A 115,343-nucleotide genomic window follows, 5' to 3' on the forward strand; every position below is an offset into this window, starting at 1 on the left:
CGTCTCCGTTTTTTAAGCGTTCTTTTTTGGCCAAATGATACACGGGATGTCTTTCTGGGCCAATAAGACCACCAAAACGGACCACTGCTGTAGAAAAATCCGTTTGGTCAAAAAACAATTGTTCGGAAGCCAAAAGTTGCTTTCCCGATTCTGTTTCGGGCTCGGGTTTTGTTTCTTCGGTAATTTCTCCTTCTTGATTGCCGTATACTGAAGTGCTACTGACGAAAAGAACGTGTTGAATCTTATGATTCTTCATTTCGCTGTTAAGCAATTCCATCTTTTTGACATAATCTGAGTTGGGATTGCTTCGTAGCGCAGGCGGAACGTTAATCACCAGCACATCGATTTCGGACAAGAATCCGTTTACATCACCCTCAATGCCATCTTCTGATAGTTTGACCAAAAAGGGAGAGATGCCATGAGACCGTAACCGCTCCAATTTTTCGGCGGATGTTGTCGTACCGCTTACATGATGACCCAGTTCTAAAAGTTTTTGGGCAAGGGGAAGGCCCAACCACCCACAGCCTAGAATACCAATGGACTTATTCAAAGGTCAAGGTTTTGACGGTCATTATCGCATCGTTGAGCACGAAGGGCATCGGAATGCTGTTCACCGGCCGATTGGGAACCCTAAATTTTGTGTTATGGAGCAAATCATGTGATGATTCGTGAAAGCTGAGCTTCAATTGCTGTTCTTTTGGAATTTTTATCGCTATTTGGGTTCCGCTATTGTCAGAAATATAGTGGGTCACCAATCTATTGCTACGCCTATTCTTCAGGTAGTGTTCAGAAAGTGGCACTTCGTTCACGCTACAGCCCAAAACAGTGATGTCGTTGGTGAAAACCTCAAGCCGGTTGACATCCCTTTGGGGAGTGACGTTGATATCAATATGTCTTTCTTGACCGATAACGGTATCGTTGGTCGCTTCTACTAAAGGGGTGGCAACTTTTCTGATGGGTACTTCAGCGGTATACGAAAATCCAGTACTGTACTTGCTGCTCAATACAGGAAATTTCTTTGAATTTGAAGGCGCAATGTTTTCTGTCTGCAAAAACTCTGAATTCCATCCGATCAACCGTTTATCATACGTCGCCCAAATGGCTTGTTCATTGTCTTCGTCATATACATAAAGTAAGCTGCTGGGCTTAGGTCTTTTTTCGTTGAAGCCTGAACTGAGATGCGATGCAATACCAAATATCGCCATGAGCAACAAAAAGAGAATGCCAAAACGTGCTTTGTGTTTTAATTCTGCCATCAATGGCAATGCCAAAGCAAACAACAAAGTCGTCATGATTGATGTTGCCACGAGCATTTTGAGTCCGAGACCCACAGGAAACATCTTTAAGAACGGAGCGATCATAAATACCGCTGGTACCGCCAAAAAAGCCAACAAATAAGGATTTGGTTCCTTTTGGTTGACATGCACCAAGAGACCTGCAATCAAACCAAACACGGGCACGATAAAGAAGCTGGCACCTTTTAGATATACATTGGCCAATGCACAGATCAACAGCCAAATGATAATAGGGGCAATCAATAAATTTTCAGTCGCTGTTTTCTTGACTTTATGGTACGTCAAAAAACAGATGCCGAGCGACATGAAAACGATGACATAAATGTAAAAATGGCCATTGTAGGTGAAACCGTGCAGCATATCATTGAAGCCTGGGTACCACCATTTCAATATGGGCCAGCTTACATAACCTAGAAATCCATTGACCAGTAGCGCAACGATAAACGGTACAAATCCCAAAAGCACCGATTTGACGTTCAACGTTCCTTTTTTGAAGCCAATGACCATAAAGACAATGAACAGTACGACTGCCAATAAAAAAAGCGGCCATATCCATTCGAAGGGATAGGATATCATCCTGAAAAATGGCATGTTGAAATACACATGGTCGTTAGGACTTTTTAGGTCAGAAATGTCTTCTTGGCTGAAATGGTTCAACAAGGGCATCAAATAGCTTCCTTGGTGCAACAGTGAATTTCTATCCAAGCGTTGATAAGTATCCAAAGCGGTATGGTAATCGTAATGGTCATCGATGAAAGCAAAATTGAATCCGTCGATATCACCATCCTCCCTAAATACAGTGAGATCGGTATCATTGGGGAGCATTTTGTAAATGCTATAGGCCAGAGAATTTGCGACTGGGTACTTGGGATTTGCCGCTACGAATTCTTTCAACAACTTGGCATTGCCCCGATTGGTTTCGATGAGCATATAGCTCGGGCCACCACTGCCCCTCGCCTCAAAATTCAAAACCAGGCCCACATCTTTCGCCCAAGGATGGTTGTTCACAAACAAGTCTGCACCGTTCAGGCCCAATTCTTCGGCATCGGAAATCAGGATGATAATATCATTTTTCGGTATTTTTTTACTGGATAAAAAAGCCCGGACGCCTTCTAAGATTGTCGCAACACCACTGCCGGCGTCGCTGGCACCAAACGATGAATGCGGACTACTGTCGTAGTGCGACAATAAAAGAAGTGCCTTTCCTTGACCCGTACCGTTGATTCGGGCCAGAATATTGGTGGCCTTACTGAGGTTGGCCCAATCACCTGCGGTGTAGCCCGATTGAATACTGGTTTCAAGCCCCAACTTTTTCAGTTCTGACAGAATGTATTGTCGTACCGTTTCGTGGGCCTCGAAACCAACGGCGTGTGGTTCTCTTGAGATATTCTTGACATGAACAAGGGCCCTATCTGCCGAGAATTCGGTTGATGTGGTATCTTCTGTGGGATATTGTGGCATCAATGCCCTGTAGCTCAGATATGCGGCCAAAAAGAGAAGAAAAAATGCCAATGTGCGAGAAAACGTCATTCGGTAGTTGTTGTTGGTTGATTATAAAATTAAGAATGCTGCCCTTTAAAATCGGTAAAAACTTAAATATTTCACAAAAAATCACTAACTTTATTAATCAACCTTAAACCAAAATACCATGGCAATTAAGAGTTTTCAAGGACGGAGAGCGAAGGATGAAACCAAAAAAGGCCATAACGCGCCTATTCTGGTCGAGGATTATATGACGAAGAAGCTGGTGACCTTTTCACCCGACCAATCCATTTTAGAAGTGATGGAAGCCTTTGCGAAACACCATATCTCTGGTGGCCCGGTAATGGATGACAATGGCTTTTTGGTGGGCATCATCTCAGAGGCGGATTGCATGAAGACCATCTCAGAAAGCCGCTATTTCAACCAACCAATTTTGGATAAAAGCGTGGAGCGTTTCATGACCAAAAATGTAGAGACCATACCCCATGATATGAGCATCTTTGATGCGGCAGGTGTCTTTGACCGTCACAACCGCAGAAGATTGCCCGTGATGAAAGACGGCATTTTGGTGGGCCAGATCAGCAGAAAAGACGTAGTCATCGCTGCATTGAAAATGAGCGGTGCCAATTGGAAATAGAAAAGCCCCTCCCAACCCTCCCCTCAAGGGAGGGCTTATAAATTTTCTCATGACATTTCCGTACAAAACACATTTATTATAGTTCCCCTCTTAAGTTTAAGAGGGGTGGTTTCCTGCTTTTTGCAGGGAAGCGGGGAGTTTTGCCAATATTTTCAAAACCCTCTGTCCTGACTGAAAATGTCAGGACACCTCTCCCTTTGTCTAAAGGAAGGAGCAAAAAATTCCCCAGTGGGGGAGCTAGAAGGGGCCTTTTACTCCCGCTTCACAATCATATAATAATCATTGTCCAACGGCAGGTAGCCCAAATCATAGACAAAATAATAGGTCGTGCCCTTTTTCGTGGTGTAGAGGTTGGTGATGTACTCAAAATCAAAACCTTTGTCCATCAATCGGGTCTTGGTCGTACGGGTCTTTCCGTCTTTGAGATTGAAGCTGTCTAAAATCCGGTAATTCTTTCGCAAGCGATTATTGATATTGCGCACCAGATTTTTACTGTCTTTGTTCAGCTTGTTGTTGTAGGCGTTGCGGCAGTAATCGGAACAGAATTTTTTGTCTACCCGACCCTTGATTTCAGTTTCACATTCCAAACACGTTCGTTCTGCCATCACTTCTAGCTACTCTTTTAGAATCAATGCGGGTAACTCTAGGGCTGCGTAGAGTTTGTTGAACGCCTCCATCTCGGTATTGACTAGGGCCTCTTTTTCATTTTCATAGATTTGCCAGGCCGCCAAGAGGTCTTGTAAACGTTCTTTTGCCCCTTCGGTGACTTTGGGTTCAGCAACATCGACAAAGCTCTTAAGATGCATAAAATCTGCATTCAGTTGATTGTGAAAGTTGATGACATCTTGAAAGGTCTTTTGCTTGGGTTGGATGAGGTGCTCTTCCCAGGTAGTAATTCGTTTGGTCAAACTATCCCCTTTGGCCACAAGCTCCTTGGCGGCCTCGTTATCCTTTAGCAACTTTTTATAGGATTTCAATTGGTTTTTTGCGGAACGCATCTGGTTCACCGCATTGTGCATTGCTTTCAGCGTATTTCCAATTTGGTTCAAAACAGATTGCTGTTCAGCGTATTCCTCTGGTGAGGCCTTAATTTTCGGATTTGCCAAAACGTTGGCCGTAGTTTCCACGGTCTCACCTTCTGAACTGAGCCGCAAGGTATAGGTGCCCGGAGCTACCCTTGCTCCTTGATAATTCCCAAAGACAAACACTCTATCTATAGCCGGAATGGCCTCTTTCCTGAAATCCCACGTAAAGCGGTTGTAGCCTTTTTTGCTTGGCAGTACCTGAGGCTTTGGTGGGCCACCCGGCCATGTCTTAAAATCTTTTGGCTTTTGGTTGGTATAGGTGCGAATGACGTTTCCGCCTTGAAGCACTTCCAATTTGAGTTCGGTGGAATCCAGTTTTTGGGGTAGGTAGTAATCAATGGTAACCCCAGATTTCGGATTTTCCCCCAAACCGGGTACAGGTTTCTCAGGGCTTCCCCCAAAGATGCGATAGCTGTCTTTTGGGGTTGCCATTTTAAGCTGCTCTTGGGTATCATAGCTGTTTTGAATGGCTCCCACATCATCCAAAATCCAAAACGAACGTCCGGCCGTGGCAATGACCAAATCATTGTCTTGAATGGTGATGTCATTGATTGGAACAACGGGCAGGTTCAATTGGAACTTCTGCCAGTGCTGACCATCATCCAAAGAAACATACAGCCCGGTTTCGGTTCCGGCATACAGCAGCCCTTTCTTCTTTTTGTCTTCCCGAACAACGCGCACAAAAGTGTGCTTGTCGGTGATGCCATTGGTCATCTTCGTCCATGTTTCACCGTAGTTCGATGTTTTGAACACATACGGTTTTAAGTCCATGGATTTATAGCGCATCACGGCGATATAGGCGGTTGCTGGGTCATGGGGTGATACTTCGATGCTGTTGATGATGCCGTTGCCGATATTAGGTGGGGTAATATTGGTCCAATTGGCTCCGCCGTCTTTGGTAATATGCACCAAACCATCATCACTGCCTGCATAGAGCACTCCCTTTTCGTGGGGCGACTCTACCAAATACATCAACGTATTGTAGTTTTCGCCACCTGCAGCTTCATTGGTGTACGGCCCACCGCCAGGACCTTGCTTGTCTTCTTCGTTTCTTGTCAAATCAGGACTCACCACTTCCCAACTATGGCCACCATCCGTAGTCTTAAAAACCACGTTGCCCGCGTGGTAAATGGTGTTTCGGTCATGGGGGGAGCTGATTATCGGAGCATTCCAGTTGTAACGGTATTTAAAATCCTTCGGAACCTTGCCAAGACCCAACTCTGGATATGCTTTTATTGGTTTTCCCTCTCGGGAAGCTTTCAGCCATTTTTCGATAATGCCTTGGTAGCACCCTCCATAGACCACTTCAGGGTTGTCAGGGTCAAAGGCAAGATAGGCACTTTCGCAACCTGCGACCGAATACCAATCTTTCCAATCGATACCCGCATCATTGGTACGACTGGCAATGGCAATGGCCGAATTATCCTGTTGACCGCCATACACATTGTAAGGAACCAAGTTGTCGGTAATGACACGGTAAAACTGTGAAGTGGCCTGGTTTTGTTGGGTGCTCCAACTCTTTCCACCATTATTTGAAACATTGGCACCGCCATCATTGGAGTTGATCATAATCTGATTGTTATGAGGATGAATCCATAAATGGTGATTGTCGCCATGGGGAGTGGGCAGGGGCTTAAACGATTTACCACCGTCGATGGATTTTGTGACCGGCGCATTGAGCACGTAAACCACGTTTTCATCCTGCGGGTCGGCAAAAATCTCCATGTAGTACCACGAGCGGGCTATGTTGATGCGGTCTTTATTGATTTGTTTCCATTTTTTTCCGGCGTCATCGCTTCGATAGACCCCTCCTTTTTCATCTTCCGCTTCAATCACGGCAAACACGAGTTCAGGATTCGCTCTTGAAACTGAGATGCCCGCCTTGCCAAATGCCGCCGGAAGTCCTTCCTTGAGTTGCTTCCATGTAGTACCACCATCGGTTGATTTGTAGATGCCCGAGGAAGGTCCACCGGATTCCATTTTCCACGGATAGCGTTGGTGTTGCCACATTGCCGCGTACAGAATTAGCGGATTGTTCATATCCATCGATAAAGAGGAAGTACCAGTGGTTGAATCAACGAAAAGCACACGCTCCCAGTTTGAACCCCCGTCCATTGAACGATAAACACCCCGCTGTTCAGAAGGGCCATACTGCGCCCCCTGTGCCGAAACAAAGATAATATCAGGATTTGTCGGATGGATGATGACATCTGAAATATGTCGGGTCTCATCCAGACCGATAGGCTTCCAGGTCTTGCCCGCATCCGTGGATTTATAGACCCCATCACCCATGGAAGTCATCACGCCGCGTGCAGCATGCTCGCCCATGCCAGCAATAACGATATTCGGATTGCTTTCCGATACGGCGATAGCGCCCACAGTACCTGTTTTTAATTGGCCGTCTGAAATATTCTTCCAAGTCATGCCGTCATCAACCGTTTTCCAGATGCCACCTCCTGTAGTGCCCATATAATAGGTCATGGGTTGCCCGACAACGCCTGTAGAAGCCACACTTCGACCTCCACGAAAGGGACCGATATTTCGCCATTTCAATCCAGAATACAGCGAATCGTCCAAAACAATGGAAGGACCCGTATCCTTTTTCTTCTTGCGCTGGGCAGCAGCTAGTAACGGAACTAGGGCAAAAACAAGCAGCAGTACTTTAAGCGTTCTCATTCGGTCGGTTTTGATGGAGAAAGATACGAAACAGCGATAATACTTTTAAAATGGTGTTAAAACTAAAATTTTATTTGGAACGTTCGTTCTATTATTGATATGTTTGTATCGGAATGATTGTTCCAAAAAAAATGTAAATATCAAAAATTAAAATCATGAAAAAATTAGAAGGAAAAGTAGCTATAATAACAGGAGCTACCAGTGGCATGGGCCTTGAAACTGCCAAACTTTTTTTAAACGAAGGGGCCAAGGTAGTATTGACCGGTAGAAGCCAAGAAAAATTGGATGCATTAACATCTGAACTTTCAGGAGACTATCTTTTGGTGAAGGCCGAAGCCTCAAATATATCAGACAGCGAAAAACTTATCGGCGAAGTCGTGGCCACTTTTGGTAAAATCGATGTGCTGTTTCTCAACGCAGGTATCTTTAGGTTAGAGACCATCGATTCGCTGTCTGAAGAAATTTATGACGAGGTACACGACATCAATGTACGCGGACCACTTTTTACGGTAAAGGCGGCGTACGAGCAACTTAATGAGGGAGCCAGCATCATCTTCAACACTTCAGTGGTGAACATCAAGGGTTTCGGTGGTATGGCGGCCTATGCCTCTAGCAAAGCCGCGTTGCGATCGTTGACCAGAACGTTGGCCGCAGAGTTTGGTCCCAAGCAAATTCGTGTCAATGCCATTGCCCCTGGCCCTATCGACACCCCAATTTATAGCAAGCACAATGTGCCACAAGAGAATATTGACGAAATGGCTTCCAATTTTCCATCATTGGTAAGTTTGGGTCGCTTCGGAAAAGCTGATGAAGTCGCGACAACGGCATTGTTTCTTGCCTCATCGGATAGCAGCTATATTACGGGTGCCGAGATTCCCGTTGATGGCGGATTCGCACAGGTATAATTTTTTTAAATAAATTTGGAACAATTATTCCAGTATGCCGCGAACCAAACAGTTTGATGAAAAAGAAGTATTGAACAAGGCCATGGAACTCTTTTGGGAAAGGGGGTTCCATGCCACTTCAATGCAAGACCTGGTTACCCATTTGGGTATCAACAGGGCAAGTCTCTATGATACGTTTGGGAGCAAGGATGCGCTTTTCGAACAGGCTTTTGCGTTGTATCGTTCAACGGGTCGACAAATGCTTCATCGCTTTTTCGTGGAAAAGCATCCCGTTAAAGATAATTTCAAAAAACTTCTTGATGTTGCTATAGACGAGGCCATAAATGACCCCGCCAAAAAAGGATGTTTTGTGGTCAATGTGACTACTGAAATGGTACCGGGCAATGATAGGTTGCATCAAGTGCTCCTTGAAAACAAACACTATGTGGAAACATTTTTTAGAGAACAGATTCAGAAAGGCATTGCCAAAGGTGAAATAGGGAATCATGTGAATCCAAATAGTACTGCAGAAGCAATTTTTACTTTTTACAGTGGCCTTCGGGTGGTTGCGAAGGTAGAACCTGATGTTGAAAAACTTCAAAAAATGGTTCGGGTCGTGCTCTCGATTTTAGATTAATTCCGTACCCTCTCATATTTAAACAACACCTCTTCTTCTTTTCCTTTATCACCGACTAGTACATAGACGTTGATAGCGTCTTTACTGAGCTTCTCCATGGTAAAGCCTTCAAAGAAAACTTTGTTCTCTTGCAGCTTCACCAATTTGAAATCTACGGTTTCATCCTTGGTTTCCCATCCTTTTAAGTCTCCGCTGAAATGTTTTAGCTGTAAGATGAGTGAATTGTCCACTTCACGTATATGGCCAACTTCATAGAAAGAGACTTTGCCATCGTGGAGCAACCGAAATACGAACATCATCGACTCGCCCAATGGCGGACTCCAAATCTCCTCGGCAATGCCTCCAAAGGCTTCACCTTTCCAATGGCCGGCAATCCATGCGACATCTTCCAATGAAGCTATCGGTGATGCTTGCCCTTTGTTTAATTGCTGGGTTTTCTGGGCACTTGACAGGGAAATGCCAAAAATCAATAGGAGGAATGGTAATTTCATAATTGTATTGTTTCTAGAATGACGATTAAAAACGATATATTGAGACAACATCAGCATAATTATTTTAAGATATGAAATTCGTCGTCGCACCCGACAAGTTCAAGGGCTCGTTGAGCGGGCATGAATTCTGCACAACGGTTGCCAAAGAATTGCATGAGGCTTTTCCCGAGGCGGAAATACTTCAAATTCCCCTGGCCGATGGGGGTGATGGCACCATCGAAGTGGTTCAACAACATTTGAACGCCAAAGCGGTTACGATAACCGTGAATGATCCTCTCTTCAGAAAGGTCTCTGCCACCTGCCTTTTTTCCGAATCCAAGAAAATGGCATTTATCGAGATGTCCGAGGCCTCTGGTCACCGTCTATTAGAACCTAATGAGTTGAACTGTATGCAAACGACAACTCTGGGCACGGGTGAACTTATTGCTGATGCAATTCAAAGAGGCGCTGTCGAAATTTTTCTGGGAATAGGGGGAAGCGCCACCAACGACGGTGGTATGGGTGCGGCACAGGCGCTGGGCTATTCTTTTTTGGATGCGGATGGAAAAGTACTCCGACCCATCGGGAAGCATCTCGGTGATGTCGCTAAAATTGTTCCTCCCAAAGAAAATATATTGGACTCCATCAATTTTAAGGTTGCCTGTGATGTCGACAATCCCTTTTACGGCGAACATGGGGCAGCCAAGGTGTACGCAGCACAAAAAGGGGCCTCAAAAGAGGAAATCGAACTCTTGGATGGCGGTCTAATGCACTTTGCAGAAATCATCAATTCGCAACTGGAGATAGATATACAGCAAATTCCAGGTGCGGGTGCAGCTGGCGGACTCGGCGGTGGGGCAGTGGCCTTTCTCAATGCCGAACTGGTCTCGGGCATTGATCTCATCAAAGAGATTGCCGATTTTGATGCCAAAATCAAAGGAGCCGATTGGGTCATTACAGGCGAAGGTAAACTGGATTCCCAAACCCTATCGGGCAAGACGATTGGGGGCATACTGGCCTCAGCAAAAAAAGAAAACATTCCCGTGGCTGCATTATGTGGATTAGTAGAATTGTCCCAATCCGAAGCTAAAGAAATAGGCCTGGCCTATGTGGTTTCTGTGAGTGAAGGCATGCCCAACCTACAAGAGGCGATGAAAAGGGCCGAAGAGAATTTGACGAAAGCCACCCAAGATTTTTGTAGGTTCTTAAAAACCAAATCTTAAAGGCTTACCCCTTAAAATCAGTCTCTTTATGGGTGCCGTCACAATAGGGCTTGTTGTTAGAGGTCCCACAACGGCAAAAAGCCGTCGACCTCTTTTTGGTCTCGACCGTGCCGTCGGCCAAGGTCACTTTCAAATTGCCGCTTACCAAAAGCGGTCCATTTTCAATGATGTTGCATTCAGTAATTTGTGTTGTTGACATGGTTGTTTCTCCTTTGGTTTTATAGGTCAATGCGCCGGAGGGACATTTCTCTATTTGCGATTTTAGTGCTTCTACAGAGGCGTTTTCGGGTTTGATCCATGGTTTTCCTTTGGGGTCGTACACTTCGGGCAAGGTCCGCCAACAGATTTCAGAATGGATGCATTTTTTGGGCTTCCAAACGACAGCAAAATCTCCTTTTTCATATTCTTTGACGATTTCCCTTTCCATAGCTATGCTATATTGATACCTTTTAAGACCAATGCTTTGTATTCAGGATGCCGTTTGATAAAAAGTGCCACAAAAGGGCAGAGGGGCACAAGGGTGAGGTCTTTCTTCTTCACATCATCCAATGCCTGTTTGACCAGTGCGGTGCCGATTCCTTTTCCCTCCAAACCTTTGGGTATTTCGGTATGGGTCAGATAGATTTTATCCTTGGTTTTGATATACTCGATTCTAGGGGTTTGCCCTTCAATATGAAATTCATATTGTTTGGCCTCTTCGTTGTCGATTAGTTGATGATTCATCCCTTTGCACTAAGAATTTACTAAAGTTAGTTAAAAAGAATAGAACTGTAGGTTCTGATTTTCGGCAACTATATACAAAATGGGACAAGATAAATTATACAACATTTTCTTCTCATTATACATTCAATCTTTAGAATGAATACAAATACTGTTTATCCCCTTGCATTTTATCGATAGACCCCCGTCGGGATCAGGGCCAGCAAAAATCACTTGCGAAGTCGGATTTCAACGATCCGTGTTAAAAACTTTGGATAGGTTATGGCAAAACACCCTTTTCATTCCCTATTACTTCGCCTAGATTTACATTATAAATCAATTGTAAAACTACTACCATGGCAAGCAACAAAACAATCAAGACCCTAAGATTAAATTCGGATGCGGTAAAAAGAATAGAGGAAATGGCAAAGAGCAACAACAGAACATTCAATAATATGGTAGAAACGATAATGCTGAAATTCGAACCAAAGCATTATACGGGACTGTTTTAAAGAAAAAAGGACACTCTGCGAAAGTGTCCTTTTTAGGATTAGGAAAGTCCTAATCGTCATTGTTTAACTTAAATAACATCAGTTATGAGACGTTCCACCAGAACTTCAACCAAAACTGTACGTGTTAGGGTCAGAACTCAAAGAGGCACCAAGAGTGTCCCTGTGAAGGTCAAGACCCGAACCACAACCTACACGTGGTAGGCGCAGTTCTCCAAGCAAAACAATAGTTTTTGCTTTGTGACCAAAAAAAGGGGGGCGAAGGCAGTCTCATTAGCTGTTCCTAGCTGAGGCTTAGCATGTTTCAACCCAGTTTTTCACCCAGTGTTACTACACTGGGTTTTTTATGCACCAAACATAAGGTTTAGAAAATAAACAATCAAAATTTACAACTGGTAAATTTCAACATATATATTAACATTTACCATATTTTAACTATATATGCATTTATTTACCAATCAATAACTTTTTTGAATAAAGTAATATCTAAGTTATTCGTAGCCATTAGGTACGACGACAGAAAGGTGGTGTACTTTGACACCAACCTGAAGTCGTTTATAGATGGATGTCATGCAAAGGCCAACATTTCTGGATTGAAAGGGCTTAGCTATTACCAATACACATTTAGAAACCAAGAGACCATTCACCACGTAGATAGTTTCGGTAAAATGTTCTACCTGCAAAAAGTATTCTAAAGCGTGGCATCTATGGTATTTACCACCAAGTGAGCGATAAGCATATCAGCCGATATTTGGATGAATTTGCAGCTAGGTTCAATACCCGTGATTTGACCCCACAGGCTAGGTTTGATGGATTTTTAGAAGATTCCGAAAGCGTACTCAGTTATAATTCATTGATTAGCAAATAGTTGATGTTAACATGTTAATTGTTGGAACTTGTTGAACTAGGACTTGATCGGTTCCAACAATTTTTGTAACTTCCGCTTGTGGGTTTATTTTTTTGATAAATTTGCGCCCTTTTTAACACAAACAATGGCCGAGGACACAACACAAAACACCAATCCCCAAATCATAATTAAAGCAATCAATATCGAAACAGACGAGATTATTTGTCAAGGGGAAAAAGGAGAGGAAGTGATAAGATTGGCTAATGAATCTGGAGAAAATTATATCTTGGACTTTGAATCTGATCCAAGCTATAATTTTCTATTTTGACCAACAGAGTATACCGAAACAAACACACTTACCCACTAACAAGAGAAAAAGGCAGACAAAAGCCTAGAATACCGATTAGAATACGAAATTTTAGTACAGGTGAGTTTCTAATAGCAAATGCTCTAGTAGATACTGGTTCGGATAGTTGTGTCTTTCCAAATTACATAACAAAGGCTCTTGGATATGAACTAAATGAGGGGGATAAAAAGCATATTGGAATAAAAGGAATTTCAGAAATAGAACTGGATTGTTATGTTCATGGATTCAAAATTGATATACTAGATAGCCATAAATTAAGAACGCTTGTATCTATTGACACAGTAGCATATACAGTTGAATCTGATAACATAACACCTTTATTGGGCACTTATAGGCTTTTGGATTTTTTCAAAATTGAAATTGATTACAATAATGATACGATAACTTTAAATTGGTAAATTTATTCAATGGTCAAGAAGAAAAAAGAAAAGAACCCCCGTGCCAAAGAGTACGAAAAGAAGCTGAAAATTGACGGTACGCTTGACGACGTTCTGAAGGTCTCAGTACCCAAGAAAAAGAAAAAAGAGCGATAACTAGCCAATGTTGGTAGAATTGTAAAAGTACCGCAACGGTCATTGAAAAGGGGATAGGGCTTTGCGCTCTGGTCTTTTGAATCAGTGAAGGGCTAACCAAGATTACCGATTCCCGAAAAAAATTACTTTACGGTAAATCCCACAAAAATCATTTCATCCTGTCCCATTTGGTATATAGGTGCCTGTTTTTTTGGGAATTAAATCAATTTCAAACGACTACAAACGTTTACAAACGAAAATAAATACTTCCCGACCGAATCTTTTTTGATGGCCGTTCTATGTTTGCCCTGTCGTTGAATGAACAGCGATAGTATTAACTGTTTAACCCATAAAATTTAATGTTATGAACGCGCTTAAAAACAAAGTACAGTTGATTGGTAACTTGGGGCAAGACCCAGAAATCGTGAATTTGGATAATGGCAGCAAACTGGCCAAATTTTCCATCGCCACCAGCGAAAGCTATAAAAATGCTGAGGGGCAAAAGGTGGAAGACACCCAATGGCACAATGTGGTGGCTTGGGGCAAAACGGCCGAGATTGTAGAAAATTATCTTACAAAAGGCAAACAGGTTGCCGTTGAAGGGAAACTGACCCACCGCTCGTATGAGACAAAGACTGGAGAAAAACGCTACATCACCGAAGTACGTTGCAATGAGTTGTTGATGTTGGGCAAGTAATTTTTTCTCACAGAACGATAAAAAGGGGCAGTTCGCCCCTTTTCTTTTTATACCTCATTTTTTAACGATAATTTATATGGTGATAGTGCAACATATAAAGACCTTTTGCGTCTAATTTTATGAGCGTCGATAATGAGAGTCAACCATTGCCATATTATTGTTTTCTTGCTGTGTATGCCAGCTGTAATACACGGGCAACAATTTGATGGAAAGAAGTTGGGTTTCTATACTGAATTGGCTTTTAAAGATGCAGTCTATGAGCATTCATTTCAGTTAAATACTATTGAAGATGAGCTTGATTATTGGAAAGACCAGTATAGGTTTGAACAATCTTTAAAAGAAAAGGATGCCTGGGCCTATCAAGTATACTTGAATGGCAAACAAAAAGCATACAATGAACATAGGGGCGATTGTTCCGACGCATGCCAGCACAGTGATTTCTATTTTCGAAAGGCTTCGTATTATGCTATTCATGGCGCTGAACAGCTCAGTGAAGAAATGGTTTTTTCTAGGGTTGTCAATAAACCATCGTCGCTTATAAGAAATCCGCAATAAAAAGCCTAAGCGACTTTCTTCAACAAATCAAAGCACGGGCAACGTTTACAGCGCTTGTGTTCACCTTTTTGATACTTATCGCAGCACTTTGTTTTGCACTTACCGGGATTTAACTCCTTTAGACGTGCTTTCTGAAGTTTCTTGGCTTTCTTCTTTTTGCCCATGATTTACAAAACTCGATGAGCAAAAATAGTTATTTTAAATTAATCTAAATAAAGTAGTTTTCAACACTTATTCACCAAGGTTGCCTGATGCGGCACTTTCAACACTGATTTGCTGTATATCACGGTCAAAGAGATAAAGACCGCCCTTGTCATTGCCAATAAGGTTGATTTTGTCCAATATGGTGCGGGCAAGTGCTTCCTCTTCAATTTGCTCGGCCACATACCACTGTAGAAAATTATGGGTGGCGTAATCTTTTTCTTCTAAAGTGATATGCACCAAATCATTGATACTGTTCGATACGAAAATTTCATGGTCATACAGTTTTTGGAACATTTTCTGAAAGGTGCCAAAATCGGTTTCGGGTGCTTTCAACTGTGAAATTTTAGCGTGGCCCCCACGCTCGTTCACGTATTTGACCAATTTGAGCATGTGCATGCGTTCTTCGTCGGAGTGTCCGTACATAAAGCCCGCGATGCCTTCAAGACCTTTCACTTCGGCCCATGAGGCCATTGATAGGTATACTTGTGAAGATTCTGCCTCTATTTTGATTTGGTCGTTAAGTGCCTTTTCTACTTTTTTGGATAACATGATTGCCTTTTTTACAAAATTACAAAATGGTAACGGTGTTTCACGGTGCTTTCAGAATTGTATTGCCACCCCCAAACGATTGGCACCGAAGGTAAGGTTCCAACTGACATTTTTTGATTGGTCGTTGTATTTTTCATTGTACTTTCTATCAAGATAGCGGTCAATCGACTCTACAATAAAGATGCTGAGTACCGTGCTGAAGGCAACATCTGAAATCCAGTGAAAACGGTCAACAACCCGCACCAAACCCGGAATTGAACCTACCGTATACAGTCCGGCCCTTATCCACGGACTTTTAAATTGTTTTGCGATGGCATAAGCATTGCTGAACGCCAACATGGCATGCCCTGAAGGAAAAGAGTCATAGTTGAATACCCTGTTGAAGCCAAAAGAAGGGTCAAAAGTGAACGAGCTTTCGCCGCTCCTGGGCCTAGCCCTGCCGATAATACGCTTGCTGACCTGTTGTAGAAATCCGCCTGCGGTGGCAGATGAAATCAACAAAACACCCGTACGGCGCAATTTTTCATTTTTGGTAAAGAGTCCGGTGAGGTAGACACCCCCGGTCAACAAATAATTGTTGTTCGGATTTCCGTACTTGTTGCCATAATCCTTAATGCCACGGGGTATATTGGGGCGAAATCCGTTTGCCCAACCTTCAAACTCATCGTCAATGGTGAACAGCAGTGCGGTGCCAGCGGTCAGATACCCAAATGCTGCCCAATCGTTTCCTTGCCAATGCAACGGTCGGGTATAGGCGTACCCCATTCCACCAAAAACGTTGCCCATATCATAGGTAAAATCATTCCAAAGCGTTTTCTTTTGAAACGACACCACCTCTTGAGCGTTGGCAAATATCATAGGGAGAAACAAAAAAGCCGTAAGCAAAGCTCTCATAAAGTCTACTGTTAATCTTGGGTAAAGCTAGAAATAAATCTCTTGCGCCAAACGAAAGGTGTTCGCATGGGCCTCAACAATGATTTTGATATCTTTTGAATAGCCACCACCCATACTGCACTGAACGGGAATGTTAAGATTTTTACAGGTTTCAAGCACAAAGCGATCTCGCGCCGCACAACCTTTCAGGGTCATTCCCAAAGTTCCGAGTTTGTCAGATTCCAATACATCGACCCCACAAAGGTAGAATACAAAATCAGGCTCGGTTTGCTCAATGAGTTTAGGAAGTGTTTCTTTTAGGATGGATAAATATGTGGCGTCATCTGTATTTTTTTCCAACGGAATATCTAAATCCGATTGTTCTTTTTTGAAGGGATAATTGCCGCGGCCGTGCATCGAAAACGTAAAGACTGAAGCATCATCTTGAAAGATTTCTGCCGTGCCATTGCCTTGGTGTACATCCAAATCGACAATCAAAATTTTCTTCGCCAAACTTTTCGATTGTAAATACCGTGCCCCAATAGCCTGATCGTTGAGCATACAAAAAGCCTCCCCTCGATTGCTGTACGCATGATGGGTGCCTCCGGCAATGTTCATGGCAATACCGTATTGTAACGCAAATTCACAACCTTTTATAGTACCATCCGCAATGATACGTTCACGTTGCACCAACTCTTTTGATAAGGGAAACCCGATTTTTCGTTGTTCGCTGGGCTTAAGATTAAGGTTGACCAGATTTTGATAATAACCGGCATCGTGCACATTCAAAATATGACCATCATCCGGTAGTAAGGGCTCAAAAAAGTTTTCATTGATGCAAGTGCCCTCATGCAACAACTGTTCTGGCAAAAGTTCGTATTTCACCATCGGAAAGCGATGGCCTTCAGGCAAGGGGTGCCTGTAGATGGGGTGGTAGGCGACTTTGAGCATTAGCTAATTAGGCTACCACTTTTGACGTCTTGTTCATCCGGATTCACAAACACCAACTTACCTTCGCCGTTCTCAGCCATCAAAATCATACCCTGACTTTCTACCCCACGCAATTTTCTAGGGGCCAAGTTCACTAAAACGGTCACCTGCTTGCCGACAATCTCTTCAGGTTTGAAACTTTCGGCAATACCGGAAACAATGGTTCGGGTATCGAGCCCAGTATCTACCTTCAGCACCAACAATTTATCTGCTTTTGGCATTTTTTCAGCCTTGACTATAGTGCCCACCCGCATATCAAGCTTTGAAAAATCGTCAAAGGTGATGGTCTCTTTTTGTGGTTCAATGTTGCTATTCATTTGTTGGTTTGATTTTTTGGTGGCCTCCAGTTTGGCCAGTTGTGCTTCGATTTCCTGGTCTTCAATTTTACGAAAGAGCAGTTCACTTTTATTGATTTGATGGCCAGCGGGGAGCAGTGTTTCTGTATGGGACATGGTGCTCCAATTTAGAGATTCCTCACCTTCGTTCGGAATGACACTCAGGATATGCTTTAGTTTCTCAGATGTGAATGGCAAAAAGGGTTCGCTCAAAACCGCAAGCCCCACAGCAATTTGAAGGGCGACGAACATGATTGTCTTGGTTCGCTCTTCGTCGGTTTTGATAAGTTTCCAAGGTTCTTCGTCGGCCAGATATTTGTTGCCCAAGCGTGCCAAATTCATCAACTCTTGGCTGGCTTCACGAAATCGGAACCTATCCAATGAACCGGATATTTTTTCAGGATATTTTCGCAATGCCTCCAGAGTTTCTCTATCGACTTCTGTAAATTCCGAAGGTTCAGGAACGACCCCATCGTAGTATTTCTGGGTAAGAACGGTAACCCTATTGATGAAGTTGCCAAATATCGCAACCAATTCATTGTTGTTACGGGCCTGAAAATCCTTCCACGTAAAATCATTGTCCTTGGTTTCGGGGGCATTGGCCGTCAAGGCGTAGCGCAGTACATCTTGCATATCATGAAACTCCTGTAAATACTCATGCAGCCAAACCGCCCAATTTTTTGAAGTACTAAGTTTGTTGCCCTCCAGATTCAAAAATTCATTGGCGGGCACGTTTTCGGGCAATATAAAATCGCCATGGGCCTTTAACATGCTGGGAAAGATGATGCAGTGGAAAACGATGTTATCCTTGCCTATAAAATGATAGAGCTTGGTGTCTTTGTCCTTCCAGTAGGGTTCCCAATCTTTGCCCTCACGCTCGGCCCATTCTTTGGTCGAAGAGATATAACCGATGGGGGCATCGAACCAAACATAGAGTACCTTGCCTTCCGCACCCTTAACGGGAACGGGAATACCCCAATCGAGGTCTCGGGTCACGGCCCGGGGCTTGAGTCCGTCATCAATCCATGATTTGCATTGCCCGTAAACGTTGGGCTTCCAATCCGATTTGTGGCTTTCAAGGATCCAATCCTTAAGAAAACCTTCGTAACGGTCCAATGGCAGAAACCAATGTCTTGTTTTTTTGAGGGTCGGAATAGCTCCTGTAATCGTAGATTTCGGATTGATGAGGTCTGTCGCATTCAACGATGTGCCACAGTTCTCACACTGATCGCCATAGGCCTCTTCATAACTGCAATTTGGGCAAGTGCCTATGACGAATCGGTCAGCCAGAAACTGTTCGGCCTCTTCATCATAGAGTTGCTCGGTGACTTCCTCAATAAAATCATCTTGCCCGTACAATTTTTTAAAAAAATCGGATGCGGTTTTGTGGTGCACCTGTGCAGAGGTGCGTGAATAATTGTCAAATGAGATACCAAAATCTACAAATGATTTTTTGATGATGCCGTGGTACTTATCGATGATTTCTTTTGGGGAAACGCCTTCTTTTTTGGCCTTCATGGGTATGGCCACACCATGTTCGTCACTTCCACAGATAAAAGCGACATCATTGCCCGTCAATCGAAGATAGCGCGCATAGATATCAGCAGGCACGTACACCCCGGCCAAGTGCCCAATATGTATGGGTCCGTTGGTATAGGGCAATGCAGCTGTTAGGGTATATCTTTGTTGGGCCATTTAATTTAGATGTAAATTAGGCTCAAAAATAGACATTTTACCAACAGTTGAAATACATTCATAAAGAGAGGAACCCTCGTAACCGTGTAACCCAAATTGGGGTGGGGGATACACTATCTGAGGGTTCCAAGAATGTAAGACAAGCTTACATGATCATGACCGACTTGCTCATCTTTTGGTCGCCGACCTGTATTCGGTAGATGTATTTTCCGGTAGAAAGGCTTCCGCGCATGCGTTCTCTAATGTTGATTTCCGCAGAGCCTTCCAACATCATTTCATTGAATACAGTTCCTACATTTTGACCTAAAATGTTATAGAGCTGAATGTCAACATGGGCCGCAAAGGGCATCTCAAGATAGATGTGCGGATTGTTGTCTGTTGGATAGTAGGGTTTATGAACTATGGCATTCTCCAATTCAGGATTCATGCCATCTGGGTCACTCGGTGGTGTGTCGGGCAGGTTAGGTGGGTCGTCACTATATACGATGTCTGGAAAGTCGACTCCGCTACAATTGAAACCAAGATTTACCGGCGCATACGGATGGTCCAATAAATGTTGCTCGACCTTGGCAATGGGTACACAAAGCCATTCTGCAAGTACCGTGGCATAAAGATCCCTAAAATCCATGGTATATTCCAAATTTCCGCGACCGTTAGGCGCATCCAACGAAGGATGATCGCCAACAAAGGCACTGCCATTAAGACCTGATCCGAAGAACAGGGTGGGTGCCGCCTTACCATGATCGGTACCATTGGAACCGTTCTCGAAAATTCTACGACCGAATTCAGAGAAGGTCATGCTCAATACTTGGCCGTCTTGGTCTGTAAAACCTAAATCTTCATAGAAATTGTTCACGGCAATAGAGAGGTTAGACATCAACCGCTCATGGGCCAAGGGCTGGTTGCCATGGGTGTCAAACCCACCCATCGAAATCATATAGACCTTGGTGCCCAGGTTACCTTTGATCAATCGTGCCAATAGGGCCAATTGACGGGCAAACCCATTTTCTTGGTATTCAACCTGGTTTTGGCCACGTAGATAGGCTTCATGTATCTTGCCGGCGTATTCGTAGGTCGTGTTTGCCACACCTCGTAAGAAGCGCAACTGGTCACCATACATACAGCTATCGAAAAGGCTATTGTCTAAATCATAGAAGAAGCCTGTCTCTGCAATTTCTTCCAATTGGTCGATGTTGTTGGTAACAAAGGCATAGTTTGTTTCCTCACCTTGGAACACCAAGTTGGAAATACTTCCGATTTGGATGGCTGCTGGTGATTCAGGTGGATTGATCAAGTAATCGGGGAAACAATCTTCAAAGTGTCGTCCCATCCAACCTGTATTCAATCCATCAAAACCAGTGGTGGTCAAATCGGTATTGGCATAAATGTCAGACCCCGTAAAGTGGGAAAGACTTTGATTTTCGTAACCAACACCATGTACCGCCTTAAACTGACCTTCGCCCCACATGGGTTCTAAAGAGTTCATGTACGTAGGTACGCCAAAGTCATCGGTCAGCTTCAATATTTTACTCTCTGGAATATAAATATTGGGCCGGGCGTTGGCATAGGTATCGTATTGTTGGATTGGAATAACGGTACTCAATCCGTCATTACCTCCGTTCAAGCGTATCAAAACCAAAATATTATCGGTTTCGGCATCGGCAATGGCAGAGGTCAAAGCTGATGGAGCTGATGCAGAGAGCATGTTATGGCCGAGCATCATCGAGCCTGAGCCAAAGATGCCCAGTGCCTGCACAAATGAGCGGCGGCTCCAGTTCTTATGTTCTAAATCGTGGCCATCGTTTTCGATGCCCTTGTGTGGCTCTATATCGTGATTGTGGTGTGTATCGCACATGGTAGTAGGATTATTTTAGTTGAAACTCGGGTTCTCTTGACAAATGACGTAGTAAAACGTAGACTTGTGTGGGCACTTCCATGCTCACGGCAAGCATCCATAGACTCAATCCACCGTCAATGTAGTCGGGCGAATAGTAATTTTCAGGTACATCATCAATTTTGAAAGCATCCATGGCGTTTTCAAAATCTTGATCTGTCAATAATCCTTTCGGAGTGAATTTGTTGACCAAAGCGCGCACCACCGTTTCTGGATTACTGGTGTTGCTATCCGCAGCTCCGACAGCGTCCATGGCCAAGGTTCTGAACTGCTCAGGATTTGCCTGAAAGAACTGTTCCAAGAAAACCTCCATGGTCAACCATCGGCCTATAATAAAATTGGTGTTGATCCATTGGCGGTCACGTTGCCATCCGGCCACGTCGACTGGATCGAACAGTTCTTGACCAATCAATCGACACGCATCTACAGCATTGATGACCGTACCATCGTCATACGTGAAATTTGTCTCCTTTATAAAATTGAGATACAAATCAAACGGACTTTTTATAATGACTCCAATAGCCGTTTCATCAAAAAAGTGCTCGCTCTTGAACAATTGTGACAGTACAGGTGCCAATTCAAAATTGTTGGCCATAAAGGTAGCTGCCATTCCTGAAATAATAGGTTGAGCTTCTGCAGCATCAGAATCAGGATGCACGAAGAATTCATATAATTTCTTAGAAATGAATCCGGCTATTTCATTGGGTCTTTGGGTGAACAGAATATCAATGGTATCATCATACCCCCAATTACCGGTCTGCCCCATAATGGTTTTGGCATCAGCATCATACTGCTCTGGGTCGAAAGTAATCTTTGTACAACCCACATCTCCTCGGTTCACATAACCGGTCAAGGCACGGGAAGTCTCAATGATGTCTTCTTCGGTGTAGCCATTTCCATCTCCCAGAGTGAAAAGCTCATACAATTCACGGGCATAATTTTCATTGGGCCTGTTCCTGTTGTTGAAGGCACCATCAAGATACCGTAGCATGGCACTTGTCAAGCCTATCTCGCTGACAAATGTCCTGAAATTGCCAATGGCATTGCGCTGAAGGCAGTTGATGTATTCATATAGAAAAGAGGCACAATCATAAACATCCAACTCTGTGACAAAATGGTTGCTCCAGAAAAAGCTCAAACGATCTCTGAGATTGTTGTTTAAGAGAGCGTTTCCATAGGTTATCCTAAATTCATCAAGCTGCTGTCGTCTGAGCTGGCGTGCAGCATCGTCATCAGCAGGATAATTGGCGTCAGTCCAATCGGCCCATACAGGAGGGGCAATCGGGGCCATGTTCACGGCCTGATTGACCAATTGGTCAACTAAGGCATCTGCAGACTGTCCTACAGCTGCATCGATTGTTTGTACGGAAGCGCTGAACCCCAGTCGACGATACAGGTGCTGTACCCTGGTTTCGTCTAAGGGAGTTGTGTACGGCGCTAAGGTTGCAGTGTTGCAATTAACGAAGTATTCCATAGCAAAGTTTGGCGTTGTTAAACATATAGTTTTTGGGGCTAACTATGTGTTTTTGTAAGGTGGTCAAGGTCTTATTGCGGTTTAAATGTACAATCTAAACGCAGTTTTTGCGCCTAACTACCAAACTTTTCGATGAACTGCATACATTTTTTTCTATTTTTCATTTGAAATGGGAAAACACAACGAATTTGGAAAGCTTGGGGAACAGCTGGCCGTTGATCATTTAATCAATAAGGGGTATAGGATTCGTTATCGCAATTATCGCTATCTAAAAGCGGAAATCGACATCATCGCACAAAAGGGAAAAACATTGGCAGTTGTAGAGGTACGCGCCCGCAGCAATGATCAAATTATACCCATCGCCGATACCATTACCCCAAAAAAGATAAAACTACTGGTCATGGCCGCCGACCATTATGTTACCGAAGAAGATTTGGATTTGGAGGTTCGCTTTGATGTGGTCACCATTCTCAAGAACAGCAAAATCTTCAAGATTGAGCATTTAGAGGATGCGTTCTACCATTTTTAACCATTTGTTTTATTTGTAACAACATGTTATTTTTGTTTCAAATCTAACTTAGGAATGAGAACCATTTCCGCTGTTGTTGAGCACTACATTAAAAAGAAACCATTCTTGCAGAGTGCCTTGGCCCAAGGTATCATCAACTTGACGTCGTTGTCACGAATCGTAAAACCAGAGATAGAAGAAGAGTTGGGCAAAGAGGTACGCAATGGTGCCATTGTCATGGCCTTGAAGCGACTGTCTGACGATTTGGAATTCCGTGCAACACACAAAATAGTCAAGGTTCTGAAAAATATTGGCGAGATTACCGTTCGATCTAATCTATCAGATTATACCTTTTTGTCTTCTGAGACGATTTTGGCCCAGCAGGCCAAATTATTGGAAGCGGTCAACCAAAACCAAGATATTTTCTATACCTCGTCCCGTGGGGTCAACGAAATCAATATTGTGGTGAGCAACACCTTAGACCATACGGTCGAAGAACTCTTTAAAAATGAACGTTGTACCCAAAAAGCTGATAATCTATCTTCGGTGACGGTCAAGCTTCCTTCAGAAAATGTTTCCGTTCCCGGCATCTACTATTTTATATTTCAACGCTTGGCCTGGGAAGGTATCGTGCTCTACGAGGTCATCTCGACCACTAATGAGTTTACCGTTTTGGTCAATGACGACCAAGTTGATGTGGCTTTTAAGACGATTAAGGATTTAAAAACTTTATAACTGTCCCCTCCTTGGAGGGGTGTCCCGACAGTATCGTCGGGACGGGGTGGGTTTTTATGATTCAACCCCTTGCATCTGCTGACGCTTCCACTTCGACTGCGCTCAGTGTGACAGCTCAGCATCCACCTTTACTACCATGGCTTAGAATTGCACAAGAGGGAAGAAGCTATTTATTGATATAACTACAGCCGTTCTTTCACCATGGCACTGACCTTGTAGAGAAATAGTACTTCCAAGATTATGGCTGGTAGAATCAAAATCCACCCCACTAAGGAAAGCACAACGGTCAACAATAGAAAGGATGCCAAAATCTCCATACCACCAGCAAAAAAGTTCAGGGGCCTCATTTGCTGAGGAGATTTCAGAATGGAAATCCCAAAGAGAATCCCCAAGGTGCCCCAACTCACGGCTTCTGCAAGAATCACAGCCTCAAAAGACAAAAAGTCATTGAAAAAGGAGACAATGTCAAATAGGTAGAAAACCACACAACCGATCAGCAAGAGTACCGAGGCAATCTTCATCAAATAGTTTTTGAGCAGTTTTCCTGAAATGAGAAATCCGTAGACCATCATGGCATAGAAAACCATGGAGAAAATTTTGAGCAGTACCGAGCCTGTGGTGCCAAAAACCAGTTCCTCCTCATAAAATCGAAAGTAATCGATTACACCCTCCAGTGAACTGGTAATCAAATACAGAATGCCCGAGACCATGGCCATTGTCAATAAGATATGCACCGACTTGGCTTCTTGCCTTGAGACATTTAGGGTGAAACCTGGACCTTGGCCTTCTGTTTCGTGAATCGATTCATAGTCTTCGTCAAGTGCGGATAAAATGGTCTTTATGGTATAGCTTCTCGGGGTCACTTCGCCGTTCTCGATACGCTGTAATGTGCGTACATTGATGTTGCACAATTCGACAAGCTCTTCTTGGGTAAGCCCTTTTTGCTTTCGCAGGGCCTCTATTTTGAGTCCGAGTTCTGGTTGTTTCATGATGCGTGTTTTTGTATTCATGGCAATGTTAAAAGCTTATCATTTTTCAAGCAAAGAACTCGGTGTATTTTGACCCGACATTACCCCGACATTTGGTATCTTCAGGGCGTTCATACAAACATACACCATGAAATTAAGCTACGTCATTTCTTTTTTCGTTCTTTTATCTGGAAGCTTTTTACTGCAAGCACAAGAGCTGTATTTTCCTGAACGCGGTGCTGATTGGAAGAGGGCAACGAACCTCAAAATCGATACTGAAACCTTACAAGAGGCTGTCGACTTTGCCATGGAAAATGAATATTCAGGAAGCAGGGATCTTCGCCAGGCCATTTTAAAAGGATTCGAAAGGGAACCCTTTCACGAGATTCTCGGCCCAACCAAAAAAAGGGGCGGCCCTGCGGGCATGGTTTTAAAGGATGGAAAGCTGGTCACCTCTTGGGGCGATACACAACGGGTCGATATGACCTTTAGTGTGACGAAAAGCTTTCTCTCGACCATTGCTGGATTGGCGGTGGATGCCGAACTTATCACCGATGTCAATGATAAAGTCAAAAGCTACGTGTGGGATGGCACCTTTGATGGCGACCACAACAGTAAAATCACATGGGAACATCTGTTGCAACAGAATTCCGATTGGTCGGGTGATTTATGGGGATTAAAAGATTGGGCCGACAGACCCCCACGGGAAGGCGGTCTCGACGATTGGAAATACCGTAAGCTCAACGAACCGGGCATGGTCATGGAATACAACGATGTTCGCGTGAACGTATTGGCGTATGCATTGACTCATGTGTGGCGAAAGCCGTTGCCCTTGGTGTTAAAAGAAAACCTGTTAGATAAAATCGGCGCTTCCACCACTTGGCGGTGGTATGGCTATGACCATGCGTGGACGACCATTGACGGACTCAAAATGCAGTCCGTGACGGGTGGGGGGCATTCAGGTGCAGGCTTGTTCATTTCCACAGAAGATATGGCCCGCTTCGGACTGTTGTTCACGAACAATGGCAAATGGAATGGAAATCAGTTACTCAGTGAAAATTGGATTAGTATGGCCGTAACGCCTTCCGAACCCAACGTCAATTATGGCTATATGTGGTGGCTGAACAAAAAGGAAGGGTCACGTCATTGGGAAGGGGTGCCCGCACATGTTTTTTATGCTGCAGGTTTTGGCGGCAACTTTATCGTGGTCGACCAACAAAAGGGGTTGGTCATCGTCACCCGCTGGCTGGAGCCGAGCAAGATCGGGGAGTTTGTGAAAAAAGTTTATGAGGCTTTTTGAAGATCAAAGCAAGCTCCCCTCCCTAACTAGGGAGGGGTGGTTTTGCGAAGCAAAAGCGGGGTGGGTTTTCAAGTCATTTGATTGATTCTTAGAATAAAACTGACCCAAATGCCGATAAAATGCACTTGAGATCGGTGACTGGCATTTAGGCCCTAAAACTGTTATCGATGATTTTTTGCACTTTATCCAAACAAATGGTTTTCAACGAGTTTTTTGTCGGGATAAACGACGAAAATCGCCTCTAGGCCTATCTCCTGGGTAATTTTACTTTGTAATAATTACCCAAATCATGAAAGCAATTTTAACCTTCGTTTTTTTCATCTTCATCACGACAACTGCTATGGCCAACACTGCCAGCAAAGAAGTAAAAGTAGAGACGTTGTCTTACGGTATTGAATTGAACATCACCATCGAAAAGTCTGATGTTGAAAAAACGCAGGTTGCGAGATTGTACAAATTCAAGAATGCCAGGGTAAAGAAAGCCTTGAAATTCACTACAAAAGCAAACAAAGCTAAAGTCGCGTAATAATATCCAAATCCTTTTAATCAGTAAAGCCTTTGTAAAAGGGCTTTTTTATTGGCATTTCCTTCTTTTAGACGTGACGTATAACTTCGCCTAATCAGCTGAAAAGAATAGAAAAAAAGTATATAGCTACCCTCCTTTTTCAGGGAGGAGTGGGTCCGATGAAATCGGAAGCGGGGTGGGTTTTGTCTGACAACCCCTTCCGTCCTAACCGCAAGCGTCAGGACACTTTTCCCTAACCAGGGGAAGGAGCTGCTTCTTTTTCTCTGTGAAGCGGCCCCAAAACCTGTAACGCCTTCTCCACATTTGAAATCCCATCAAAAACCAATAACAATCGAAGTCCGTTACGGGTCTGTTTTTCTTTGAGCTTGCATTGTTGTGGATGGCCCTGTACATATTGCAATACTCGGGTAAAGGTATCGGTCTGGTAAAAAGGCGATTGTTGGTCAGCGAGAAAATAGCCGATGAATTTTTTCTTTTTCATCACCACTTTTTCAAGCCCGATGCTGTTGGCAATCCATTTGATGCGAACGGAGTTGAGCAAGTACACGGCCTGTTCTGGCAGTTCGCCAAAACGGTCGACCAATTTGGCTTCAAATGCTTGCAATCCTGCTTCGTCTTGAACCTCGTTCAGTTCGGTGTAGAGGCTGAGGCGTTCGGTGATGTTGTTGATGTAATCATCGGGAAAGAGCAGTTCAAAATCGGTGTCCAATTGGGTATCCTTAACGAATACTTTTTCTTTGTCACCTTCGACTTCATCATACAGTTCTTTGAACTCATTTTCCTTGAGTTCGTCAATGGCTTCGGCCAATATTTTTTGATAGGTCTCAAAGCCGATTTCATTGATAAAACCGCTTTGCTCGCCTCCCAACAAATCTCCCGCACCACGAATCTCAAGATCCTTCATGGCGATATTGAAACCGCTACCGAGTTCGGTGAACTGTGACAACGCCTCAATACGTTTTCGGGCATCAGGGGTCATCATCTCATAGGGCGGTGTAATAAAATAGCAAAAGGCTTTTTTGTTGCTTCGCCCCACACGGCCCCGCATCTGGTGCAGATCGCTCAGGCCAAAATTGTTGGCGTTGTGAATAAAGATGGTGTTGGCATTGGTAACATCAAGCCCGCTTTCAATAATGGTGGTCGAAACCAATACATCAAACTCGCCATTCATGAAGGAAAGCATCAGTTGCTCCAACTTTCGGCCTTCCATCTGTCCATGGCCGATGCCGATTTTCGCATCGGGCACCAAACGTTGCAGCATACCCGCCACTTCTTTAATGTTTTCGATTCGGTTGTGCACAAAGAATACCTGTCCGCCACGTTGGATCTCGTACGAAACAGCATCACGAATGGTTTCTTCGTTCAACCGAATGACCCGACTTTCAATGGGATAGCGGTTGGGGGGTGGCGTGTTGATGACAGAGAGGTCACGGGCCGCCATCAAACTGAATTGTAAGGTTCGCGGTATGGGCGTTGCTGTCAACGTGAGCACATCCACGTTTTCTTTGATGCTTTTGAGCTTGTCTTTTACTGCCACCCCGAACTTTTGCTCCTCATCGACGATTAGCAGTCCCAAATCCTTGAATTTCACGTTTTTATTAACCAGTTGGTGGGTGCCGATGATTATGTCGATTTTTCCGGATGCCAATCGCTCGTGGATGTCCCGTTTTTCTTTTGCCGTACGAAAGCGGTTCAGATAATCGACAGTGACCGGCATATCGCCCAACCGTTCTTTAAAGGTTCGGTTGTGCTGAAACGCCAAAATAGTGGTAGGCACGAGTACGGCCACCTGTTTGCCATTATCAACTGCCTTAAAGGCGGCGCGAATGGCCACCTCGGTCTTTCCGAAACCCACGTCGCCACAGATAAGGCGATCCATCGGGCGTTGGCTTTCCATGTCTTTTTTGACATCTTCTGTTGCCTTGGCCTGATCGGGAGTGTCTTCATAGAGAAACGAAGCTTCCAATTCATGCTGCAAATAACTGTCGGGCCCGTATTGAAATCCTTTTTCCAGTCGGCGCTTGGCGTATACCTTGATGAGGTCAAAGGCAATTTTCTTGACCCGGCTCTTGGTCTTTTGTTTGAGTTTTTTCCATGCAGCGGAACCCAGTTTATAGATTTTTGGGGGCGCACCATCCTTGCCATTGTATTTTGAGATTTTATATAGCGAGTGGATGCTCACATACAGAATGTCGCGGTCACCGTAAAACAGTTTGATGGCCTCTTGCTGTTTACCCTCGACATCAATTTTTTGCAACCCGCCAAACTTGCCGATACCGTGGTCAATATGGGCCACGTAATCGCCCACTTCGAGTTTGTTCAACTCTTTGAGCGTGATGGCCTGCTTTTTGGCATAGCCATTTTTCAGGTGGAATTTATGGTAGCGCTCAAAAATCTGGTGGTCGGTATAGCAGGCAATTTTCAGGTCTTCTTCAATAAACCCTTGGTAGAGCGGAAGAACTACTGTTTGGTAGTGGACATCCTGATTTACTTCATCAAAAATATCATGAAAGCGTTTCGCCTGTTGTTCCGAAGAGCAGAAAATATAGTTCTTGAAACCTTCTTCTTTGTTTGCGTTCAGGTCTTCGATCAGCAAATCAAACTTTTTGTTGAAGGCTGGTTGGGGTTTGGTTTGGAATATCACCGCGAACGCAGTAGAGCGTTCTCTATTGGAATTAATTTCCACCACATTAAAATCTTTTAACTGCTTTCCGAACAATTCCGAATTCACAAAAAGCTCGTCGGGCGTGGCATGCTTTATTTCTTGATTTAATTTGGAAAAGTTCTCTTTTGCCTTTTCAAAATTGGAATCCAATCGGTCATGCACCAAATCAAGATTCTTCGCAAAAATAATTGTGTGTGTGGGAATGTATTTTAAAAAACTTTCTCTTGACTCTTGCAAGAACTTGTTCGCCACATTGGGGATGATGGTGATTTTTTTCACCTTATCGGTAGAAAGCTGGGTCTCGACATCAAACGTGCGTATGCTGTCCACATCATCGCCAAAAAACTCGATTCGGTACGGTTCGTCGTGCGAGAATGAAAAGACATCCACAATGCCACCTCGAACCGAAAACTCCCCTGGTTCGGTGACAAAATCCACACGTTTGAACTGGTATTCAAAAAGCACTTCGTTGAGAAAATCGAGTGACAGGGTATCATCGACCTTCACCTTCAAGGTATTTTTTTCAAGTTCTTTCTTAGTAACCACTTTTTCAAAAAGCGCATCGGGATAGGTAACGATAACCGCTGGCTTTTTTCGTGAGCTGATACGGTTCAGCACCTCAGAGCGCAGCAACACATTGGCATTGTCGGTCTCCTCAATTTGGTAGGGGCGGCGATAGCTGCCCGGATAAAAGAGTATGTCTTTATCTCCCAACAGTTGTTCCAAATCATTCAGGTAATAGGCAGCTTCTTCCTTGTCATCGAGCAGCAGCAAAAAGGGTTTTTCTGTGGATTTGAAAACTTCTGAAACCACAAAGGAAATTGACGAACCAACAAGCCCTTTTAAATTTATTGACCCCTCCTTGGAGGGGGGATTAAGGGGGGTGTTTTTTTTAGATTGGGCAATAGTTTCCCGCAGTTTCCGTAGTTGCGGAGACTGTTCAAAAAAGGATAAAATGGACGATTTGGTCAATCCAAAAAGTTTACTGCAAATATAGCTTGAATTACAACCCTAAGAAATCTAAATCTTCAAAACTTCATCTTCCACTATTGCAAAAACTTCATCATTTTTGGTGGGCTCTAGAACATGGGTTCCTGTAAATTCACCAAAAGCTGGTAGAATCATTTGACTAGCTGATTTAAAAAAACAAGATAGTCGCAGTCTTTGTCGCCCAAACCCTTCTAATCGAATTGCTGGATGAATGTGCCCACAAAAATTGAAATACCCTTCCCGTTCCCGGGGATGGTGGGTAAGCAAAAATTTGTCCAATATCCATTCTTTGTAGATGGTGACGCCCAACCGTTCAAAGCGTTCTGGGGATATGATGTCATGGTTGCCAGCCACCAAGATGATTTCTGCAGGCGTTTTTTCGACCCAATTCTCGAACAGTTGCCATTCTTTGTTGAGATGGGAATGGAACAGGTCACCCAAAAAACAAATCTGGAAGGGTTGAAAATGGCCCACAACTTCGTCAAGCTGCATGAAATTTTTTTGTGCTGCACGTTGGGGCACGGCCGCCCCGAATTTTCGAAAATGGGCTACCTTGCCCAGATGCACATCGCTGATAAGCAATAAAGATTTATTCTTCCAAAACACACCACCCAACGGGTGGAGGATAAATTCTTGGTTGTTAATTTTTATGGTATGGGTCATTTATAAAACCAATAACTCCTTCCCTTGGATAATGGAAGGTGGATTTTCTGCAAAAAAGTAGAAAAGACGGAAGGGATTGACCACCCTTTCCGTCCGCTTTTAGCGGACACCTTTCCCTGACCAGGGAAAGGAGCAAATTAATCTATTTCATCAAGATTTTGGTCATACGTTTGATTCTATCCGCCAATTTTTCGTTAGACAGTTTTTCGCGAAGCCTGTCGGTAATGATAGGAAACGAAAACGGCGTTGGTTTCTCACATGGCGCCCACATGATTTCTTGATGGTTGATGCGCTCCAAAGCCATTCTGAGACGGCCTTCTTCCAACTGGTGCTCAAAGGTTTCGGTATACGCCTGTTGAAAGAGTAGGTTGTCGGCCTCAAAATCCTTAAAAACATCGAACAACAACTGCGAACTGCTCTGTAAATGTTTCATTTTGATGCCTTTGTTCGGATAGCCCGTGAACACCATGCCGCTGATGACCGCAATATCACGAAACTTGCGGCGGGCCATTTCAGTACTGTTCAGGCTCTTTTGAAGGTCTGACAACATATCCTGCGTGGTAAACAAATCATTGTCCAGCACATTTTGAATATCGATTTGTTGGTCGGAAAGCAGTTCAAAACCATAATCATTGTAGGCCAATGAGCAGGTGATTGGCATCAACAGACTGATGCGGTAGGCCAACAGACTGCTCATGGCCTCGTGCACCCCCCGCCCTTCAAAGGGATAAAAAATATGGTGATGGCCGTCACGGGTCTTAAAGGTCTCGATCAAAAATTCGTTGGGTTTGGGTACGATACTCTCCTCACGTTGTTTGTCGAACATAGGCTTTAGCGCCTTTATTTCTTTCGAAACCTGCTCCCCTCCTTTGGAGGGGCTGGGGGAGGCTGCTGTATACAGTTCCTGCCGCAACAACTCAGACATCTGTGCCGAAAAGCTCAACCGCCCGCCCATCCAACTGGGTACTTTGTTCGTGCGTTTTGTTGAATTTCGAACATGCGCCTGCATGCCCTTCACACGAATAAATTCCAGATTTCTACCTGCAAAAGTAAACACATCACCAGGAGTCAATTTTGAGATAAAATATTCCTCGATGGAACCAATATAACCGCCTTTTTGGTAGCGAACCGCAATGGAAGCATCGCCGACGATGGTGCCGATTTGAAAACGGTGGCGCATGGCAATACCCCGATTGTTGACCTTAAATTTGCCATCAGACTCGACTTCCACTTTTTTGTATTCATCATAGGTTTTGAGGCTCTGACTGCCCATCACCAAAAAGTTCAAGAGCCATTGCCACTGGTCTTCCGAAAGTGCTTGGTAGCAAAAGGTCTGTTTGATTTCTGGATAAATTTCTTCAGGATAAAATCCGTCTGAGATTGCCAAAGTCGTCAGGTATTGCAACAGCACGTCAAAACTGTTGAGGTAGGGAATACGGTCTTCGACCGCCGCATTGCGCACCGCTTTCTGCATGGCAGAAGCTTCAATCAATTCCATGGCATGGGTGGGCAAAAAATAGATGATACTCTCCTCACCAGGGCGGTGTCCACTTCGCCCGGCACGTTGCAGAAAACGGGCCACGCCTTTGGGTCCGCCAATTTGTACCACAGTTTCCACGGGGGCGAAATCGACTCCCAAATCAAGGCTTGAAGTACAGACCACGGCCCTTAAGGTTTCATTACGGATGGCCTGTTCGACCCATAGTCGAGTCTCTTTAGCCACACTACCATGGTGCATCGCCATGATGCCCGCGAATTCTGGATACTTTTCCAAAATCTTCTGGAACCAGATTTCACACTGGCTGCGGGTATTTGTGAAAAGCAAGGTAGTTTTGCTGTTATTGATAATGGGTACAACGGCATCGAGCAGGTGCAGTCCCAAGTGCCCCCGCCATGGGAAGGTTTCCATTTTTTTGGGGATGATACTCTTCACGGTAATTTTTTTGTTCAGCTTGGCCTTGATCAAAATAGAGTTTTGATAGGCTTCGGTCTCTGGCCCCAACAGCACTTGGCGGGCCTGTTCAAGATTGCCGATGGTCGCCGAAATGCCCCAAATGCGCAGGTCTTTACAGACGGTTTTAAGTCGAGAGAGGCCCAGTTCCATCTGAACCCCACGTTTGGTGCCCAAGAGTTCGTGCCATTCATCGACCACAATGGCCGAGCAGTCCTTAAAAATTTTATCATACCCTTTTGAAGAAAGTAGCAATTGTAAACTTTCAGGAGTAGTAATCAATAGGTCGGGCATCACATTCCGTTGCCGAGAACGTTCTTTGGTGGAAGTATCACCAGTGCGGATACCCATGTTCATCGGTAGTTCCAAATCGTTTACGATACGTTCAGCGGATTGTTTGATTTCTTGGGATAGTGCACGGAGCGGGGTAATCCAAACTGCTTTGAGACCTTTTTTGTGTTTGGTTCTATGATCAGGATGATTCTTTAGGTAATTCAGCACTATCGGAAACCACAGCGCATAGGTTTTGCCACTTCCAGTTGGGGCGTTGAGCAAACCGTGTTTGCCCTGTAAAAAAGCCGTCCACGTCTCTTTTTGAAAGGCATGGGGTTTCCAGCCTTGTTGCTGGAACCAAGTTTCGGCGGTTTTAAAAAGTTGTTTTTTAGTCATTTTTCTGAAATATTCCTTCCCTTGGATAAGGGAAGGTGGATTTTCTGCTGAAAGCAGTAAATACGGAAGGGATTGAATCTTGAGATTTTGCTTCCGACCCTTTCCGACCCAACAAAGTTGGCCCACCTTTCCCTGATCAGGGAAAGGAGCTTTTACTTTATCATTTTTTTAATATCATTTATAGAATTTGCCTCCTCAATCTTTTTATCCTTGCGCCATCTCAAAATACGTGGAAAGCGTGTTGCCACGCCACTTTTATGACGTTTGGATAAGGCAATACCCTCAAAGGCAATCTCAAAAACATGGTGGGGAGTCACACTACGTACGGGTCCGAACCGTTCCAAGGTGTTTTTCTTGATCCATGCATCCACTTTTCGAAACTCGGCATCGGTGAGACCAGAATAGGCCTTGGCAAAGGTGACCAGTTCTTTTTCGCCATTATCCTTTTCATCCCACAAGGCAAAGGTGTAATCGGTAAAAAGATTGCTACGACGGCCATGGCCCCGCATGGCATAGGTGAGCACGGCATCGATGGTGAGCGGGTCGACCTTCCATTTCCACCAATCGCCTTTTTTGCGGCCCACTTGGTAAGGGGAATCCAGTTTTTTGAGCATCAAACCCTCGCTGTGTTTTTCGCGCGACAGTTTACGTTCTTCGGCGACAGCTTCCCAAGCATCAAATTGCATACGTTCTGAAAGTAAGAGGGGAATGATTTCAATATCAAAATCTTCTTCCGCCGATGCCCTTCGACTGCGCTCAGGGTGACATTTTTCATTGTAGAGAGCTTCCAACAATTCCCTTCGTTCCGCAAACGGTTGTTGCCGAATATCCTCTCCATCCCACTCCAGCAAATCATAGGCTTTTAAGATAACGGGTGTTTTTTTGAGCAAGTTTTTGGAAATGTTCTTTCGCCCAATACGGGTCTGCAAATCGTTGAACGTACCAATTTCTCCATTCGGATAAGGCAATATTTCCCCATCGAGAACGGTTCCATTCGGAATCATCCCAACAAACGCTTCAAATTCGGGATATTTATCGGTGACCAGTTCTTCCCCGCGACTCCACACAAACAACTCATCATTTCTGAGGATAACTTGTGCCCGAATACCATCCCATTTATGTTCTACGGACCAATTTTTTACATCCCCCAAATCATCAACTTCATCTTCCAAGGCATAGGCCAGATAAAAAGGATAGGGTTTGGAGAGATAGTCACTTTCATTCTCTTCTAAAATCAACTCTTGAAATGAAATGGTTTTCGGGTCCCAATTGCCCATCAATTTATAAGCCAATACATCTTCATCAATATTTGTGGCTTTGGCCAAGGCTCGGGTCATCAACTTTTGACTGACCCCGATTCGAAAGCCGCCCGTGATCAATTTCGTGAACACAAAACGGCCATAATAATCAAGTTGTTTCCAGTTTTTGTAGAGATAGTTTTTTTTGACCTCATCGGATTGTGATTTGAGCCATATCATTTCTTCCAAAAATTGGGTCAGCGATTTGTCGGTCGATGAATTACCAGATGGAACCACCAAGGCAATGGTCTCAGCGAGATCGCCTACGATATGATAGCTTTCCTCAAACAGCCACAAAGGAATATTCGCCAACTCAGCTGACCACTCGCGAAGCAAGGTAGTATTTACGGGTCGTGGCGGCCTTCTGTGGGAGAGAATGGCGATGGTCCAAACCTTGTCTTTGTCACTGGCCTTTTGAAAGTAGTCGGCCAATGCCTTGACCTTCACGTTGGTCTTGTTGGTGCTGTCGAGGGTTTTTATCAGTCTACTAAAGTTTTTCATAGCCGTAAATTGCGAACAAAGTGAAGCAATCCGCTCATGTTGTCTCCAGAGGTTTTTCAATCGTTTTTTCGGCTTCTGAAGCCTCTTCACCATACTGCGTACTTTCGGTTCTGGCGTCGTATCCAAGCGTTTTCAAATATTTTGAGAAAATCTCGGTATAACCGTGCGTACAGATGATTTTCTCGGCTCCTGTATCTTTTATCGCTTTTAAAAGTCCAGGCCAGTCGCAATGGTCGCTGAGTACAAAGCCTTTGTCAATGGCACGACGGCGACGTGCCCCGCGAAAGGCCATCCAGCCACTGGCGGATGCGGTCACAAAAGGGGTCATCTTGCGAATCCACGTGCTGCCGTGGGCCGAAGGTGGGGCGACGACGATGTTTCCTTTGATGTCCTCTTTTTTGGTGTCACGGGTAATCAGTTCAGTTTCGGGGAAATCTGCAATTTCCCGTAGCACGTTAGTCATGTTTTCAACAGCTCCGTGGGTGTAGATTTTCCCGATGGAAGTATCCAAATGTTTCAACAAGCGTTGTGCCTTTCCCAAAGAATATCCGAACAGTACGGAAGTTTGCCCGTTGGCCTTGTTTTCGGCCCACCAATTGTTGATATCCTTGATGACTTCTTCTTGGGGCGTCCATAAAAAGGCTGGTAAACCAAACGTGCATTCGGTGATAAAGGTGTGACATTTGACGGATTCGTAGGGAGTGGCTAGGCCATCATCCTCTAACTTATAATCCCCAGTAAATACCCAGATTTCGCCTTTGTGTTCGACCCGAATTTGTGACGAACCGATGATATGACCCGCAGGGTGCAGGCTGAACTTGACCCCGTTGATGGTAAAGGTCTCTCCCCAATTTTTTCCAGAAATGGAAACATCACCCAAACGATGTTTGACAATCGGCACATTTCGGTGATGGGTAATGTATTTTTTGTGTCCCCAACGGCTATGGTCGGCATGCCCGTGCGAAATAATGGCTTTGTCAACAGGCTTCCACGGGTCTAGGTAGACATTGGCAGCGTTGCAGTAAATTCCTTTATCTGTAAATTGCAGAAGGGGAGTGTTCATAGCCCTGTGAAGATACCAATTTCTTTTGGGCATAAACCACTCAGATTTGCAGTTAAAAATTATATTTTTGCCACAAAAGAATCATTTACTTACATGGATTTATACGAAAGTGACAGTCATAGAAATGAGCTGGCCCATTTTGCCACCTTGGCAAGTTTAGCAGCAGTTGATGGTGAAATCAATCCTGAAGAAAAAGCGATATTGGACAAGTTTGCCTTTAAACTGCACATCACCGAAGCTGAATACAAAGAGATACTCAAGAAAGAGAATAAATATCCCATTGAGACCCAAACCAGTAATGAAAAACGGTATCGACGTCTTTTTGATTTGTTTCAAATCATTTTTTCAGACAACCACATGGATGATTCTGAAAAAAGATTAGTCGAGCGCTATGCCATAGGTTTGGGTTTTCCAACAGAAACAGCGGCAGAAATCATAAACAAATCAGTGGCTATTTTTACTGGGAAAATTCCTTTTGAAGATTACCATACCTTGATGCAAAAATAGGTTAGGCTGTTGCCATAAACTCTTCAGCTTTTTCTACCATTTTTTTGCTTCCACAGAAAAAAGGAACCCGCTGGTGCAGTTCGGTGGGCTGAATATCCAATATTCGCTGAAATCCGTCACTGGCCTTGCCATTGGCCTGTTCTGCCAAGAAGGCCATGGGATTGCATTCGTAGAGCAGGCGCAACTTTCCGTTTGATGCCACGCTGCTTTTGGGGTACATGTAAATACCACCCTTGATCATGTTACGGTGAAAATCTGATACGAGTGAGCCGATATAGCGGGAAGTATACGGTCGGTTACCCTCTTCTTTTTGGCAGTATTTGATGTAATCTTTGACCCCTTGAGGAAAATGGATGTAATTGCCCTCATTGACCGAATATATTTTTCCGGTTTCAGGAAATTTCATGTTCGGGTGCGAGAGGTAAAACGTTCCAATGGCCGGATTCAAGGTAAAACCGTTTACGCCGTGCCCCGTGGTGTAGACCAGCATGGTCGAAGTGCCATAAATGATATAGCCAGCGGCCACTTGGTTTTTGCCCGGTTGCAGAAAATCTTCCAGAGTAACGGGTGTGCCGACGGGAGTAATTCTGCGGTAGATGGAAAAAATGGTTCCCACCGAAACGTTTACATCAATGTTTGAAGAGCCATCCAATGGGTCAATGAGCACCACATACTTGTTCTGGTGCTGTTCATCTTGGCTGTTGATGCTTACGAAATCATCTTCTTCTTCCGAAGCTATTCCGCAAACAATTTCACGCTTTGTCAGGGTTTGAATAAACTTTTCATTGGCAAGAACGTCCAGTTTTTGTTGGTTTTCTCCCTGTACGTTGGTCTCACCAAAACTACCCAAAATATCGACCAACCCTGCTTTGTTCACCTCATGATTGACCACTTTGGCAGCCAAGCGAATGGCATTGATGAGTTTTGACAATTCGCCAGTGGAGTATTCAAATTCGGTCTGGTTTTCTATGATAAATTCCCCAAGGGTCTGGTTTTTCTTCGTCATAAATGTGGGAAGCTGTTTTATTTGGATGCAAATATCGGCTATTTTGTGACACTATAACGTTTTCGAAGGGTTATGATTTCTGTAATTTATAACTTCGTGTTTTATTTGTAACAAATGAACATTCTGATACGAGATGCCACAGTTGAAGATATGCCCTCTGTTTTGTCTTTAATCAAACAGTTGGCCAAATTTGAAAACGAGCTTGATGAAGTTGAGGTGACCGAAGCTGATTTGAACCGTGATGGATTTGGCCCACAACCGAAGTTTCATTGTTTTGTGGCTGAGGTCGATAGACTGTTGGTTGGAATCGCATTAATTTATCCACGATATTCTACTTGGAAGGGCAATGTTATACATCTTGAAGATTTAATCGTGACCGAAAGCATGCGTGGCAAAGGCGTGGGCAAAGCACTTTTGGATGCTGTGGTCAAATACGGAAACGATTTGGGCGTTAAAAGAATCGGTTGGGAAGTGCTGGATTGGAACGAACCCGCTATAAATTTCTATGAAAGCCATGGGGCAAAGGTCATGCGCGATTGGGATGTAGTGCAGTTGGGAGAGGAAGGGATTAAAAAGTATTTGGAAAAATTGTCCCCTTGAGGGGGCAGCCCGCCATAAGCGGGTTGGGGTGTAAAACCTTATGCGATAAATTATAAGAGATTCCCACCTCCGTGGGAATGAAAAAGAATAATCTAGTTTATGAGAGTATTCAAGTTTGGTGGGGCATCGGTAAAAGATGCCGAGGGTGTTAAAAATCTCCTCAAGGTACTACAAGAAACTGGTCATGAAGATACTTTGCTGGTCATTTCTGCCATGGGCAAGACCACTAATGCCATGGAGAACGTGGTCAACGCCTATTTTGAGGACAAAAATCAGGTCAACAGCGCACTTCAAGAAGTCATTGGTTACCACCAACCTATTTTGGAGGCACTTTTTGAGAGTCCGCAACATCCTATTTTTGAGAGGGTAAAAGCGCTTTTTGAAGAGGTAAAGGGGTTTCTGTTATGGAACAAATCGCCAAAACACAGTTTTGTGTACGACCAAGTGGTCGGCTATGGCGAGCTGGTATCGACGACGATTGTAAGTGCCTACCTCGATGAAGTCGGACTCAAAAATCAATGGCTTGACATCCGAGAATTGATAAAGACTGATAGCTCATATCGCGATGCCCACATTAATTGGGAGCGTACCCAAGAAGCGGTACAACAACTAATCGATACCAAAAAACTCAACATTACCCAAGGTTTTCTGGGCAGTGATGACAATAATTTTACAACGACATTGGGCCGAGAAGGTTCTGATTATACGGCTGCTATTTTGGCGTACTGTCTGAACGCTTCCTCGGTGACAATATGGAAAGACGTGCCCGGAGTGCTCAATGCTGATCCCCGAAACTTTAAGGAAACCCGATTGTTGAACGAAATATCGTATCGTGAGGCCATTGAATTGGCTTTTTATGGGGCATCGGTCATCCATCCAAAGACATTGCAACCCTTACAGCGTAAAGAGATTCCGTTGCAGGTGCGATCATTTATGAATCCCACGCAACAGGGCACCACAGTTGGTAAAGGGGTGGGCATTTCCCCAGAGATACCGTGTTTTATTGTCAAAAAAAATCAGGTACTCATCAAGCTCTCATCCCTCGATTTTTCTTTTATCGTTGAGAACAACATCAGTGAAATCTTCAAGTTGTTACATGATCATCGCATGAAGGTGGATTTGATACAGAATTCCGCCATTAGTTTTTCTGTCTGTTTAGACAATAGATTTGGTGGCCTGCAGGGCTTACTTCAAGAACTCAAGAAAAAGTTCAAAGTGGTGTGCCATGAAGACGTATCCCTCTACACCATACGGCATTTTGATGAAAAAGCTGTGGAATCACTTCAAAATGGGTATACGGTTTTGGTCGAACAACGTGGCAAAGAGACCTTGCAGTTGGTCGTTAAATAGCGATGGGTGGCGAGGGCAATCCCCGCATTTTTCTATATTTACGATTAGCTAATTGATACTATATGGGGCTGGTTTCGGCGAAAGAGGTTGCAAAGGTCATCAGGCTAGAGAAATACGGTTTTTTTGGCACTTTTATAGGGTGGATTTTGATGTTGGTCACCAAGATTACCACCATCAATCGCTTTTATGATCGACACAAAGATTTAGAAGGGCCAGAATTTTTGGATGCCATTTTAGAGCATTACGAAATCGATTTTGAAATTCTCGAAGAAGAATTACAGCGTCTCCCGAAAGAGGGGTCTTACATCACAATATCCAACCATCCTCTGGGGGGTATCGATGGGGTGCTTTTATTGAAATTGTTGTTAAAAGAACGCCCTGACTTTAAAATTATCGCCAACTTTTTACTGCATCGTATCGAGCCGTTGAAGCCGTACATTATGCCCGTGAATCCGTTCGAGACCCATAGAGATGCCAAGAGCAGTGTGATGGGCTTCAAAACGGCCTTGAAGCATCTGCAAGAGGGTCATCCGTTGGGTATTTTTCCAGCTGGTGAGGTATCGACCTATCGCGATGGCAAGTTGGTAGTCGACAGACCCTGGGAAGAAGCGGCCATCAAATTGATTCGAAAAGCCGAGGTGCCCGTTGTACCCATTTATTTTCATGCTAAGAACAGCAGGCTTTTTTATCGATTGTCAAAGATCAACGATGTTTTTCGCACGGCAAAACTTCCATCAGAACTGACCACACAGAGCAGAAGGCCCATCAAAGTGCGAATTGGCCAACCGATTACGGTAAAAGCACAGAAAGAGGAAGAAACCTTGGAAGAGTTTACCGAACTGCTTCGCAAGAAGACCTATTTGTTGGCCAATGTGTTTGAGAAAGAGCGTTTGTTTGACAAAGTGCCCACCACATTAAAGATCCCGAAAGCACCAAAAAAGATAGCTACAGCCATACGCACTGAGGTTTTGGAAGGTGAAATTGAAAAACTTCGGGAAAAAGACCTTAGGCTTTTACAGAGCAAAAACTATGAGGTGTTTTTGGCCCAAGAGAAAGACATGCCGTTCTTGTTGAAAGAAATAGGTCGGCAGCGCGAAATTACGTTCAGAGAAGTGGGTGAAGGTACCAACAACGCCATTGACCTTGATGCCTTTGATTCATATTACCACCATCTTTTTTTATGGGACAATGAACAAAAAGAAATGGTAGGTGCCTATCGAATGGGCTTGGGGTCGCAGATTTTCCCAAAATACGGCATTGACGGATTTTATTTGCAAGATCTCTTTGGGTTTGAACCCGAGCTTTTCGGAATGATGGAAAAATCTATCGAGATGGGCCGTGCCTATATCATGAAACAATATCAACAGAAGCCCATGCCTTTATTTCTGTTATGGAAAGGTATTGTGCATACGACACTACGTTTTCCCGAACACCAATATTTGATTGGTGGCGTGAGCATCAGCAATCAATTTTCAAATTTCTCAAAATCGTTGATGATTGAGTTCATGAAATCGAATTATTGGGATCCCTACGTGGCGCAGTACATTCACCCGAAAAAAGAGTTCAAGGTCAAATTGAAAGATGCCGATAAAGAATTTGTCTTTGATGAGACCCAGGCCGATCTCAATAAATTCGACAAGTTGATTGAAGAGGTCGAGCCGGGCAGTCTTCGTTTGCCGGTGCTCATCAAAAAATACATCAAGCAAAATGCAAAAGTGGTGGCCTTTAACGTGGATCCACTCTTTAATAATTCGGTGGACGGGCTCATGTACATCAAAATCGCCGACCTGCCCGAAAGTACCGTCAAACCCGTGATGGAAGAATTTCAGGCCGAGTTGGAACGGAAACATGTCGAAAACAAATAGATGCCCAGGTACTTCACATTTTTATTTGTAGCCTTTATCTATGTTTCGATTGCCGCTGCACAAGAGTATATCTTGGAAGGACAGGTTCTAGAAGTAAAATCAAGTCAGCCTATTGTTGGTGCGAATGTATTCTACGATGGTACTTCTATAGGTACAATTACAGATTTTGATGGAAAGTTTAGGCTTGTAGCCAGAGAGAAAATGACCAGTCCTCTAATCATTAGATTTTTGGGATACAGAACTGTAGTTTATGAAGATTATAAAAAATCTTTTCTAACATTTTACATGGAAGAAGAAGCCACACAACTTCAGGAGGTGGTACTTCAGCCTGATACTTGGTCACGAGCTAGAAAAATGAAAGTTTTCAAAAGGGAATTTTTGGGCGTGTCAAATAAAAAGTGCAGCATCTTAAATGAAAACGTCATCCGATTATATTATAAGAAAAGCAATAGAACATTATATGGATATGCCGAAAAACCAATTCAAATTTTTAATGAAAAGTTAGGATATCTACTTTCTTATTACCTTAACGATTTTGAGGTGGAATTTTATAATTCTTCAAGCAGTGCACAAAATGTTAAAAAGGTTTTTTATGCCGGTTCATCCCGGTTTAAAGAAGTAGATTCTGTCACCGAGAAAATGAGAAAACAACGAAAAAAGGTCTATTTTGGCTCAACCCTCCATGTATTCAGATCGCTCTACAGGGGCAAATTACGCGAAGAGGGCTATCAATTGTTTATAAAAAATAGAATAATCCCACTTGATAGCGCATTCACTACAAAGCGAGAAAGCGGACTTTTGGAAGTGCACCAACAACATGAAAAAATAGGTATCCTGTTCGATAAGAAAAGCCAATCGCTTTTTCAGCTCTTGAAAAATCCATTTTATGTAGACCCTTATGGAAATTATACTCCCGTTGATGCCATTTGGTTTAGCGGTGAAATGGGCCTTCGTCGTATTGGAGAATTATTGCCTCTTAATTTTGATATGTAAGATCAATTATTCCCTTGATTTGCTTCTATTGATGTAAAAATTTCTGGCCGAGTTGGAACGGAAGCATGCTGAGACCCAATCAAAGTGATCTGAACCTATGTAGCGATAACCTAGTAAAAATTCATAGTTTTTATATTGAAGACGCTGAAATTCAACTTTTTCAAAGTCCAGGCTATGATTTTGCCCGTATGTTTATCAAACCTACATATTATAGTGCCATGAACAAGTACGATTTAAAAAAACTACAACGCCTTGAATCACTGGAAAACAGAAATACAAGAATTCTATTTTCTTTCTTACTTTTCAAAATAGCGCTTTTCTGTTTCTTGCAAATGTTCAGCCTTATTTAGAAAAGCTTCTTCTTTGAGCTTCAGGATGGATTTTCTTTACTGACTTTTCGAAAAACATACTTCATCTCCATAGCTATCTGCATACTCCGCTCCAGATATTTCTCATCTTGCAGGGCGGTGCCATCAAACGCTTTTGGATCTTCATAGGTGATCGGAAACCGACCCTCTGCGCCCATCACCATGGGGCAGGCCTCATTGGCCGAATCACAGGTCATGATGGCCCCAAAACCATGATTTGGGTTGAACGCATCATCATAGGTTTTTGAGAAACAAATCACAGGGTGCTCGCTTTCGGCATATTTTATGGCATATACAGGATTACTGGTCTCTGACAATTTTTGAATGGAAAAACCCTGTTTTGAAAGGGTCTCCGCTACTTTCGGAAACATTGCGGTAGCTTCAGTGCCGCCAGAAAAGCACTGCATATCTTTTATTTCAAAGTGATATGCCAATGTCTGCGCCCATACTTGGGATAGGTGGCTCCTGCGTGAATTATGGGTGCAAATAAAATTGAGGCGAATGGGCTGCTTATTTGAAATCTTACTTTTTAAATAATCAATAAATGGTTGTAAGATTTGCTTACGTTCGTCTGAAATAGTTGAGACATCCAAAGATTCGATAGTTTTTTCGATTTTGGATAAGAGTTGTGTTTTCATCTTTTGATTGATTTTATAACCCTACAATTTTGCTTCGTCTTTCGAATAAAAGGTTGTCTTTCCAAATGCCATCCAACGTTTTACCGACCCGTTCTCTTTTTCCGATATACCGAAATCCCACCTGTTCATGCAATTTGATACTGCCCTTGTTCTCGGGAAAAATGCCTGACTGCAATGTCCAATATCCTTCTTCTTCACTGTCTGAAATCAAACGTTGCATTAGGGCCTTGCCAATGCCTTTTCCTCTGGCATTTTCGCCAACATAAACGCTCACTTCAGCAACACCACCGTAAACACATCTGCCCGAAACAGGTGAAAGGGCCGCCCAGCCCAAAATTTTATTGTTCTCTTTGGCAATCAATCGACATGCCTTGATATGGGCAACATCCCAACTTTTATATTCAGGAACTTCGGATTCAAAGGTGGCAAAACCCGTGGCTATTCCTTCGGCATATATTCCTGCCACCTCGGGCCAGTCATCAGCTTTCATGGTTTTTATCTCTATGTCATTAGCGACCTTCATGTCAGCAGCAGTCAATTCTAGCTCTTTGGTTGTTCCAAAATTCCCTGAATTTTGAATCGAGCAACACCAGGTGCAGAATGGCCAGTACAATCGCGCCGGGTATGACGTTGATACTTATCAGGTGGAACAGTTCTTTGGCTTGAGAGGCAGGAACAGTAGTAACGAAAACAACAGAATCTGTAATTTTTAGCTTGATAGACAGCACCAAGACGATGGCCGAAAAGTGAAATGCATTGGAAAAAAGATGAACGATGTATTCCCACCTTGGAAGTCCCCCCATAAAGCCACGACTTTCTTTCTCTGAATAAGCATCGATTGCCAAAACGACTATATCTAAAACCGCCAGAGAAACACCGATTAGAAAACCTGCCTGTGTCTCGTCAATGAATAAAAACCATACAATCAATGGAAATAACACTGCCCTTGCGGTATGGGTCTTATGTTCAAAGATGCTTTCTTCTCTATTAAAAAGAGCGTATTTGAAAATATGAAGATAGAAGCCGTCGTAGGTAGCAAGTACCATGAACAATACCAAACATATTGTCGCCAAAAAGAATAAGATATCCATAATTTTTTATACTTGGATTAAATCAACAACAACCGCTACCCGGGGCACAAGCACCTTGGGCCGGTGCCATTTCAGGTTCTGCTACGCCGCAAGTTTCTTTTGCTTTGCAATCCGTTTTTTTAACAGCAAGGTTGAGAATCAATTTTTGGTCATTGTAGCTAAAGTCATTGACAAAGAGTTGTGCAGTGTGAAAATTATCGTTACTGTACTCAAACTTGACCTCTGCATCTCTGGCCATTGTTTTCATTCTGTCGACCTTGTTCAGAATGCCCAAGGCTTTCAAAGCCGTCATGAATACAGTTTTGTCTTTTTCTACCGGACTCTCCCACAATTGTATAATGGTTTCCTTCCAAAAATCAGTCCCTGCGCCACAGTCCACCACATCAACAGTGATGTTTTTCACTTCTGTGATATGATAGTTGGCGCCGACAAATTTGCCGGGTAAATATTCGAACAACAGGCTTTTGTTTTTATGGATTTCCAACAACTTTAAAAATTCACTGGTCTTCATTTAGCAACAATTTTGATGGATGTTCAAAAAAAACTCTTGAAAGAGTGATTGCAATTCCTCCCAACGTTCTGTATCAATACAATAGCACAGATTTTTACCTTCAAAGGTGCCCTCAAGTAGCCCAATTTTCTTGATTTCATTCAAATGCTGCGAAATCGTAGGCTGTGCGAGGCCGATTTCATCGACCAAATCGGTACAGATACAACCCTCTTGTTTGCTGATATACTGCAATATGGCCAAGCGGGCAGGATGTGCCATGACTTTGGCGATGGCCGCCAACTCGTTTTGATGGGTAGAAAAGATATGTGTTTTAGAAACACCCAAGATTTATAATTTAATATTGCAATATTACGATGATGTATTGAAATAAAAAAGGCCAGAAGCATTTTTCTGGCCAAGATTTTATCAGAACCAAGGTTTTTTGCCTACTTGGTAGGTATTGTAAAATTCTTCATCGGATTTGGTGAGGTAGATAATGCCTTCTATCAATCCGACAAGCCCCGTGGCCCATACTAAGAATACACCAACTCCCACACAGGTCAAAACCATTCCCACTACGGTGATTCCAAGCAGAATAAATCCTTCTTTGTTGTAACCCAAAATAAATTTGTGCACTCCTAAAGAGCCTACAATAATGGCTAAAATTCCTACTAGAATTTTTTTATTATCACCGCCGACATCTTTCAGTCCTTCACTAAATTCATTGGCTGTTTTTTTGGCTTCATCCTTAAAATCACCTGCTGCCTCTTTGGCATCGTTGGCTGCATCTTCGGCCTTATCGCCGAAATCTTTGTTTTCTTCTGACATAATTTTAAAATGTTGGTTGAACGAAGTTTAAATGTAGCAAATATTTCAATAGGCGGCATGTGTTCAAAGAAAGGCTTTATCAACAGGCTCCCAAAGTTCAATTTTATTGCCCTCTGGATCCAAGATCCAACCGAATTTGCCATAGTCGTATTCTTCAACCTCACCTACAATAGTCACCCCTTCTTTTTTCAGCGCTGCCAAAAGTTCTTGTAGGTTTTCGACCCGAAAGTTCATCATAAACTGTTTCTCACTGGGGTCAAAATAGGCGGTGTCGTCCTTAAACGGACTCCATTGTGTCATGCAGTCATTCCCTTCCTTGTCTTTCCACCAAAAACTCCATCCATATTGGTCTACGGGTATTCCCAAATGGGTCTTGTACCATTTTTTGATATTGTCAGGGTCTTTGGTCTTGAAGAAAAATCCACCTAGACCTGTTACTCTTTTCTTCATTGGATCGCTATTTTGTCATTCCCATGAAGGCGGGAATCTTTATTAATTACAACCATTTGCCACGCTCAGTTTTCAGCCATGCTTCGACTGCACTTTGACTGCGCTCAGTGTGACACGCCCAAAATGACAGCTCAGCATAGACTACGGTGGGAACCTGTTCGATCATATTCTGTTGGACACTAATTTCACGTATGGCACGAATTCAAAATATTCTGATTAGTGAAAATTAGTGGAATTCGTGTCCTTTTACCGTTTCACATTTTTCTCGTACAGTTCAACCCAATCTTTGACCGTCATTTTTTGGCAGAGTTCGGCAATCAATTCGTAAGGTATGCTCTCCATTTTTTTGAAACGAATGCAACTTTTGCCCATATCCAATTTTGTTTTGACATGTTTTGGATACTCTTTTACGAACCAGTCCAACAAGTTTTTATCCGCATAAATTCCAGAATGATATAATGCCACAAAGTTTTTTTGGGAAGCAATATTGATAAATGGCAGCGGTTGTTTGGGGTCACAATGATACCCATCAGGATAGATGTTATGGGGCACGTAGAAACCTATCATTTTATAGGTGATTCCCTCTTCAAAACCTTCAGGGAGGTTTTCTTTTACCGTGTTCCGTAGTTTGGATACCGGCTCTTTCCGGTTGTCAGGTACTTTAGAAATGTATTCCTCAACAGTCTTTGCATCTATGGTCATAGTGCTATTATTTACGTTGTAAGATAAGTGATGAAATCAGTGAAATGATGAGTCCAATAATAAATACCAGCGCAAACATAAAGACCGCTGCCTGACCACTGGTGAACTCTTGAATTTCTACAGTGGGGTCTTCTGCCTTCATCTTTTCAGCGTATTCTGCAAAAAAATCTGGATTGATGACCGAGGTATAAATGAAATCGGCAACTGCTATTCCGATTGCGGTGAACACAGAAATCAAAAGACCGATGATCATTCCTTTTTTGAAATTGAGCTTGCCGTTGTTTTGCTTATCCCTAAAATGCCGTATTCCAAAATATACAAAAAGCAACGAGGCCACAATGGTCGCATAACCAAAGGCTTCATTTGTGGTAATGTCGAAATACAATCCCGAAAGAAAAGCAACAAAGCCAACAAGTATTCCGAAAGCACTGAATTTGATTACAGCTGTTTTCATGGTGTATCGTTTTTGGTTTGGGCTAAACTATTGCAAAACCTGAAATTGGTCTTCATACTAAAGTACTAAAACAACGGTACTTTTGGCTGAAACGGCCTTTAACCCGCAATAATTTGGAGTTCTTTTGCCCTTTGGATGGCTTGGGTACGGCGTTTGGCATCCAATTTTACCAAAAGATTGGAGACGTGTGTCTTAATGGTGCTTTCAGAGACGAAGAGCTTTTCGCCGATTTCTTTGTTGGAGAGGCCGTTTGAGATTTCGAGCAATACTTCGTACTCGCGGTCGCTGATGCCCAGCTCCTTTATTTTTTTGGCATCGATTTCCCCATCTTTTCTGGGGATGGTTTCTGCTCTCTTTTTATTGATGTAAAGCCCGATACCTAAAAAGACAATGGCCACGATAGCAATGATGAGCTCAATCGAAGTGTCGCCGACCAAAAAGGCATATTCGCTTAGTCGGAAGAGTATGAGCAGTGCGACGATGAGTGTTGAAAAGATAAAGATGGTTTTCTTCACATTGAACTCAGCTAAAATTAGGAAAACCGCTCCTTGATTTTCTCCACAATGACCTGGGCCAATTTTTCCTTGCTCTGAAAACTCCAACCTGCGACATGCGGTGTCATCAGCACATTTTTGGCCTTTCGCAAATACTTAAAAGGTTTTGGTTTTCTTGTAAACCATTCTTCAAATGATTTTTTCTCATATTCAAGCACATCCAATCCTGCCCCAAGAACTTTGCCCGATTTCAAGCCTTCAACCAAATCTTGGGTGACGATACATTTGCCCCGGGCAGTATTGAGCAGCCAAAAGGGTTTGTGAAAGGCGTTGATAAACTCGGTATTGACCATACCCGTGGTCAATTCGGTCTGGGGCACGTGCAAGCTGACCACATCACTGCGCTGTTGAAACTCCATGATGCCCACCTGTCTGGCATGGTCATCACCGACACCGCCAACAATGTCATAGCAGATGATTTCAACATCAAAACCCTGTAATTTTTTGGCAAAGGCCTTGCCCATATTTCCATAGCCGATGATACCAACGGTCTTTCCATCAAGCTCAACACCTCTATTGCCCTCACGGTCCCATATTCCTTTTCTGACCTCTCGGTGCGCTTTGAGCATATTGTTCATCAAGGCCAACAGCATGCCCAAATTATGCTCGGCGACGGCATTGCGGTTTCCCTCGGGGGCATTTGCCAAGAAAATATCCTTTTGTTTCGCATAGCGAACATCAATATTTTCCATACCTGCACCGACACGGCCAATGAACTTTAGGTTTTCGGCCTTGTCCAGAAATTGTTGGTCTATGGTAAACCTACTGCGGATGATGATGCCATCATAAGCGTGTATTTTTTTCTCAATAGTTTCTTTTGAAGAGGTGTAGTCCTCGTGGTTTTCAAACCCCATTTTGGCAAACTCATCAATAAGCAGGGGATGGTTGGTGTCTAGATGCAGTACCTTCATATTTTAGGATATGTCGTCTTTGTCATTTCATGTTCCACATTGCCCGTATGTGCGGTATTTTGCTTTTCAAAAAGAAGTAAGTGCACTTCTTCACCCTCTTTTGTGGATGGGCAATGTTCAACCCCTTTGGGTACCACGATGATTTCGCCCTCTTCCACCACTTCGGTACGGTCTCTGAATTTCATGTACAATGTGCCCTTCAATACCTGAAAGAGCTCATCTTCGTTTTCGTGCGAATGCCACACAAACTCCCCCTGTATTTTGGCCAAGATGACCTGCATGTCATCCACTGTGGCTATTTGATGCGGATGCCATTGTGCATCAAAAAGCGCGTGTTTTTCTTTTAAATTGATGGGTTTCATAGATTAGATTCCTAATATCATCTTGGCAATCAAGAAATAAATCAAAATACCAAAAATATCATTGCTTGTCGTGATGAACGGCCCTGTGGCTATGGCAGGGTCAATCCCCCTTTTGTCCAAAAACAACGGAATGAAGGTTCCTATAAATCCTGCAACCACGATTACGGCTATCAAAGAGACCGAAATGGCCACTGCGGTCATGAAATCGCCTTTCCAAACCCACGTGAACAGCAGCAGCAGTGCAGCAAGTATGATTCCGTTTAAGAGTGCCAAGAGCATTTCTTTGACCAAACGGTTACTGATACTGCCCTTGATATCATCATTGGCAAGTCCTTGTACGATGATGGCACTTGATTGCACACCAACATTTCCGGCCATGGCCGCAATCAAGGGGGTAAACAAGAAAAGGATGGTGTATTTTCTGAAAACTTCCTCAAATCCGCCCATGATTACAGCAGCAGCAGCGCCTCCGAACAGGCCCAGAATAAGCCAGGGCAAACGCGCGCGCGTCAATTCCCAAATACTGTCGTCGGCCTCTACATCTTGAGAAATACCTGCCGCCAATTGGTAGTCTTTATCTGCTTCCTCGCGAATCACATCCACAATGTCATCAATGGTGATCCGTCCCACTAATCGTCCGATTTCATCTATCACGGGAATGGCCTCCAAATCATATTTTGACATGATTTTGGCAACCTCTTCAGGCTTTTCGTTCACATTTACATAGTCAACCTTGGGGATGTACACCTCCCTGATATGGGTCTCGGTAGAAACGGTCAACAAATCTTTCAGTGAAAGCCTGCCCTTCAATTTTTCTTCATTGTCGATTACATAGATGGAATGTACCCGGGTCACGTTTTCGGCCTGCGCGCGCATTTCTTTTACGCAACGGGTGACCGTCCAGTTTTCATTGACCTTGACCAACTCTTTTGCCATCAATCCGCCAGCAGAATCTTCGTCATATTGCAACAGGTCGACGATATCTTTGGCATGCTCGCGGTCTTCTATTTCTGAAATGACCTCTTGAACAATCTCCTTGGGCAGTTCACCAACAATGTCAGCGGCATCATCGGTGTCCAATTCCACAAGCTCCTCGGCTATTTCTTTTGCCGAGAGGTTGTTCAGAACCGCCTCACGCACATCTTCATCAAGTTCTGTGAGAACATCAGAGGTCTTTTCACTATCTAAAAGCTTGATGAGGTACGTGGCTTCTTCATCATCCAACTCATTGGCAATATCAGCAATGTCGGCATAATGATATTCATTCATCATCGCCAATAACTGGGTATCTTTATCTGCCGCGATGAGTTCTTGAATGTGTTCTACAAGCCCATCTGTGAGTTTAAACGGAGTCATTTTCTATGTTCTTCGTCAATGCTATAAATTCTGCCACCGAAAGCTGTTCGGGGCGTCGGTCAAATATAGCATCTTCCCTGAGATTATCTGAGAGCTGAAAGACTTTAAGACTGTTGCGCAACGTCTTTCTTCGTTGATTGAACGCTGCCTTGACCACTCTGTAGAAAAGTTTTTCATCACAGGGTAATGTTTCCTCTTTTTTTCGGACCAAACGCAACACCCCAGATTGCACTTTTGGGGGAGGGTCAAATACCTGCGGATGTACCGTGAACAAATATTCAGCATCGTAGAATGCCTGAACCAGCACCGATAAGATACCATAGGTTTTGCTTCCTTCTTTTTCACAGATGCGCTGTGCCACCTCTTTTTGGAACATGCCCGAAAATTCAGGTACCTGTTGCCGCATCTCGAGCATTTTGAAAACAATTTGGCTCGATATATTGTAGGGAAAGTTGCCCGTGATGGCGAATTGTGCATCGCCAAAGATTTTTGTGAGATCAACTTTTAAAAAATCGGCCTCGACAATGTTGAGCTTTCCATTTTTCTGCAACACTTTGGGATGCTCTAAAGGAAAACTATGGTTGAGATATACAATCGACTCCTCATCTAAGTCCATGGCGACCAAATCGACACCTCGCATCAAAAGATATTTGGTCAGCACACCTGTGCCCGGGCCAATCTCCAAGACTTTGGAATACCCTTCAAGCGACAGGGTTTCTGAAATCTTTTGGGCAATGTTTTCGTCTTTCAGAAAATGTTGGCCGAGGTGTTTCTTGGCTTTTACGGGAGTTCGGCCCTGCCCATTTTGATCTGGCTTCGACGTGGTTTCCCTGAATTTTTTAGACATGGGCGTTTTACTCGATAATCGAGATTTATTATGATCCGGTCCCGATAACTCCCGATAGCTATCGGGACGAGACTGTCGAAATCTAAGATTAGTTTCCTTCCAATGCCTCGTGGACTTTCCCCGAGGTGGTTATTTGCAAGGTACTGCGAATTCTACAAAAGAATGTGGCTGCTATGGTATTTGCTGGCTGATGACTTCCAGTTCGGTTCTAAAGGCGACAAACTTATTGGAAAACAGTTTCATGCCCTCTTCACGTAATTGGGGTGCGTCATCTTGATAGTATTTTTCCAATGTGGTTTTATCAGGGCAGGTGTATTGCACAGAATAAGAAGTTCCGCCCATTTCTTCTTCAACCAATACTTTGGACATTTTGGCGTGTGAGAACTTGCCCGTTGCCAGCATATCGGGAATGTGCTTATTGCGCATCCATGACAGCCACTCATCGTGCACATCGTCATCAATGTTGATGGTAACGTTGTAGATTATCATAAGTATAAATTCAAGCGCAAATCTAAAATTCAATTATAACCAACTCAAAGCAAATCTAAAATTTTTCATTTTTAGTCTTATTTAAGTTCCAGGATATTTGCTTTTTGAAATCTTGAATCAATGAACCAAAAAGAATATGTTGATTAACCTGAGTAATATATCAAGCGACATGACTTCAAAAGCCATAAAAGTAGTTTGGGTTTGCACTTGAAATTTGCGTTTGTGTTTAATTGATTACATCACCCCGTAAAATCCGGAAATTTTTCTGCGCCTGCGGAAAGTAATAACTGTCTTGGTAATTGTAAATGATTTTTTCGTAGTGCGATTTGGCCTTTTCAGGCTCGTTCAACACATTTCTGTACAGTTCAGCCAAAGCAAAATGGGCATCATCGGCAAGAATATCGTTGGCGTAAAACTCACATATTTTTTTATAGTTGAATTCGGCCTCATCGTATTTTTTGACCTTTTCCAGTAGGTTTCCTTGTTTCAAAAGGGCCTCGTCCTCAATTTTTTCCCCTTTGTGCTTTTGCAGGATATCATCAAATCTAGCGATGGCCTCCTCTGTTTTGTTTTGATAGGCCAAAAAGTCAGCTCGCGCATATTTTTTTAAAGCGGTTTGGGTAGAATCTTCAAAAGAATTGTCAGAAATCAAAAGGCTCAGCTGCATCGCATCATTGGCTATCAGCTGTGACGTGGAACCACGAAGCACTTTCAATTGGGTCAGCGCCCAATCAAAGTCACCTTTGTAAAAACTGGTCTGTGCCACCTTAAATCGGGCATCTTGGCCGAGAACATCATTTTTTAAATCCTTTTGTACTTGGGTAAAATAAATCAGTGCCTCATTGAATTTTTGGTCATAGACCAAAATATCGCCCAATGCCATTTTTACATACGCCTCGCCATATCTGCCCAAAGGTAGCTTCAAACTTTTTTTGAGCATTGTAATGGCTGTTTCGGGCGCATCTTTTTTAAAGGTCAAAAAATTGGAAAATGCCACCTGCAAAGGTTGGGTCTCCGGGGTATTGCCATACTCCGCAATGAGGGCATTGAATTTTTTGTCTACATTGGTCAACTCCCTCTGGTCGGCATCCATCAGTGCAATCTCTATCAGGTTGAGTTCCGCATTTAGCCTGGTTCGATTGTTTTGGGCATTGGCGATGATGTACTCAAAAACTGAAACCGCGGTATCAAGTACATTTTCTTCCATAGCTATTCGGCCTAGATATTCTAGACGGTCAAGGGCACCATTTTCACTGCGTTTAAAAATGGCTTTTTCTTGATTGAAGGCACTCTTGTATTGTTTTTGTTGAACGAACAGCCAACTCAACAGCTCATTCCAAAGTAAGTTGGGCTGATTTTGGGCATTTTGGAGCAGCAGTTGCCTAAATTGCACATTATTCTCCGCATTGGGATCTTCAGAAATGAAATCGTCAATATTTCGCAACACATTTGAACGTGAAGCCTTGCCGTCAACAATCAGTTTAAGATATGATTGGTACATTTTCTCAATGTTGCCCTGCTCCCCGTAGATACGGGCCAATTGAAAATCATAGTTCAACTCTGGTTTTAGCGTCATAGCTTTGGTGTAGGCACTTATCGCTTCATCAAGCAGAGCGTACTTTTGAAAACGATAGCCAACGGCGTAGCCATAATTCGGATTTTCATCTATTTTTTCGATAGCCCTCTGGTAATACTGCCCTGCTTTTTCCGGTTCGTCTTGTAAGGTGTAATTGTAGCCCAGTTCTATGAAAAACGTTGGAAAAACATACGGGTCTTCTACCTTTTCTAGAAGGAATTTTTCTGCATCATCGTAACGTTCCAGTTGCTGGTAACAAGCGACAAGGCCTTCGGAGAAATCTGTACGACGTGGATTTCGATCCACCAATTTTTCATAGAAAACAACCGCTTTTTCATAATCCCCCTCACTGAAATACTGCTTGGCAAGAAAATCATCTTGGGCGAATGAAGGTTGAAGTACGAAGTACGAAATTAGAAGTAAGAAATACCGCATATTCAAATATAACGGAGAAAATAGGGGAATAATGTTAAGCGATTGACAAAACCCCTTAATCAATCACCTCAAACCCACAATAGGGCACCAATACTTCAGGTATTTTGATTCCATTTTTGGTTTGGTAATTTTCCAAGATTCCGGCTAAAACCCTGGGCAGGGCCAAAGCACTGCCATTGAGGGTGTGGGCCAACAGGCTTTTGCTATCCGAATCCTTAAAACGGAGTTTCAAACGGTTTGCCTGATAGGTCTCGAAGTTGGAAACCGAGCTGATTTCCAACCAGCGGTCTTGTGCGGTGGAGAATACCTCAAAATCGTATGTCAGTGCTGCTGTAAAGCCCAGATCACCGCCACAGAGCCGTAGGATGCGATAGGGCAATTTCAGTTCGTCGAGAATGGATTTTACATGCTCGACCATACTATCCAACGCATTGTACGAATTCTCGGGATGCTCAATCCGAACAATTTCCACTTTATCAAATTGGTGCAGACGATTCAATCCGCGTACATGGGCTCCATAGCTTCCCGCCTCTCTTCTGAAACAGGGGGTGTAGCCCGTCATTTTGATGGGAAAATCTGTTTCGGCCAAAATTTCATCCCTGTACATATTGGTAATGGGCACTTCGGCTGTGGGTATCAAATACAGGTCATCACCGGAGACATGGTACATCTGCCCTTCTTTATCGGGCAACTGCCCGGTGCCATAACCCGATGTTTCATTAATCAAAAGTGGTACCTGTACCTCCTGGTAGCCTGCTTGGGTGTTCTTGTCCAAAAAATACGAAATGAGTGCACGCTGCAGTTTGGCACCCTTGCCCTTGTAAATGGGAAAACCTGCGCCACTGACCTTGACCCCGAGCTCAAAATCGATGAGGTCGTATTTTTTGGCCAGTTCCCAGTGGGGTAGGGCATCGCCACCCAAATCGGGGATTTCACCCTTTCTGAATACCTCCTCATTGTCTTCTTCTGAATTGCCAGCAGGCACCGATTCATGGGGTGTATTCGGAATTTGATACAAAAGATTGTTCAGCTCTTCAGTGATTCCGTTCAAGGTCTCGGTCAAATTCTTTGAAGTGTCTTTGAGTCCAGCTGTTTTTTCTTTGATGGCATTGGCTTCTGCCACTTTTCCAGTCTTGAAAAGTTGTCCGATTTCTTTTGATAATTTGTTCGATTCCGCTAAGGTGCTGTCCAATTCAGTCTGGGTCGCCCTCCGCTTTTCATCCAATAGTAAGACACCGTTGAGCATGGCCTCGGCATCGACATTTCTTTTTTTTAATGCCTTGACGAGTGCGTCTTTGTGTTCTCGAATTGCTGGTAACTGAAGCATGAAATCGGTTTTGAAGCGCAAATTTAGGGGTAATTGTTAGATGTTGGATGTTTGATGCTCGATGTTTTTCTGTTGGACACAAATTGCACGAATGATTACGAATACTTTTTGAACTTGTATTTGATATTTGAGTTTGTATTTGCAACTTGAACCTTCAATCTTCCCCACGGGAAGGTGAGGGCAATATCCATTTGTTGTGTGAAAAATGCTTCCACGGCACGCTGCCCAAATCGACTTTCGGATCAATGAACTGGTGGTATTTGCTCTGATTGATTTTTACCCGATTGGTCACGTACACAGCAACATCTTCACCTTTTTCTGCGAACTCTTTTTTGATGCGTTGGGCAAATTGCCATGTAAAATCAGGATAACAGGCCACTTTTCGTCGCTGTTTTTTGGTCAAATAATCATCGAGCTCAATGCGTGTAATTTTACCGGTCTCTTTATTGACCGCACGCATCGAAAGGCTGCCCGAGCGGCTGCGCAGCATCATGCGCCAACTGAGCCGGTGGCCCTCCTCCGTCCAGAGCACATCGTCTTCAAAGGTATGGTGGCGCAATGGCAACAATAGTTGCACTATGAAGTAAACGGACATAAAAGCCACAATCTGATTTCGGTTTTTGGGGATGGTGATCGCAGTCGGCACCTGTACTTTCTTTTTGGGCAAAAAGAGATTCCTGATGGTCTGAGGTTCAAAAAAGAACACACAGAATGCGAGGGACAAATAAGGAAAAATACCTATCCGAAATACATAGCTGTTGAACAAATGAAAAAATATGGAAAGTACAAAGGCTATCTTTCGGGTGGGTTTCCAAAGTAGTGCGGGTATGACCAACAAATCGAACAAAATACCAAAGACCGCAATGATTTTGTGCACCCATTTTTCTTGCAAGAGCTCACCAATCAAGGGATAGTCTTTTTTGCTGCGCATCAAGATTTCGATAATGCTGAAATCGAGCCAGTCACCGTACAGTTTTGCTACGGAAGCATAGGTATACACAATGAACAACTGTACAATAATCGTCCATCGCACATAATTGTACATGGCGTCGGTTCGTATGGATGGATTCAGTTTGGCATCCAAAGAAAAATTTCTATGGGCGGGCAACAGTGCCATGATGAATGCCAGCAACATCAATAAATAGTAGTGGTTGTTGTAGGATGTTTTCTGCATGAGGTACACCCCTGACCACATCACGGCAAAGGTGAATGCTGCAAAACGATACCGGTATCCAACGGTGATCAAGATGCCCATTACGCCCATGAGGGCAAAATAGAAATACATGCCATTACCCGGTAAGGGCTGTAACCATTCAAAACCGATGAACGAGAACGTGAATTTTGGCTCGATAAAGGTTCTGCGAACCCAGCCCGTGCCAATGGCTCCAAAACTTTCCGCACATACGAGCAAACCATAGAGAACCCTGAAAACGATGAGTTGGGCGTTATCGATTTTCTTGAAAAGAAATTTATTGAGCACCTTGTCTTTTGATTAAGTTCAGAGAAACGTTTTTGTCTTTTTGAAGCTGCTTCTTCAAATCTTCCAACGAATTGAATTTTTGTTCGTCGCGAAGACGTTGTAAAATGTCTATCTGCATTTTTTGACCGTAAAGATTTTGGTCGACATCAAAAAAATGGATTTCAATCCGTGTTCTTTCACCGCCATCATTCACAGTTTCTACTGTAGGATTAAGGCCGATGTTCATCATGCCAAAAAAATACTTCTCTGCTATTTTGCTTTTCACCAGATATACCCCTTTTTTTGGAATCAGCTTGTAGGTCTCTTGAATGGCCAAGTTGGCCGTTGCAAAGCCCAGTTCACGCCCAAGGCCTTTGCCCTTTTCGACGGTTCCGGTAAGCATGTACTCATACCCCAAATAGTCATTGGCGGTAGCCACATCACCATCATGAAGCGCTTTGCGAATCTTTGTCGAGCTGACAGATACGTCATCAATTTCTTGAACGGGTATTTCTTCTACCTTAAAATCAAACGTGTTTCCGAACGACACCAGATCATTGATATTGGCTGTTCTGTTTCTGCCAAAACGATGGTCATAACCAATGATGACTTTTTTGGCACTGAGTCCGTTGACAAGAATATCTCTCACGAAATCCACCGCTGAAAGTCTCGAGAATTCTTTGGTAAAGTGGTGTACGATCAAGTAATCAAGTCCAGTTTTCTCAAGAATCTGCACTTTTTCATCCAAAGTGTTCAACAACTTAATATCGGCATCTTTTTGCAGTACCATTCTGGGGTGGGGGAAGAAAGTGAGCACCATCGATTTCAATCCTGAGCTTTTGGCACTGTTTATGAGGCGGTTCAAGAGTTGAAAGTGCCCAATGTGAACCCCGTCAAATGTGCCGATGGTAACGGCAGTTTGGTGCGCTTTGTCGAATTTAGAAATGCCTTGGAGTGTTTCCACGAAGCGAAATGATAAAAAGGCTTATTTTAGTTTTTTTTATGCCCCTTTTGAATGAAAGCTAAGTTACATCTTGTTTTTACAATTACCATATTTTTGGTCGGCATTTGTGGCCATGCCCAAACGGGTTATTGGAAGCCGCTGCCCACCAAAGCCCAAACCAACGCAAATGCACGTATAGCTTCCACCGACCAAAATGTCGGTTATTTTGTTTTTGAGGAGACGGTATTTGCCAAAGACATTCAGCGTATCACAAGAGATGTATCTGCGACAGTTTTTTTTCCTGATAAGAATGGGCGACTAAAAGGTTTTTCCGTCAAAGAAACCCCAGTGTTCCATCCTGAGCTTTCGAAGAAATATCCCCAGATAAAATCCTTTACGGGATGGAGTGCAGATAAAAAGACCAAGATTCGGTTCAGTACCTCACATGTGGGCATTCAGGCAATGACCATTGATTTAGAGAATGGCCAGATGGGCTTTGTTCAAAAAACAGACCAAGGAATATATAAGGTCTACGACAAAAAAGATGGCCTTACTGCTAAAGATGGGTTTGTGTGCAGGACCCTGGCAATGGGACTTAAAAAAACCAATATCTCAAAAGCATTGGTCGATGACCAAGTCCTCAGAAGATTTCGCATTGCGGTCTCTACCACAGGGGAATATACAACCTATCACGGGGGTACGGTAGCTGATGCACTCGCTGCCATCAATGCGACCTTGACAAGGGTAAACGAGGTTTTTGAGACTGATTTGGGCGTAACCTTAGAGCTGATTGCCAACAACGACGAAGTCATTTTTACCGATTCGACCTCGGATCCCTATAACGGCAATCTAAATGCCCAAGTACAAAGTACATTGACGACCACCATCGGCGAGGCCAATTACGATGTGGGGCACCTTTTTCACCGTGACAATGACAACGGCAATGCAGGTTTTATTGGTTCTGTTTGTGTCGATGGCAGAAAGGGCAGTGCTTTTTCATCGGCGTTGACCCCTGAAGGCGATAATTTTGACCTTGATTTTGTATCCCATGAACTGGGACACCAATTCGGGGCGAACCATACCTGGTCTTTTGAATCTGAAGGCACCGGTGTACAGGCTGAGCCTGCAAGTGGCACGACCATCATGGGGTATGCGGGCATCGTTGAAGGTAACAATGTGGCCCCCAATGGTGATGATTATTTTCACTATTACAGCATTCTACAAATCACCGATTACCTTCAGACGGTGACTTGCGCCGAAACGGCGGCACTGACAAACAACCCTCCTTCAATCACCCCTATCAGTGATTTTGTGATTCCGAAAGGCACTGCATTTGTGTTGACGGCAACGGCAACCGACCCTGATGTGGGCGATGTGCTGACCTATGCTTGGGAACAAGTGGATAACGGTGTCGTCACCACCAGTACTTTTGGCCCTGAAAATCCAAGTGGGGCAAACTTTAGATCATTGCCACCAACAACAGATCGCAATCGCTATTTTCCGAGACTTTCAGAAGTGGTACAGGGCAATCTGACACAGACACAGCCTGCGACCAATTCAGCTTGGGAAACTGTATCCAATATTCAACGGGAACTCAATTTTGTCTTGACCGTGCGGGATAATGCAGCTGGTGGAGGTCAAGTGGTGACAGATTTGGTCAAAATCGATGTTGAAGATGCTGCAGGACCTTTTGCAGTGACCTCACAGACATCCAACGAAACATATCAAGCGGGAAGCACACAACAGGTAACATGGGATGTGGCCAATACCAATTTGGCCCCTATCAATGCAGAAACGGTCGATATTTTCCTTTCTTTAGATGGGGGTACAACGTTTCCATTGTTTCTTGCTGAAGATTTGCCCAATACCGGCAGTGCCGATGTGTTGCTTCCGGGCAATGCGACCACAGAGGCACGTTTTATGGTCAAGGCCAGTAATAATGTCTTTTTTGCGGTCAATAGCACAGACTTTACCATTGAAGAGACCGAGGTTGTCCTTGATTTTCCGGGACTGGATTTTGAAGCTTGCCAACCATCGGATGTAGACATTTCATTTACGTACAAGACCTATGGAGGGTTTTCAGAAGAATCTACCTTCAGTGCCGATGCCCCTCCTGGGCTAACGGTGACATTTTCTCCCACAACAGCTACAGCTGATGATACGCCTGTTCTCATATCAATTACTGATACAGGTGCAGTGGCTGAAGGAAGTTACCCATTGACCATTACTGCCACTTCGGCCACCGTGACCCAAGAGGTGGTTTTGAACCTAAGCTTATATGATACGACTTTTGATGCTGTGACATTGACCAGCCCGACTGACGGAGAGTTGAATACAGCTGTCAATCCACTTTTTGAATGGCAAGCTGAAGTTTCGGCAACTGCTTACGATTTGGAAATAGCTACGGATGATGCCTTTACTGCCATTGTGGAAACAGCCACAGTGGCAACCAACAGGTATAAATCAACCAGCTTGGAACCCCAGACCAATTATTTCTGGAGGGTAAGACCAAAAAATAACTGTGGGGAGGGAGTATTCAGTACCGCACTTGATTTTACAACCATTCAAATAGACTGCAAAAATCTTTCTGCTGTAGGATTGCCTGCTGAAATTTCACCCCAGGGTACCCCAGAAGTCACCTCAACGATTACTTTTTTGGAAGACCTCGTAGTCGCCGACGTGAATGTTGGTGTCAGTTTAACCCATTCATTTGTGGAAGATTTGATTATCTCACTCACCTCTCCTTCGGGTACCACCGTGGTCTTGACTTCAAAAAATTGCGGTTCACAAAACAATATCGATGCGATTTTTGACGATGATGGTACTGTTTTGGTATGTGGAGGAACTCCTGCCATCAGCGGTACCGTACAACCTGTAGGTGTTCTGGAAGCCTTCAACGGAGAATCGTTGCTGGGCGACTGGGTATTGACAGTTCAAGATACCGCACCATCAGATGGCGGGGCATTGGCCGATTTTTCATTGGAGGTCTGTGCAGAAGGTGCTTTCAGGCCAGATGATGATGAAGATGGTGTATTTGATGATGGCGATGACCTTTGTTTGGGTACTCCAAAAGGGGTTGCTGTTGACACCAATGGATGTGCACTCAATGACTTTGCGGTAGACAATTTTCTGATCACCGTGAGCAGTGAGACTTGTCGAAACAACAATAATGGCCAAATTGAAATCACCGCAAGTGATGAAAGTATTGATTACACGGCAACACTTTCTGGGGATGGAGTGAATGAAACGGTTGATTTCACAGACACTGGTGCATTTCAAAACCTTGCTTCTGGGCAGTACTCATTATGCATTACAGGAACTGATGGAACCATAAACTTTAGAGAACGATGTTTCGAGATCAATATTGAAGAACCCGAAGTTCTTACCGTTTCAACGACGTTGGTGGCCGATCAGAAAAAATTGATTTTCAATTTGAACGGCGGTAATCTTTACAACATTGAAATCAATGGTCTGTTGACCCAAACGACTGCCTCTGAAATTATGCTTGACCTGAAAGAAGGCCAAAACAATTTGAAAGTATCCACCAATTTACCGTGCCAGGGCACTTACGAAGAAGAGATTTTGCTATTCGGTGAGCCTGTGCTATATCCCAATCCTGTAAGTACAACAACGAACATCTATTTTGCCGATGATGCTGAAAGGGTCAATATTGCAATTTACAGTGTGAACGGTCGGCTGATCCGAACAGAGAAGGTTTCAAAAAATGGGAACGTTTTGTCAATGGATTTTGGAGGATTGCCCCCCGGAGTCTATTATATCAGGGCATCAAGCGCCAATCAAAGCAAAGTATTGAAAATGCTGAAACAATGAAAAAGATAGCGGGCATCATAATGGGTTTTGTTTTTCTTGTTGGATGTGGTGGAGGTGACGATGGGCCACCACCGCAACCGGAAGCCCCTGCATTGGTCTTTCCATTACAGAACTCAGAATGCACCACAGGACAGGATGTGAGCGAAACCCAGACCCAAGTTACCTTTGAATGGCAAGCTTCCGCCAATACGGATAGCTACACGCTGAGTGTGGTCAATTTGAATACCAATGTGAGTCTACAGCCCATTACCACCCAGAATACCATGGCTAGTGTTTCCATAGACAAGGGCACCCCGTTTTCATGGACGGTGACCTCAAGAAACCAAGCTTCTGGATTGACCGCTGTAAGTGATAGCTGGCTATTTTATAACGAGGGGGCACAGACCAATTATGCTCCTTTTCCGGCACAGATCATGGCTCCGCAACCAGGGTCGACCATAAACGCCAACGCAATGGGCCAAACTACCTTAAAGTGGAATGGTACAGATGTAGAAGATGACATTGCATCTTATGAAGTGTATTTTTCAGAGCAGAATTCGCCTGAAGTATTGGCGACCACTGATGCCAATACCACAGAAACGACGGTCAACATCAGTTCTGGCACCACCTATTATTGGAAGATTGTGACCATTGATGCCCAAGGCAATGAGTCAGACTCAGGAGTATTCGACTTTAAGGTGCTGTAAATGAGTTCATCAGGTATTGTTGAACTCGTTCATGGTGTTCTTGACCCCTGCAAAAATGAAGGAACGTACCAAATCGGTTGATTTTTTCAACCGTTCAGAAAGGGCTTTGAGTTCTTCTTCATTCCATTTTCCAAGTACATAATCCACCTGTTTACCCTTGCCGAAATCTGCACCGACACCAAATCGGAATCGGTTGTATCTGGTGGTCTGTAAGGTATTTTGAACATCTTTTAGCCCATTGTGTCCGCCATCACTTCCTTTGGTCTTTAGACGTAGTGTTCCGAAGGGTAAATTGATATCATCGGTGATGATGAGAATGTTTTCAAGAGGAATGTTTTCTTTTTCCATCCAGAAACGAACTGCTTTTCCACTTAAGTTCATATAGGTCGAGGGTTTTAGGCAAAGCACCGACCTACCCTTATATTTGAACGTAGCCACATCACCAAGTTTGACAGTTTCAAATGTCAGGTTTTCTTCGTTGGCAAGCGCATCCAAAATTTTAAAACCAATATTGTGGCGGGTCTCTGCATAGTCTTGCCCAATATTGCCCAGACCGACAATCAAGAACTTTTTCATGGTATCAGTTTCTTCAAGAAGGGATTTTTTGGAAGTGAACAGGGAGTGAATCCATCGAAACATGGTCAAACTTTCCACTAAAAATACAAAAGCATCCCTAAAATCATTTTAGGGATGCTTTCACAGTAATGTGTGTTTTGCTTATTCTGCTTTTTCTTCTGCGGGGGCTTCTGCAGCTGGGGCTTCGCCACCAGCTTCAGCACCTTCACCACCTTCGACAGCTTCGCCTTCAACACCTTCTTCTTCCTCATCTTCCTCGACCACAATGGCGGCACGTTGTGTTTTCACTTGAACTACCACGGTTGAGTCAGGATGTAGAATGGTAAAATCGTCATTCAGCAACGATTCCACAGAAATATTATCACCGATTTTCAATTTAGAAATGTCAACATTGAAGAAATCGGGCAAATCTTTGGGCAACGCCCTGATTTCCAATTTTCTTTTTCTGAACAATAATCTTCCACCATTTCGTACCCCAGGAGAATTTCCTTCCAACCTTACAGGTATTTTCATGGTCACAGGTTTGTCATCGAACAGTTGATAAAAGTCGATGTGCAAGATGTTGTCAGTAACGGGGTGAAACTGAATATCCTGTAGAACAGCATCATATTTTTCACCGTTTTCCACTTCAATCACAACTGTGTGTGCATTGGGGGTGTAGACCAAATCTTTGAATGCGATTTCATCTGCTGAAAAGTGCAATGGTGTTTCCCCTCCGTACAGCACGCAAGGGACCTTTCCAGCATTACGTAGGGCCTTGGTCGATGACTTGCCCACGCTTTCTCTTTGGGATCCTTTGATTGTAATTGACTTCATTTTGAAATTATAGATTATTAATAATTGATTACTGTCTTAAACACTTTGATGGTACATAATGCTTACATCAAAAATTTTGAGGCAATTGAGGTGTTGTGGTGCACACGGTGCATGACATCGGCGAAAAGGCCGGCACAACTCAATACCTTGATTTTATCGCTCTTATTGGTCGGGGGAATCGAATCGGTAATGATCAATTCCTCCAACTTTGATTTTTCAATTTTTTCATACGCATCACCAGACAGAAGCCCATGTGTGGTAATGGCGCGAACGCTTTTGGCGCCGCGCTCCATCATCAAATCAGCTGCCCTGGTCAATGTGCCCGCAGTATCTACCATATCATCAACAAGCACCACATTTTTACCTTTGACCTCACCTATCAGCTCCATTTTCTCTATGACATTGGCTTTGGCCCTTTGTTTGTAACAGATGACAACATCACTTTCCAGCGCCTTTGAGTAGGCGTAGGCTCTTTTTGAGCCGCCCATGTCAGGTGAGGCAATGCAAAGATTGTCTAGGTTCAATTTTTTGAGATGTGGCAAAAACAATGTCGATGCAAACAAATGATCCACGGGCTTCTCAAAAAACCCTTGAATTTGGTCAGCGTGCAAATCCATAGTGATGATACGGGTAGCACCAGCTGTTTCCAACATTTTGGCAATCAATTTTGCCGCTATGGGTACCCGGGGCTTATCTTTTCGGTCTTGCCTTGCCCAACCAAAGTAGGGCATCACCGCGGTGATATGTCTTGCCGATGCGCGTTTTGCCGCATCGAGCATCAATAGCATCTCCATTAAATTCTCAGAACTTGGGTGTGTGGAACCGATTATAAAAATTCGGGCCCCGCGTATTGATTCTTCAAAAGAAGGCTGAAATTCGCCATCACTGTATCTCGAAAAAATGACATTGCCCAGTTCAGCGCCATATTTCTTGGCGATTTTCTTTCCCAATGCTGTACTCTGTGTACAGGCAAAAATCTTGGGTTCTGGAACTTGATAGGGCATTATAATCTCTTGTCGGTTAGTGTTTTGACCTGCTTCTTTTTAAAGAGGTGCAAATTTAAAAATTTAATCGGGTTGCAAAAGTATAAATATGGGTTATTTTGGTTTTGGGATTAAAATTATTTTTTAGCTTTGCAGTCCCATTTGCCGAAGTGGCGGAACTGGTAGACGCGCTGGATTCAAAATCCAGTGGTAGCAATACCGTGTGGGTTCGATTCCCACCTTCGGTACAGAAGCCTCGAACAACTGTTCGAGGCTTTTATGTTTCTGTTAAGCTCTTGCCAAATACGATTTTTGTTTATTGATTATTCGTAATTTTTAGACAAAAACAAAGTGTATGAAAATTTCTGCAATGGATATGGTAGGATTGACCACCTTGGTCCTGGTCGTTGTGACTGTGCTTGCCAGTATCAACTTTTCGTTTGGATGGGTTTTTTACCTCACCGTATTCGGGCAAATCATGGTCGGTGTAATGGTCTATAAAGTGTTGACTGACAATTATAAAACCTCAAAGACCTTTGAAGATTTTTACGAAGACAAATCCTATAAACAGGATGATTAGTTCGAAGCTACCTCTTTTTGACTTTTCCCTGATTTTTCAGGTTTGAATTCCATACCAAGCTCAGGAATGACCAATAAAGGAATTTGTGTATGGAACGCCGTTCGTTTCACTATGGGCTCTCTGGTCATTTTTTCCATATAGCTATGCTGATAATTGAGCATCGCCAATAAATGGATGTCAAGTTCGCCGGAAAAAATTTCCAAGGTTTTTGATACAGAGTGCAGCTCAGAGACGGTATGCACGAAGTGTTCGACCCCGGCCAAATATTTTCTGAGCATGTTCAGATTGAACTGTTGCAATTCGTTCAAGGGTTTTATTTGATACTGAACATGTACGATACGGATAACAGCATCAAATGTCTGGGCCATTTCTATCAACGGTGCCAATTCTGACGCGGTATAAAATCGATTGAAATCAGTGGCAAAGGCAATTTCATTCGGTGCAACGTAATCAAAGTGCTGCGGAATCGCCAGTACAGGACATTTTCTGACGTTCTTGATGATCCGAACCGTATTGCTTCCCATGAATACTTCCTCCATGCCCGAAGCTCCTTTTGTTCCGGTAATGACGATGTCAATACCATAGGTATCAATGACATCCAACACTTCATCTACCAACAAATTGAATGATGAGATGGTCTCAAATTGGTGGAGTGTATTCTTATATTTTGCTTGAATTTTTTTGGCTGTATTTTCAAGTCCTTGTTCAGAATTGGTCCTAAGGGCATCTTCAATTCGAACCCCGTCGATCATGGGTGCCATAAAACGACTGCTGGGGATCACCGGGGTGTAGGTGTTCAGCAAATAAAAGATGCATCTCTGATTTTGAAAAAGTTGCGTGGCGTATTCAATGGCATTCCATGCATTTGGTGAAAAATCCGTGGGAATCAATACTCGCTTCATCCTTACATTATTAAAAATAGATAAAGCGAAGTTAGTGCGACCCCATCGGGCAGTTTATGATATTTATCAGCTTTTGGTGTAAAATGCTCAGTAACCCTCGACCAAGTCTTTCAACTTTCGTTCATCGGCAATTCCGATTTTTTTGCCCGAAGTGTTGATATACCCTTTTTTCTTGAATTCAGAAATGATCCGGATGGCCGACTCAGTTGCCGTGCCTACCACATTGGCCATATCTTCGCGCGACAGGGTGAGGTTTAAGAATCCATCAGCATTTTCCCCAAAATTGTTCTTTAGGTACAGAAATGCCTCTGCCATACGCTGTTTCACGGTCTTTTGAGACATGTTGACAATGACGTCATCGGCTTCCTTCAAGTCATGGGCCATGTGACGGAGAACTTCGAGCGTAAAATTGGGATTTTTATGCAAAGTGTTCACAATACTGTCTTTGGGAATAAAACAGACCTCCATATCACTGACCGCCACCGCTGAAAGATTCGTGGATTCTTCTGCAATCACTGAACGTTGCCCCATAACCTCGCCCTTGGAGGCCAATTTCACGATTTGATCCTTACCGTTCGCGCTGAGTTTCGATAATTTTGAAACCCCGTTGCGGACGCAGAAAACCCCGTTCAATTTTTCACCCTCTTCAAAGAGTGGCTGCCCTTTTTTGATTTTTTTGGTGGTCTTTGAATCAGAAACTTTCTTCAATTCTTCTTTGTTCATTGCACGCAACGAGTTGAATTGCCGCACAATGCAATTTTCACATCTACTATCCATAATTTTTTGATTACCTGACATCTAAAATTACAGTTTCTGTATTTAAAAAAACCTAAAATTTTTTAGGTTGCTCAGATTGATTTCTGAAGCCCTTCTTTTGAAAGGATAAATATCTCACTTCTTTCTACCTTGATGAACCCAGCGTTACGAAATCTCGCCAACAAGTTGATGATGTATTCTTGTGAAGTGCCCAAGACTGCCGCCATATCTTCACGCTTCAGCCGTATTCGCATTTTTCCGTTTGTATGCTGGCCAAATTTATCTGTCAAGTACAAAAGTAATCTTGCCAATCGTTGTTTAATGCCCTTGTGCACGCAGAAAATAATCCGCGTGTGTTCATTGGTATTGGCATCTTCAACAAATGCACTCAAAAGATCGTTGCAAAAGTCTGCATTTGTCCTCAAGTTTTCAAGTACTTCGTTTTTGTCGAAACAACAAAGTTTGGTATCGGTCAGGGCAGTTGCCGACACCTTTGCCCCATTGTTCGTGACCATGGCACGCTTGCCCATGAGCTCTCCTTTTCCCAAAAAACGTAGAATATGTTCTTGACCCGAATGGTCAAGCTTACTGAACTTGCAGGCTCCCTCTCTGATACAATATAGTTTGTTGAGATGTTGGTTCTCTTTAAAAAGAACGGAACCTTTGGGCAAGAACAGGGTCTCTGAAGCATTCAGCATTTTTTGTCGTGCCGCTTCAGACAATGATTTGAAGTCATTTAACTGCTTGACCCTTATGGTGTCGCATTTTTTCATATAACAAAGGTAACAGCGGGCATTTTCTTAAAAACTGACATTTATCATATTTTGCCCGGTCGCCATATCGCATCTTTGGCCCAGGTATTAGCAAATCTGTATGGTCATTTCAAAATGTTATCATTGTGGTGATGATTGCGATAAAACCAAAGTAGTTTTTGATGAAAAAGAGTTTTGTTGCAATGGCTGTAAGACCGTCTATGAAATCTTTACCACCAATGACCTTTCATATTACTACGATTTAGAGGGCAGGGCAGGGGCTTCGCCAAATGAGGTCATAGGAAAGTATGATTTTCTGGAAAACCAAGCCATCGTAGAAAAGCTTTTGGAATTCAATGAAGATGGTGTTCAGGTCATCAATCTCCATATTCCGCACATTCATTGTAGCTCGTGCATTTGGGTGTTGGAGAATTTGAACCGACTGCATCCACATATCAAAAGCTCACAGGTTGACTTTCCAAAGAAAAAAGTGCGTATCACATACTCCAGCGAGAATCTTACTTTGATGGAATTGGCCATCTTATTGTCTCGAATCGGATACGAGCCCAACATTTCATTGGATGATTATGACAAAAAAACCAAAAAAGTTGATCGTAGCCTGATTTACAAATTGGGGGTCGCCGGTTTTGCTTTCGGCAATGTGATGCTACTCTCTTTTCCTGAATATTTTGAGGTCGAAGAGTTTTGGCTCGACCAATATAAGGTGGTGTTTCGCTGGTTGATGTTCGCTTTTTCGCTGCCCGTTGTCTTTTATGCAGCCCAAGATTACTTCGTCTCTGCCTTCAAGGGCTTGCGCTCAAGGTTGCTGAACATTGATGTGCCCATAGCTTTGGGCATTTTGACGCTGTTCTTGAGAAGCACAGCCGACATTGCCTTTGATTTGGGCTCAGGTTTCTTCGACAGCTTGACGGGCTTGGTATTCTTTTTATTGGTGGGCAGGTTCTTTCAGCAAAAGACCTATGCTTTTCTCTCGTTTGAGCGTGATTATAAGTCGTATTTCCCTATCGCGGTGACCAGATTGAAAAAAGACCATACCGAAGAAAAGACACAGATCTACGAAATCAGACCGGGCGACAGATTACTGATTAGAAACCAAGAAATACTGCCCACCGATTGTATTTTGATTTCAGGTAGTGCGCAGATAGACTATAGTTTTGTGACCGGCGAGTCACAACCCGTTTTCAAGCATTCGGGCGATAAGTTGTTTGCGGGCGGAAAACAGCAGGGCGGCCTTCTTGAAGTTGAGGTGTTGAAATCGGTATCGCAAAGTTATCTCACCCAACTGTGGAGCAATGCCGTATTTTCAAAGAACGAGGCCACACATTTTCAGACCATCACCGATAGTATCGGCAAACGGTTCACCGTTGCAGTACTGACCATCGCCATTTTGGCGACCTCATTCTGGTTGTTTTATGACCCGAGCAAGGCCATGAATGTCTTTACGGCAGTATTGATCATTGCCTGCCCCTGTGCCATTGCACTGGCCGCACCCTTCACTTTGGGCAATCTTCTGCGAATCTTTGGGAAGCATAAATTTTATGTAAAAGACTCCAATGCGATTGAGCGGTTGGCCCAAATAGAGATGGTCATATTTGACAAGACCGGTACACTGACCTCATCAGCCGAAAATACGATTGTTTATGAAGGGATGGAGCTAACCAATGCTGAAGCATCCTTATTGAAAAATACACTTAGGGCTTCCAATCACCCCTTGAGCCGCTCTTTGTATGAGATTTTGCAGAGCAATGAAATTTACACCTTGGATGAGTTTGATGAACAAACCGGAAAGGGCATCCATGGAAAAATGAAGGAACACTCCATCAAAGCGGGATCGGCCAACTATGTTGGGGAAATCAAAACCCAAAAGACGTTGGAAACATCGGTTCATATAAGTGCGGATGAAAATTACAAAGGTCGGTTTGTGTTCAAGAACAAATACCGCCCAGGTCTTAATAAGTTATTTGAAAAACTTGGTAAAAAGTATGCCACGGCCATTTTATCAGGTGACAATGAAGGCGAAAAAGAAACGCTCGAACGTATGCTGCCCTTTGGTACCCCCATGTTTTTCAACCAAAAGCCAGAAGATAAACTGGGTTTTGTAAAAACACTTCAAGAAAAACGAAAAGTCTTGATGGTCGGTGACGGATTGAACGATGCAGGGGCTTTGGCCCAAAGTGATGTGGGCTTAGCAGTTTCAGAGAACATCAATGTTTTTTCACCGGCCTGTGATGCCATTTTGGATGCTTCACGATTAAAGGGATTGGATAGATTGCTCAAAATGTCAAGGCAATCCATCGGCATCATCAAAATGAGTTTTTTGCTGTCGTTGTGCTACAATCTGGTAGGACTGTACTTTGCCGTAACCGGGCAGCTGCAACCAGTGATTGCAGCGATATTGATGCCTTTGAGTTCTATAAGCATTGTGGTTTTCACAACGGTCGCCACGAATATTTTGGGCAGAAGATTAAAAAAGATAAAAAGCTGATATATGTCATTTTTCTGGCAACTTAAGCGAGGTAGTTTTACCGCGAAATTCAGGCAGGTATGAGTGTTATTTATGTGTTGTTGGCAATCAGTATTGCTGTCGCAGTTTGCTTTTTTGCGGTTTTCTTGCTTTCGGTAAAAGCCGGGCAGTACGATGATGCCTATACGCCATCGGTTCGAATGTTATTCGAGGATGAGCTTGTGGAAAAATCAAAAGAAAAAAGTAATCCAACTAAAAGTGAAATCAAATAATTATGGAAGTACAACAGTTTCATTACGATAATAAAATCGTACAGAAGTTCCTGTATGCCACAATGCTTTGGGGTGTTGTGGGTATGGTCGTGGGCTTGTTGCTGGCCTTTATGTTTCTTTTTCCAAACTTAACGGATGGAATCTCATGGCTCAGTTTTGGGCGTTTACGGCCACTGCATACCAACGCGGTGATTTTTGCCTTTGTGGGCAACGCCATTTTTGCAGGGGTGTATTACTCATTGCAGCGCCTTTTAAAGGCAAGAATGTTCAGTGATGCGCTCAGCAACTTCAATTTCTGGGGTTGGCAGGCCATCATCGTTGCAGCTGCGGTAACCTTGCCGTTGGGCTACACCACTTCAAAAGAATATGCCGAGTTGGAATGGCCCATTGATATCGCCATCGCTTTGGTTTGGGTCGCTTTTGGATGGAACATGATCGGTACCATTCTCAAAAGGAGGCAACGGCACCTTTATGTAGCGGTTTGGTTTTATCTGGCCACTTTCGTCACGGTGGCGGTGCTCCATATTTTCAATAGCTTAGAGCTGCCAGTGACCGCCCTAAAAAGTTATTCGGTCTATGCCGGGGTGCAGGATGCCCTGGTACAATGGTGGTACGGGCACAATGCGGTCGCCTTCTTTTTGACAACTCCGTTTTTGGGTCTCATGTACTATTTTGTGCCAAAAGCCGCGAACAGGCCCGTGTATTCGTACCGACTTTCAATCGTTCACTTTTGGTCGTTGATTTTTATCTATATCTGGGCGGGGCCGCACCACTTGCTGTATTCATCGTTGCCCGATTGGGCACAGAACTTGGGCGTGGTATTCTCGGTAATGCTCATAGCACCTTCTTGGGGCGGTATGATCAATGGTCTCTTAACGTTACGGGGTGTATGGGATAAAGTCCGTTCAGATGCCACCCTAAAATTTATGGTAGTGGCCATCACAGGTTATGGTATGGCCACATTTGAAGGCCCCATGCTTTCCCTTAAAAATGTGAACGCGATCGCCCACTTTAGTGACTGGATTATCGCCCACGTTCATGTTGGGGCATTGGCATGGAACGGTTTCTTGACCTTTGGTATGATCTATTGGTTGGTGCCACGAATGTTCAAGACGACGTTGCACTCAAAGGGTTTGGCCAATTTCCATTTCTGGATAGGCACGCTGGGCATCGTGCTTTATGCGCTGCCGATGTATGTGGCGGGTTTCACCCAGGCTTTGATGTGGAAGGATTTTAATCCAGATGGTACATTGGTGTACGGTAACTTTTTAGAGACCGTAACACAAATCATCCCCATGTATTGGATGCGGGCCATTGGTGGTAGCCTTTTCATTGTAGGTATGCTGATTATGGTCTATAATATTATTGTCACCATCAGAAAAGGAAGTGCGGTAACAGACGAATTGGCCGAGGCTCCTGCCTTAACAAGGGTTTCAAAGCGCAGGGTCGCTGGAGAAACCTTCCACACGTGGCTGGAGCGCAGACCGGTTCAATTGACCATATTGGCAACGGTGGCCATTTTGATAGGGGGTATCATTCAGATTGTGCCCACTATTTTGGTCAAGTCCAACATTCCAACGATTACCAGTGTGAAGCCCTATACACCATTGGAGTTGGAAGGCCGCGACCTTTACATCCGTGAAGGTTGTGTCGGCTGTCATTCACAGATGATACGTCCGTTCAGAAGTGAGGTCGAACGCTATGGCGAGTATGCCAAGGCTGGCGAGTTCGTCTACGACCACCCCTTCTTGTGGGGCAGTAAGCGTACCGGCCCTGATCTTTTACGGGTCGGCGGCAAGTACTCAGACAATTGGCATTTGAACCACATGTACGACCCACAGAGCACATCGTCAGGTTCTATTATGCCTGCCTACCAATGGTTGGTCACCAGTGAGCATGACCGAAGTGGGGTCGAGGCCAAGATGGAGGCCATGGTCAGTCTAGGCGTGCCTTACACTGAAGAAGATATTGCGAATGCCCAACGGTCTATGGCCGAACAGGCAGAGCAAATTGAGAAAAATCTGTACACAGATCCCGAGTTTGCCAGAACCTATGAGGCCGATAAGAAGTATGCCCAAGAAAATGGTGAGCAATTCGTAGAAATGCGAGACCGTGAAATTGTTGCTCTAATTGCGTACTTACAGCGCTTGGGTACCGATATCAAGGTTAAAGAAACTGAAGATTTGTTATCACAAAATAAATAGGTCATGTTGAAATTTGTAAAAAACCATATGGAAAGTATTGAGGGCGTTGCCACCTATCCGATGATATCACTGTTGATATTCTTCGTGTTCTTCGCCCTGCTCTTTTGGTGGGTGTTCACGGCGAGCAAAGCACATATCAAAGAAATGGGCGAATTGCCCTTAGATAATGATAACCAATAAACAAACATAGTATGATTTCTAGAATACCATGGTGGATTAGGGTACCTCTATTCTTCTTCATCATTTTCGGACTGATGGAATACTTCATCGATTCAGGAGATAAACCTGCTTTCATCGAATACCCCATAACACAGTTTTTCTTGTTGTTGGTGTTGCTCATGCTGATTGCAGTTGAATTGATTGTGCGCTCCATAGAGAATATCATGTTTCAGACCCTTTCGAAAGAGGCGCAAGAACGCTATCTCGCTGCCAAGAACAAAAAATGGGAATGGACGTGGGGCAAAAACCTCTACAAGCGTCTCACAAGAAGCAAGTCCATTGAACGTGAGGGCGAGATCATCCTCGACCATAACTACGATGGCATCAGGGAACTTGACAATGTGTTGCCACCATGGTGGGTCTATCTCTTTTATGCGACCATTATTTTCAGTGTGATCTATCTTGTGAGATTTCATATCGTTGGCGATTATGACCAAGAACAAGAATACCTGACGGAAATCACCTTGGCAAAGGCAGAGATAGAAGAATATAAAAAGACGGCAAAGAATCTGGTCGATGTGAATACAGTTGAGGTATTGACCGACGAGGCAGACTTGGCGGCAGGACAGAAAATTTTTACGGCGAATTGTGTGGTTTGCCACATGGCCGATGGTGGTGGTGGTATCGGCCCGAACCTTACCGACGAATACTGGATTTTGGGCGGAGGCATCAAGAATGTCTTCAATACCATATCAGAAGGTGGCCGTGATGGCAAGGGCATGGTGGCCTGGAAAAACAGCTTGAAACCTCTTGAAATGGCGCAGGTCGCCAGCTACGTTCTGAAGTTTCAGGGTACGACACCCGCTGAGCCGAAAGCTGCCGAAGGTGAAATTTGGATTGACCCCCATGCCGAGGTCGATGCCCCTGCGGTTGATTCTGTCAAGATAGAAGTTGAGGTCGACACCCTTGGCTTTAAAAAGACCATCGATGATGCGGGTACAGATATCAATATGGAAGTGCCATAATAGGGTGCGATAATAAAGGACAGTCAAAAGGTTAAAGGTAGGGGGCCGAAAAAGAAAAGAAGCGGAAGAAAATGCCACAAGACCAAGAAAATTTTAGGGATTCCATAGGAACGGTAACGGCTGAGGGAAAAAGGGCGTGGGTCTATCCTAAAAAACCTAGTGGCCGTTATTACGAATACCGCAAATATGTGAGCTACGGGCTGCTGCTTTTTCTTTTTGCATCCCCCTTTATAAAAATCAACGGCAATCAGTTCTTGATGTTCAACGTGCTTGAACGCCGTTTCAACATCTTCGGATTTCCTTTTTGGCCGCAAGATTTTCACTTGGTGGTGATTTCGATGATCATCGGGGTGATTTTCATTTCCCTTTTCACGGTGGCTTATGGCCGTATTTTCTGTGGATGGATTTGCCCCCAGACCATTTTCATGGAGATGGTCTTCCGTCGCATCGAATACTGGATCGATGGTGACCGCGGTGCCCAGATGCGATTGGATAAATCTCCATGGAATGCTAAGAAGATTCGAAAAAGGGTATTGAAATGGAGCATATTTTTCATCATTTCCTTTTTGATTGCCAATGTGTTTTTGGCGTACTTGATAGGCAGTGACAAACTCATTCGGTATATCACCGATGGTCCGTTGGCACACATGGGTACGATGATACCGTTGCTCATTTTTACAGGGGTTTTCTATTTTGTCTTTGCTTGGTTCCGTGAGCAGGTCTGCATCATTGCCTGTCCGTATGGTCGTATGCAAGGAGTGCTGTTGGATGATAAGTCCATTGTGGTAAGTTATGACCATAAAAGGGGCGAAGGTGAAAACGGGCGCAAGAAATTCCGAAAGAACGAAGACAGGGATGCGCTGGGTCATGGTGACTGCATTGACTGTTTTCAATGTGTCAATGTCTGCCCCACAGGAATCGATATCCGTAACGGCACTCAATTAGAGTGTGTGAACTGCACGGCCTGCATTGACGAGTGTGATCATATCATGGAGAGCATCAACAGACCAAAAGGGTTGATTCGTTATGCAAGTGAAGATGAGATCAACAATAAGACGAAGTTCAGGTTCACCCCCAGAATGAAGGGCTACACTGCCGTATTGACCATTCTGACAGGGGTTTTGATAGGTATGCTTTTTTTGCGAAATGAGCTTGAAGCGAATATTCTTCGCTTGCCGGGGCAGTTGTACGAGCGTAAGGAGAACAATATCATCAGTAATGTATACACCTATAAGTTGATCAATAAAACGGTAAAAGATATTGATGATGTCAATTTCAGATTATTGTCACACAAAGGAGAGATCAAAATGGTTTCGCAAGACAGTTTTGAAGTGCCTGCTGAACAACTAGCAGAGGGTACGCTGTTCATAGAAATAAACAGTGCTGCCCTAAATGGCGATAAAGACAAACTGAAGATTGGGGTGTACAGTGGTGATGAACTGATAGAGACTACGGTGACCCAATTTTTGGCGCCGCGGAGTTATAATTAGAAAATAGGTTAAAAGTTAATGATTAATAGCTCACTGACAATTGAATTCATGGATGCTTGCACTATTAGCGATTAACAAATAACCATTAACAAAACAATATGAAAATCAACTGGGGAACAGGCATCGTTTTGGCATTCATAGCCTTCATAGCCTTCATTCTATACTTTGTGGTGCGAATGAGCACAGATAATCGTGCAGACCACGATTTGGTCACTGAAGAATACTACAAGCAAGAATTGGCCTATCAAGAAGAAATCGATGCAGAAAAAAGGGCATCAATGATGAATGCCAAACTAAAGATCATCAAAACGGAAGATGGGTTGAAAGTGGTTTTCCCAGAACAGTTTGATGTTAAAGATATTACAGGTAAAGTGTCCCTTTACAGACCGTCTAACAGGCAATTGGATTTTAACTTTCCCATAAGTTTGTCCAATACATATTTGCTCATACCTGACAATCGCTTGCTGGACGGTCGCTGGGACATTACCGTAAAATGGAACTATAAAGGTAAAGTCTTTTTGCACAAAGAAAAGTTGAGTTACTGATTGAAAACAGCCTCTTTGAGGTAGAATAGGGTGTTATGTTGTTATCTGCGATCGTATTGGGTTTTTTAGGTAGTCTGCACTGCTTGGGCATGTGCGGCCCTATTGCTTTTATGCTTCCCGTGGATAGAAACAGCACATCAAAAAAACTGTCGCAACTTTTCATATACCATTTTGGACGCATACTCTCTTATTCCCTTATGGGGCTGGTTTTCGGATTGGTGGGAAAGGGGCTTTACCTTTTCGGCATGCAGCAGAAACTGTCCATCATTATTGGGGCGATCATGATCTTGTTGGTATTGGTGCCCAATCGCCATTTTAAAAAATACAGCATTGCAAAGCCCATGTACAGGCTTTTGGCAAAGATCAAATCACAATTGGGTGCAGCATTGAAGAAGCGTACACCAGATACGTTTCTGACCATTGGTTTTCTGAACGGGTTTTTACCTTGCGGCCTGGTCTATATGGCACTGTTGGGTGCCATTGCCTTGGGCAATCCGTGGCAAGGGTCGCTCTACATGGCACTGTTCGGTTTGGGAACGATTCCACTCATGACCTCGGCCGTATATTTTGGTGGCCTATTGAAAACACCCATAAAAGCAAAAGTCAGAAAGTTAGTACCTGTTTTTGTAGCAGTCATCGGGGCACTTTTTATACTTCGCGGTTTGGGTCTGGGTATTCCATATATGTCGCCAAAAGCGGTATCGACCGGTTCGGTAACGGCAGAAATTGAATGCCATCAGCCGTAAAATTCATAAATGTGGTACATCGGGCAAAATTGCTTAACGAGGGCGAATTGAAGTCTAGATATGTTTAGCATTGACTACGGTAAGCGTTATCAACTAGATTAAAAGAAAAATCAAAATGAGATTCCCGTTTACACGGGAATGACAAAAAAATAATACTATGAAAATAACATCAGCTGAAGAAGCGGTGAAATTGGTAAAATTAGGCGACCGTGTTTTTTTTCAAGGTGCGGCCATGACTCCCAATGAATTGATTGATGCGCTATGCGAGCGGCATCAAGAATTAAAAAATATAGAGGTTATTTCCATCCACACCGAAGGCAATGCCACGTACACCCAAGAACCGTACAATGACACATTTACGTTGAATTCTTGCTTTGTGGGCGGTAATGTGAGAAAGAGCGTCAATACCCCCAAGGCAGACTACATCCCCATTTTTTTGAGTGAGATACATCGGTTGTTCTACGACAGTTTACCGTTGGATGTTGCCTTTGTACAGGTTTCTCCCCCAGACAAACATGGCTATTGTTCTTTGGGGGTTTCTGTAGATGTGGCCCTGCCCGCGGTGAGAACTGCAAAAAAGATTGTGGCCCAGATCAATCCGTCGGTACCACGAACACATGGTACCGGTATTGTTCATATTGATGAGATTGCGTTCGCCTGTGAGGTGGATCGGCCCATCCACGAACACGATCCCGTTCAAATTTCAGCACTGGAGCATCAAATAGGGGGTAACGTTGCCTCTTTGATCGAAGATGGGGCCACTTTGCAAATGGGCATTGGCAGTATTCCCGATGCGGTTCTCGCCAATTTGGGAAACCATAAAGATTTGGGTATTCACACCGAAATGTTTTCTGATGGCGTGTTGCCCTTGCTGGAAAGTGGGGTGATCACTGGCAAGGAAAAAGCGGTAAAACGAGGAAAAATTGTGAGCTGTTTTGCGGTGGGCTCCAGAAAATTATATGATTTTATCGACGATAACCCAGTCTGTGATTTCAGGGATGCAGCCTATACCAACGATACGGCGAGAATCCGTAGAAATCCGAAGGTAACGGCCATCAACAGTGCCATTGAAATAGATTTGACCGGGCAAGTGTGTGCCGATACCATCGGTAGTTTTCAATTTTCAGGCGTCGGCGGGCAGATGGATTTTATACGTGGGGCATCGCTTTCCCTCGGCGGTAAACCAATTTTTGCCATGTCGTCGGTCACCAAAAAAGGGGTTTCTAAAATCACATCGATTTTAAAGCCCGGTGCTGGGGTCACCACCACACGGGCCCATGTACATTATGTGGCCACTGAACACGGCGTGGTGAATCTTTTCGGTAAAAATTTGAAACAGCGGGCGAAGGCCTTGATTTCAATTGCACATCCCGACCATCAAGAAGCATTGGAAAAAGCAGCTTATGAACGATTCAACGGAAAGTAAAAAAAAGAGGAAGCTCAACTAAAGCTTCCTCTTTTCGCAATCATCAATCTAGGTAAGGACAATCAAACCACCTAAATGGTGGCCGAATGAAATCTTCTTAATAAAGTTCTAAAAGATATCGTATCAAATCCGTGGTGGTCACAATGCCCACCAACTTTCCATCGTCGACGACGGGCAGGGCATGAAACTCTTTTTCAGCCAAAAATTCAGCTACTTCTTTTATGGTGGCCGTCGAAGGTACGCTGATGACATTTTTCGCCATGACCTGTTCAATGGTGAACATATTGTAGACCATGGTATCTACTTCTTGCTCATGCTCGTCAACGGCATCCGCAAAGCTTATTCGCATTAAATCGGTAAAGCTCAACATGCCCAAAATTCGGTCTCCGGCCGTTACCGGAATATGTCTGATGTTGTTCTTCTTAAAAAGTTCTTCAGCAGTGACCAAATCGTCTTTGGTGCTTAGGGTCACTACTTTTGTGGTCATTATCTGTGATACAGGAACGCGCTTTTTCATTAGTGATAGATTTAAATTTCTACTATTAAAGTACGTTGATATGGTGACGATAAACATGATAAATGTCAGGGTAGAAATCATTGGAATAAAAAAAGGGGAAACCCAATGATAAGTTTCCCCTTTTCAGTCGAAAGCTAGTGTTAACGAACCTAAATGGTCCGCTAAAAGTTTATGTTTTGAAAGCTCATCGCACAAGTGGTCATAAATCGGAATAATGCTACATCCGATTCTTGTGATGTGTACTTTTGATAACTAATGCTAAATTACACCTACCTCTTTGGGATTTGTATGATAAATCTCATTCTTTCGAAGAATATCAATCTTCAAAAATCTTTCTTTTTAGATTTATAGATGAGCCGTAGAATGGGAATGACTGTCCAAAGGGTGAGCATCAGAAGGGAAACAAAAAATCCAAGTCCGGTACCGAAAAACGATTTGAAAACGGCACCAGTGTATCCCAAAAGTGCAGATATGTCAAGCTTCAGAAGAATCAGGGTACGCGAGAGGTCAATGGGGTTGAACATGGTTGCCAACAACGAAAAAGTGTCCAAGGGATATTCCTCAAAAAGAATCAGCGACATTAGAAACAGGCCGTCGTAAATTACCGCCAAAAACAACCATAAGAGAACGGCGTATCCGAAGCCTTTGATCCTGTTTTCATTTGATAAGGCAATATTGAAGGATAGTGCCGTAAAGATGAGAGTCAAAAATGCCCCGACCACCAATAACAGTGAAAAATCAAAAATGGCGTCGCTTCTAAAAAGACCGTACAGCACAAATGGAATGCCCAGACCGAGTACTAAACTCAATGTTAGGGAACCTGCCACCCCCAGATATTGCCCTAGAAATATAGATGACCTTTTTATGGGCTGTGCCAACAACAGTTCTGTAAACTCTTTGGAATTGTAGTAGTACATGACCCCGAAAATGGTTCCGATCAAGGGCACCAAAACAATGATAATGTTCATCAGGGTGATGACCGCTTTTGAAACATCGTTGTTCAAAAACAAAAGCACAAACCCAAGAGCCAAGTAAAAAAGAAAGTATACATAGCTCCAACGGCTGCGCATCAAATCGTAAAAACTATACTTCAGAATCTTAAGCATGTGTGGTTTCGGCTATGGCCGCAATGGCATGTTCTACATTAGTCTGGCGGGTCTGATTTTTGAGCTTTTCAGGGCTGCCTTGAAAGTATATTTTTCCCTCAAGCAAGTATATGATCTCATCTGCAACCTCTTCGACAAACTGCATGATATGAGAGGTCACCAATAGGGTCTTGCCATTGTCTTTCTCTCTCTGCAAATGTTCCTTGAGATGTATCAGGGCAACAGGGTCAAGTCCTGTTGTGGGTTCATCAAGAATGATCAATGGACTATCGAACATCAAGGTGAGCACCAGGTTTACTTTCTGTTTGGTGCCCCCTGACAGTGTGGACAGCTTTTTGTCCAAAAAAGGTTCCAACCCAAATAGTGCTATCAAATGCATCTCATTGCTTTCGCGTTGTCTAAGGTCTTTGATCATGCGAATTAGCTCTTTCACCTTTAGGTTGTTGGGAAAGTTGGCAATCTGCGGTAGGTACTCGATTTGTTGGCGGTACTTCCATTCTCGCTTGATGGATTTGCCATTTATCAAAATATCCCCCTCATTGGGGATCACCATGCCCAGAATGGATTTGATCAACGTGGTCTTGCCCGACCCGTTGGGCCCCAAGACCGCTATGATGCCACCTGGCTCTATGGTGAGGTCAAGGTCTCTCAGCACTTCGTTCTTGCCGAATTTTTTGTGAAGATTTTTTATTTGTATCATTCGATTGGTTTCATGAGTGGAGCTGCATCCAATAAATTATCCGGGGTGAAAACGGGAGATACCTTTTCGGAAAAATCGATGACATCCATAAAAAGACTACGTAAAAGTACGATGGTCTCCGGTGTTCTGTTCACGATGTACGAAAAGAGTTTTACTGGTCTGTATGGAACATCCCCAACGCCATTTTTGTCGAGATCGTAGCCCGTGTAGCCGCTCCAATAATTCGAGACAAACGTATTGTCGTTCAATTTGCTATTGTAAGAGATGTCAAAGCTGTTGTACAAAAAGTTGTTATTTTTGAAAGTGTTGGTATAGCAGGCCCCCAGCACTTTGACGGCCCACCCGTTTCTGATAAAGTGGTTGTTCGTATAATCGATTCGGTTAGAACCCTCTATATTGATGCCAATGGTATTCTCTTCAAAGGTGTTTCCTTGAATTTCACCATCGTTGATCTCCTTCAACAACATGCCATAAGAGGCCGTGCCCCAATTTTTTCGGAACGTATTGTTCAGCATTTTGATATTCTTTGAGAACATGACCGCCACACCCGCACCATTGTTTTCAAAGGTGTTGTTGGAGTAGGTGTCGTCATTGGAAAACATGAAATGTAGCCCATACCTCAAGTTATTGGCACTGCTGTTATTGTTTATGGTGATGTTGTCAGAAAACTCAAGATAAATACCATCCCTTGTTCCTTGTACAATGTTTCGGTCTACCTGAACGTTGTTCGAGTACCACAGTTGTATGCCATTGCCAGAATTGTATTCATCCTTGGCATCACCAATTATCTTATTGTGGTATACCTTTCCATTGCTGGATTTTTCTAAATAGATGCCAAAAAAAAGCTTTTCCAAAACGACATTTTGAATGATAAAATCCTCGCTTTTTACGACACGTATCGCAGCATGGTCAGAAGTATAGCTAATGCCCACATTGATGATGAAAAGACCATCGATGGTGACATGGTCGGAAACCACCCTGATGATTTCACCTTTTTTCTCTCCATCAACAACAGGATAGTTCTCTCCTTTCAGCGTCAAAGGTTTGTCAATGATGATGTTGTACTCTTTGTACACCCCTTTTTTGACCAAAAGGGTATCATGGTCGGCTGCCAGTGAAATGCCCTTTTTTATGGAACCCACTTCGCACGTATTGCATATCGCAATGGTTTTGGCAATCGTTGTCTGAAAAAAGAAAAACGCACCAAAAAAGAATATGATATGAAGCCCCTTCACTTATCGAATGATCAAAAATTTGGAATCCTCACAGGCCTCTACCCAATGTGATTTGTTTTTGGGGAAACTGAATTGTTGCTGTTCTGTTAAAACAATGGGGCTTTCTTCAATATAAAAAGCAATGCAACCTTCCAGCACCACCAAGTGGGCATCTTCATGTGATTCGTGTGGTGGGAAAATGGCTCCCTTGGCAAGACTGATGCTGAGTATTTCAAGCTTGTTGTTCTTGACCAACTGCTTTACTTGTAGCGCATCGAAAGATTGATTTGCTATGGTGTTGTCTATTTTGATACTGTACATTTTTGTTGTTTTAAGGTTAATCGAACCGTTGCTTAAGCTCCTCCCAAGTAAATAATCTTCCTCCATGCTCATTTAAGGCTTCTTGGGCATCATCTTTATTGCTAAAGGCAGTCAAGTACTCACCCATGGGGCTTGGGATGCCTTCACTGATAAGAAAGGTTGCCTGGGTCGCATCGATAAGCTCTCCGGGGTTGTTGTAATCATTGGCCAATACAAGACCGACCGAGGTGGAATCAATTTCCTTTATATAATTGAGTATGCATTCAGAGGCATCAAAATTGAAGACCTTTCCTTTTGTTGTGACCAATTGCGCGGCATGCTGTTTATCAACGACCGTCATTTTACAGAAATGACAGCCCGTTTCTCCATAAGCTATCGGTTTTGGACGAATCGAACATGCGAAAAGAAACAAAACCGACGATATAAGCACTATTTTTTTCATGCGTGAGATAACGATTTTGTGTGTTTTGTTTTGAGGGCTCTTCTGTTTTTCCAACCCAAATAGCCGGCCAGAATGGTAAGGCACATGCCAACGAACATGAGATAAGCGCCAAGTCTTGGGTACGAATACGCATCAAAATTCAACATTTTTTGATGCCCCAAAAGTGGTGGCTTGTAGCTCATGGGTGTTCCGTCAGGATTTTGCAGTTTCATAATAGCCTTGGGGTCTAAATTGGTTCCGTAGTCGATAAGCCATGCATTGAAATCGTACATGCCCAAGACCCCCAAAATTGACATGGCCACAAACCAGCCGAAGAACCAATGGTACGATAATTTACCAAGGTATCCCAAGAATCCGATAAGGACCCCCAAGAATACCATTCCCCCTATAACCATAGGAAAAACCGAAAACTCCCACATATCTTCAGGTTTGGGCAATGTTTTCATGCCAATGTAGTGGTTGAGCCCATCAATATTTTGAATGTCAAATTCGTTTTGACCTTCCAGTCCGTTGATATAAATATTTATCCCTAAAGGATCTGGGTATTGCGGCGCGCCCAACTCAATGTTCCAAAGTGGAAATATGAACAATCCCAATAAAAAAATCGGACCAATCATCATCAGTAAACTTGCCTTCTTCATTTTATACCTACTTTAATTACTAAACCATTGTTACAATTCAAAAGAGCGGGCAGGTCCATCGACACAGCCCGCTCTTGCAGTTATTGGTTAGATAGCTACTCGCCCAATGACCATGAAAGCTCTAAGTTTGAACTAGCTGGCGATACCCTTACATATCCCTGCATTTCTTGGTGCAGCGCAGAGCAGAAATCCGTACAATAAAAAGGCCATACCCCAACTTTTTTGGGCTCCCACAAAGATGTCTTGGTCTGACCTGGCATGATCAACAGCTCTGATGTGTTCTGACCAATAATTGAAAAACCGTGGGGAACATCAAAATCTTGTTCGTGGTTCGTGATATGGAAATACACCTTATCACCCACTTTGATACCCTCAATATTGTCAGGTGTGAAGTGGCTTCGAATGGTGCTCATGTAGACATGAACTACATTTCCGTCACGTTCAACGCGGGCCTCTGATGGATTGTTGATGGCGAAGGGATGTTTGTTGTCATCCAAACGGTAAATCTTTTTAGATTTAGGTGCCAACAACTCTGCAGGGCAACCAGCGGCATAGTGGGGCTCACCATGGGTAGGAAAATCGTAGATGAGTTCCATTTTCTCGCCAGAGATATCATAGATCTGTGCTGAGTGCTCCATTTCAGGGCCTGTGGGCAAATAACGGTCTTTGGTGATCTTGTTCATGGCGACCACATATTTGCCGAATGGTTTGCGTGAATTACCACCGGGAATCATCAAGTGGCCGACAGAATAGAAGGTTGGCTTGCGATCGATGACCTCCCAGGTACCCAACTTCCATTTCACGACCTCAGAAGAGATGAAGAATGTGGTATAGGCATTTCCTTCAGCATCGAACTCGGTATGTAGGGGGCCCAATCCACCGCTCTCTACAGTCCCGGCAAGTACATCCTCAAACTTCAATATCGGGATGCCATAGGCCTCGCCATCAAATTTTTGGCCTTCGATGGCGGCAATCATCTTGTCAAAAGAATGAATGGTCAAGTCGGCGGAAAGCTTTCCATTGCCAATAATGTATTGCCCTGATGGATCAACGTCACAACCATGGGGTGATTTCGGAGTGGGCAAAAAGAATACCGCGCCCGGAACATCGGTCGGATTGACCGTGATGACTTCGTTTTTCATGGTCGACGTACCTGTATGGGTATGCTCATCATAAACGTTATGGGCATATTCCGTAGCCATTTTGGTTCCACCACCATTTTTGACATATTCCTCAATTTTTTTCCAATTGATGGCCGCGATAAAATCCTTGTCATTTTGGGAAGCATTCACTTCCTGCAAGGTATTGGCCTCTTCTGTATTGTAGGTAGTGAAGAAAAACCAACCATGGGAGTCGCCCCTGCCTGGGTGGGCCAAATCGTAATTAAAACCGGGCATTATTAACTGGAATTCCAAATTCAATCGCCCAGTATCCGGTGCGACACTGATAAAGGAAACAGCTCCCTTAAAATTGCCCTTGTATTCATTAATGGGCATGTCACGCTGTGGTACGGGTACCGAGAAACGTGTGCCCGCAACGACATACTCCGTGTTTTCTGTGATAAAAGAAGAACTGTGGTTGCCAGCACTATTGGGTACTTCGATAATTTCGGCGGTCTCAAACGTGCTCAAATCAATTCTGGCAATACGTGGTGTATTATTGCCATTGATGAAAATCCAGCGACCGTCCAATTCGCCATTGGTTTGTGAAATATCGGGGTGGTGGGCATCATCCCATGGCACAAAGCCAAAAGAGGTGTTCAACATGGGCTTGGTCTCCTCAGAGTACCCATAACCTGAAGTCGGAAATTGTGAGAATACTGGAATTTCTTTGAACATCCTTCCTGAGGGTAGACCGTACACAGTAATGTTGCCACTATATCCACCGGACATAAAGGCATAATACGAATCTTGCTCCCCAGGGGCTACATAAACTTTCTCGGCAGCGCTCGATCCCAAGGCACCATTCGCACCTTTGTCGCCACCCGTTCCACAACTTGAGAGGAGCAGTGCTCCCATCAAGGTCATCATATAAAAACGATACTTTTTCATTGTTGCTTATTTATCTTAATTCAGTTTTATTTTTATCCTTCGGATGGAGGTAGGATAACCTTGTCCACCACATGTACGATTCCGTTTCCTGCGTTCACACTGCCCAAAATTTTGGCACCACCCACATATACATCATCGCCTTTGACCTCTACCGTAGTATTCTGGTCATTGGCCTGACCCAATTTTTTGAAGTTTTTCAAAAACTCTTTGTCGTACTTACCAGGGGTGACATGGTGCTTCAAAATGTTTTGCAGCGCAGCCTTATTTTCTGGTTTCAATAAATTCTCCACTGTTCCTTCAGGAAGTGCGGCAAAGGCTTCATTGGTCGGTGCGAATACCATCAAAGGCCCGGCATTCACCAAGGCATTCTCTAAATCCGCTGCCTGAACCGCGGCGACCAAAGTGGAATGATCTGGTGAATTGATGGCAATGCTCAAGACTGTTGGAGTAGATTCATCATTTTCGATAAATGCTTGCCCTTGTTCTTTATTGGCTTCGGTATCATTGGTGATTGCTGTAGAAGAAGCCTTTTCGGTTTTGTTCGCGGTATTACAGCCCACCACTAAAAAAAGCAGTAGCAGTGGATACACCAATAATTTAAGTCGGGTTGATGCTTTCATAATATAAAGGTTTAGAGTGTTCTAAAGAATTCAAGTAACGAGCGGGTCTGCTCTACGGTGAGATTTTGGTTGGCCATGGCCGCACCGTTAAACTCTACCAAAAGGTCTTTGGCACATTGGTCTTCCTCTACCATCAGTTTGGGGTCAAGAATCATGTTCATGACCCATTCAGGGCTTCGTCTTTCCAAAATCCCTTGCATTTTTGGGCCGATGAACCGCTTGTCCGTTTTATGGCAAGCAGTGCAATTGGTCTTGAAGAGTTCGGCACCTGCTGCGGCCATTTCTTGATTGATTTCAGGGTCTAGCGTGATGTTTTTAATTTGACCGACACCCTTATTGTCTAAAGTGATGCGCTGCGAAGCGGGAACCTCGTTTGTTTCGGGCTTGCTTTCAGTGACTTTTTCAGTGGATTTTGTTCTGTTCACGCTAAAGCCCTCTTCCTTTTTTTCTTTTTTACCTCCACATGCGATGAGAAGCGAGGCAAATAAGACTGCGGATATTTTCAAGTTGATTTTCATGGATCGATATTTTAATAATTGTCCAAAAATAGGGGGGCATCTTTGCGAAAAACATGATTTTTGTCATATAAAGGATAAAAATGTCTTTTAATCTTTATCTTTCTAAAAATTTAGGCCTTCCATGCTTTCAAACTCTTCAAAATATGCCCTGAAGGGGGTTTTGTATCTGGCAGTATACGCAAGCGAATCGAACAAAATAATGGCCAAGGATATTGCAGAGCCCATAAATGCTCCGGCGTCTTATATGGCCAAGCTTTTACAGGAATTGGGCAGGCACGATATCGTTTCCTCCGTAAAAGGGCCCAACGGTGGATTTTATTTGGATGAGAAGAATATGGAGACCCAATTGATAAAGATTGTAGAGGTCATTGATGGCGAACAACGTTTGCGTTCTTGTATGTTAAGTATTCGAGAATGTGATGCCGATAATCCATGCCCTTTGCATGATCTGGTGGGTGATGCCAAGTCTTTTTTTGTTAAGAACCTTGAAGAAACAACTATTTCACAGTTGGTTTCAGATATTGAAGATGGAAAATCAACACTTCCTTTATAGTCAAATGAACAAAAAAAACCGCCAGATCAGGCGGTCTTTTCTGTAAAAGAAAAAGGTTGCTAAAATTCCATTTCAAAATAGAGACTACTGGCCTCATTCTCTTCAGTTACGTCTTCACCTTTTAATAGTGCTCCTGAGGCATCCTTGACCTTTAGGTTGATTTTCCAATATCCGGTCATTGTCAGCGATAACTTGCCCTTGTACATGTTGTTCGAAGCGTCAAAAGTCAGGTTTTGATTATTGGGCGAGCTATGATTGCCCATGCCAGGCATTCTTGGGTCGATTTCAATCGTATATCCCTCCGCCACGGGAAAAGTCATCATGTTTTCCATTTTAAAGAGCATGGCAGAGAAGTCATTGACGGCAACCTCGGGTTTCATCGGCATCATGGCCAAAACGTAACGATTTTCATCTGCCCCTGTAAATACATTGACCCTTTTCTTGCCATCAGCAGGGGCTTTTACCTCTATGCGCTCGGCAAGGTTATAGGTCTGCCCACCAAAACTGTATTCTAGGCCAAGCTCCCAATACTCAGTGGCATTGCCAGGCATTTGAAAAATGCTGAAGCCCTTATAGACCGATGCTTCCTTGGTATTGCTTATTGTAGATTTTGGACAAGAATGTGACATCATTTCCATGTGCATCATGGGGGTCATGGTTAGAGAGGCATCCGAAATATAACTATCTGTACCGTTGTCTTTGATCCGAAAAAAGAGCTCGTTATAGCCTATGGTGTACTGGTTTTGCTTAGAATACACTTCTACAGTATGGTTGTTCGCCTCAAAACTGGATAGAAGATTGAACGCTGCCAATGGATTTTCATCAATTACAATCGGGTCATCATTGCTCTCTGAACATGCTGTGAACAAAACGGCAATTAGAATAGTGAGGGTATAAAATTTAATTGTTTTCATGATAAATGTATTTCAGAATTGTTATTGTATTTAATTGATATTATAAGTTAAAGTGGCATAAACATTACGCCCCATTCTTGGGATGTTTGCCCAATCAGTAAAGGTTGAATACCAAGTGTCGAAAATATTTTCAACACCTACCTTGGCATAGATCAAATTCCGATTTCCAAACGTGAAGTTTTTGCCCATATTCAATGAGAAAACCGTGTAGGCAGCGGTTTTGTCCTCACCAAATTCTGGATTGAAGTTTACTTGGTCACCAGCCCCTGAAAGCTGAAAAGCTGCTGTAAAACTTTTTTGGGCATATTGCAACGAGGCACTGTACGCTAGAGGGCTGATGAACGGGAGGTTTCTGCCCTCATGGTCAAAACCCCTATGGTAGCTCAATGCAGCATCGCACGACAAATGGGATGCGATTTCAAAATTAGACTCCAACGTGGCGTTATACTGGGTGGCATGATCAAGATTGGTATAGATCTTTACTCCGGCCGCACCAATGGTCATGGTGCTCAAATCTTGGGCCACTTCACCAATGATATAATTGGGCATGTGAAAATAATTTCCGCTCAGGGTGAAATTCGCCTTGCCCTTTTTCCAGCTCAATTTTCCGTTGGCTTCGTATGACTGTTCGTTCTGCATTTCAGGATTTCCGATGTAGTCATGGTTGTCAAAACTATTGAACAGATAGAAACCAAAGCCTTCAGAAACCGAAGGTGCCCTATCGCCGAAAGACAGCCCAGTTGAAACCTCAAAATTGCCCAGACTTTTACGGTAACGAACCGAAATACTTTTGAGCAAGCGAGTCTGTGAGGCTTCCATATTTGGATAGAAAATCCTCAAACTGTTCAGTCCAAATTCATCTGCGACCCGATTATCTTGAAAAGCCAATCGGCCACTTAATTTTAATTGGCCATCATTCAACTGCAGCTCATCCTCCAAATAAATTCCGGTGTTCAGTGTATGAACATCGGGCCATGTCAACATGAACATGGGGGGTTCATTGGAGTTATTGGGATACATGGTCATCTCTGCCAAAGACCGATTGTAAAATCCATCCCATTTTAAAAGCAACGAGTGCTTATCGGTTTTAAGGTTGGCTTTATTGATAAATCCATACGTGTCGCTCCAACCGGGCATGTCCATTCGAATGGGCACATCAGGCCGTTGCGAGTCGTCCATGATATGGGTAATGGTGTTGAAATAGATTTTGCTCGTAAAATCATCCAATCCCAAAAGGCGCTGGTTTTGGTATTCCGCAGAACCAATGATGCCCCTGGCCAAAGAAACATCCATTGGCAATGCAGGATAGCCTACATTTCGAGCTTCATCATAAATAAAGGATGCAGATACAGATTCATTTTTATTGATTTTAATGCCCCCATTGGCTGAAAGGTTGTATTTCTCAAATTGGGAAAAGGCAACCTCTTCACCACCGCCAGCCGCATAATTGTCTGCCTTTCGATAAATAATGTCGGCATCCACATAACTCATTTTATCGGAGTAATTGATTTCCGACCCCAAGATGCGTTGCATATTGTTGGCCTCAAAGCCCGATTCAAAACTGGTTTGCCAGCCTTTGTTTTCAAATCCGGATTTGTCCAATTGAAGGTCAATACCTCCTCCAATGGCCGAGCCAATTTCTGCACCTTCTTGGCCTGATGTTATTTTGGCATGCTGAAGGTTAGAAACATCGACATAAGAGGTGATGGGGTCCATTTTATCGGTACAGGCGGGGAAAATTCGCATGCCGTCAATGGTGATTGAAAGCCGCTCACTGGTCATGGAATTGACCATGGGTTCCCAAGCATAGGCACCTCTTTTGACCATACAGACCTTATGGCTTTTTTCTAAATAGTCATCTATAAAAGCCAAAGGTTTTGCCTGTTTCTGGTAGTCTTCTGGCATTCTTGATTTTATCAAGATCACCTCTTGTAAATGAACGGTCAGAATACTGTCTGTATGAAAAACCTCTTCGGTTTGTCCAAAGCTATTTGTGAAGCTTATCACTATTAATAGCAGGCAGCCCCAGTAAAGTATCACTGGTTTTTTGTGATGTGTTTTAGCTACCTGACAGTTCAGGTCGCCACGATAGAATTTCATTGTACAACGGTTTAAGTAGAGGTATAAAGGATACTGTCATCCTCCCCAGAGGAAGACAATGACCCAATTCAAAAAGTATACTTAAACGTGTGTTTTCGGAGGTGGGGTAGGTTGGTTGATAAAGGGGGGTGTATTTTTTTTGTTTATATAGCGCCAAGGATTTTTCTGGATTTCAGAAACTGCAACTGAAACATCAAATGCATTTGTTGTTGGGCAATGCAAAAATGGAATCCAATCACTGTTCAATTGATGGCCCTCAAACGGATTATCTTGTTGCTGTCCACTCTCTTCAGCTAACATTTTAGCCAAATAACATTTACCATCACATTGCAATTGTGGCCTATCTCGATTTTCGCAAAGATTAGTGACGATATAATCGTAATTGATGATGTATTCAGCAATGGGCCATAACGGTTTAACCAACATAATAAGAATCAGCGGTATGGCCATCACTTGCTTCATGGTTCAAAAGTAGCGGGTTTGTAGAGGTGAAAAGCTGATATATATCATAAAAGGATAAAAATGTCTTTTATTATTGGTGGCATGTGGTTACCTCTCTTTAGCCTTGCCTATAATGTCGTTAATGATAAGCTTGTACACTGTTGGCACCCCGCGATTTTCTAGGGTACTGGAAAAATCTTTTATGAACTTGGGTACGCTTACACCCTTACGTTCCATAATCTCACGAACGCCATCGGCAAAACGGCGTAGATATAGTTTGGCATCAATTCCCGTCAATTCTTCAAATCTACCCTGAACCAGTACCGATTTCCATTGCTCAATGGAATCTATTTCATCAACCTGTAGAGCAATGATGTCATATCGGCGCATCGCTTCCATTTTATGACCTTCGGCCGAATAACTGATTATGCATTTTTGTTCCTTATCATGAAAATAGGTAATGGGTACAATAAATGGACTTTGGCCAAAAATGTATCCGATTCTACCAATGAGGTTATTTCCTAAAACCTCAAGGCATTTATCCATCTCAAGATTTTTTATCATGGGCTAAATTTTAAAAGTCACCACGGGTATTTTGCTGTGGTTGGCGATGTCTTCACCGATACTGCCCAAAAAGAAATGTGACAGTCCTTTTCTGCCGTGGGTGGGTATGCCGATCATATCGGCACCGATATTTTCACTGTAATTTAAAATGCCCTTTTCGACCGAGTAGTCGTTGTAAATTTCTACCTCTAGACCAAGTTTGGCCACATTCAAAAATTTGTTAATGCGTTTATAGGCATCGTCATTGCTCAAAAAGTTATCAGCAGGAGTGTTGATATAGACCAAATGTAACTTAGCCCCCAGCATTTTTGCAAAATCGACGGCCCTTTTGGCGACATGAACACTTTCTTCTTCAAAATCGCAGGCAAAGACAAAATTTTCGGTCTTGAACCGTTCAACATTTTCTTTGTGCTTGACCACAAGTACGGGTATGTCTGAATTCCGTACCACACGTTCAGTGTTCGAGCCTATAAAAATTTCTTGAAGGCCATCCACACCGTGAGATCCCATTACGATAAGGTCTACACTATGCTTTTCAGCCACCTCATTGATTTCACTGAACACTTTGTAGTGCTTGATGATGGGGGTTATGCTGATACCTTTCAAATAAGGCTTGTCCAAGAAATCGTCAAAGCGCTTTTCGGCCACTTTCATGAGGTGTACGATATGAACCTGGGGGATGTATTCAGTGTTCGACATGATGCCCTGTGACAATTCGAGCATGTGCAGCACAAAAAGTTCTGAATCATTTTTTGCTGCCAATTTTGCGGCAACCTTTAGGGCCAGTTCAGACTGTTCTGAAAAATCTATGGGTACAATAATTCGTTTCATTTCTTTTGATTTTAGGATTTATATGATAAGTAGGTTACACAGTCATTGAAAACAATTGTGTCTCTGGTTTTTTTCGATACAATCGCATATCAAATGCCATACTGATGTTTCGAACATACGGGCGTCCTTTTTTGGTCACTTTGATTTCGTCAGGTTTGATTTCCACAAGACCATCATGCTCGAGCTCTGTCAAATTATCGATGATGTGCTGAATGTCTTGAGGGTTTAGGCTTCCCAACTCCCAAGAGGTTTCAAAACGACACATCAAATTCAAAATATGTTTGCGAAGGGTTTCATCCTCTGCATCCAACAAATGTCCTCGATATACGGGAATGATGTCATGTTCAACCAAGTGTTGGTATTCTTCAATACTTTTCACGTTTTGTGCAAACCCATACCAACTATCGCTGATGCTCGATGCCCCAAGACCGATCATCAATTGGGTTTTTGAAGCGGTGTAGCCCATAAAGTTGCGATGCAGTTTGCCGTTCGCCGCCGCTCGGTACAATGTGTCAGTTTCAAGGGCAAAATGATCCATGCCAATATCATGGTAACCAAAATCGGTCAACAGTTTTTTTCCAATTTCATATTGCAACTTCTTGTCTTCGGCATTGGGCAAATCTTCATCACGATACCCTCTTTGTCCGTTGCCCTTTCGCCACGGCACGTGGGCATAACTATAAAATGCAAGGCGGTCGGGCCTCAGTTCACTGGTCTTGGCTATGGTATTTTTTACATCGTTCAATGTTTGAAAGGGCAGGCCATAAATAATGTCATGACCCACGGAAGTATAGCCAATTTCACGAGCCCATTGGGTCACGTTTTTAACGTTTTCAAAAGGCTGTACACGACGTATGGCTTGCTGTACTTTCTCATTGTAGTCTTGAACACCAAAACAGACCCTTTTGAACCCCACATCATAGAGGGCCTGTAAATGTGCTTTGGTGGTGTTGTTCGGGTGGCCCTCAAAACTCAACTCGGCATCGGGAGCAACCTGTGCTGACCTAAAAATGCCCGAAATCAAGAGTTTCAGGTTTTCAGGCGAGAAAAAAGTAGGGGTGCCTCCACCTAAATGCAGCTCCTTAATGATGGGCCGAGTGCCCAAAAGCGTACGGTACAGCTTCCATTCTTTTAAAACAGCGTTGATGTAGGGCAACTCTACCTCATGCCTTTTGGTGATGCGTTTATGGCAACCGCAAAAGGTGCACATGTGCTCGCAAAAAGGCAGGTGTATATAAAGACTGATGCCTTCGTCTTTGCTTTCGTTGAAACTTTTTTTGACACTGGCTTTCCAATGCTTTCCAGAAAAATTGTCAACATCCCAATAAGGCACTGTCGGATAACTGGTATAGCGTGGCCCGGGAACGTTGTATTTTTGAACAAGGGTGCACATAAAATTCTGTTTATGCCAAAATTAGGAGGGGCATTTCTTAAAAAACATGATAAATGTCAGTTGTCTATCCATCCATGGCAATATGACAATTGTCATGTTTTCAACACCTTATAACATTTAGATTTGTCGGATAGCAATATCTTGACATGGGAGAGTTCATCTCAAAACACACTTTTGATGTCACTGAACGCAGTGCGTTTGTCAATCACTTGATTGATGATATCAAGGCTTTGGAGATACTGTTGCAGAAAAACCTCTTTGAGGATGATGTGGTTCGAATCGGTGCGGAACAAGAACTGTGCTTGGTTGATGGAAACCATTCACCAAAAAGCCTCAATCTTGAATTGTTGAAGAAAATCGACGATTCCCACTTCACGACAGAATTGGCAAGCTACAATATGGAAATCAATCTCGACCCCTTCGAACTTAAGGGCGATTGTTTTTCAAAAGTGGAAGCGCAGTTGCAAGAGTTGTTGCATAAGGGCACGGCAGAAGCTGAAAAACTGAAGGTCAAACTGGTGTTGGCAGGCATATTGCCGACCATAGGCAAAAACGAGGTGTCTATGGATTATTTAACCCCGATACCTCGATATTTTGCGCTGAACGAGGCCTTGACCGCCTGTAAAGGCGGTGATTTCAATTTGAAAATCCGCGGAGTAGACGAATTGTCGCTACGGCACAACACCGTGATGTTCGAGGCATGCAACACCAGTTTTCAGTTGCATCTGCAAATTCCGTCATACGACTTTATTCCAAGTTATAATTGGTCACAGGCCATAGCAGGGCCGGTACTTTCCGTTTGTTGCAATTCGCCCATGCTCATGGGCAGGGAATTGTGGAAGGAGACCCGAATCGCCCTTTTTCAGCAAAGTTTGGATACCCGAAAAACATCGTATGCCCTGAGGGATCAAACACCGCGTGTCGGATATGGAGACTATTGGGAAAAAGGGTCGGTGGCCGAAATCTTCAAGGCAGACATTTCAAAGCATCGGGTACTGTTGACCAAACCGATTAAAGAAGGATCTCTTGAGCAGTTGAAAAAAGGGCAGATACCAAAGCTGGAAGCACTGTGCCTGCACAACGGTACGGTATACCGATGGAACCGACCTTGCTACGGTATTGGCGGCGGAAAACCACACCTGCGCATTGAAAACCGCTACATTCCCTCAGGGCCTTCGGTCATTGATGAAATGGCGAATTTCGCTTTTTGGATAGGGTTGATGAAAGGCAGGCCAAAAGAATTCGATGCTATGGAAAGCCAAATGAACTTCAAAGCCGCCAAGACCAATTTTATAAAGGCTGCCCGCACCGGAAAGGAAAGTATTTTTGTTTGGAAAGACCAACAAGTCACCGCAAAGAAACTGGTGGTAAGAGAGTTGCTGCCCATTGCTTACGATGGTCTTCAAAAGTGCAAGGTGGCACCAAAAGATATCGAACGACTTCTTGGGATTATCGAAGCAAGGGCCAGAGGCTATACCGGGGCACAATGGCAGGTGAAGAACTATCGCTTGTTGCTCAAAAAGTTGAAAACAAATGAAGCGGTGCGTCAAATGACCAAGGCTATGCAACACAACCAGCAACTCGGGCTGCCCGTTCATGAATGGCCAATGATAGATGAAAAGAGTGATTTTTCTCCATCAAAATTCGAATTAGTGGAAGAAATCATGTCGACACGACTGCTCAAATTGCATGAAAGTGATTACGCCAATATGGCCTTGGCCATCATGCGGTGGAACAACATCCATCACATTCCTGTAGAAAATGATAAAGGAGAATTGTCGGGTCTTCTCACATGGAGCTATATTGAATCACTCTCATCAGCTAGGGATTTGGCCTCTGCAAAAGTTTCAGACATCATGGTAACCGATGTCAAGACCATAAATCCCAGAACAACAATAGAAACTGCAAAAAAAATGATGAGAGACCACGGTATCGGGTGTCTGCCGGTTTGTGTTGGCAATACCATGGTAGGAATCATCAGCAACCGTGACCTCTAACTATGCCCCAAATTTTCAGTAAAGCCCTTGACAAATCGTTGAACATCAATCGGATCATCGGAAAGATATCAGGAAAAAAACCAGGTCCGACCGTGGTTTTCTTCGGTGGGGTGCACGGCAATGAGCCTGCAGGGGTATTTGCCTTGCAAGAAGTGTTCCATGCACTGAAATCCAAAGAAGAAACAATCAATGGCACCCTTTATGGCGTGGCAGGAAACTTGAGTGCCCTTCAAAAACAGGTTCGGTACCAAATAGAAGATTTAAACCGGATATGGTTTCCTGAAAGGATTGCGAACTTGCCTCAAAAACAAGTAAACGAAGATGAGGCCGAGATGTTGGCGCTTTATGAACTGCTCCATGAAATTCTTGACACCGAAAAACCACCTTTTTATTTTATCGACCTGCATACCACATCAGGTCAGACCGCTCCGTTCATCGTGGTCAATGATAGTTTGTTGAACAGAAAGTTCGTTTCAAACTATCCACTGCCCATCATTTTGGGCATTGAAGAATATTTGACAGGAGCGCTCTTGAGCCATATCAATGAATTGGGCTATGTGGCCTTTGGGTACGAAAGCGGGCAGCACGATGACCCTAAAGCGATAGAAAATGCCATTGATTTTATCAATTACACCTTGGCAGTTACAGGAGCCGTTACCGCAAGTGACGATTATGTGGATGGATTGAAACTGAAAGTAAGGGAATCGAGCGGCGTCAAGCACGAATTCTATGAAATACGGTACCAGCACACCATCAAAGAGGGAGATGCGTTCAAAATGCTGCCTGGGTTCATCAACTTTCAAAAAATACCCAAAGGGAAACCTATTGCCCTCAACGGCAGTGGAATGATTTCTACAAAAAAGAACAGACGGATTTTTATGCCACTCTACCAAAACAAGGGGAGCGAGGGGTTCTACTTCATCAAAAAAATTCCTGTTGTTTTTTTATGGATTTCAAAATTTCTTCGAAAGTTGAAGGCAGACCATATTCTGGTAAGACTGCCCGGTATTGAATGGGCAACCCATAAAAAAGACACGCTGTTGGTCAACCAAAAAATAGTACGGTTTTTGGCCAAATCACTGTTTCATTTGCTGGGTTACAGAACGCGACAGTTTGATAAAGACCACCTCATCGTAAAAAATAGGGAGGCTGCCTCTAAGACCCCCCAGTACAAACAGACCACCTGGTATTAAAAAGCCCCGGGCAAAACCCAGGGCTTCAAAATGAAAAATCATAAAAGCTTTCTTTATTGCATCATAAAATTGATGGGAATGCTGTAGCCGACCTTGGCGGGTCTGCCCCGTTGCATTCCGGGTTTCATGGTGGGCAATGAGGCGATGATGCGTACGGCCTCGTCTTCCAATAATTTATCAGGACCTCTTTTGCGAAGATTGGTCACCCGGCCTTTGGCATCAATTTGAAATTGTACGAACACACGTCCTGTAATACCCATTTCAAGTGCTGCCTGTGGGTAGTTGAAATTTTCTTTGATGTGCTCTTGAATCTTCCGATTGAAGCATTCTTTTCGTTCTTCCTCGGTGGGGCAGGTCTCGCACCCAGGGAAAACAGGAACCTTTTCAATGACCGCAAAAGGCACAATGATTTCTTCTTCCTCTTCTTCGACCGCTACATCATCTACCCGTACCACGGCATCTTCAATGGCCATGTCTTGGCTACTTTCGGTGCTTTCGATGACGGTCTCCTCGACTTCCAACTCATCTTCAACAATCTCTATTATTGCCGGTGCGCTCGGCGGTGGTGGCGGTGGTGCTGTTCTTATCTGTTCGGTGATCGGAACTTCTTCCTTGATATCATCAACAACATCCAAGACCTCAACAAATTGCTCGGTGCTTTCATAGGTTTTGTGCTCTAGCAACAGCCAAGTGGTAAGAAGTGCAATGGTCAGCCCAATCATAAAATATAGGGCACTATTTCTGTTTAAATCGACATTTGGGTTCTTTTTAGCTTCCATGACATTTCACATTTATTTTGAATAAAAGTAAAAGTTGCCCCACTCAAAAAACATGATATTTGTCAAGTTTGTAATTTTTGACATTCTTTATTGAGAAATTGGCAATATCGATGTGTTGGCGTAATCTTTCTTCTTTGGCCTTTTGGTAAGATCGGTCTTGAACAGTATCGCCATTCTCACCCTATCATAATTATTTTTACCAATATGATTTTTCATGTATCCTATCTCGATATGCAAACCAGACAAAAGCTCTCGGCCCACCCCCATAAAAAATCGATTTTGGTTGATGTGGGCATTATCAAAATCAAAGAACGGCTCATTGAACATTTTTAGATAGAGGTTATCGGTGACTGGGTGTTTGAACTGAAGCCGATACCGCAACCTGTTGGTGAATATGTGGTCGTCGTATGTTGAAATCCAACGGTTCTCAAGGCGCAATCGCTGTGAAATCTTCAATTTGTTGATTTTTGAATTTAGGCAGAACTCTTCGTACAGCCAAAATTGTGTGGTCAATGTCTCAAATTCGGTATGGTCAAAAGGCTGTGTGTCTAAATAGGCAGCACCCAAGGAGAAATTGTATTTTGAATTTGGCACATAGGTGATTCCACTTCTGAAAAAAAGAAACTCCGTTTTGTAAAAACCATCGTAATAGCGAATGACGCTTTCGGTGGGTATGCTCCACTTTTCAGCAATTTTATTGTTTCCTGAAATCACGAGCCATGACCCAAAAGTATCTTCAATCTCACTTTGGGCACTCAGTGAAAAGCTGGCCATAAAATATAGGATGCAGAAAAAACGAGCTGTATTCAGAGCTGATCGGTGACCAAAACGTACCGTTTTGAATATATCCATAATTTAAGAATGGATGTTTCTTTCACGGTGCAAGTTCAGGAGGATATCCTATTGAAAATATGACCTTTGTTAGGTTTTGATTTTTTAGAGCCTGCTTATTGCTTTTCCCAGATAAGTGCCGCAGCACCACATATCGCTGCAGTCTTGCCAGACATGCCAGATTGCATGAGTTTTACTTTTCCTTTGTAGACTTCCAACAAATTTTCATTGAAATATTTTTCTAAGGGCTCCATGATCCATTTGCCGCTGTTGGTGAGCCCACCCATCAAAATGAAGGCTTCTGGCTGGGTAAATGCCGTGAAGTTGGCCAGTGCCAAGGCCATTATTTTGGCGGTGTAATCAAATGCCTTTATGGCAATGAAATCGCCCTCTTCGGCGGCTATGGTGATTTCTTCACCGTGAAGGTTGTTATAGGCAATATCTCTAAAGCGGCTGTCGACCATGTATTTGCTCTGCATGTGCAAAATGGTACGTTTCAATCCGGTGGCAGAGACATAGGCCTCTAAACCGCCCCGAACACCAAGCCCCGTCAGCCTGCCATCGCCAATGGTCATGTCAATATGCCCAAGTTCACCTGCAAAGCCATCATAACCATCAATCAATTGTCCGTTGGCCACGATGCCAGCACCGAAACCTGTACCAAGGGTAATGACAATGAAATCGGTCATGTGCCGGCCGTTTCCGAAGAGCATTTCGCCAAGTGCTGCGGCACTGGCATCGTTCATGATGCGCATGGGCATGGGCATTTTGACCTTTAACTTTTCCAGAATGGGCACAGTGCCTTTCCAAGCCAGATTGCTCGCATTTTCAATGGTGCCATTTTTACTTGAAGCATTGGGTGCACCGATACCGCATCCTATAATGTTGGGTTTAAAATCGAGTTCATCGATGAGGCCATCGACACTTTTTTTGATTTTATTGAGATAATCATCAAGGTCGTTGTGCTCTTTGGTCCTGAAGAACATTTTTGAAATGCACTCTCCTTCTTGGTTCACCAGACCGATTTTGGTTTTTGTTCCCCCTATGTCGATTCCTACTACTAAATCCAAAGTGCTATGATTTTAAATGAGGTTCTTAAAGTTAAAAATTATGGCTTTTATCGGCTAGACATTGTTCAATTTTTTACTCGATAATCGAGATTTAAATGCTCCAACGCTTATGTCGAGGTAATTTACTCGTTCACAAATATTGGCACTAATAAAATAGGGAAAGATGACTTCTGTCATATTTTGAGCTGTTGCTGCACGCTACTTTTGAATTGAAATTAAATTTCATAGGTATGCGCAACATTAAAAAAATATTGGTCCCGTTTGATTTTTCAGAAGCTTCGATCAATGCTTTGGATTACACCCTGAATTTTGTGGGATATGACCAACCCATTGATGTTCTCGTGTTGGAAGTGACCCATTCACCCTCGACAGCTACAAAGGAAAAAGAATCGGAAGAAGAATTTCAAAAAATCTTGAACACACTCAACAGGCGAACCAAAAAGAACCCCATGTTCTTGACCGTCTCGGGCAATCTCATTGAAACACTTTTGAAAACCCAACTGGAGCAGCAGATTGATTTGACCATCATGGGCACCATGGGAGAAGGTGATTCTGAAGAAGCGATGACCAACACTTCAAAATTGGTTTTGGAAGCTAATAGTCCGGTAATCTCCGTTCCGTATGGTACAGAGATAAACACACCAAAACATATAGCACTGGTGCTTGGCAAAGAAGAAATCGAGAGGCCAAAAGTGCTCGGAGTGTTACTTGATGTCGCTAGAACTTTCAATGCCAAGGTGCATGTGTTGACGATATACAAAGAATCGATATACGGTGAAAAGGCTGTAGTCGAGACCAATGAAAATACGTTGGAATATTACTTGGAGCATTTTTACGATGAACATTATTTTTCTAAGAATCAAGATATAGAACAGGGTATTTTAGAGTATATCGACAATAAGGATATTGATTTGTTGGCCATTCTGCCCAGAAACCACGCCCAAAAGACCAAGCCCTCTGAAGGTCGGCTGACAAAATTGTTGACACTGCATTCAACGGTGCCTGTTTTGACTTTGGATTAATCGTTTAATCGCTATTGATGACCACACTTCTCATCATTCTTTCCGTAACCATACTACTGTTTATCTGGGGAAAGTTTCCGCCCGATGTCGTAGCATTGATTTCTATGATCACCCTTTTTTTAACGGGAATTTTGACCGCAGAAGAGGCCCTGAGTGGGTTCAGTAATGCCACGGTGATCATGATTGCCGCCCTGTTCATTATTGGGGAAGGATTATCGAGAACGGGTTGGACCGCCCTTGCCGGGCAACGTTTTGTGAGTTGGGCAAAAAAGAGTGTTCCCAAACTATTGGTCATTGTCACTTTGGGTGCAAGTGTGCTTTCTGGGTTTGTGAGCAATACAGGTACGGTGGCAGCACTGCTTCCTGTCACGGTATCAGCCGCTTGGAGTGCCGGTACCTTGCCCTCTAAGCTGTTGATGCCCGTGGCCTTTGGCTCCAACACGGGCGGGTTGTTGACCTTGACGGGTACACCTCCCAATATTATTGCCAGTAACACCTTGATTCAAAATAATTTGGAGGGTTTCAGCTTTTTTGAGTTTTCCCTTATCGGGATTCCATTATTGATCATTGCCATTCTTTACTTCAGGTACATTGGTTATCGATTGATGCCGGCCAACAAAACCAAGGATAGGCCCGCGGATATCAATGCGGAAATGCACAAATGGATCGAGAACTACAGCATCGGTGACAATCTTTATCGGCTGCGCATTCGGTCTATGTCACCTTTGATCAACACTAAAATTAGGGATTGGAACTTTGAGGAAGATCATCATGTCTCGATAATGCGGTTAAAGCGACGACATCCAAGTCCGCTTCAACAGAAAGTGCCACTGTTTGTTGAATTACCGGAGCCAGAAACCGAAATGCGCTACCATGATATTATCACCGTAAAGGGAAAACCAGAGGATGTTGACAGGCTGGTGCTCAAATTTTCATTGGGTGTCATACCCACCCCGGCCGAAATGGATACCCTGAAGAATGAACTCATCAACCAAGAAGTAGGCATGGCCGAAATGTTCATCTCTCCCAATTCGGTTTTTGTGGGCAGGGTCATCAATTTAGGACATTACTTAAAGCAAACGGGGGTACAGTTATTGGCTGCTTCAAGAAAAAATCGCCCATTGACCGGAAAAATAAAGATTGAGGCAGGTGATGCCTTTGTGATACGGGGTACATGGGAAAATATCGAGACCCTTAAATCACTCTATGAAAATGTGGTGATCTCGGGCAGTCCTGAAGCCATGTCAAAAAATGTGACCCAATTGACCCCCAGAAGCTACATCGCCATGGGCACCTTGATCCTTATGATCTTGCTTTTGGTCTTTAAAGTACTGCCAGGTGCCATGGCGGCATTGATTTGTGCCGGTATCATGATGCTGACCCGCTGCGTGCCCATTTCTAAGGCCTATAAGGGCATTAGTTGGACAAGCGTGGTCATGATCGCCGCCATGATCCCCATGGGCTTGGCCCTGCAAAAAACGGGGGTGGCCCAAATGGCAGCAGAAGGCTTGGTCGATGCCTTGGGAAGTGTGCACCCCACGGCCTTATTGGCAGGCATATTTCTGTTGACAACGGCATTTAGCCAAACGATAAACAACTCGGCAACGGCGGTACTGATGGCGCCGATAGCCTTGATCGCAGCAAATTCTTTGGGCGTATCGCCCAAACCCTATATGATTACAGTGGCCGTAAGTGCTTCAACCGCATTTTTGACCCCTGTTGGAACGACAACGAACGCCATGGTGTTGTCCGCTGGGGGGTATTCCTTTTTGGATTACGTAAAGGTCGGTGGACCATTACTATTGCTATTTTTTATAACCACGGTGCTGGTAGTGCCGTTGGTGTGGAATTTTTAACGCGGCAGTTTTGACATATTTCGAAACAGTCGCTGATATAACTTTTAAAACTAATATTATGAATGCCGTGATGGAAAAAACGAAAGATTTGGAAAAGTACGGGCTGAAGGATGTAACGGCCCATTGGAACTTAGACGCAGAAACCCTTCAAAAGATTACAGTTGAAAAAGGTATGGGCGTTGAGTCAGAAAATGGCACATTGGCCATTAATACAGGAAAATTTACAGGGCGTTCGCCTAAAGATCGTTTTTTGGTAAAAGATGATTATACCAAAGACAGAATTTGGTGGGGGAGGATCAATAAGCCGATTTCCCCTGAAAATTTTGATAAACTTCAAGATGAAGTGGTGAATTATCTGTCGGGCAAAGAAATTTACGTTCGTGATGCTGCGGTCTGTGCCGACCCCAAGTATAAAATGAACGTGCGGACGATTACAGAGTACCCATGGTCGAACTATTTCATCAAAAATATGTTCCTAAGACTCTCTGAAGAGGAACTGAAGGATTTTGAAGAAGAATGGTTGGTATTGTGTGCCCCCGGTTATGAATGTCCCAATCCAGAGGAATTCGGAATCATTGCAGGTAACTTCTCCATTTTGAACTGGACGAAGAAAGTAGCACTGGTAGGAGGTTCTGAATACCCCGGTGAAATGAAGAAAGGTATTTTCACCGCATTGAACTTTGTTTTGCCAGTCGAAAAAGAAGTACTGCCCATGCACTGCTCGGCCAATGTTGGGGAAGAAGGGGACACCGCCATTTATTTTGGACTCTCAGGAACAGGTAAAACAACACTTTCAGCGGATCCTGACAGAAAATTGATTGGTGACGACGAACACGGATGGACCGAAGAAAACACTATTTTTAACTTTGAAGGGGGCTGTTATGCCAAAGTCATTGATTTGACCGAAGAAAAAGAACCCGACATTTACAGGGCCATTCGCCCCGGTGCCCTTTTAGAAAATGTGGTATTTAAGGAAGGCACGAAAGAGGTGGACTTTTTTGACAGTTCGATCACCCTGAACACACGGGTGAGTTATCCTATTGAGCATATCGATAACATTCAAGTGCCATCGTATGCAGGCAATCCGAAGAATATTTTCTTCTTGACCTGTGATGCCTTTGGGGTGCTGCCTCCAGTATCTAAATTGACTCCGGGTCAAGCGGCCTATCACTTCATTTCAGGATACACCGCTAAAGTTGCGGGCACAGAAACAGGAATCAATGAGCCGGTACCTTCGTTCTCCGCTTGTTTTGGCGGACCTTTTATGCCGTTGCACCCTACGGTCTATGCTGAAATGCTGAGCAAGAAAATGACCGATGCCGGCGTTAATGTTTGGCTCATCAATACCGGGTGGAGCGGTGGCCCTTACGGGGTTGGCTCACGTATCAAATTGAAATATACCCGGGCGATGATTTCCGCTATTTTGGAAGGAGAATTGGATAAAGTGGATTATGAAACACATCCCATCTTCGGCCTGCACATGCCCAAATACTGCCCTGGCGTTCCAACGGAAATTTTGGATCCCATGAACACTTGGTTGCAAAAAGGTGCGTATGTCAGTAAAGCAATCCAATTGGCGCACTCATTCCACATTAACTTTGATAAATTTGCCAGTGAAGCATCAGAGGAAATCCTAAATGGAGGCCCACTAATCGATTCACACCATGAAATGGATCATTTATAAAATGTGACCTAATATGTTCCAAATAGAAAATTTGGGAGAGGCTAAGTTTAAATCCCCCCTACAGCTAAGCACTGTCAGGGGGGATAATATCTTCAATTTTGTCAGCGACAGTGATAAATTGGTTTATGACCTCTCTATGGATGCCTACACCAACTGTCTCACAAACAATCAAGAACCCCATTGTCTTGAAAAAGCAGGGCCTCGCCAGCACTTGCATTTTGATCCCAAGCGGACCACTGCGGCCATAGTAACATGCGGCGGGCTTTGTCCCGGCATCAACAATGTCATTCGCGGCGTGGTGATGGCCTTGCACTATTTCTATGGAGTGAAACGAATTTTAGGCGTTCCCTATGGCTATGAAGGATTGAATCCAGGAATGGGCCACGGGTTTATGGAACTTACGCCTGATAAGGTGAAGGATATCCATCAGTTTGGAGGCACTATTTTGGGGTCTTCCAGAGGCGCACAAAGTGTGGGCGTTATGGTAGATACGTTGGTTGAAAACCATATTGACATTTTATTCACCATTGGTGGCGACGGTACCTTAAAGGGGGCCGATTCCATTGGGGAAGAAATCCAAAAAAGAGGGTTGGATATTGCCGTTGTCGGCATCCCAAAAACGATTGATAACGACATTGACATTATTGACAAATCCTTTGGGTTTGAAACTTCTTTTGACATCGCAAGCCCTATTTTGAGGGATGCCCATAATGAAGCGAAAGGAGCCTACAATGGGGTTTCCATCGTGAAACTGATGGGTCGCGACAGTGGTTTTATAGCAGCTTCGGCAGCATTGGCACAACCTGTGGTCAATTTTGTGCTGATTCCTGAACAGCATTTCAATCTTTATGGGGATGGAGGATTTTTGGAAGCCCTCAAAAAAAGGTTGGAGGCCAAACACCACGCCGTTATCGTCGTGGCTGAAGGTGCAGGGCAACATCTGTTTGCGAAGGAAGAAGTAAAGACCGATGCTTCCGGTAATGTACAGCACGATGATATCGGCATTTTTCTAAAAGACAAAATCAAGGAATATTTCAAGGAAACCTTTCCTGTGACCGTCAAATATATCGACCCCAGCTACATTGTCCGAAGTGCCGCGGCCAATTCTGGCGACAGTGTCTTTTGTAGTGGTTTGGCCTATATGGCCGTACACGGTGCCATGGCCGGAAAGACCAAGTTTGTTGTCGGCAGGGTCAACAATAAATTTGTGTACCTGCCCATTTCTGCAGTGACCAAAAAACGCAAAAAAATAGATTTGGAGAGCGAATTTTGGTTCGCTGTATTGCAAAGCACGGGGCAGCCTTTTATGCTTTGATGGACAAGTAGAAATGACAATGCCTTTTTATAAAGCTTTGATCACATGGGTGACAATGCCCCAGACCAACAGATTGTTCTCGTCTTCAACTTTTAGGGGTTTGTATTTTCTGTTCTCGGGCATGAGGTAGAGCCCATCTTTTTTGATTTCAAGACGCTTTACGGTGAATTCTCCATCAATAAAACAGACGGCGACTTTTCCGTTTTCAGGCTCCAAGCTGCGGTCAATGACCAAAAGATCGCCATCATCAAGGCCTGCACCAATCATCGAATCTCCGCTCACACGGGCAAAAAAGGTGGCATCCGGATTTTTGATCAGTGATTTATCCAGACTGATGCGGGTCTCCTTAAAGTCGTCGGCCGGGGAGGGAAAACCTGCGGAGACCGTATTTTTTGAGAAAGATGCCGAGATTGAATCCTCTGGTTCAAATCCATAGAATTGTAAGTGGCCGCCCCTGGTTTTTTCGTTTCGCTTCATTTTACAACAATGATCTCATCAATTCGGGTGGTATATCTTGGTGAAAGGTGTTCTTGACGCATTTTCCAAGTGCGTTTCAAATCTTGGTTTCCGATTTTCACCTTATAACTGCCCAATTTGTTGTTCAGTTTGTCCATGGCCTTCATCAGTTCATCGTGCTTCGGATTTTCTTTTTGGAACAAACCCAGCTGGCGGGCGTTGGTGGGTACCAAGCCGCAGACGACGACCCCCGCTTTTTTGTATTTGATGCCAGGTTTGAAAATGGCCTCTACGGCCTTGACCGCATGATTGGTGATGGTGAGTGTTGAATCAGTGGCGTGGGGGAGTGTCACCACTGTTCCGCTTCTATCTTGGGGGTCATTTTTTTTGTGCCTGTCACTGCGCAAAAATACCATGACCATATTACAACTGCTTTTTTGTGCGCGCAGTTTTTCGGCACAACTGCCGGCGAAGGTTGAGATACGTTCACGAATGTTCTCGATATCTGAAAAAGTGCGCTCAAAACTTCGTGTGGTCGCAATGGCCTTTTTGTCTCGGGTGTCGTCATCGAGGTCAAGGGTTGGTTTTCCCTCCAAATCCTTTTTTAGCCGAAGCCCTGTGATGCCCATCTGTTTTTTGACCCATTCGTCAGAAAGTAAGGTGAAATCGTAAGCCGTTTTGACATTCTTGGTCTGCACACGTTTTAAATTGCCGTGGCCAATGCCCCAGACCCATTCTATTTTGGTGAACTTTAGGGCATGGATTCTATCTCCCTCAGAACCGATGACGAAAACGCCATTGGTTTCATGTCGCCGCTTTTTGGCGATTTTATTGGCCACTTTTGAAAGGGCCTTTGTCGGTGCGATACCGATACTAATGGGAATGCCTGTGGATTTTTGAACCGTGTATTGAATTTTTCGTCCGTACGCATCAAAATCGTGGTTTTTAAACCCATCAAATCCCAAAAAAGCCTCGTCAATGCTGTAGACTTCCATATTTGGAGTGAAGGTGTGCAAAATGTTCATCACCCGGGTACTCATATCACCGTACAAAGGATAATTGGAAGAAAACACCTTGATTTGATGTTCTTTGCAGAATTGCCAGTATTTAAAAGCAGGAGCTGCCATGGGCAACCCCAATTTTTTGGCCTCGTCGCTGCGCGAAATAAAACAGCCGTCATTGTTCGAAAGAATGGCCACGGGCACATTGTTGTACTGGGGCTGAAAGGCTCTTTCACAAGAAGTATAGAAGTTATTGCAATCGACCAATGCAAACATGCTCTAAAATATTGAAAACATTATAAAGAGTTCTATCTGCTTCAAAAAAGCTATGATAAAATCGTAATTTTAAGATAAGTTAAGAACCTAAGATGAAAATCAGGATCAAAGACAATTCCGTTCGCTTTCGGTTGACACAGATTGAGGTTAAAACACTTTCTGAAAAAGGCCATGTTGAGGCACATACCGATTTTGGTGATGGCAAATTCACCTATCAGGTTTCGCTCAAAGAAAATCTAATAACCCTTAAAGCCAGTTTTTCAAATGGTGTTGTAGGGATGGAAGTCCCTAAAAAATGGGGAGAGGATTGGTATGAAAACGATGTGGTTGGAATTGATCATGCCCAACCACTTAAAAATGACGAAGAGCTATACCTTTTATTGGAAAAGGATTTTACCTGTCTAGACAATACCTTGGAAGATCAATCCGATAATTATCCGAATCCAAAATTACAATCCAGTTAGTTGGTCAATGGAAAAAGAAACCTCATTCAAGAGAACCATTTCCCTAACCGGAAATATTGAATTTACGGGTCTTCAAGTAAAAGAGCCCGCCTACCATGCTGCAGGTATTTTGGGGGTCAAGGAAAGCCTGCGCCATGGTTTTAAGGAAATGGGAATCGTGCGTTCCATGCGTGCCCTTCTGCAAATGAACCAGCATGAGGGATTCGATTGCCCAAGTTGCGCCTGGCCCGATCCAGAGAACCCATCAAAGATTGCGGAATATTGTGAGAATGGGGCCAAGGCCTTGGCCGACGAGGCGACCACCTCGCATATTGGACAAGCTTTTTTTGAACGCTATTCAGTAGAGGAACTTTCCCTGTTAAGTGATTACCAATTGAACAAGTTTGGGCGTATTGTGGAGCCCATGGTTTTGCGTCAAGGTAAGATTCATTACGAGCCCATTTCTTGGGAAGAGGCTTATGGGCTAATTGCCACCGAATTAAGAAAATTGAAATCGCCCAATGAAGCGATTTTCTATACCTCGGGCCGTTCGAGCAATGAGGCGGCCTTTTTATACGGAATGTTCGCCCGAGCCTTGGGCACCAATAATATGCCTGATTGCTCCAATATGTGCCATGAATCAAGCGGGGTGGCATTGAGTGAGACCCTGGGCATAGGCAAGGGCTCGGTCAAGCTAGAAGATTTCTACGAGGCTGAAGTTATTATTGTCGCGGGGCAAAACCCTGGTACCAACCACCCTAGGATGCTTTCTGCTTTGGAAAAGTGCAAGCAAAATGGCGGAAAGGTGATCAGTATCAATCCGCTTGAGGAAGCTGGCTTGGTCAATTTCAAAAATCCCCAAAAGCTGAAAGGGTGGATAGGTCCAGGAGAGGCCATGGCCGATTTGCATTTGCCCGTAAAGATCAACCAAGACATCGCCCTGGTAAAACTGATGCTGAAAAAACTCGCCGCCTTGGATGCTGAATCCAATACCATTTTCGATCACGAGTTTATAGATAACTATACGGATGGCTACCATCAATTGATTGCCGATCTAAAGAAACATGATAAAGAGGCATTGCTGAAACAATGTGGTGTTGCAGAAAACAAAATCGATGAAGCGGTAAGTCTGTTGGCCAACAAATCAAAAATTATCGTTTGCTGGGCCATGGGCCTCACCCAACATAAAAATGGGGTGGAAAACATCAAGGAATATGTCAACCTACTGTTGTTAAAAGGTGCCATAGGAAAGCCAAATGCAGGTACCTGTCCGGTTCGTGGGCACAGCAATGTGCAGGGTGATCGATCGGTGGGCATTCAGCATTTTGTGGACAAAGAACTCAATGAGCGCATCAAAAAACATCTGGGTTTTGACCCACCTAATGAAGAAGGGGTTGACACGGTAGGCGCAATGAAGGCCATGTATGAAAGCAAGGCCAAATTCTTTATGTGCTTGGGCGGTAATTTTTTGATGGCAGCCTCTGATACGAAATACACCGCAAAAGCAATTCAAAATTGTGATTTGACGGTCCAGGTCAGTACAAAACTCAACAGAACACACTTGGTCACTGGAAAAACAGCACTCTTATTGCCTACTCTTGGTCGTTCTGAGAAGGATATGAAAAACGGAAAACAACGACATTTTACGGTTGAGAATAGCATGGGCCGCGTACGAAACTCAAAAGGGCTTTTGAAACCAGCATCAGAAGCTGTCAAAAGTGAGCCTGAAATCATAGCGGGTATTGCCCATGCTTATTTCCAAGGCACCCATCCAGTAGATTGGAAGGCCATGGGTGATGATTATGGATTGATTCGCGAAAAGATTGATCAGGTGGCCAAAGGATTCAAAAATACAGAACAACGGGCCACGGGCTCCGGCTATTACCTGCCCAATAACGTACGTATTCGTGACTTCAGCATGCTGCCGGGGGGAAAAGCCCAGCTTACAGTCAACAAATTGCCAAACCATAGCTTGGACAAAGGGGAATATATACTGATGACCATTCGCTCCCATGACCAATTCAATACCACAATTTATGGTCTTGACGATCGCTACCGCGGCATATACAATGAGCGACGTGTGCTTTTTATGAATGAGGAAGATATGGCGAATGAAGGATTCAAAAAAAGTGATGTGGTCAATATTGTGAGTAACTATGACAACACCAAAAGGACCGCCCAAAAATTTATCGTACTCCCCTACAAAATTCCGAAAGGTAATTTAGCGGCCTATTTTCCAGAAACCAATGTTTTGGCGCCCTATAACCATTTCGCCGATAAGAGCAAAACTCCAATCAGTAAATCAATCATTGTAGGACTAAGGAAGGTGGCACTCTAGTTTTACAGCCAGCTCGGCAAAGAGATTTTTTGTTCTTCATATTTAGGGGTAAATAAGTCGGTTGATAAGTCTTAATTGATTGAAAAGCAAATAGGTTCTTTTATATCTAAATTTATTTTAATGATTTAGGGTTGGTTTGAAAGAGGATATGAATACAGTAAAGGTTGGGGATGATTTCGAAAAGAAATCGAAAAAGATATTAAGGAAGATTATCAATAATCATGAGCTAAGTGCTTTGCCTGCTCATTGCAAAGTATACGAAAAGTATAAATTGAAATCGTATAAAAGAGGAGGGAAAGAAATAGTTTTTGATTTGGTTATAGAGGTCAAAAAACCTAACGCCAACAAGCCAATTATCCTCTATATAATTGAATGTAAAAATCTACAAGGTAAAGTTCCAGTTGACGACATAGAGGAATTTAATGATAAGGTAGGTGGTATTACTGGTGTCCAGACTAAGAAGATAATGATTGCCAAAAATGGTTTTCAAAGTGGCACTTTGGAAACAGCAGACGTACTTGGAGTGATGCTTATCGAAGTTAAAGAAGACGATTATGATATAATTCTTTATAAATCGAAGAAAACTGAAAGGGTAAATGAAACAAAAGATATTGATGAGGAAATAGAAATATTAATTAAGAAGGCACTTATCCCAGATAAAATTAGAGGGTTAAGAAGGCTTTCTGCGGATCAAATAGAAAATATCGCGGTTTCTTTCTTAAATGATTTCGATAGTACCATTACAGAAAATTTCCTACGAACCCCCATCCAAGAGTTAATTAAATATTTAGAAGAAAAAAAATCTCTCAAAATTGATTCTAAAAGCTTTCTTACAGATGATACAGGGAAAGAACTACTAGGATATTTTGATTTAAAAAATAATACCATTTTCATTAGCAATGAGGTAAAGAACACAATAAGGTTTCCATTCGTATTGGCTCATGAAATAGGTCATTTTGCACTACATAGAAACCTTAAAACGAATCAATTTGTATATGATAATTTTAAAGACTCGGAATATAGCCTGTTTGTCCAAAAACATAAGTTAAGGAATGATAAGAATTGGATAGAATGGCAGGCGAATTGTTTTGCTTCATGCCTCTTAATGCCCAAGCAAACCTTAATTACCAGGCTTGTTGCAATTCAATTGGAAAAAGGGATTAGCAAACAAGGAAGAATTTACCTCGATAACCAACCTGTTAACAGAGAGGATTATAGATATATAGTGAAACAGCTAGCATCATTCTTTGGCGTAAGTAAAACAAATGTTGAATATAGACTTGAAAGTTTAGGCCTTACGGTACATCCCCCACTATCGGAAAAAGACGTGAATGACAAAGAAACGTTAAGAGCATTATCACTAATGGCCGAAAAATACGCAAATACTACTTAAAGGCAGGATGGCCAGTAATATCAGCTCCTGTAATCAATAGATGAATATCATGGGTGCCCTCATAGGTAATTACACTCTCCAAATTCATCATGTGGCGCATGATGCTATATTCACCGGTAATGCCCATACCGCCCAACACTTGACGCGCCTCACGAGCGATATTGATGGCCATATCCACATTGTTGCGCTTGGCCATAGAGATTTGTGCCGTGGTCGCCTTACCTTCATTTTTTAGCTGCCCTAAGCGAAAGGCCAACAATTGTGCTTTGGTGATTTCAGTGATTATCTCTGCCAGTTTTTTTTGCTGTAGCTGAAAAGCGGCAATAGGCTTACCAAATTGAGTGCGCTCTTTGGCATAGCGCAGGGCGGTATCATAGCAGTCCATAGCAGCGCCGATGGCCCCCCATGAAATTCCATAGCGGGCAGAATCGAGACAGCCCAGTGGAGCACCCAAACCTGACTTGTTGGGGAGCAGGTTTTCTTTGGGCACTTTTACATCGTCAAAAATCAATTCGCCAGTCGCGGAGGCCCGCAAAGACCACTTGTTATGCGTTTCGGGAGTCGAAAAACCTTCCATACCCCGCTCCACAATCAATCCATGAATCCGTCCTTCCTCATTCTTTGCCCAAACAATGGCAACGTCGGCAAAAGGGGAGTTGGATATCCACAATTTGGCACCATTCAAGAGGTAGTGGTCGCCCATGTCTTTGTACTTGGTTTCCATTCCACCGGGATTTGAGCCATGGTTGGGTTCTGTCAATCCGAAGCAACCCATCCATTCACCTGTGGCGAGTTTGGGCAAATATTTTTTTCGCTGCTCCTCGGTGCCGTAGGCAAATATGGGGTACATTACCAAAGACGATTGCACAGAGGCTGTGGATCGCACCCCACTGTCACCGCGTTCAATTTCTTGCATGATGAGTCCATAACTGATTTGGTCGAGTCCTGCACCGCCATATTCTTCAGGAATGTAAGGTCCGAAAGCACCGATTTCCGCCAAGCCGCCAATAATCTGTTTCGGAAATTCCGCTTTCTGGGCATATTCTTCAATGATGGGCGAAATGTCACGCTTGACCCACTGACGGGCAGCATCCCTGACCAATTTGTGTTCTTCAGAAAGTAAATCGTCAAGATTGTAATAATCAGGGGCTTCAAATAAATCGGGCTTCATAAATGAATTCTTTTTTGTCATTCCCACGAAGGCGGGAATCCATTGAGTTTCTAAAAAGATTCCCACGAAGGGGGAATGACAAGGTGTAACATTCAAAGGTACTAACGAAATACAACATTTCAAGATGCAATTGTTACATTTTCAAGTAGAACACCTTGGTCAATTCTTTATAGGCCTTGGTATACTGATGACGGTCTGTTTCAATGATCAGTGTATCTGTTTCAGGTGTCATTTCTAATAGTGAAAATTGGATGAGACTTCGCTTGGTTTCGGCATCAGGATTTCCTTTGACATGTGTGATACGATTCGGGAAGAGCCCATATTGAGCGGCCAATGCCAAAAAACGCTGTTCTTCTTTAAATGGGATGATGGTGGCAAAGCTACCGTTGGATGATAAGCGTTTTGAAACCCCAGCCAGTAGTACCTCAAATGGAAGCGATGCATTCTGTCGGGAAGCATCCCTGGAACTATCGCCACTTGAAACATCTTCTGAATAAAAAGGTGGATTCGAAAGGATCAAATCATACTTTTCATCGAACTCATCAACTAAATGCCTGAAATCAGCGTGAAAACAGAATAGTCTGTCTGCCCAAGGCGAGGCTTCAAAATTTTCAACACATTGCTCAAAGGCATTGTCATCGATTTCAACGGCATCAATGGTTGTTGCTGATGAGCGTTGTGCCATCTGCAGGGCGATAAGGCCAGTGCCCGAACCCACATCCAGTATGGAATTTGGTTGGGCTTCTATAGATGCCCATGCACCGAGTAAAACACCATCGGTGCCAACTTTCATCGCACAGCGGTCTTGGTGAATAGTGAATTGTTTGAACTTGAAGGGTTTCATTTGACGCGGCCTGGTTCTCGGACTTCTAACCCAACTTGCCCGGTCAGAGCATCGCCCAATTCTGCACGTTTCTTATCAGCAAGTTGGTTGATGATTTTTACTATTTCAGGATGTTCATTTGCAACATTAGTGGTTTCGCCAGGGTCATCTTCAAGGTTGTACAGTTCAGTTTCTTTCAAATTCACATAGCGGTACTCGCCCGGTAGTCCATCTTTTCCTAACTCTTGCCCATTCATGGTTCGGTACCGATGCGGAAAATATAGTTTCCAGTTGTTGTAACGCACCCCAAAAAGTTCATTCACCCGATAATAGAAAAAATAGGCCTCTTGTGGACTATCAGACGTTTTACCCTTAAGCAGGGGCCAAATACTCTTGCCGTCAATGGTCTGTTCAGGAAGTTCTGCCTTGGTAACCGCGGCAATTGTCGGCAGTAGGTCTATGGCCATTACCGGCTCATCAATTGTTCTGCCCGATTCAAGGCTATCAGGATATTTGATGATAAAGGGTTCTCGCTGACCCCCTTCCCACGCGGTGCCCTTGCCTTCACGAAAGGGCAGGGCGCTTCCGGCGTGGTTGCCATAAGAAAGCCAAGGCCCATTGTCTGAGGTAAAGATGACCAAAGTGTTTTTTTCCAATCCGTTTTGTTTCAAGGTTTCTGAAATCTGCCCTACTGACCAATCGATTTCCATAATGACATCCCCATAAAGTCCCCGGTCCGATTTCCCCTTGAACTTATCCGAAACAAAAAGCGGTACATGTGGCTGCGGGTGCGGAACATACAAAAAGAAAGGGTTGTCTTTGTTCTTATTTATAAAATCAACACTGCGTTGGGTGATCTGGGTGGTGAGCATGCTCTGATCGTTCAGCGTATCGATGATCTTTTCATTTTCATAGAGTGGCAGCGGCCCAAAATTGAATATAGGCCCCTGTTGCGGATGGTATGGCCACATATCGTTGGAGTAGGGAATGCCGTACCATTCATCAAAACCATGTTTGGTGGGCAAAAAATCAGGATGGTCACCCAAATGCCATTTACCAAAAATACCCGTAGCGTAGCCTTTGGCTTTTAATAATTCGGCCAAGGTTTTCTCATTGGGATGCAGCCCCTTGTTGGTATTGGGCATGAATGCGTTATGGATGCCAATCCTGTTGGGATAACAACCGGTCAACAATGCTGCTCTTGAGGCAGAACAAACCGCTTGGGCTGCATAGAAGCTGGTCAGTTTGACTCCCTCGCGTGCCATTTGGTCCAAGTTCGGGGTGGCGATATCTTGGGCACCAAACACCCCAACATCTTGATACCCCTGGTCATCGGTAAAAATGATGACAATGTTGGGCGGTCTTTCGGGCATTTTTTCTTTGTTGTCATTGCAGCAAACAAAACATAGCACAACGACAATGAGATAACAGCATCGCATATTTCGAGGATTTGAATACGGACTTAAATATAATGCGAAATCACTATGGGTGTATTTTAAGACAAATACAGGTCGACAAGCCCTTCTGGAGTTCTGACATGAATGGTCTTGTTTTTTCGATCTACCTTTTGGATGATGTCGTCAGAAATGGGAATCAACAATTCCTTCTCGTCTTTTTTGGCTTCAAAAAGTTCTTGGGAAGCAGAGTCATTGACCGATTGAATGATTCCGATATCGCCATGAACTTCATCCAACAAGGTAAACCCGATGACTTCATGATAGTAGAACTTGTCTCCAGAAAGTGGAGGCAACATCGCTAGTGGCAGGTAAAGCTCAGCCCCAAGAATACGGTCTGCGGCAGCCTCATCCTTCACATCCTCAAAATCGATTCGCAACAATGCCGATTTGTGCAATCGGCAACGATGAATAAAAAATGGAACCAGATTTTGCCCCAGTTGAACAAAAACGGATTCCATATTTTCGTAAATCTCAGGCTCGTCTGTATCGAGTTTGACCAGAACTTCGCCCTTATAGCTATATTTTGAAACGACTTTGCCGAGGTAGAAACAATCCTCTTTGCGCATCGTCCTTAAAAATTATTCTTCTTCAGAACTGGCTTCTTCTGGCTTTGTCTCAGAAGGTTCTTCAGTTTTGGCCTCAGCGGCCGGGGCAGTTTCTTCTTTTGCAGGCTCTACTTCCTCAGCCTTCATCTCTTCAGCAGCGGGAGCTTCTTCAGGAACTTCTGGAGCTTTTTCTACGGCTTCTACTTCTGCAGAGGCATCAACCCCTTCTGTAGTTTCAGGAGTTTCTTCTGTTTCAGGTTCTGGTTGGGCAGCGGCAATACGTTTTTCGTTGGCCTCTTTCTCAGCGGCCAGTGCTTTTGCCCTTGCTTCGGCCTCAGCTTTGCTCAAACCATCTCTTTTGGCCTGTACTTTGGCTTCTTTTTCTTCTAACCAAGCTGCAAAACGTTTTTCGGCTTCTTCTTCTGAGAAAGCGCCTTTGGTCACCCCGCCCAATAGGTGTTTTTTCATCATCACCCCTTTGTAGCTCAAAATGGCCCTTGCAGTAT

At 43.5% G+C, this 115,343-nt stretch carries 112 protein-coding genes, 1 tRNA gene and 1 pseudogene (2 of these 114 running past the window's edge); 43 read left to right on the top strand and 71 right to left on the bottom strand.

Annotated features, from left to right (window positions below):
• A protein-coding gene (locus AAAH86_RS08610; protein WP_343487163.1) for an NAD-dependent epimerase/dehydratase family protein crosses the window boundary here: on the bottom strand, positions 1 to 550 show its 5' portion. The gene continues 260 nt to the left of window position 1, outside the view; the window shows 550 of its 810 coding nt (coding positions 1-550); its start codon is at positions 548 to 550; the stop codon falls past the left edge of the window.
• Entirely contained in the window at positions 543 to 2,825 is a 2,283-nt protein-coding gene (locus AAAH86_RS08615) for a M28 family peptidase (RefSeq protein WP_343487164.1), read from the bottom strand. Before AAAH86_RS08615 ends, AAAH86_RS08610 begins: the two co-directional genes overlap by 8 nt.
• A gap of 118 nt (positions 2,826 to 2,943) precedes the next feature.
• On the opposite strand from AAAH86_RS08615, the gene AAAH86_RS08620 reads away from it, so the two are divergent.
• Positions 2,944 to 3,414 (top strand): CBS domain-containing protein, encoded by a 471-nt coding sequence (locus AAAH86_RS08620; RefSeq protein WP_343487165.1) that lies wholly within the window; start codon positions 2,944 to 2,946, stop codon positions 3,412 to 3,414.
• A gap of 251 nt (positions 3,415 to 3,665) precedes the next feature.
• Here the strand turns inward: AAAH86_RS08620 and AAAH86_RS08625 are convergent, their stop codons facing one another.
• Both AAAH86_RS08625 and AAAH86_RS08630 read right to left on the bottom strand, forming a co-directional pair.
• Complete coding sequence (locus AAAH86_RS08625) at positions 3,666 to 4,019, bottom strand: hypothetical protein (RefSeq protein WP_343487166.1); 354 nt, start codon at positions 4,017 to 4,019, stop codon at positions 3,666 to 3,668.
• A gap of 9 nt (positions 4,020 to 4,028) precedes the next feature.
• Positions 4,029 to 7,175: a glycosyl hydrolase gene (locus tag AAAH86_RS08630; protein WP_343487167.1), complete on the bottom strand. Its 3,147-nt coding sequence runs from the start codon at positions 7,173 to 7,175 to the stop codon at positions 4,029 to 4,031.
• A 155-nt stretch (positions 7,176 to 7,330) separates the two neighbouring features.
• Between AAAH86_RS08630 and AAAH86_RS08635 the strand changes: the two genes are divergently transcribed.
• Together AAAH86_RS08635 and AAAH86_RS08640 are read left to right on the top strand one after the other, a co-directional pair.
• Entirely contained in the window at positions 7,331 to 8,080 is a 750-nt protein-coding gene (locus AAAH86_RS08635) for an SDR family oxidoreductase (RefSeq protein ID WP_343487168.1), read from the top strand.
• Between the two features lie 34 nt (positions 8,081 to 8,114).
• Positions 8,115 to 8,696 (top strand): TetR/AcrR family transcriptional regulator, encoded by a 582-nt coding sequence (locus AAAH86_RS08640; RefSeq protein WP_343487169.1) that lies wholly within the window; start codon positions 8,115 to 8,117, stop codon positions 8,694 to 8,696.
• Here the strand turns inward: AAAH86_RS08640 and AAAH86_RS08645 are convergent.
• Positions 8,693 to 9,187 carry a DUF6265 family protein gene (locus tag AAAH86_RS08645; protein WP_343487170.1) on the bottom strand — a complete coding sequence of 165 codons (495 nt, stop codon included), beginning with the start codon at positions 9,185 to 9,187 and terminating at the stop codon, positions 8,693 to 8,695. The two genes, AAAH86_RS08640 and AAAH86_RS08645, sit on opposite strands and share 4 nt — an antisense overlap.
• 71 nt (positions 9,188 to 9,258) lie before the next feature.
• Here AAAH86_RS08645 and AAAH86_RS08650 point away from each other — a divergent pair, with 71 nt between their 5' ends.
• Entirely contained in the window at positions 9,259 to 10,389 is a 1,131-nt protein-coding gene (locus AAAH86_RS08650; RefSeq protein WP_343487171.1) for a glycerate kinase, read from the top strand.
• Positions 10,390 to 10,393: 4 nt separating this feature from the next.
• Here AAAH86_RS08650 and AAAH86_RS08655 read toward each other — a convergent pair whose 3' ends face one another.
• Both AAAH86_RS08655 and AAAH86_RS08660 read right to left on the bottom strand, forming a co-directional pair.
• Positions 10,394 to 10,816: a (4Fe-4S)-binding protein gene (locus tag AAAH86_RS08655; RefSeq protein WP_343487172.1), complete on the bottom strand. Its 423-nt coding sequence runs from the start codon at positions 10,814 to 10,816 to the stop codon at positions 10,394 to 10,396.
• Between the two features lie 2 nt (positions 10,817 to 10,818).
• Positions 10,819 to 11,112, bottom strand: coding sequence for a GNAT family N-acetyltransferase (locus tag AAAH86_RS08660; RefSeq protein WP_343487173.1), 294 nt, complete (start codon positions 11,110 to 11,112; stop codon positions 10,819 to 10,821).
• 332 nt (positions 11,113 to 11,444) lie between these two features.
• On the opposite strand from AAAH86_RS08660, the gene AAAH86_RS08665 reads away from it, so the two are divergent.
• The 7 genes and pseudogenes from AAAH86_RS08665 (at position 11,445) to AAAH86_RS08695 (ending at position 14,575) form a co-directional block, all read left to right on the top strand.
• On the top strand, positions 11,445 to 11,600 hold the full coding sequence (locus AAAH86_RS08665; protein WP_343487174.1) for a hypothetical protein: 156 nt from the start codon (positions 11,445 to 11,447) through the stop codon (positions 11,598 to 11,600).
• Between the two features lie 467 nt (positions 11,601 to 12,067).
• Positions 12,068 to 12,292 (top strand): hypothetical protein, encoded by a 225-nt coding sequence (locus tag AAAH86_RS08670; protein ID WP_343487175.1) that lies wholly within the window; start codon positions 12,068 to 12,070, stop codon positions 12,290 to 12,292.
• Positions 12,283 to 12,390: pseudogene (locus AAAH86_RS08675) on the top strand (transposase); the annotation flags it as partial. The gene AAAH86_RS08670 and the pseudogene AAAH86_RS08675, both read left to right, overlap by 10 nt.
• A gap of 378 nt (positions 12,391 to 12,768) precedes the next feature.
• Positions 12,769 to 13,209, top strand: coding sequence for a hypothetical protein (locus AAAH86_RS08680; protein ID WP_343487176.1), 441 nt, complete (start codon positions 12,769 to 12,771; stop codon positions 13,207 to 13,209).
• 9 nt (positions 13,210 to 13,218) lie between these two features.
• A complete protein-coding gene (locus AAAH86_RS08685) occupies positions 13,219 to 13,344 on the top strand; it encodes a hypothetical protein (protein ID WP_343487177.1) in 126 nt (41 codons plus the stop codon).
• Positions 13,345 to 13,687: 343 nt separating this feature from the next.
• The gene (gene ssb / locus AAAH86_RS08690) at positions 13,688 to 14,020 is read left to right on the top strand and encodes a single-stranded DNA-binding protein (RefSeq protein ID WP_343487178.1); all 333 of its coding nucleotides are present in this window, start codon (positions 13,688 to 13,690) and stop codon (positions 14,018 to 14,020) included.
• 174 nt (positions 14,021 to 14,194) lie between these two features.
• Positions 14,195 to 14,575: a hypothetical protein gene (locus AAAH86_RS08695; protein WP_343487179.1), complete on the top strand. Its 381-nt coding sequence runs from the start codon at positions 14,195 to 14,197 to the stop codon at positions 14,573 to 14,575.
• A gap of 231 nt (positions 14,576 to 14,806) precedes the next feature.
• Here the strand turns inward: AAAH86_RS08695 and AAAH86_RS08700 are convergent, their stop codons facing one another.
• From AAAH86_RS08700 to AAAH86_RS08725, 6 genes are all read right to left on the bottom strand, one after another.
• Positions 14,807 to 15,328 carry a ferritin gene (locus AAAH86_RS08700; RefSeq protein ID WP_343487180.1) on the bottom strand — a complete coding sequence of 174 codons (522 nt, stop codon included), beginning with the start codon at positions 15,326 to 15,328 and terminating at the stop codon, positions 14,807 to 14,809.
• Between the two features lie 51 nt (positions 15,329 to 15,379).
• A complete protein-coding gene (locus AAAH86_RS08705) occupies positions 15,380 to 16,222 on the bottom strand; it encodes a phosphatase PAP2 family protein (RefSeq protein WP_343487181.1) in 843 nt (280 codons plus the stop codon).
• A 27-nt stretch (positions 16,223 to 16,249) separates the two neighbouring features.
• Positions 16,250 to 17,152 (bottom strand): histone deacetylase, encoded by a 903-nt coding sequence (locus AAAH86_RS08710; protein ID WP_343487182.1) that lies wholly within the window; start codon positions 17,150 to 17,152, stop codon positions 16,250 to 16,252.
• The gene (metG, locus tag AAAH86_RS08715) at positions 17,152 to 19,221 is read right to left on the bottom strand and encodes a methionine--tRNA ligase (RefSeq protein WP_343487184.1); all 2,070 of its coding nucleotides are present in this window, start codon (positions 19,219 to 19,221) and stop codon (positions 17,152 to 17,154) included. The genes AAAH86_RS08710 and metG overlap by 1 nt, the downstream gene beginning before the upstream one ends.
• A 145-nt stretch (positions 19,222 to 19,366) precedes the next feature.
• A complete protein-coding gene (locus AAAH86_RS08720) occupies positions 19,367 to 21,076 on the bottom strand; it encodes a DUF1501 domain-containing protein (RefSeq protein ID WP_343487185.1) in 1,710 nt (569 codons plus the stop codon).
• 10 nt (positions 21,077 to 21,086) lie between these two features.
• Entirely contained in the window at positions 21,087 to 22,589 is a 1,503-nt protein-coding gene (locus tag AAAH86_RS08725; RefSeq protein ID WP_343487186.1) for a DUF1800 domain-containing protein, read from the bottom strand.
• 169 nt (positions 22,590 to 22,758) lie between these two features.
• Here AAAH86_RS08725 and AAAH86_RS08730 point away from each other — a divergent pair, with 169 nt between their 5' ends.
• Positions 22,759 to 23,118, top strand: coding sequence for a YraN family protein (locus AAAH86_RS08730; RefSeq protein ID WP_343487187.1), 360 nt, complete (start codon positions 22,759 to 22,761; stop codon positions 23,116 to 23,118).
• A 54-nt stretch (positions 23,119 to 23,172) separates the two neighbouring features.
• On the top strand, positions 23,173 to 23,832 hold the full coding sequence (locus AAAH86_RS08735) for an aspartate kinase (protein WP_343487188.1): 660 nt from the start codon (positions 23,173 to 23,175) through the stop codon (positions 23,830 to 23,832).
• A 182-nt stretch (positions 23,833 to 24,014) separates the two neighbouring features.
• Here AAAH86_RS08735 and AAAH86_RS08740 read toward each other — a convergent pair whose 3' ends face one another.
• A complete protein-coding gene (locus AAAH86_RS08740) occupies positions 24,015 to 24,821 on the bottom strand; it encodes a helix-turn-helix domain-containing protein (protein WP_343487189.1) in 807 nt (268 codons plus the stop codon).
• 127 nt (positions 24,822 to 24,948) lie between these two features.
• Here AAAH86_RS08740 and AAAH86_RS08745 point away from each other — a divergent pair, with 127 nt between their 5' ends.
• Complete coding sequence (locus AAAH86_RS08745; RefSeq protein ID WP_343487190.1) at positions 24,949 to 26,100, top strand: serine hydrolase; 1,152 nt, start codon at positions 24,949 to 24,951, stop codon at positions 26,098 to 26,100.
• A gap of 289 nt (positions 26,101 to 26,389) precedes the next feature.
• Positions 26,390 to 26,626 carry a hypothetical protein gene (locus AAAH86_RS08750; protein WP_343487191.1) on the top strand — a complete coding sequence of 79 codons (237 nt, stop codon included), beginning with the start codon at positions 26,390 to 26,392 and terminating at the stop codon, positions 26,624 to 26,626.
• 232 nt (positions 26,627 to 26,858) lie between these two features.
• Here AAAH86_RS08750 and mfd read toward each other — a convergent pair whose 3' ends face one another.
• The 5 genes from mfd to AAAH86_RS08775 all read right to left on the bottom strand — a co-directional run bounded on the left by mfd (position 26,859) and on the right by AAAH86_RS08775 (position 36,426).
• Positions 26,859 to 30,263, bottom strand: coding sequence for a transcription-repair coupling factor (gene mfd, locus AAAH86_RS08755; protein WP_343487192.1), 3,405 nt, complete (start codon positions 30,261 to 30,263; stop codon positions 26,859 to 26,861).
• 48 nt (positions 30,264 to 30,311) lie between these two features.
• Complete coding sequence (gene pdeM / locus AAAH86_RS08760) at positions 30,312 to 30,944, bottom strand: ligase-associated DNA damage response endonuclease PdeM (RefSeq protein WP_343487193.1); 633 nt, start codon at positions 30,942 to 30,944, stop codon at positions 30,312 to 30,314.
• A 142-nt stretch (positions 30,945 to 31,086) separates the two neighbouring features.
• Positions 31,087 to 33,564: a ligase-associated DNA damage response DEXH box helicase gene (locus tag AAAH86_RS08765; protein ID WP_343487195.1), complete on the bottom strand. Its 2,478-nt coding sequence runs from the start codon at positions 33,562 to 33,564 to the stop codon at positions 31,087 to 31,089.
• Positions 33,565 to 33,716: 152 nt separating this feature from the next.
• Positions 33,717 to 35,363, bottom strand: a complete 1,647-nt coding sequence (locus tag AAAH86_RS08770; RefSeq protein ID WP_343487196.1) for an ATP-dependent DNA ligase — start codon at positions 35,361 to 35,363, stop codon at positions 33,717 to 33,719.
• 34 nt (positions 35,364 to 35,397) lie between these two features.
• Positions 35,398 to 36,426 carry a ligase-associated DNA damage response exonuclease gene (locus AAAH86_RS08775; RefSeq protein ID WP_343487851.1) on the bottom strand — a complete coding sequence of 343 codons (1,029 nt, stop codon included), beginning with the start codon at positions 36,424 to 36,426 and terminating at the stop codon, positions 35,398 to 35,400.
• Positions 36,427 to 36,519: 93 nt separating this feature from the next.
• Here AAAH86_RS08775 and AAAH86_RS08780 point away from each other — a divergent pair, with 93 nt between their 5' ends.
• Positions 36,520 to 36,933 (top strand): TerB family tellurite resistance protein, encoded by a 414-nt coding sequence (locus AAAH86_RS08780; protein ID WP_343487197.1) that lies wholly within the window; start codon positions 36,520 to 36,522, stop codon positions 36,931 to 36,933.
• A 1-nt stretch (position 36,934) separates the two neighbouring features.
• Here AAAH86_RS08780 and fbp read toward each other — a convergent pair whose 3' ends face one another.
• Positions 36,935 to 37,939, bottom strand: a complete 1,005-nt coding sequence (fbp, locus tag AAAH86_RS08785; RefSeq protein WP_343487198.1) for a class 1 fructose-bisphosphatase — start codon at positions 37,937 to 37,939, stop codon at positions 36,935 to 36,937.
• A gap of 114 nt (positions 37,940 to 38,053) precedes the next feature.
• Here fbp and AAAH86_RS08790 point away from each other — a divergent pair, with 114 nt between their 5' ends.
• The 4 genes from AAAH86_RS08790 (at position 38,054) to AAAH86_RS08805 (ending at position 42,747) form a co-directional block, all read left to right on the top strand.
• Complete coding sequence (locus AAAH86_RS08790; RefSeq protein ID WP_343487199.1) at positions 38,054 to 38,539, top strand: GNAT family N-acetyltransferase; 486 nt, start codon at positions 38,054 to 38,056, stop codon at positions 38,537 to 38,539.
• Positions 38,540 to 38,638: 99 nt separating this feature from the next.
• On the top strand, positions 38,639 to 39,889 hold the full coding sequence (locus AAAH86_RS08795) for an aspartate kinase (protein WP_343487200.1): 1,251 nt from the start codon (positions 38,639 to 38,641) through the stop codon (positions 39,887 to 39,889).
• Between the two features lie 62 nt (positions 39,890 to 39,951).
• The gene (locus tag AAAH86_RS08800) at positions 39,952 to 41,754 is read left to right on the top strand and encodes a GNAT family N-acyltransferase (RefSeq protein ID WP_343487201.1); all 1,803 of its coding nucleotides are present in this window, start codon (positions 39,952 to 39,954) and stop codon (positions 41,752 to 41,754) included.
• On the top strand, positions 41,755 to 42,747 hold the full coding sequence (locus tag AAAH86_RS08805) for a carboxypeptidase-like regulatory domain-containing protein (RefSeq protein WP_343487202.1): 993 nt from the start codon (positions 41,755 to 41,757) through the stop codon (positions 42,745 to 42,747). It abuts the gene before it with no gap.
• A gap of 370 nt (positions 42,748 to 43,117) precedes the next feature.
• On the opposite strand, the gene AAAH86_RS08810 is transcribed toward AAAH86_RS08805, so the two are convergent.
• The 19 genes from AAAH86_RS08810 to AAAH86_RS08900 all read right to left on the bottom strand — a co-directional run bounded on the left by AAAH86_RS08810 (position 43,118) and on the right by AAAH86_RS08900 (position 58,048).
• Positions 43,118 to 43,753, bottom strand: a complete 636-nt coding sequence (locus AAAH86_RS08810) for a protein-tyrosine-phosphatase (RefSeq protein WP_343487203.1) — start codon at positions 43,751 to 43,753, stop codon at positions 43,118 to 43,120.
• 13 nt (positions 43,754 to 43,766) lie between these two features.
• On the bottom strand, positions 43,767 to 44,243 hold the full coding sequence (locus AAAH86_RS08815; protein ID WP_343487204.1) for an N-acetyltransferase family protein: 477 nt from the start codon (positions 44,241 to 44,243) through the stop codon (positions 43,767 to 43,769).
• Between the two features lie 34 nt (positions 44,244 to 44,277).
• Entirely contained in the window at positions 44,278 to 44,844 is a 567-nt protein-coding gene (locus AAAH86_RS08820; protein WP_343487205.1) for a hypothetical protein, read from the bottom strand.
• 22 nt (positions 44,845 to 44,866) lie between these two features.
• Positions 44,867 to 45,355 (bottom strand): DUF6428 family protein, encoded by a 489-nt coding sequence (locus AAAH86_RS08825; protein ID WP_343487206.1) that lies wholly within the window; start codon positions 45,353 to 45,355, stop codon positions 44,867 to 44,869.
• Entirely contained in the window at positions 45,356 to 45,679 is a 324-nt protein-coding gene (locus AAAH86_RS08830) for a metalloregulator ArsR/SmtB family transcription factor (protein ID WP_343487207.1), read from the bottom strand.
• A gap of 81 nt (positions 45,680 to 45,760) precedes the next feature.
• Positions 45,761 to 46,162 carry an NINE protein gene (locus AAAH86_RS08835; protein ID WP_343487209.1) on the bottom strand — a complete coding sequence of 134 codons (402 nt, stop codon included), beginning with the start codon at positions 46,160 to 46,162 and terminating at the stop codon, positions 45,761 to 45,763.
• 63 nt (positions 46,163 to 46,225) lie between these two features.
• Positions 46,226 to 46,612, bottom strand: a complete 387-nt coding sequence (locus tag AAAH86_RS08840; protein WP_343487210.1) for a VOC family protein — start codon at positions 46,610 to 46,612, stop codon at positions 46,226 to 46,228.
• A 246-nt stretch (positions 46,613 to 46,858) separates the two neighbouring features.
• Positions 46,859 to 47,314 (bottom strand): DUF1801 domain-containing protein, encoded by a 456-nt coding sequence (locus AAAH86_RS08845; RefSeq protein WP_343487211.1) that lies wholly within the window; start codon positions 47,312 to 47,314, stop codon positions 46,859 to 46,861.
• A gap of 7 nt (positions 47,315 to 47,321) precedes the next feature.
• Positions 47,322 to 47,768, bottom strand: a complete 447-nt coding sequence (locus AAAH86_RS08850) for a DUF4199 domain-containing protein (protein WP_343487212.1) — start codon at positions 47,766 to 47,768, stop codon at positions 47,322 to 47,324.
• A gap of 98 nt (positions 47,769 to 47,866) precedes the next feature.
• Positions 47,867 to 48,283 carry a response regulator transcription factor gene (locus AAAH86_RS08855; RefSeq protein WP_343487213.1) on the bottom strand — a complete coding sequence of 139 codons (417 nt, stop codon included), beginning with the start codon at positions 48,281 to 48,283 and terminating at the stop codon, positions 47,867 to 47,869.
• 17 nt (positions 48,284 to 48,300) lie between these two features.
• Positions 48,301 to 49,233 (bottom strand): 2-hydroxyacid dehydrogenase, encoded by a 933-nt coding sequence (locus AAAH86_RS08860; protein WP_343487214.1) that lies wholly within the window; start codon positions 49,231 to 49,233, stop codon positions 48,301 to 48,303.
• Entirely contained in the window at positions 49,230 to 49,595 is a 366-nt protein-coding gene (locus AAAH86_RS08865) for a cupin domain-containing protein (protein WP_343487215.1), read from the bottom strand. Before AAAH86_RS08865 ends, AAAH86_RS08860 begins: the two co-directional genes overlap by 4 nt.
• A 3-nt stretch (positions 49,596 to 49,598) precedes the next feature.
• Positions 49,599 to 50,951 (bottom strand): magnesium transporter, encoded by a 1,353-nt coding sequence (gene mgtE, locus AAAH86_RS08870; RefSeq protein WP_343487216.1) that lies wholly within the window; start codon positions 50,949 to 50,951, stop codon positions 49,599 to 49,601.
• The gene (rsmA, locus tag AAAH86_RS08875; RefSeq protein WP_343487218.1) at positions 50,938 to 51,798 is read right to left on the bottom strand and encodes a 16S rRNA (adenine(1518)-N(6)/adenine(1519)-N(6))-dimethyltransferase RsmA; all 861 of its coding nucleotides are present in this window, start codon (positions 51,796 to 51,798) and stop codon (positions 50,938 to 50,940) included. Before rsmA ends, mgtE begins: the two co-directional genes overlap by 14 nt.
• Positions 51,799 to 51,969: 171 nt before the next feature.
• Positions 51,970 to 52,287: a DUF4286 family protein gene (locus tag AAAH86_RS08880; RefSeq protein WP_343487219.1), complete on the bottom strand. Its 318-nt coding sequence runs from the start codon at positions 52,285 to 52,287 to the stop codon at positions 51,970 to 51,972.
• 226 nt (positions 52,288 to 52,513) lie between these two features.
• Entirely contained in the window at positions 52,514 to 54,298 is a 1,785-nt protein-coding gene (locus AAAH86_RS08885; RefSeq protein ID WP_343487220.1) for a tetratricopeptide repeat protein, read from the bottom strand.
• A 55-nt stretch (positions 54,299 to 54,353) separates the two neighbouring features.
• Positions 54,354 to 55,625: a serine--tRNA ligase gene (serS, locus tag AAAH86_RS08890; RefSeq protein ID WP_343487221.1), complete on the bottom strand. Its 1,272-nt coding sequence runs from the start codon at positions 55,623 to 55,625 to the stop codon at positions 54,354 to 54,356.
• Between the two features lie 154 nt (positions 55,626 to 55,779).
• Positions 55,780 to 57,105: an HTTM domain-containing protein gene (locus AAAH86_RS08895; RefSeq protein ID WP_343487222.1), complete on the bottom strand. Its 1,326-nt coding sequence runs from the start codon at positions 57,103 to 57,105 to the stop codon at positions 55,780 to 55,782.
• The gene (locus AAAH86_RS08900; protein ID WP_343487223.1) at positions 57,095 to 58,048 is read right to left on the bottom strand and encodes a bifunctional riboflavin kinase/FAD synthetase; all 954 of its coding nucleotides are present in this window, start codon (positions 58,046 to 58,048) and stop codon (positions 57,095 to 57,097) included. Before AAAH86_RS08900 ends, AAAH86_RS08895 begins: the two co-directional genes overlap by 11 nt.
• 51 nt (positions 58,049 to 58,099) lie before the next feature.
• Between AAAH86_RS08900 and AAAH86_RS08905 the strand changes: the two genes are divergently transcribed.
• The gene (locus AAAH86_RS08905; protein ID WP_343487224.1) at positions 58,100 to 61,858 is read left to right on the top strand and encodes a reprolysin-like metallopeptidase; all 3,759 of its coding nucleotides are present in this window, start codon (positions 58,100 to 58,102) and stop codon (positions 61,856 to 61,858) included.
• Positions 61,855 to 62,544, top strand: coding sequence for a hypothetical protein (locus AAAH86_RS08910; RefSeq protein ID WP_343487225.1), 690 nt, complete (start codon positions 61,855 to 61,857; stop codon positions 62,542 to 62,544). The genes AAAH86_RS08905 and AAAH86_RS08910 overlap by 4 nt, the downstream gene beginning before the upstream one ends.
• Before the next feature lie 9 nt (positions 62,545 to 62,553).
• Here AAAH86_RS08910 and pth read toward each other — a convergent pair whose 3' ends face one another.
• From pth to AAAH86_RS08925, 3 genes are all read right to left on the bottom strand, one after another.
• Entirely contained in the window at positions 62,554 to 63,183 is a 630-nt protein-coding gene (gene pth, locus AAAH86_RS08915) for an aminoacyl-tRNA hydrolase (RefSeq protein ID WP_343487226.1), read from the bottom strand.
• A 78-nt stretch (positions 63,184 to 63,261) separates the two neighbouring features.
• Positions 63,262 to 63,936, bottom strand: coding sequence for a 50S ribosomal protein L25/general stress protein Ctc (locus tag AAAH86_RS08920; RefSeq protein ID WP_343487227.1), 675 nt, complete (start codon positions 63,934 to 63,936; stop codon positions 63,262 to 63,264).
• 62 nt (positions 63,937 to 63,998) lie between these two features.
• The gene (locus AAAH86_RS08925; protein ID WP_343487228.1) at positions 63,999 to 64,940 is read right to left on the bottom strand and encodes a ribose-phosphate pyrophosphokinase; all 942 of its coding nucleotides are present in this window, start codon (positions 64,938 to 64,940) and stop codon (positions 63,999 to 64,001) included.
• A 143-nt stretch (positions 64,941 to 65,083) separates the two neighbouring features.
• Between AAAH86_RS08925 and AAAH86_RS08930 the strand changes: the two genes are divergently transcribed.
• Both AAAH86_RS08930 and AAAH86_RS08935 read left to right on the top strand, forming a co-directional pair.
• Positions 65,084 to 65,167 (top strand) — tRNA-Leu (locus tag AAAH86_RS08930).
• Positions 65,168 to 65,274: 107 nt separating this feature from the next.
• Positions 65,275 to 65,499, top strand: coding sequence for a hypothetical protein (locus AAAH86_RS08935; protein ID WP_343487229.1), 225 nt, complete (start codon positions 65,275 to 65,277; stop codon positions 65,497 to 65,499).
• Here the strand turns inward: AAAH86_RS08935 and AAAH86_RS08940 are convergent.
• From AAAH86_RS08940 to AAAH86_RS08950, 3 genes are all read right to left on the bottom strand, one after another.
• On the bottom strand, positions 65,496 to 66,401 hold the full coding sequence (locus AAAH86_RS08940; RefSeq protein WP_343487230.1) for a universal stress protein: 906 nt from the start codon (positions 66,399 to 66,401) through the stop codon (positions 65,496 to 65,498). The genes AAAH86_RS08935 and AAAH86_RS08940 overlap by 4 nt on opposite strands.
• Before the next feature lie 87 nt (positions 66,402 to 66,488).
• The gene (locus AAAH86_RS08945; RefSeq protein ID WP_343487231.1) at positions 66,489 to 67,178 is read right to left on the bottom strand and encodes a Crp/Fnr family transcriptional regulator; all 690 of its coding nucleotides are present in this window, start codon (positions 67,176 to 67,178) and stop codon (positions 66,489 to 66,491) included.
• A 71-nt stretch (positions 67,179 to 67,249) separates the two neighbouring features.
• The gene (locus AAAH86_RS08950) at positions 67,250 to 67,930 is read right to left on the bottom strand and encodes a Crp/Fnr family transcriptional regulator (protein WP_343487232.1); all 681 of its coding nucleotides are present in this window, start codon (positions 67,928 to 67,930) and stop codon (positions 67,250 to 67,252) included.
• A gap of 100 nt (positions 67,931 to 68,030) precedes the next feature.
• On the opposite strand from AAAH86_RS08950, the gene AAAH86_RS08955 reads away from it, so the two are divergent.
• The 9 genes from AAAH86_RS08955 to AAAH86_RS08995 all read left to right on the top strand — a co-directional run bounded on the left by AAAH86_RS08955 (position 68,031) and on the right by AAAH86_RS08995 (position 78,261).
• Complete coding sequence (locus AAAH86_RS08955) at positions 68,031 to 70,415, top strand: heavy metal translocating P-type ATPase metal-binding domain-containing protein (RefSeq protein ID WP_343487233.1); 2,385 nt, start codon at positions 68,031 to 68,033, stop codon at positions 70,413 to 70,415.
• Between the two features lie 59 nt (positions 70,416 to 70,474).
• The gene (gene ccoS / locus AAAH86_RS08960; protein ID WP_343487234.1) at positions 70,475 to 70,666 is read left to right on the top strand and encodes a cbb3-type cytochrome oxidase assembly protein CcoS; all 192 of its coding nucleotides are present in this window, start codon (positions 70,475 to 70,477) and stop codon (positions 70,664 to 70,666) included.
• A gap of 2 nt (positions 70,667 to 70,668) precedes the next feature.
• Entirely contained in the window at positions 70,669 to 72,870 is a 2,202-nt protein-coding gene (gene ccoN, locus AAAH86_RS08965) for a cytochrome-c oxidase, cbb3-type subunit I (RefSeq protein ID WP_343487235.1), read from the top strand.
• Between the two features lie 3 nt (positions 72,871 to 72,873).
• Entirely contained in the window at positions 72,874 to 73,050 is a 177-nt protein-coding gene (locus AAAH86_RS08970) for a CcoQ/FixQ family Cbb3-type cytochrome c oxidase assembly chaperone (RefSeq protein WP_343487236.1), read from the top strand.
• An 11-nt stretch (positions 73,051 to 73,061) separates the two neighbouring features.
• Complete coding sequence (locus tag AAAH86_RS08975) at positions 73,062 to 74,054, top strand: cbb3-type cytochrome c oxidase N-terminal domain-containing protein (RefSeq protein WP_343487237.1); 993 nt, start codon at positions 73,062 to 73,064, stop codon at positions 74,052 to 74,054.
• Positions 74,055 to 74,125: 71 nt separating this feature from the next.
• The gene (gene ccoG / locus AAAH86_RS08980; protein WP_343487238.1) at positions 74,126 to 75,544 is read left to right on the top strand and encodes a cytochrome c oxidase accessory protein CcoG; all 1,419 of its coding nucleotides are present in this window, start codon (positions 74,126 to 74,128) and stop codon (positions 75,542 to 75,544) included.
• 98 nt (positions 75,545 to 75,642) lie between these two features.
• The gene (locus tag AAAH86_RS08985; RefSeq protein ID WP_343487239.1) at positions 75,643 to 76,089 is read left to right on the top strand and encodes a FixH family protein; all 447 of its coding nucleotides are present in this window, start codon (positions 75,643 to 75,645) and stop codon (positions 76,087 to 76,089) included.
• A 35-nt stretch (positions 76,090 to 76,124) separates the two neighbouring features.
• Positions 76,125 to 76,835, top strand: a complete 711-nt coding sequence (locus AAAH86_RS08990) for a sulfite exporter TauE/SafE family protein (protein ID WP_343487240.1) — start codon at positions 76,125 to 76,127, stop codon at positions 76,833 to 76,835.
• A 157-nt stretch (positions 76,836 to 76,992) separates the two neighbouring features.
• Positions 76,993 to 78,261: an acetyl-CoA hydrolase/transferase C-terminal domain-containing protein gene (locus AAAH86_RS08995; protein WP_343487241.1), complete on the top strand. Its 1,269-nt coding sequence runs from the start codon at positions 76,993 to 76,995 to the stop codon at positions 78,259 to 78,261.
• A 97-nt stretch (positions 78,262 to 78,358) separates the two neighbouring features.
• Here the strand turns inward: AAAH86_RS08995 and AAAH86_RS09000 are convergent, their stop codons facing one another.
• From AAAH86_RS09000 to AAAH86_RS09045, 10 genes are all read right to left on the bottom strand, one after another.
• Positions 78,359 to 78,778, bottom strand: coding sequence for a CBS domain-containing protein (locus AAAH86_RS09000; RefSeq protein WP_343487242.1), 420 nt, complete (start codon positions 78,776 to 78,778; stop codon positions 78,359 to 78,361).
• A gap of 323 nt (positions 78,779 to 79,101) precedes the next feature.
• A complete protein-coding gene (locus tag AAAH86_RS09005; RefSeq protein ID WP_343487243.1) occupies positions 79,102 to 79,884 on the bottom strand; it encodes an ABC transporter permease in 783 nt (260 codons plus the stop codon).
• Positions 79,877 to 80,584: an ABC transporter ATP-binding protein gene (locus AAAH86_RS09010; protein WP_343487244.1), complete on the bottom strand. Its 708-nt coding sequence runs from the start codon at positions 80,582 to 80,584 to the stop codon at positions 79,877 to 79,879. Before AAAH86_RS09010 ends, AAAH86_RS09005 begins: the two co-directional genes overlap by 8 nt.
• Positions 80,581 to 81,804, bottom strand: coding sequence for a nitrous oxide reductase family maturation protein NosD (locus tag AAAH86_RS09015; protein ID WP_343487852.1), 1,224 nt, complete (start codon positions 81,802 to 81,804; stop codon positions 80,581 to 80,583). Before AAAH86_RS09015 ends, AAAH86_RS09010 begins: the two co-directional genes overlap by 4 nt.
• Positions 81,805 to 81,819: 15 nt before the next feature.
• The gene (locus tag AAAH86_RS09020) at positions 81,820 to 82,119 is read right to left on the bottom strand and encodes a cupin domain-containing protein (RefSeq protein ID WP_343487246.1); all 300 of its coding nucleotides are present in this window, start codon (positions 82,117 to 82,119) and stop codon (positions 81,820 to 81,822) included.
• 16 nt (positions 82,120 to 82,135) lie between these two features.
• On the bottom strand, positions 82,136 to 82,561 hold the full coding sequence (locus AAAH86_RS09025) for a nitrous oxide reductase accessory protein NosL (RefSeq protein WP_343487247.1): 426 nt from the start codon (positions 82,559 to 82,561) through the stop codon (positions 82,136 to 82,138).
• The gene (locus AAAH86_RS09030) at positions 82,558 to 83,202 is read right to left on the bottom strand and encodes a hypothetical protein (protein WP_343487248.1); all 645 of its coding nucleotides are present in this window, start codon (positions 83,200 to 83,202) and stop codon (positions 82,558 to 82,560) included. The genes AAAH86_RS09025 and AAAH86_RS09030 overlap by 4 nt, the downstream gene beginning before the upstream one ends.
• Positions 83,203 to 83,297: 95 nt before the next feature.
• On the bottom strand, positions 83,298 to 85,253 hold the full coding sequence (gene nosZ / locus AAAH86_RS09035) for a Sec-dependent nitrous-oxide reductase (protein ID WP_343487249.1): 1,956 nt from the start codon (positions 85,251 to 85,253) through the stop codon (positions 83,298 to 83,300).
• Between the two features lie 32 nt (positions 85,254 to 85,285).
• Positions 85,286 to 85,873, bottom strand: a complete 588-nt coding sequence (locus AAAH86_RS09040) for a fasciclin domain-containing protein (protein ID WP_343487250.1) — start codon at positions 85,871 to 85,873, stop codon at positions 85,286 to 85,288.
• Positions 85,874 to 85,884: 11 nt separating this feature from the next.
• A complete protein-coding gene (locus AAAH86_RS09045; RefSeq protein WP_343487251.1) occupies positions 85,885 to 86,391 on the bottom strand; it encodes a cytochrome c in 507 nt (168 codons plus the stop codon).
• Positions 86,392 to 86,512: 121 nt separating this feature from the next.
• Between AAAH86_RS09045 and AAAH86_RS09050 the strand changes: the two genes are divergently transcribed.
• Positions 86,513 to 86,944, top strand: a complete 432-nt coding sequence (locus tag AAAH86_RS09050; protein WP_343487252.1) for an Rrf2 family transcriptional regulator — start codon at positions 86,513 to 86,515, stop codon at positions 86,942 to 86,944.
• 59 nt (positions 86,945 to 87,003) lie between these two features.
• Here the strand turns inward: AAAH86_RS09050 and AAAH86_RS09055 are convergent, their stop codons facing one another.
• The 6 genes from AAAH86_RS09055 to hemN all read right to left on the bottom strand — a co-directional run bounded on the left by AAAH86_RS09055 (position 87,004) and on the right by hemN (position 93,187).
• The gene (locus AAAH86_RS09055) at positions 87,004 to 87,858 is read right to left on the bottom strand and encodes a hypothetical protein (protein ID WP_343487253.1); all 855 of its coding nucleotides are present in this window, start codon (positions 87,856 to 87,858) and stop codon (positions 87,004 to 87,006) included.
• A gap of 30 nt (positions 87,859 to 87,888) precedes the next feature.
• Positions 87,889 to 89,958: a TonB-dependent receptor gene (locus AAAH86_RS09060; protein WP_343487254.1), complete on the bottom strand. Its 2,070-nt coding sequence runs from the start codon at positions 89,956 to 89,958 to the stop codon at positions 87,889 to 87,891.
• Positions 89,959 to 90,039: 81 nt separating this feature from the next.
• Complete coding sequence (locus tag AAAH86_RS09065; protein ID WP_343487255.1) at positions 90,040 to 90,420, bottom strand: hypothetical protein; 381 nt, start codon at positions 90,418 to 90,420, stop codon at positions 90,040 to 90,042.
• Positions 90,421 to 90,507: 87 nt separating this feature from the next.
• The gene (locus tag AAAH86_RS09070) at positions 90,508 to 90,963 is read right to left on the bottom strand and encodes a pyridoxamine 5'-phosphate oxidase family protein (RefSeq protein ID WP_343487256.1); all 456 of its coding nucleotides are present in this window, start codon (positions 90,961 to 90,963) and stop codon (positions 90,508 to 90,510) included.
• Between the two features lie 3 nt (positions 90,964 to 90,966).
• Positions 90,967 to 91,794, bottom strand: coding sequence for a universal stress protein (locus AAAH86_RS09075; protein WP_343487257.1), 828 nt, complete (start codon positions 91,792 to 91,794; stop codon positions 90,967 to 90,969).
• Between the two features lie 34 nt (positions 91,795 to 91,828).
• Positions 91,829 to 93,187, bottom strand: a complete 1,359-nt coding sequence (hemN, locus tag AAAH86_RS09080; RefSeq protein ID WP_343487258.1) for an oxygen-independent coproporphyrinogen III oxidase — start codon at positions 93,185 to 93,187, stop codon at positions 91,829 to 91,831.
• Positions 93,188 to 93,333: 146 nt separating this feature from the next.
• Between hemN and AAAH86_RS09085 the strand changes: the two genes are divergently transcribed.
• Both AAAH86_RS09085 and AAAH86_RS09090 read left to right on the top strand, forming a co-directional pair.
• Positions 93,334 to 95,184: a CBS domain-containing protein gene (locus tag AAAH86_RS09085; protein WP_343487259.1), complete on the top strand. Its 1,851-nt coding sequence runs from the start codon at positions 93,334 to 93,336 to the stop codon at positions 95,182 to 95,184.
• 2 nt (positions 95,185 to 95,186) lie between these two features.
• A complete protein-coding gene (locus tag AAAH86_RS09090) occupies positions 95,187 to 96,377 on the top strand; it encodes a succinylglutamate desuccinylase/aspartoacylase family protein (RefSeq protein WP_343487260.1) in 1,191 nt (396 codons plus the stop codon).
• Positions 96,378 to 96,430: 53 nt separating this feature from the next.
• On the opposite strand, the gene AAAH86_RS09095 is transcribed toward AAAH86_RS09090, so the two are convergent.
• The 3 genes from AAAH86_RS09095 to AAAH86_RS09105 form a co-directional block, all read right to left on the bottom strand.
• The gene (locus AAAH86_RS09095; RefSeq protein WP_343487261.1) at positions 96,431 to 97,156 is read right to left on the bottom strand and encodes an energy transducer TonB; all 726 of its coding nucleotides are present in this window, start codon (positions 97,154 to 97,156) and stop codon (positions 96,431 to 96,433) included.
• Between the two features lie 87 nt (positions 97,157 to 97,243).
• Positions 97,244 to 98,008 carry a DUF2490 domain-containing protein gene (locus tag AAAH86_RS09100; protein ID WP_343487262.1) on the bottom strand — a complete coding sequence of 255 codons (765 nt, stop codon included), beginning with the start codon at positions 98,006 to 98,008 and terminating at the stop codon, positions 97,244 to 97,246.
• A gap of 95 nt (positions 98,009 to 98,103) precedes the next feature.
• On the bottom strand, positions 98,104 to 99,057 hold the full coding sequence (locus AAAH86_RS09105) for an ROK family protein (protein WP_343487263.1): 954 nt from the start codon (positions 99,055 to 99,057) through the stop codon (positions 98,104 to 98,106).
• A 230-nt stretch (positions 99,058 to 99,287) separates the two neighbouring features.
• Between AAAH86_RS09105 and AAAH86_RS09110 the strand changes: the two genes are divergently transcribed.
• From AAAH86_RS09110 to AAAH86_RS09125, 4 genes are all read left to right on the top strand, one after another.
• A complete protein-coding gene (locus AAAH86_RS09110; protein ID WP_343487264.1) occupies positions 99,288 to 100,079 on the top strand; it encodes a universal stress protein in 792 nt (263 codons plus the stop codon).
• A gap of 17 nt (positions 100,080 to 100,096) precedes the next feature.
• Complete coding sequence (locus AAAH86_RS09115; RefSeq protein WP_343487266.1) at positions 100,097 to 101,935, top strand: SLC13 family permease; 1,839 nt, start codon at positions 100,097 to 100,099, stop codon at positions 101,933 to 101,935.
• A gap of 70 nt (positions 101,936 to 102,005) precedes the next feature.
• Positions 102,006 to 103,619, top strand: coding sequence for a phosphoenolpyruvate carboxykinase (ATP) (gene pckA, locus AAAH86_RS09120; protein ID WP_343487267.1), 1,614 nt, complete (start codon positions 102,006 to 102,008; stop codon positions 103,617 to 103,619).
• Positions 103,620 to 103,632: 13 nt separating this feature from the next.
• The gene (locus AAAH86_RS09125; RefSeq protein ID WP_343487268.1) at positions 103,633 to 104,934 is read left to right on the top strand and encodes an ATP-dependent 6-phosphofructokinase; all 1,302 of its coding nucleotides are present in this window, start codon (positions 103,633 to 103,635) and stop codon (positions 104,932 to 104,934) included.
• Between the two features lie 27 nt (positions 104,935 to 104,961).
• On the opposite strand, the gene umuD is transcribed toward AAAH86_RS09125, so the two are convergent.
• Together umuD and AAAH86_RS09135 are read right to left on the bottom strand one after the other, a co-directional pair.
• Positions 104,962 to 105,411: a translesion error-prone DNA polymerase V autoproteolytic subunit gene (gene umuD, locus AAAH86_RS09130; protein ID WP_343487269.1), complete on the bottom strand. Its 450-nt coding sequence runs from the start codon at positions 105,409 to 105,411 to the stop codon at positions 104,962 to 104,964.
• Positions 105,408 to 106,667 carry a Y-family DNA polymerase gene (locus tag AAAH86_RS09135; RefSeq protein WP_343487270.1) on the bottom strand — a complete coding sequence of 420 codons (1,260 nt, stop codon included), beginning with the start codon at positions 106,665 to 106,667 and terminating at the stop codon, positions 105,408 to 105,410. The genes umuD and AAAH86_RS09135 overlap by 4 nt, the downstream gene beginning before the upstream one ends.
• Positions 106,668 to 106,759: 92 nt before the next feature.
• Between AAAH86_RS09135 and AAAH86_RS09140 the strand changes: the two genes are divergently transcribed.
• The 3 genes from AAAH86_RS09140 to AAAH86_RS09150 all read left to right on the top strand — a co-directional run bounded on the left by AAAH86_RS09140 (position 106,760) and on the right by AAAH86_RS09150 (position 110,841).
• Positions 106,760 to 107,131 carry a hypothetical protein gene (locus AAAH86_RS09140; RefSeq protein ID WP_343487271.1) on the top strand — a complete coding sequence of 124 codons (372 nt, stop codon included), beginning with the start codon at positions 106,760 to 106,762 and terminating at the stop codon, positions 107,129 to 107,131.
• A gap of 7 nt (positions 107,132 to 107,138) precedes the next feature.
• On the top strand, positions 107,139 to 109,448 hold the full coding sequence (locus AAAH86_RS09145; RefSeq protein ID WP_343487272.1) for an FdhF/YdeP family oxidoreductase: 2,310 nt from the start codon (positions 107,139 to 107,141) through the stop codon (positions 109,446 to 109,448).
• A gap of 148 nt (positions 109,449 to 109,596) precedes the next feature.
• Positions 109,597 to 110,841, top strand: a complete 1,245-nt coding sequence (locus tag AAAH86_RS09150; protein ID WP_343487273.1) for an ImmA/IrrE family metallo-endopeptidase — start codon at positions 109,597 to 109,599, stop codon at positions 110,839 to 110,841.
• On the opposite strand, the gene AAAH86_RS09155 is transcribed toward AAAH86_RS09150, so the two are convergent.
• The 5 genes from AAAH86_RS09155 to AAAH86_RS09175 form a co-directional block, all read right to left on the bottom strand.
• On the bottom strand, positions 110,834 to 112,012 hold the full coding sequence (locus AAAH86_RS09155) for an acyl-CoA dehydrogenase family protein (RefSeq protein WP_343487274.1): 1,179 nt from the start codon (positions 112,010 to 112,012) through the stop codon (positions 110,834 to 110,836). The two genes, AAAH86_RS09150 and AAAH86_RS09155, sit on opposite strands and share 8 nt — an antisense overlap.
• A 133-nt stretch (positions 112,013 to 112,145) precedes the next feature.
• Complete coding sequence (locus AAAH86_RS09160; RefSeq protein ID WP_343487275.1) at positions 112,146 to 112,856, bottom strand: methyltransferase; 711 nt, start codon at positions 112,854 to 112,856, stop codon at positions 112,146 to 112,148.
• A complete protein-coding gene (locus AAAH86_RS09165) occupies positions 112,853 to 114,208 on the bottom strand; it encodes a sulfatase (RefSeq protein ID WP_343487276.1) in 1,356 nt (451 codons plus the stop codon). The genes AAAH86_RS09160 and AAAH86_RS09165 overlap by 4 nt, the downstream gene beginning before the upstream one ends.
• Positions 114,209 to 114,330: 122 nt before the next feature.
• Complete coding sequence (gene rimM, locus AAAH86_RS09170; protein WP_343487277.1) at positions 114,331 to 114,858, bottom strand: ribosome maturation factor RimM; 528 nt, start codon at positions 114,856 to 114,858, stop codon at positions 114,331 to 114,333.
• A gap of 12 nt (positions 114,859 to 114,870) precedes the next feature.
• Positions 114,871 to 115,343, bottom strand: the 3' portion of a protein-coding gene (locus tag AAAH86_RS09175; RefSeq protein WP_343487279.1) for a 30S ribosomal protein S16. 202 nt of this gene lie beyond the right edge of the window; the window shows 473 of its 675 coding nt (coding positions 203-675); its start codon lies off the right edge, out of view — the gene reads right to left on this strand; it ends in the stop codon at positions 114,871 to 114,873.

The sequence above is a fragment of the Allomuricauda sp. d1 genome, assembly GCF_039592695.1.
Classification (GTDB): domain Bacteria; phylum Bacteroidota; class Bacteroidia; order Flavobacteriales; family Flavobacteriaceae; genus Flagellimonas_A.

Bases quoted from the DNA above. Each gene is read 5' to 3' on its own strand.
- ccoG (WP_343487238.1), top strand. From the start codon at position 74,126: ATGCCACAAGACCAAGAAAATTTTAGGGATTCCATAGGAACGGTAACG.
- umuD (WP_343487269.1), bottom strand. From the start codon at position 105,411: ATGAAGCGAAACGAAAAAACCAGGGGCGGCCACTTACAATTCTATGGA.
- pdeM (WP_343487193.1), bottom strand. From the start codon at position 30,944: ATGACCCATACCATAAAAATTAACAACCAAGAATTTATCCTCCACCCG.
- rsmA (WP_343487218.1), bottom strand. From the start codon at position 51,798: ATGTCTAAAAAATTCAGGGAAACCACGTCGAAGCCAGATCAAAATGGG.
- AAAH86_RS08730 (WP_343487187.1), top strand. From the start codon at position 22,759: ATGGGAAAACACAACGAATTTGGAAAGCTTGGGGAACAGCTGGCCGTT.
- AAAH86_RS08740 (WP_343487189.1), bottom strand. From the start codon at position 24,821: ATGAAACAACCAGAACTCGGACTCAAAATAGAGGCCCTGCGAAAGCAA.
- AAAH86_RS09045 (WP_343487251.1), bottom strand. From the start codon at position 86,391: ATGAAAATCAACTTGAAAATATCCGCAGTCTTATTTGCCTCGCTTCTC.
- AAAH86_RS08815 (WP_343487204.1), bottom strand. From the start codon at position 44,243: ATGAAAGCTGATGACTGGCCCGAGGTGGCAGGAATATATGCCGAAGGA.
- AAAH86_RS08790 (WP_343487199.1), top strand. From the start codon at position 38,054: ATGAACATTCTGATACGAGATGCCACAGTTGAAGATATGCCCTCTGTT.
- AAAH86_RS09095 (WP_343487261.1), bottom strand. From the start codon at position 97,156: ATGGAAGCTAAAAAGAACCCAAATGTCGATTTAAACAGAAATAGTGCC.
- AAAH86_RS09005 (WP_343487243.1), bottom strand. From the start codon at position 79,884: ATGCTTAAGATTCTGAAGTATAGTTTTTACGATTTGATGCGCAGCCGT.
- AAAH86_RS08655 (WP_343487172.1), bottom strand. From the start codon at position 10,816: ATGGAAAGGGAAATCGTCAAAGAATATGAAAAAGGAGATTTTGCTGTC.
- AAAH86_RS09020 (WP_343487246.1), bottom strand. From the start codon at position 82,119: ATGTACAGTATCAAAATAGACAACACCATAGCAAATCAATCTTTCGAT.
- AAAH86_RS08770 (WP_343487196.1), bottom strand. From the start codon at position 35,363: ATGAAAAACTTTAGTAGACTGATAAAAACCCTCGACAGCACCAACAAG.
- AAAH86_RS09065 (WP_343487255.1), bottom strand. From the start codon at position 90,420: ATGAAGCAAGTGATGGCCATACCGCTGATTCTTATTATGTTGGTTAAA.
- AAAH86_RS08630 (WP_343487167.1), bottom strand. From the start codon at position 7,175: ATGAGAACGCTTAAAGTACTGCTGCTTGTTTTTGCCCTAGTTCCGTTA.
- AAAH86_RS09135 (WP_343487270.1), bottom strand. From the start codon at position 106,667: ATGTTTGCATTGGTCGATTGCAATAACTTCTATACTTCTTGTGAAAGA.
- AAAH86_RS08700 (WP_343487180.1), bottom strand. From the start codon at position 15,328: ATGTTATCCAAAAAAGTAGAAAAGGCACTTAACGACCAAATCAAAATA.
- AAAH86_RS08850 (WP_343487212.1), bottom strand. From the start codon at position 47,768: ATGAAAACAGCTGTAATCAAATTCAGTGCTTTCGGAATACTTGTTGGC.
- AAAH86_RS09050 (WP_343487252.1), top strand. From the start codon at position 86,513: ATGCTTTCAAACTCTTCAAAATATGCCCTGAAGGGGGTTTTGTATCTG.
- AAAH86_RS08685 (WP_343487177.1), top strand. From the start codon at position 13,219: ATGGTCAAGAAGAAAAAAGAAAAGAACCCCCGTGCCAAAGAGTACGAA.
- AAAH86_RS08820 (WP_343487205.1), bottom strand. From the start codon at position 44,844: ATGGATATCTTATTCTTTTTGGCGACAATATGTTTGGTATTGTTCATG.
- AAAH86_RS08720 (WP_343487185.1), bottom strand. From the start codon at position 21,076: ATGTGCGATACACACCACAATCACGATATAGAGCCACACAAGGGCATC.
- AAAH86_RS09150 (WP_343487273.1), top strand. From the start codon at position 109,597: ATGAATACAGTAAAGGTTGGGGATGATTTCGAAAAGAAATCGAAAAAG.
- AAAH86_RS08640 (WP_343487169.1), top strand. From the start codon at position 8,115: ATGCCGCGAACCAAACAGTTTGATGAAAAAGAAGTATTGAACAAGGCC.
- AAAH86_RS08905 (WP_343487224.1), top strand. From the start codon at position 58,100: ATGAAAGCTAAGTTACATCTTGTTTTTACAATTACCATATTTTTGGTC.
- AAAH86_RS08615 (WP_343487164.1), bottom strand. From the start codon at position 2,825: ATGACGTTTTCTCGCACATTGGCATTTTTTCTTCTCTTTTTGGCCGCA.
- AAAH86_RS09155 (WP_343487274.1), bottom strand. From the start codon at position 112,012: ATGAAGCCCGATTTATTTGAAGCCCCTGATTATTACAATCTTGACGAT.
- serS (WP_343487221.1), bottom strand. From the start codon at position 55,625: ATGCTTCAGTTACCAGCAATTCGAGAACACAAAGACGCACTCGTCAAG.
- AAAH86_RS09165 (WP_343487276.1), bottom strand. From the start codon at position 114,208: ATGCCCGAAAGACCGCCCAACATTGTCATCATTTTTACCGATGACCAG.
- AAAH86_RS08780 (WP_343487197.1), top strand. From the start codon at position 36,520: ATGGATTTATACGAAAGTGACAGTCATAGAAATGAGCTGGCCCATTTT.
- AAAH86_RS08710 (WP_343487182.1), bottom strand. From the start codon at position 17,152: ATGCTCAAAGTCGCCTACCACCCCATCTACAGGCACCCCTTGCCTGAA.
- AAAH86_RS08925 (WP_343487228.1), bottom strand. From the start codon at position 64,940: ATGCCCTATCAAGTTCCAGAACCCAAGATTTTTGCCTGTACACAGAGT.
- AAAH86_RS09040 (WP_343487250.1), bottom strand. From the start codon at position 85,873: ATGAAAGCATCAACCCGACTTAAATTATTGGTGTATCCACTGCTACTG.
- AAAH86_RS08745 (WP_343487190.1), top strand. From the start codon at position 24,949: ATGAAATTAAGCTACGTCATTTCTTTTTTCGTTCTTTTATCTGGAAGC.
- AAAH86_RS08920 (WP_343487227.1), bottom strand. From the start codon at position 63,936: ATGAAGTCAATTACAATCAAAGGATCCCAAAGAGAAAGCGTGGGCAAG.
- AAAH86_RS09010 (WP_343487244.1), bottom strand. From the start codon at position 80,584: ATGATACAAATAAAAAATCTTCACAAAAAATTCGGCAAGAACGAAGTG.
- AAAH86_RS09110 (WP_343487264.1), top strand. From the start codon at position 99,288: ATGCGCAACATTAAAAAAATATTGGTCCCGTTTGATTTTTCAGAAGCT.
- rimM (WP_343487277.1), bottom strand. From the start codon at position 114,858: ATGCGCAAAGAGGATTGTTTCTACCTCGGCAAAGTCGTTTCAAAATAT.
- AAAH86_RS08835 (WP_343487209.1), bottom strand. From the start codon at position 46,162: ATGTCAGAAGAAAACAAAGATTTCGGCGATAAGGCCGAAGATGCAGCC.
- AAAH86_RS08985 (WP_343487239.1), top strand. From the start codon at position 75,643: ATGAAAATCAACTGGGGAACAGGCATCGTTTTGGCATTCATAGCCTTC.
- AAAH86_RS08885 (WP_343487220.1), bottom strand. From the start codon at position 54,298: ATGCGGTATTTCTTACTTCTAATTTCGTACTTCGTACTTCAACCTTCA.
- AAAH86_RS09025 (WP_343487247.1), bottom strand. From the start codon at position 82,561: ATGAAAAAAATAGTGCTTATATCGTCGGTTTTGTTTCTTTTCGCATGT.
- ccoS (WP_343487234.1), top strand. From the start codon at position 70,475: ATGAGTGTTATTTATGTGTTGTTGGCAATCAGTATTGCTGTCGCAGTT.
- AAAH86_RS09140 (WP_343487271.1), top strand. From the start codon at position 106,760: ATGAAAATCAGGATCAAAGACAATTCCGTTCGCTTTCGGTTGACACAG.
- AAAH86_RS09160 (WP_343487275.1), bottom strand. From the start codon at position 112,856: ATGAAACCCTTCAAGTTCAAACAATTCACTATTCACCAAGACCGCTGT.
- AAAH86_RS08620 (WP_343487165.1), top strand. From the start codon at position 2,944: ATGGCAATTAAGAGTTTTCAAGGACGGAGAGCGAAGGATGAAACCAAA.
- AAAH86_RS08650 (WP_343487171.1), top strand. From the start codon at position 9,259: ATGAAATTCGTCGTCGCACCCGACAAGTTCAAGGGCTCGTTGAGCGGG.
- AAAH86_RS08725 (WP_343487186.1), bottom strand. From the start codon at position 22,589: ATGGAATACTTCGTTAATTGCAACACTGCAACCTTAGCGCCGTACACA.
- AAAH86_RS08865 (WP_343487215.1), bottom strand. From the start codon at position 49,595: ATGAAACCCATCAATTTAAAAGAAAAACACGCGCTTTTTGATGCACAA.
- AAAH86_RS08735 (WP_343487188.1), top strand. From the start codon at position 23,173: ATGAGAACCATTTCCGCTGTTGTTGAGCACTACATTAAAAAGAAACCA.
- AAAH86_RS09145 (WP_343487272.1), top strand. From the start codon at position 107,139: ATGGAAAAAGAAACCTCATTCAAGAGAACCATTTCCCTAACCGGAAAT.
- AAAH86_RS09060 (WP_343487254.1), bottom strand. From the start codon at position 89,958: ATGAAATTCTATCGTGGCGACCTGAACTGTCAGGTAGCTAAAACACAT.
- AAAH86_RS08955 (WP_343487233.1), top strand. From the start codon at position 68,031: ATGGTCATTTCAAAATGTTATCATTGTGGTGATGATTGCGATAAAACC.
- nosZ (WP_343487249.1), bottom strand. From the start codon at position 85,253: ATGAAAAAGTATCGTTTTTATATGATGACCTTGATGGGAGCACTGCTC.
- AAAH86_RS09000 (WP_343487242.1), bottom strand. From the start codon at position 78,778: ATGAAAAAGCGCGTTCCTGTATCACAGATAATGACCACAAAAGTAGTG.
- AAAH86_RS08995 (WP_343487241.1), top strand. From the start codon at position 76,993: ATGAAAATAACATCAGCTGAAGAAGCGGTGAAATTGGTAAAATTAGGC.
- AAAH86_RS08860 (WP_343487214.1), bottom strand. From the start codon at position 49,233: ATGAAGGTACTGCATCTAGACACCAACCATCCCCTGCTTATTGATGAG.
- AAAH86_RS08750 (WP_343487191.1), top strand. From the start codon at position 26,390: ATGAAAGCAATTTTAACCTTCGTTTTTTTCATCTTCATCACGACAACT.
- hemN (WP_343487258.1), bottom strand. From the start codon at position 93,187: ATGTGCACCCTTGTTCAAAAATACAACGTTCCCGGGCCACGCTATACC.
- AAAH86_RS09055 (WP_343487253.1), bottom strand. From the start codon at position 87,858: ATGAAAACAATTAAATTTTATACCCTCACTATTCTAATTGCCGTTTTG.
- AAAH86_RS08795 (WP_343487200.1), top strand. From the start codon at position 38,639: ATGAGAGTATTCAAGTTTGGTGGGGCATCGGTAAAAGATGCCGAGGGT.
- AAAH86_RS08800 (WP_343487201.1), top strand. From the start codon at position 39,952: ATGGGGCTGGTTTCGGCGAAAGAGGTTGCAAAGGTCATCAGGCTAGAG.
- AAAH86_RS08990 (WP_343487240.1), top strand. From the start codon at position 76,125: ATGTTGTTATCTGCGATCGTATTGGGTTTTTTAGGTAGTCTGCACTGC.
- AAAH86_RS08970 (WP_343487236.1), top strand. From the start codon at position 72,874: ATGTTGAAATTTGTAAAAAACCATATGGAAAGTATTGAGGGCGTTGCC.
- AAAH86_RS08880 (WP_343487219.1), bottom strand. From the start codon at position 52,287: ATGATAATCTACAACGTTACCATCAACATTGATGACGATGTGCACGAT.
- AAAH86_RS08705 (WP_343487181.1), bottom strand. From the start codon at position 16,222: ATGAGAGCTTTGCTTACGGCTTTTTTGTTTCTCCCTATGATATTTGCC.
- ccoN (WP_343487235.1), top strand. From the start codon at position 70,669: ATGGAAGTACAACAGTTTCATTACGATAATAAAATCGTACAGAAGTTC.
- AAAH86_RS08840 (WP_343487210.1), bottom strand. From the start codon at position 46,612: ATGAAGAAAAGAGTAACAGGTCTAGGTGGATTTTTCTTCAAGACCAAA.
- AAAH86_RS08645 (WP_343487170.1), bottom strand. From the start codon at position 9,187: ATGAAATTACCATTCCTCCTATTGATTTTTGGCATTTCCCTGTCAAGT.
- AAAH86_RS08765 (WP_343487195.1), bottom strand. From the start codon at position 33,564: ATGACTAAAAAACAACTTTTTAAAACCGCCGAAACTTGGTTCCAGCAA.
- ssb (WP_343487178.1), top strand. From the start codon at position 13,688: ATGAACGCGCTTAAAAACAAAGTACAGTTGATTGGTAACTTGGGGCAA.
- AAAH86_RS08660 (WP_343487173.1), bottom strand. From the start codon at position 11,112: ATGAATCATCAACTAATCGACAACGAAGAGGCCAAACAATATGAATTT.
- AAAH86_RS09085 (WP_343487259.1), top strand. From the start codon at position 93,334: ATGGGAGAGTTCATCTCAAAACACACTTTTGATGTCACTGAACGCAGT.
- AAAH86_RS08945 (WP_343487231.1), bottom strand. From the start codon at position 67,178: ATGGATAGTAGATGTGAAAATTGCATTGTGCGGCAATTCAACTCGTTG.
- AAAH86_RS08950 (WP_343487232.1), bottom strand. From the start codon at position 67,930: ATGAAAAAATGCGACACCATAAGGGTCAAGCAGTTAAATGACTTCAAA.
- AAAH86_RS08910 (WP_343487225.1), top strand. From the start codon at position 61,855: ATGAAAAAGATAGCGGGCATCATAATGGGTTTTGTTTTTCTTGTTGGA.
- AAAH86_RS08635 (WP_343487168.1), top strand. From the start codon at position 7,331: ATGAAAAAATTAGAAGGAAAAGTAGCTATAATAACAGGAGCTACCAGT.
- AAAH86_RS08825 (WP_343487206.1), bottom strand. From the start codon at position 45,355: ATGAAGACCAGTGAATTTTTAAAGTTGTTGGAAATCCATAAAAACAAA.
- AAAH86_RS09100 (WP_343487262.1), bottom strand. From the start codon at position 98,008: ATGGATATATTCAAAACGGTACGTTTTGGTCACCGATCAGCTCTGAAT.
- AAAH86_RS09075 (WP_343487257.1), bottom strand. From the start codon at position 91,794: ATGAAACGAATTATTGTACCCATAGATTTTTCAGAACAGTCTGAACTG.
- pth (WP_343487226.1), bottom strand. From the start codon at position 63,183: ATGTTTCGATGGATTCACTCCCTGTTCACTTCCAAAAAATCCCTTCTT.
- AAAH86_RS08810 (WP_343487203.1), bottom strand. From the start codon at position 43,753: ATGAAAACACAACTCTTATCCAAAATCGAAAAAACTATCGAATCTTTG.
- fbp (WP_343487198.1), bottom strand. From the start codon at position 37,939: ATGACGAAGAAAAACCAGACCCTTGGGGAATTTATCATAGAAAACCAG.
- AAAH86_RS08695 (WP_343487179.1), top strand. From the start codon at position 14,195: ATGCCAGCTGTAATACACGGGCAACAATTTGATGGAAAGAAGTTGGGT.
- AAAH86_RS08975 (WP_343487237.1), top strand. From the start codon at position 73,062: ATGATTTCTAGAATACCATGGTGGATTAGGGTACCTCTATTCTTCTTC.
- metG (WP_343487184.1), bottom strand. From the start codon at position 19,221: ATGGCCCAACAAAGATATACCCTAACAGCTGCATTGCCCTATACCAAC.
- AAAH86_RS09115 (WP_343487266.1), top strand. From the start codon at position 100,097: ATGACCACACTTCTCATCATTCTTTCCGTAACCATACTACTGTTTATC.
- pckA (WP_343487267.1), top strand. From the start codon at position 102,006: ATGGAAAAAACGAAAGATTTGGAAAAGTACGGGCTGAAGGATGTAACG.
- AAAH86_RS08940 (WP_343487230.1), bottom strand. From the start codon at position 66,401: ATGAAGCGAGTATTGATTCCCACGGATTTTTCACCAAATGCATGGAAT.
- AAAH86_RS09125 (WP_343487268.1), top strand. From the start codon at position 103,633: ATGTTCCAAATAGAAAATTTGGGAGAGGCTAAGTTTAAATCCCCCCTA.
- AAAH86_RS08805 (WP_343487202.1), top strand. From the start codon at position 41,755: ATGCCCAGGTACTTCACATTTTTATTTGTAGCCTTTATCTATGTTTCG.
- mgtE (WP_343487216.1), bottom strand. From the start codon at position 50,951: ATGACTCCGTTTAAACTCACAGATGGGCTTGTAGAACACATTCAAGAA.
- AAAH86_RS08625 (WP_343487166.1), bottom strand. From the start codon at position 4,019: ATGGCAGAACGAACGTGTTTGGAATGTGAAACTGAAATCAAGGGTCGG.
- AAAH86_RS09090 (WP_343487260.1), top strand. From the start codon at position 95,187: ATGCCCCAAATTTTCAGTAAAGCCCTTGACAAATCGTTGAACATCAAT.
- AAAH86_RS09070 (WP_343487256.1), bottom strand. From the start codon at position 90,963: ATGATAAAAAATCTTGAGATGGATAAATGCCTTGAGGTTTTAGGAAAT.
- AAAH86_RS09030 (WP_343487248.1), bottom strand. From the start codon at position 83,202: ATGAAGAAGGCAAGTTTACTGATGATGATTGGTCCGATTTTTTTATTG.
- AAAH86_RS08665 (WP_343487174.1), top strand. From the start codon at position 11,445: ATGGCAAGCAACAAAACAATCAAGACCCTAAGATTAAATTCGGATGCG.
- AAAH86_RS08845 (WP_343487211.1), bottom strand. From the start codon at position 47,314: ATGACCATAGATGCAAAGACTGTTGAGGAATACATTTCTAAAGTACCT.
- AAAH86_RS08775 (WP_343487851.1), bottom strand. From the start codon at position 36,426: ATGAACACTCCCCTTCTGCAATTTACAGATAAAGGAATTTACTGCAAC.
- AAAH86_RS08935 (WP_343487229.1), top strand. From the start codon at position 65,275: ATGAAAATTTCTGCAATGGATATGGTAGGATTGACCACCTTGGTCCTG.